Origin of the sequence: Flavobacterium endoglycinae (assembly GCF_017352115.1) — a bacterium.
In the GTDB taxonomy this organism is placed as follows: domain Bacteria; phylum Bacteroidota; class Bacteroidia; order Flavobacteriales; family Flavobacteriaceae; genus Flavobacterium; species Flavobacterium endoglycinae.
Genome location: NZ_CP071448.1, coordinates 4,322,672 through 4,438,014 on the forward strand (window position 1 = coordinate 4,322,672; position 115,343 = coordinate 4,438,014).

Genomic DNA, 115,343 nt, shown 5'->3' on the forward strand with positions numbered 1-115,343 from the left:
CAGACACACAAAATGTTGTCGAATCTAGTCCAGTGGAACATACATAATTCAGGTATTACAACCGGACTAAAACATTTACAATACACTTCATTTAGTTTTGATGTATCGCTTCAAGATGTGTGGTTTGTGCTAAGCGGTGGCGGAATGCTGTATGTTACGCCGGAATCTATGAAATTAGATTTTACCAGCCTTTCAGATTATATTTTAAACAATAAGATAGAAGTTCTTACATTCCCATTTTCAGCATTATCAGGTTTTTTCGATTTTGTTGATCAGAACTTTTTTGATGATCATCATTTAAAACACATCATATCATCTGGAGAGCAATTGATTATAGGAAACTCACTAGAAAAATTTCTTATCCAGTTTCCAGATGTAGTGCTGCACAACCATTATGGTCCTTCAGAAACTCATGTCGTTACCAGTTATTCGGTTTCAGGAAAAGAAGAGAATATATTAAATTATATGCCAATTGGAAAACCGCTGCCTAATACTACAATTCACCTTTTAGATGAGAATCTACAGCCAGTGCCTGAAAAGGTAATAGGCGAAATTTATATTGGTGGTGCGAATTTGGCAAAAGGCTATGTAAATCTGCCAGAATTAACCAAAAACCGATTTATTTCAAATCCATTTAATTCTTCTCAAAAGTTATACAAAACAGGCGATCTCGCTTATTTAGATTATTCAGGAAACATCATTTATCTGGGAAGAAACGATACTCAGGTTAAAATAAGAGGTTACCGAATTGAACTCGAAGCCATCGAACTTACGGTATATATGTTTTCAGATTTATTGGAACATTTAGTGGTAGAATCTAAACCTATAAACAACGAGAATGTACTTGTGGTTTACTACGTATCAAAAGAAGAATTGAATAAAAATGAAATCATGCATTTTTTAAAGTCAAAACTTCCTGATTACATGATTCCGGGATTCTTCGTTAAGCTTGAAAAAATACCATTGACCCTGAATGGAAAAGTAGACAGAAAAGCGCTTCCTGATGTTGATTTAAATATAAGATCATCAGTAGAATATGTCGCGCCAGTTACAGAAACAGAAAAACAATTAGCTGTTATCTGGAAAGAAATTCTGCATGTAGAAAAAGCTGGTGTAACGGATAATTTTTTTGAATTAGGCGGACATTCTCTCAATATCGTAAAAATGATTTACAAGATCAATGAAGTCTTCGGAATCAAATTAAAAATAAAAGATGTCTTTACTTTTCAAAATATACAAGAACTAGCAAAATCAATAGATGATGAAATAATTTTTAATAAAGGCATCGCAAATACGATAACAGTAGAAGTTTCTGCTAACCAAAACACAGAAATATGGGAGATTTAATGCTTAAACAAAGACTAGCCCGCTTAATCCAGAAAAAAGTAAGTTTTGAAGTGTCACAAGACAAACTTTTGGTAAAAGGCGATCTGGCTGTGCTAAACGAAGAAGATAAACAGTTTTTAAAAGAAAATAAACAAGAGATCATTTCCTTAATTGAAAATGCATCCAGTGAAATTTCTTTGGTAAAAAATACCAATAAAGAAGACAGAATACCACTTTCTTTTTCGCAGCAAAGTCTTTGGCTTTTAGATAGAATCAATAACGGAAGTTCTCATTATAACCTTACATCGGCTTTTAAATTAAAAGGCAGATTGGATTACAAGGCCTTAAATAAAGCTTTTACAAGCATTATCGAAAGACACGATACGCTTCGTAGTACCTTTTTTGTAGATAATTCTGGAGAACCTTTTCAAAAAATACAAAATGTAGAGAGCTTTACTATTGTTCCTGAAGAATTTGATACAGCTGACAGCACTATCGAATCCCAGCTTTTTGAAAAAATTGAAGAAGAAACCAATAAAATATTTGATTTAACTCAAGATCTATTAGTAAATGTTAGACTTTTTAAAGTAAATGCCAATGAGCATTTCTTAATTGTAACGATGCATCATATTGCTTCAGATGGATGGTCAATTGGAATCTTCGTTAATGAAATCAGTATTCTTTATAATAGCTATTTAGAAGAAAAAACAAACGCACTGCCAGAATTAACCGTGCAGTATTCTGATTATGCAATTTGGCAGAGAAAAAGATTGCAGGGCAAGATTCTTGAAAAACAAATTGATTATTGGAAAAATCTGCTGGCAGATTTACCAGTAATTCATAATCTTCCTTTAGATAATCCGAGACCATTTGTACAGACTTTTAATGGAAGTACCTATTATTCTAAAATAGAGGCAAAAACTCTAAAATCGCTATACAGTTTATGTAAGGCAGAATCAGCTACTCTTTTTATGGCTATTCACGCTGTGTTTAGTGTTTTATTAGCCCGATACAGTAATGCAAAAGATATTGTTGTAGGCACACCCATTGCTAACAGAGAAAAAGCTGAAATTGCAGGTCTGGTAGGATTTTTTATGAATCTTATAGTACTACGCAGTGATTTGTCGCAAAATCCAAGTTTTATCGATTTACTGAGACAAAGCAAAAAAATGCTGGAAGAATCATATGATTATCAAGAACTTCCTTTCGAAAAATTAGTTGAAGAACTCAAAGTGAAAAGAAATTTAGGGCACAGTCCTTTGTTTCAGGTTTTACTTTCGCTTCAGAATAACGAACAAGAGCAGGTTGCATTAACAGATTTAACTTTAGAAACGGTCACTTATAAAAATACAAGAAGTGCTAAATATGATCTCAGCCTAAATATTATTGAGATTTCAGGAGAACTTTCGCTTTCATGGGAATACAATACAGATCTTTTTAATGAAGAAACCATTGCTCGTATGGCGGGACACTTCGACACATTATTAAATTCTGTATTAGTAAATCCGGACGAAAATGTTTTTAAAATCAACATGATCAGCGATAAAGATGCGGAAGATATATGTAAACATTTAGATGGAGAAGTATTAAATCTCACCGATGTTGAAGAGACGAACAGCCTTTTTGAATATCAGTTAAAAAATAATCCAGATAAAACCGCTGTAATCTGTGGTGGCGTATCATACACTTATAAAGCATTAGGAGAAAAAGTTGATTCGATTGCATCTCATTTAGTACAAAACGGAGTACAAAATAGTGATCGTGTTGGAATTTGTCTGCTTCGCAGTATCGAAATGGTTGCTTCAATTTTTGCATGTTTTAAAATAGGAGCGGCTTATATTCCACTTGATCCTGTTTATTCTTCTATTCGATTGAACCAGATCGTAAAAGATGCTGAGCCCAAGTGCATTATAACACATTCTGCTTTAAGAGAATTATATTTAAAAGAGATGTATGAAGATTTTATATATCTTGATAAACTTGATTTAACTGTAAATGATAAAGTGGTAATAAACTGCCATGATGAAAATACAGCTTACATAATTTTTACATCTGGTACAACAGGAAAACCAAAAGGAATTGAAGTAAGTCATGCCAATTTGAAAAATTTCTTAAAAGCACTCGATATTTCTTTTGGAACAGAAACGAGACAAAACTGGCTTGCACAAACAAGCATGAACTTTGATATTTCTGTTTTAGAATTAATCTGGACGATTTCGAGAGGGCATCAAATTGTTTTACAACAGTCAAATCCTTTCAAGCTGCTTTCTTCAGACAATATCTCACAAACTAAGAATCTGGACTTTAGTATTATGTTTTTTGGCGCAGATAAAGAAAACGATGCCCAGAAATACAATTTACTTCTCGAAACAGCAAAATATGCAGATAAAAATGATTTTACTGCGATTTGGACGCCTGAAAGACATTTTGGCGAGTTTGGAGGCTTATTTCCAAGTCCATCAGTTTTAGGTTCTGCTATATCTGTTTTAACAGAAAAAATAAAAGTACGTTCCGGAAGTGTCGTTCTTCCCCTGCACGACCCAATTAGAGTGGCAGAAGAATGGGCTGTTATTGATAATTTGAGCAATGGACGCACAGGAATTAGTATTGCATCTGGCTGGCATCCAAACGATTTTGTTTTTTCAAATTCAAATTATGAAGCGCGTCATATTGAAATGCGTGAAAAAATTACTGAACTCAAAAAACTTTGGGAAGGACATTCTGTGATAAGAAAAAATGGAACAGGCCAAGATTTTGAAATTACAATCAGACCCGAACCCATACAAAAACAATTGCCACTTTGGATTACCGCAGCCGGAAATCCAGAAACTTTTAAATATGCAGGAGAAATTGGAGCAAATGTACTTACACATATGCTTGGCCAGTCCTTAGAAAAATTAGCAGAAAACATTGCAGTTTATCATAAAGCACTGAAAGAAAATGGTTTTACTGTAGAAGATAAAACAGTTTCATTGATGCTGCATACCTATATCGATGCTGATCAAGAAAAAGCCGCAGAGATTAGTGAAAAGCCATTTAAAGAGTATCTAAGATCGTCCATAAAATTAATGGAACCTCTTGCACACGAATTAAGTCTCAATATCGATACACAAAGTGATGAGATTATTGAATTTGCTTATCGAAAATTCAGCAAAGAAAACACACTTATTGGTAGTGTCGAATCCTGCCAGAAAATGCTGCAAAGTATTCAAAATATAGGAGTTACTGAAGTAGCATGTCTTGTAGATTTTGGTGTTGAAAACGAAAATGTACTTTCAGGGTTGAAAAACATTGCTAAAGCAAAATCACTTTACCACAAACAAAATGAGCTTAGAGATTTGTTAAATATAAACAATCAAAAAAATGAATTAGAACTTATTGATACTTACAAGGTTACTCATGTTCAAATGACACCTTCGCAGTCTAAGTTAATCCTGGATTTATACAATCAAGATAATTCAAGAGACATTTCTTCTGTAGAACATTGGATGATAGGAGGAGAACCTTTAAACCAAAACTTGATCGACGGATTAAGCGAGATTACAAATGCGAAATTATACAATATGTACGGCCCTACAGAAACAACCGTTTGGTCTGCATGGAGAGAAATTCGTAACGGCAATTTTAAAATTGGAAATCCAATCTTAAATACAAAATTATTGCTTCTTAATGAATTCGAACAGCAGGTTCCTCTTGGAGTTGTTGGCGAATTGTATATCGGAGGATCTGGAGTTTCAAAAGGATATTACAACAATTCAGAACTTACTGCGAGTAGTTTTAAAAAACTAAAAAACAAGCAGGCAGATACTATCAAATTCTATAAAACGGGAGATTTAATGCGCTTAAATCCTGACGGAACTTTTGATTATGAAGGAAGAAAAGACAATCAGGTAAAAATTAATGGTTACAGAATTGAACCTGAGGAAATTGAAAATGTAATATGTAAAATCCCCGAAGTAAAGGATTGTAAAGTTGTACCAATTACTGATGGTAATACTACATATTTATCTGCTTACATTGTTAAAGAAGAAATAGTATTCGGAAACTATAAAGAGCTTCCTGTTCAAGAGCAGGCAAAAGCATTTAAATTTCCTGACGGAAGCACCGTTTATCATCAGTCAAACCGACAGCTGGCTATGCTTTACAAAGAAATATTTGAAGATGAAATCTATTTCAAACATAATATTTCCATACCCGAAAATGCGGTAGTAATAGATGCAGGAGCTAATATAGGATCATTTAGTATGCATGTAAATCAAAAGCAGCCAAGTGCCTTTCTAGTCGCTTTTGAACCAATCCCCCAGATTTTTTCAGGATTAAAACAAAACTTTGAACACCGCAATATCAAAGGTCGAATCCTGAACTACGGAGTTTCTAACAAAAAAGAAAATGCGACCTTTTATTACTATCCTGAAATGGCAGGTATGTCAGGAAGGTTTACAGAAAAAGAAACTATTGTAGATGCTGTAGGCGGTTATGTGAAACATGATAAAACAGTTCTTTCACAAAACGCTAATCATTCAAATGAAGATGTTATTGTAAAATCTTTTTATGAAAGTATTGATAGTGAAGGTGAAATGAATGACGAATTCAAAAATTACCTGAATTCTCTATACGAAGCCAAAGAAGTAGACTGTCAGCTTACCACAATCTCTGATGTTATCGATGATCTTAAACTTGAATGTATTGATCTTCTTAAAGTAGACGTAGAAAAAAGCGAATGCCTTGTGTTAGAAGGTATACGAGAAGAACACTGGGCAAGAATTCACCAGCTTGCTATTGAGGTAGATGGAGATTCTAATCTTGACAGTATCGTAAAACTTTTAAAGAAAAACGGTTATCAAATACAAATTGACGAATTGGCAATGAGTGATTCCGATACGATCAAAAATGAAAATACCTATATGCTTTATGCAATAAATGACGATCGTAAAAAAACACATAATAGCATTGAAAGACAATATTCGGCGCCACAAGTCAACGAATCATTTGTTCGAAACTATTTAAAAAATATGCTCCCGGATTATATGAATCCTAAAGACATTGCTTTTGTTTCCTCAATTCCTTTAATGGAAAACGGAAAAGTAAATCTAATAAAACTTAAAGAGCTTAAACCTAAGAAAGCAGTACAAGAGAATACAGTAAAACTAAACAATCAGGTAGAACAGGATATTTATAGTCTTTGGTGCGAGGTTTTAAAAAAGGAAAGTATTCCTTATGAAGTCAGCATTTTTGAAGCTGGAGGAAATTCAATAGAAATAGTACTGCTTCATGAAAAACTTCAGACCAAGTTTAATATAAGCTTTTCATTGGTAGAACTTTTTCGAAACCCAACTATACAGCAGCAAGCAAAACTAATCCAGAATAGTAATCCAATTGAAACTAATTCATCTCAAAAAGTCCTTGACAAAGGAACATTGAGAAGAAATGCCCGCACCAGCAGAATTAATTGATATAATTTTTTAAAAGAATGAGACAAATTTCTGAAAATGATATAGCAATAATAGGAATGGCTGGACGCTTTCCTGATGCAGAAAATCTTAACGAATATTGGCAGAACCTAAAAGACGGTATCAACAGCATAAAGAAAACCGATCTGCAAGGAATTGCTAAACTAGGTATTTCTGAAGATATCCTAAATCATAAAGCCTTTGTAAATGCCAGTTCTAAGCTGGGAAGTGCAAAATATTTTGATGCTGATTTTTTCGGTATATCAAATCATGAAGCTTCGCTTATGGATCCACAGATTAGATTGTTGCTGCAAACAAGCTGGCATGCCATTGAAGATTCAGGCTACGATGTATCACGTTCAGATTTATCAGTGGGTAATTTCTGCGGAATGTCTACAAATTCTTATTTACTAAAACTGTTACATTCCAATTCCTATCTAGAACAGGTTGATCCTCTTTTGTACAGAATTTTAAATGAAAAAGACTTTCTAGCAACCTGGATTTCGCATAAACTAAACTTAACAGGACCTGTAATGACGGTTCAAACAGCTTGTTCAACCTCATTACTTGCTGTACATCTTGCATGTCAAAGTTTATTAAATAGAGAATGTGATATGGCGCTTGCCGGAGGAGCTTCGTTTGATTCAAACGAAAATGCAGGTTATATTCATGCTCCAGAATCTATTTACTCTAGAGATGGAGTCTGTCGTCCTTTTGACAAAGAGGCAAGCGGAACAGTAAGTGGAGACGGTGTTGGGACTATTGTATTGAAAAGAGCCGTTGATGCAGTTAAAGATCAGGATCATATTTACGCTTTAATAAAAGGAACTGCTGTAAACAATGATGGTTCAAATAAACAAAGTTATACATCGCCAAGTATTAATTATCAGAGAGATGTAATTCTTGAAGCTTCTGCAGTAGCCGATGTTAGTCTAGAATCGGTAGGTATGATCGAAGCACACGGTACAGGAACTTTAATTGGTGATCCTATTGAGGTAGCAGCACTAACAGAAGCATTTGGAAGATATTCTGATAAGAAACAATATTGTGCGATTGGTTCAGTAAAAAGTAATATAGGTCATCTCGATGCAGCAGCAGGAATTGCAGCCATTATAAAATCGGTATTATGTGTTAATAAAGGTTTTTTGGTTCCAAGTATTAATTTTTCCGAACCCAATCCAGCATTAAAATTAGATTCTTCACCTTTTTATGTCAATCAAAATTACCAGCCATGGCCGCAGCATTTTGCATTAAGAAGAGCAGGAGTAAGTTCGTTTGGAGTAGGAGGAACTAATGTTCATGTTATCATAGAACAGCCGCCGGTACAAGAAAAAACAGAAAAGACAAACCGTCCGTTTGTAATTTCATTGTCAGCTTTAAACCCGCATAATCTTGAGCTTCAAAAAAAGCAGCTTTCAGAATATATCAGTTTTAATCCAGATGCAAAATTGGCAGATATAGAATTTACCACTTTGTATGGAAGAAAAGTAATGCCGTATCGTTTTAGTCTGGTTTGTAATGATAAAACCGAATTACAGGCTCAATTAGACGGTAGTCAAAAAAACAGTTGCTACGAAGGATACGGAAACACTATATCAGAAAACATATTTATGTTTCCAGGGCAGGGCAGCCAGTATAGTTACATGACATCAGAATTGTATCAGCACAGCATAGCTTTCAGAAATGATATGGATGATTGTTTCGAACATCTGCAGTTATTATCTGGTATTGATTTTAAAGAAATAATTTTTTCAGAAACTGAGTCATTAGATAAAACCGAAAATACACAGGCTGCTTTATTCGTTGTCGAATACTGTTTATCTAAAGAACTGATACGATCAGGAATTAAACCAAACGCTATTATTGGACATAGTTTGGGTGAATTTACAGCGGCCTGCATTGCCGATTGTATTTCGCTGCCAGATGCCTTAAAACTGGTTTACCACCGAGGCAGAATAATGGGCAGCATGCCAAAAGGCGATATGCTTTTGGTGCGTGCCACAGCTGAAGAAATTGAGTCAATATTAATTGCTGATGTCACTATCTGCGCATTTAATGCTGATGAAAATATTGTAATTGGAGGAACAAAAGAAGCGATTGAATATCAAATTAGAATTTTAGAATTCAATACTATAGAATATAAAAAATTAAAAGTATCGCACGCTTATCATACACAAATGATGAACGATGTATTGCAGGAATTTGATACCATACTAGCTGATATAAATTTTAAAAATTTTGACCTAAAAGTGTTCTCAACTTATACAGGAGATTTGATACAAGCCGATGTTTTTTGTTCTAAGGAATATTGGTTACAACAGATAATCAATCCTGTTAAATTTTCTCAGGCGGTAAGAAATGCAGCCTCTTATTTTTCGAATCCGGTTTTTATTGAAGTTGGCCCAGGAAATGGATTGTCATCCTTTGTAAAATCTATTTTCAATCACGAGGTAAACGTAGTAAATCTGCTTTCTAAACAATCTGAAACGGATAATTCTTTTGTCAATTTTTATGAAGCCAAAGCGGTATTGTGTGCAAAAGGAGCAATATACCATTTACCTGAAAATCACGAAGGAAAACGAATTGCACTGCCTGGATATGTTTTTTCAAAAAACAAGTTTTGGAAACCAAAAACGGCAATAAGCATTAAGAATTTTGAACAAATAAAAGATTTACATCAGCATAACAATGATCAATATGCAAATGACCGATTAAGAACATCAGTTGAAATTGATCTTGCGGGTAATAAAGTTTCAGAACAGGTATTGAGCAAGCTGAATGATTTAAATACACAGTATGTAACTGATCTTAAAAATCTTTTTTCAGAAGACCAAAAAATCATTGACCGAGTTGAAATTTTATACCATGAACTTTCACGTGATGTTGAAACAAATACAGCTCAAAATGCAAATCCAAAAAGAAAGGTTAGTGCTGTTTTTGCTGCACCTGAAACCGATACTGAAGAAACTATAATAAAATATTGGAGCACCATTCTAGGATATTCTCCAGTAGGAATTGAAGATAACTATTTTGAAGCAGGCGGAAATTCTTTATTGGCTGTACAGCTTTTAAATCAATTATCGGATGAATTTGAAATCACATTGTCATTTAGAGAATTATCAGAATGTGCTACCATAAAAGGACTTGCATCATTCATCGAATCAAAGAAAAGGACTCTTGAATTACTCGATATTGTTGAAATAGAGAGCGAGAATAACAATAATTATATTGAGATATGAATATAGAATTATTATTGGCAGAACTAAGAAATAACAACGTAAAACTTGCCATAAAAGAAGATAAGCTTATTTGTATACTTCCTGATGCTGGTATCGATCAAGGTCTTTTAAACCTATTAAAAGAGCATAAGGAAGAAATTAAAAAAACGATAGAAGAAAAAACAAATTTTAAAAAATACCAGACTATCGAAAAATCTCCAGAAATGGAGCATTATCCGCTGTCTCCATCTCAAAAAAGATTATGGATGTTAAGCCAGTTCGAAGGAGGTTCGCAGGCGTACAATATGTCGTATGCAATTAAACTTAAAGGGGAACTTCCGGTAATCCTTTTCGAAAAATCATTTAAAGAACTTATTGCACACCATGAAGTTTTAAGAACGGTATTTAAAGTAGATAATGAAACTCAGGAAGTAAGACAATTTATTGTACCCGCAAACGAAGTAGATTTTACCATTTCGCAGATTGATTTTTCTTCAGAATCAGATCACAGCGAAAAACTGAACCATTTTATTAATGAAAAAATCAATGAGGAATTCAATTTAGAAGACGCTCCTCTTGTAAGAGCTTCTCTAATTAAAACAGCTGTGCGAGAACATATATTCCTATTCAGTATACATCATATTATTAGTGATGGATTGTCTATGGAACTATTAATTTCAGAAGTTGTACAACGTTATGATGCTCTTTTAAAAGGGCAGAATAGTACTATTCCAGAACTTAAATTTCAGTATAAAGATTATTCCGTATGGCTTAATGCTGAAATGCAGAAAGAAAAATATAAAAATTCAGAAAAGTACTGGCTCGATAAATTAAAAGGAGAACTTCCAATACTTAATCTTCCAAGTTTTAGACAAAGACCAGGTTTACAGACTTTTAATGGAGATAACTTGAGCCGTACTTTTTCTGAATACTTTTCGAATAAATTAAAAGTATTTTCAGAAGAAAATAAAGCAACCTTATTCATGACTTTTATGGCGGGCGTAAAAGCACTCTTATACCGTTATTCAGGTCAGGACGATATTATAGCGGGAATACCAATTGCAGGTAGAGAACATCCAGATTTGGCAAATCAAATAGGGTTGTATATCAATACTTTGGTAATTAGAACGTTATTTAACGAGACAAATACATTTGCAGAGCTTTTACAAATTGAAAAAGAAAATCTAATTGCCGCAAATGAACATCAAATGTATTCTTTTGACGAATTAGTGAGAAAACTAAATGTTAAAAGAGATTTAAGCCGTTCAGCACTTTTTGATGTATTGGTAAATTTCCAAAATCAATCACAACTTACTTTAAATTTTCAGGAAGAAATAAGCGGACTTACTCTGGAACGATATGATTTTCAAAAAAAGAGTTCTCAATTTGACTTGAGTTTCAATTTTTCTGAATACAACAATCTCATTACCTTAAATATTGAATTCAATACCGATATCTATGACGCTTCATGGATTGAGAATGTTTTTAATCATTTTGAAACTTTCTTATCCAAAGCGATTGAAGCGAAAGATACTTGGATTGAAAAAATCGATTTTTTAAGTCAAGAAGAAAAGAATCAGATTTTAATAGCATATAACGAAACAACTGCTGACTATCCAAGAGAAAAAACAGTAGTAGATTTATTTCGCGAGCAGGCAGAAAGAGCACCTCAAAACATTGCTTTGAGAGATAGCATCACGTCATATTCGTATGCAGAACTGGATGAAATTTCAGAAAAAATAGCTTCTTACATAAATGTTACTGCTATCGAAAATGACAAATCTCCAATTGCAGTCCTTATAAATAGATCGGCAGGAATGCTGGCTGTTTTATTAGGAATATTAAAATCGGGGAGACCTTATATACCGCTTGATCCTGTTTTTCCAGAAGAAAGGTTACGCTATATCATTCAAAACAGCGGTGTTAAAAACATCATCAGTCAAGAAGAATACAGTCATATTGGCAGCGAAACTTCTGTGATATTGTTTGAAGAACTTTTTGAGAAAATAAACGATTTTAAAGAGTTTCTTCCATCACAGGCACTAGCTTCGAATACAGCTTATATTATATACACATCAGGTTCAACCGGAAACCCGAAAGGTGTAGAAATCAGCCATCGTGCATTACTTAATTTCTTAACCAGTATACAACAAAAACCAGGTATTAGCCAATCAGATGTTTTATTCTCTGTAACCACTTATTCATTTGATATTTCAATTTTAGAATTCTTTGTTCCGTTAATTTCCGGAGCAAGTCTTTATATCGCCGAACAGCAGATTTTAGCAAATCCACATTCGGTAATTGAAAAATTAAATGAAATCCAGCCAACTGTTATTCAAGCAACACCAAGTTTCTATCAGATGCTTTTTAATGCTGACTGGCAGGGAAGTAAAATATTGAAAGTATTATGCGGAGGTGATTTGCTAAATGAAGAACTGGCAAAAAAACTTACTGAAACCTGCTCTCAGGTATGGAACATGTATGGACCAACAGAAACTACTATATGGTCTAGTTTAAAACAAATTGAGAAACCTAAAGACGCTTCAAATATTGGTAAACCAATTAACAATACTCAATTTTATCTGCTGGATAAATTTTTACACCCTGTCGCTCCTGGAGTAGTAGGAGCAATCTATATTGGCGGTGACGGATTAGCAAAAGGATATTATAAAAATGAAACCTTAACAAATCAGAAATTTATCAAAAGCCCATTTGTTGAAGGAGCACTTATTTATGAAACTGGTGATGTCGGCAAATGGAATGAAAAAGGAGAAATCCAATTTTTGGGCAGAAATGATAATCAAGTAAAAATAAGAGGCTATAGAATTGAACTTGGTGATATTGAAACCGCATTGTCTCAATATTCAGATGATTTAAAACAAGCAGTTGCGGCTGCAAGAGAATTAAATTCTGAAAAAGTCTTGGTTGTATATTATGTATCAGAAAATGATATAGAGAAAACAACAATTAGAGCCTATCTTCAAGGAAAACTGCCTGAATATATGGTTCCCAATATTTATGTGCAATTGGATGCTCTGCCATTAACTCCAAATGGTAAAATTGACCGCAAAGCACTGCCAGATGTGGACAGCGAGAATATTGCAAGAAAAGAATATATAGCCCCGCAAAGTGAAACCGAAAAGAGCATCGCAGCCATCTGGGAAAATCTTTTAAATCTTGAAATCGTAGGCAGTACAGATGATTTTTTTGAATTAGGAGGACACAGTATTTTATTAACCAGATTATTGAGTGAATATCAGAGAGTATTTAATATCTCCGTAAATTTAAAAACACTTTATACTAATACAAGTTTAAAAGCTCATGCAATACTGGTCGACAATTTAAAACAAGACAATACAGCGGCTGTTTTTGAAATTAAAAAATTAGAAAATCAGCACAACTATGATCTGTCACCTTCACAAGTTCGATATTGGCTGTTGTATAAAATTCAAGGAAAATCACAGGAATTTAATATATACAGCACCCAAGACTTACCTTCAAATTTAAATTTTGCTGTATTTCAGGAAGCTTTCAACATTTTAATTGATCGCCACGAAATTTTAAGAACCGTATTTGTTGAAGATACAGGAATTCCTAAACAAAAAGTACTTACTTATTCTCCCCTTAATATTCCTGCATATCAGTCAGAATCGATTATTAGAAATGAAATTTTTGAATACGAATTTGATCTTGAAGTTTTTCCTCTTTTTAAAGTCGGAGTTCTTGAAAATAATACAGGTCATATTTTGTATTTTAATATTCATCATATTATAAGCGACGGCTGGTCTATCGAAATTATTTCGAGAGATTTAATGCATATTTATAATGCTTTGATTAATGGAAAAAAAGTAGAACTTCCAGAATTATCAGTACAATATAAAGACTACGCCAAATGGCAAAATGATCAGCTTCAATCTTCAGAAATAAATGGTTATGAAAATTATTGGAAAGAAAAACTTTCCGGGTCATTACCTTATCTGCAATTGCCTTCTGATTATGCCTCAAAAATAAAAAGCGGAGATACCAATTCATCTTCGTACACCATTTATTTGGATAGTGTACAAAAACAAAAAATTGAAAAACTATCAAAAAGTAAGGGCTTCAGCACTTTTACCCTTTTTGCCGCCATTCTAAAAATTCTCTTATACAGACTTACTGCAGAAGAAGATATCATTATCGGAATTCCAGCAGCAAACAGAAACCACTTTCAGTTAAAAGATCTGGCAGGTTGTTTTATAAACACACTAGTTTTAAGAGACAAAATAAGTGCTGAAGAATCCTTTTTATCATGGTTTCAACAGGTTAATGAAACTATTATAGACGCGTTAACGTATCAAAATTATCCATTCGAAAAGTTATTAGAACTACTAAAAATTTCGAGTGATGACAACCGTTTTCCACTATGTCCAGTATTTATTAATATGCTGGATTTTGATCTCGAAGAAACACAGGTTATTACTGATTTTGATCCTGTACACAAAATACTAGAAACCTCTCCGAAATTCGATTTAGAATGTTATGTAAAAACATTTTCTAACGGCTGTGTTATAAACTGCGTATACGATCACAATCTTTTCAAAAAAGAAACAATTGAATATTGGATGGAAGCCTATCTGTCTATTATCGATCAAGTTGTATCAAATGAACAAATTGCGGTTAAGGAAATAAAAATCTTCGAAAATTATATGTATCAGGAAGAAGACGCAAAACCGGTCAATGCTTTCGAATATTTTGAATCAGAAGAAATAGAACAAAGTATTCCGCAGCGTTTTGAAAAACAGGTTAAAAGATTTCCTGAAAAAACTGCAGTATATGCTAACGGAGTACGTCTTAGTTATCAAACGCTTAATAACTGTGCGAATCATTTAGCGGTACAGATAAAAGAAAAAACAAACCCTGATACTAAGAGAATTGCATTGCTTTTAGATCATAATGAAACTTGCGTTATAGGTATGCTTGGCGTACTGAAAGCAGGGTATACGTATGTGCCAATAGATGCAAACAGTCCTTTAAACAGAATACAGTTTATAATAGAAGATTCAGGCTGTAAACACATAGTATGCAACAGTTTGACTTTAAGTATAGCTTTGCAGGCAGTAGAAGAAGTTCAGGATTTATCGATTATTAAAATTGATGAAAATTATAATCTTCCAGAAATCACAATTTCGCTTCAAAGTATTGACAGAGAAACAGAAGCGTATGTTTTATATACTTCGGGTTCTACAGGAATGCCAAAAGGAGTTGTACAAACTCAGCGAAATGTACTGCATTACATTAGAGTATATACGAACAACACCCATATTTCTGTTGATGACAATTTGAGCGTTTTTTCTACTTACACCTTTGATGCCTCAGTAAAAGATATTTATGGAGCCATATTGAACGGAGCTGTAGTAAGTATTTATAATATAGTAGATAAAGGATTGCAGGCACTTCCAGACTGGCTTAAAACCCAAAATATTTCAATTATACATATGGTTCCTACCATTTATAGAAATTTTTTAAAAGGTCTTGCCGAAAATGAAATCCTTCCAACCGTACGATTAATCGACTTAGGAGGAGAATCATGCCATCTCTCTGATATTGATTTATTCAAAAAACATTTTGCTGAAGGAGCTTTCTTGGTAAACGATTATGGACCAACAGAAGCAACTATTGTATCTCAAAAATTTGTCAACCATAATTCGCAGATCACCAGAAACAATGTGCCTTTAGGTAAATCAGTAGTAGAAACAAGTGTCTTTCTTTTGGATGAAAATAATAACCGAAAAGGGGTATACCAAACGGGAGAAATTACATTTAAAAGCGATTATCTATCATTAGGATATTTGAACAGAGAAGAACAGACAAACAAAGTTTTCATTAATAATTTCGAATCAGAAAATACAAGAATTTACAAGTCAGGTGATATAGGAAGAATGCTGCCTACAGGCGAAATTGAATTCTTGCAGCGTAAAGATTCTCAGGTAAAACTGAATGGATTAAGAATAGAATTATCAGAAATTGAATATCAGTTAGAAAAACTAGAATCAATAAGCGAAGCCGTAGTTTTAGTTAAAGAAGTGCAAAACAACAATTACATTACCGCTTATCTAAAAGTCAAATCAGCTCAGGGAATAGATGAAATAAAAACACAGTTAGCTGCAATACTGCCTAAATACATGGTGCCTTCTATTTATTTGATTCTGGAAGAATTCCCTCTTACCAGAACAGGTAAAATAGATAGAAATGCATTACCAGCTCCAGTTGTATCTGATTTGAAAAAAGTTGAATACAAAGCGCCAAAAAACGAATTAGAAAAACAACTTACAGCAATCTGGGCAGAAACATTAAACTTAGATTACAAAGAAGTAGGAACAGAAAACAGCTTTTTTGAATTAGGAGGTCATAGTCTTGTAGTGTCGCAGATTATCAATAGAATTCACAAACAGCTTAATAAACACATTACGTTTAAAGATTTCTTTTTGAATCCAACCATTGCGGCGCTTTCTGAAAAATTAAATGAAAGTGATTTCTCGGCTATTCCAAATACTGTTTTAAGTAACAGTTATGCTTTATCTGCTTCTCAAAAAAGATTATGGATCTTAAGCCAGTTTGAAGGCGGATCTCAAGCTTACAATATGTCGTATGCCGTAAAATTAAAAGGAGAATTAAATACAGCTCTTTTTGATGAATCTTTTAAGAGACTTATAGAACGTCATGAAATTTTAAGAACTATTTTTAAATATGATTCTGATACAGATGATGTTAGACAATTTGTTTTACCAATTGAGAGTATAAATTTAGACTTCGAGATCGTTAAATTTAATTCTGATTCAATATTAGAAGAAGAAATTCATATTGATAATTATTTCCAAACCAAATGCAGTGAAGAATTTGACTTAGAAAAAGCACCACTTTTAAAAAGTGCTATTGTACAAACATTAGAAAAACAATATGTTTTCTTTTTGTCGATTCATCATATCATAAGCGATGGCTGGTCAATGGAAGTACTTGTAAAAGAGATTGTAGCAATTTACAATGCTCTCGCGCAAGGTTCAGAAATTAATTTACCCGAATTAAAAATCCAGTACAAAGATTACGCAGCCTGGCTGAACAATGAAACTGAAAAAGAAAAATACAAATCAGCAGCACAATATTGGATGGACCAATTTTCGGGAAGTATTCCAGTATTAGAAATACCTTCATCTAAAAACCGTCCTTTGGTTAAAACCTATAACGGAGATAATATAAGTCATACATTTTCAGTAGAATTTCTTAAAAGGGTAAACACTTTTTCAGCCAAATACGACGCGACACTGTTTATGACTTTAGTGACAGGTATTAATCTACTATTGCATAAATACAGCGGACAAGATGATATTATCATTGGTACACCTATAGCAGGAAGAGATCATGCAGATCTCGAAAACCAGATTGGAATTTATCTCAATACATTGGCATTACGAACCAATGTCAATCAAGAATCTAGTGTTTTAGACCTATTAGATTTTGAGAAAAAGATGATTTTAGCGTCGTATGAACATCAAATTTATCCTTTTGATGAACTTGTAGAAAAACTGGAATTAAAAAGAGATACCAGTAGATCGGCATTGTTTGATGTAATGATTGTTTTTCAAAGCCAGTCTAAATTAAGCAGTTTTAAAAACGAAAATCAAAAACTAGAAAATATCGAAGTAGAAAGATACGATCTTAAACGAGAAGTTTCAAAATTCGATTTAACATTTGAATTTGTTGAAGAAGATGAGTTGCAACTAAGAATTAATTATAATACAGATATTTACGATAGTGCATTCATCTATAGATTACTATCTCATTTTGAAGTTTTGGTTTCTAAAATGGCAGAAAAACCAGAACAGAAAATTAAACATTTGGATTATGTAACGGCTCAGGAAAAAACAAAAGTTTTATACGATTTTAATGCGACTAAAGCCGTTTATCAAAAAGAAACAATCGTAAAATTATTTGAAAATCAAACGGAATTAACACCAAGCGTAGATGCATTGACATTTGACGGAATTTCGCTGAATTATCAAGAACTTAATGAAAAATCAAACCAATTTGCCCGTTATTTAAAACACAAATACAAACTGCAGTCTGAAGATAAAGCAGGAATAAAAATGAACAGAAGCGAAAAACTGGTAATTTCGATTCTGGCAGTTTTAAAATCAGGCGGAGCTTACGTGCCTATAGATTCGGCTTATCCACAGGAAAGAATTGATTTTATAGAAAAAGACAGTAACTGCAAGGTAATTATAGACGAAGCTGAGTGGATTAATTTTGATGCAGAAGCAGCCAATTATTCTTCCGATAATTTAGATGAAAACATCCGTGAAACTGATTCGGCCTATGTAATCTATACTTCAGGTTCAACCGGAAATCCAAAAGGCGTTGAAATTGCACATGCCTCTTTAACGAATTACCTGCTTTGGGGAAAAGAATACTATTCAGCCGGTGGAACGCATTCTCTTGATTTTGGATTATTTACTTCATTGTCTTTCGATTTAACGGTAACGAGTCTGTTTCTGCCTATCATCAGCGGAGGTAAACTGACCGTTTTTGAAACTACAGATGATGTTTCAAAACTGCTGACGTCTTATTTTGAGAGTAACATCAGCAGTATAAAACTGACTCCGGCACACATCAGTATTCTCGAAAGCCTTGATATAAAACAGACAGCTGTAAAACTGGCAATTGTTGGAGGAGAAGCACTTCTGGAAAACCAGGTTAGAATCCTTCAGAACCTGAATCCGGAAATCAGGATTATCAACGAATACGGACCGACAGAAGCCACTGTAGGCTGTATTATCTACGATGTTAAAAATGCAGCAGAAACCGTTCTGATTGGAAAACCAATTGCCAATACCCAGATTTATATTTTAGACGAATCCTTAAACCCATGTGCAGTAGGAGTTACAGGAGAATTATACATTGCCGGAGACGGACTTGCCAGAGGCTACATCAACCGTGCTGAACTTACGGCGGAGAAATTCATACCGAATCCTTTTAAAGAAGGAGCACTGATGTACAAAACAGGCGATTTAGGAAGATGGCTTGCTGACGGCAATATTGATTACACGGGAAGAATCGACGATCAGGTAAAAATCCGCGGATACCGTATTGAACTGGGAGAACTTGAAAACTGTCTTTCAAACATTAACGGAATCAGCCACTCTATAGCTGTAGTAAAAGAAAACGGGAATGAAAAATACCTGACGGCTTATTATGTATCTGATTCGGTATTGGACAAAAATATGATCCAGTCTGAATTAAGCAGAATGCTTCCTGATTATATGCTGCCAAGCTATTACATCCAGCTCGATGCTATTCCGCTGACTACAAATGGTAAAGTTGATAAAAAAGCATTACCAGAAGTTTCTGGAAAAGACAGAATACATACAGAATATATTCCGGCAAGAAATACTATTGAACAGCAAACTGCAGCAATCTGGCAGGATGTTCTTAAAATAGAAAAAATAGGTGTTAAAGATAACTTTTTCGAACTTGGAGGTCATAGCTTGAGCCTTATCAAAGTGGTTAATCAGTTAAATAAACAATTATCTAAGAACATAAGTATTTCTGATTTCTTTCAAACACCAACGATTGAAGGAATTGCTCAAAAACTAACAGGAATTGCGTATCATCCTATACATAAAATTCAGGAAGCAGATCGTTATCCCGTAACCGCATCTCAACTCAGATTCTGGATTTTAAGCCAGTTTAAAGAAGCATCATTGGCCTATAATATTCCAGCAGCGATTGTTTTTAAAGGAGAATTAGATGTTTATAAACTTGAAAAGGCATTTAAACTTTTAATTGACCGTCATGAAATTCTAAGAACTTCTTTCAAAAATGATACAGACGGAAGTGTTTACCAATACATAACACCATCGAATGTATTAGATTTTTCAATCGAAACAGAAGATTTTAGATGGATTTCTAATAAGGAACATGCTGTTAACGAGTACCTTCATAAAAGAAATTCAGAAGTATTCAATTTAGAGAAAGCCCCTCTTTTAAGAAGCAGTATCATTAGAATAGAAGAAGATGAACATCTTTTCTTTTTGTCAATGCATCACATCATAAGCGATGGATGGTCAATGGAACTTATTATAAAAGAAATCACGACAATATACAACGCTTTGATCGCAGGTGGTGAAGCCGATTTACCAGAACTAAATATTCAGTACAAAGATTATACAGCATGGCTAAATCATGAAGTACAGGGAGATAAATATAAAATTGCAGAAAAATACTGGTTGAATCAGTTTTCAGGAACTATTCCTGTACTCGAACTTCCTGCATTCAAAAACCGTCCGTTAATAAAAACATATAACGGAAATTATACAGAATATCATTTTTCTAAAGATTTATCAGAAAAATTAAAAGCCTTTTCTATCCAGCATGATGCTACCTTATTTATCAGTTTAATGACAGCAGTCAACGCTTTACTAAACCGATACAGCGGCCAGCAAGATATTATTGTAGGTACACCTGTTGCGGGAAGAGACCATATTGATTTAGAAAACCAGATTGGACTTTATTTAAACACACTGGCATTAAGAACGATAATTGATACAAATTCTACTCTTTTAGAACTGCTTGATTTTGAAAAAAATATGATTTTAAACGCATATGAAAATCAAAATTATCCATTTGATGAACTAGTAGAAAAACTCAATCTGAAAAGAGACACAGGAAGATCGGCATTGTTTGATGTAATGGTAGTTTTACAAAATCAGACCGAATCATCAGATTATAAAAATGAAAATCAATTCATGGCTGGTCTTCAAGTCAAAAATTATCCGCTTAAGCGAGATATTTCAAAATTTGATTTAACGTTTGAATTCAGGGAAAATGACACTTTATCGCTAAGAGTTATCTATAATACAGATATCTATGATACTGCATTTATAGAAAAAATGACAGCACATTTTGAAATTATGCTTTCAGCACTGATCAATTCACCTGAAGAAAAAATACAAAAGATTAATTATTTAACTCTGCAAGAAAAAGATCAAATCGCAGCAGAATATACTGCAACGAAAACCAATATTTGTAAAGAGAAAAATATTATTGATTTATTTGAAGAACAGGCAGCGAAAACACCAGATACTAAGGCAGTAGTTTTTGATGAGGTTGTTTTAACCTATAGCGAAATCAATGAACTGGCTAATCAATTTGCGCACTATTTAGTCGAAAAGTTCGGTACCAAACCTGAAGATATCATTGGTATTAAATTAGACAGAAGTGAAAAATTAATTATCTGTTTATTAGCAATCTTAAAAACAGGAGCCGCTTATCTTCCATTAGATTCAAATTACCCACAGGAAAGAATCGATTACATCGAAAAAAACAGTAACTGTAAAGCTGTAATTGATGAAGCCGAATTGAAACTTTTTACAGAAGCAACACAATACCCAGTCTCAAATTTAGAGAAAAGAGTAACCGCGACCAATGCAGCTTATGTAATTTATACTTCTGGTTCAACTGGAAACCCAAAAGGAGTTGTAATTGAACACGGCGGTATTCTTAATACAATTTTATCTCAGATAGACGTTTTTGGAGTAAGAGAATGTCAGAACAGTTTGCAATTTGCATCATTTTCATTCGACGCTTCTGTTTCAGAAATCTTTATAACACTATTGGCCGGGAAGACATTATTTGTTTTGAATGAACAAACCCGAAAAGATGTTAAAATGCTCGAGAAATACATTATCGATCATAAAATAGAAATCGCAACCATACCTCCTGCGCTTTTTAAATTGATGGATGTAAGCAGTCTTAAAAATGTAAAATCTCTTGTAACAGCAGGTGAAGCAGCAGTTTATGACAAAGTTTGTGAATATCTGCAATACGGAAACTTCTTTAATGCTTATGGACCAACAGAAACCAGTATTTGTGCCACGATCTTTAAAATAGAAAAAGGAACACAACTAGATTCTCACTTGATCCCGATAGGAAAACCAATTGCAAACACGCAGGTTTACGTTTTAAATGAAGCATTATCGCCATGTACCGCAGGAGTTTCGGGAGAACTTTTTGTCTCAGGATATGGTTTAGCAAGAGGATATCTCCACAATCCAGAAATGACTCAGAGTAAGTTTTTACCAAATCCGTTCAGAAATGGTGAATTGATGTACAGAACTGGCGATTTGGTTAGAAAACTTCCAAACGGCGATATTGATTATTTAGGAAGAATAGACGATCAGGTAAAAATTAGAGGGTACCGAATTGAGCTTGGAGAAATAGAAAATACGATTACGGCTTTTTCAGAAGATATCCTTCAAGCAGCAGTGCAGGCAGTTGAAGTCGATGGAGAGAAAACGTTGGCAGCTTATTACACAGCTAAAAGCACCATCGACAAAACCGAACTCAAAAATTACATCTCGGAGAAACTGCCAGATTATATGGTGCCTAGTTTTTATGTAGCGGTAGATAAAATCAGTTTAACTCCAAACGGAAAAACAGATAAAAAAGCGCTTCCGGCTGTTACCAATCAAGATCTTATTCATCAAGAATATGTTGCTGCCGAAAATGACCTTGAAGCACAGCTCATTCAAATTACAGCTTCTCTGATTAATATAGAAGAAAGTAAAGTTGGAATCAATGATAATTTTTTCGATTTGGGCATGAATTCCCTAAAACTTGTGAGAATGCAGGATATTATAAAATCCCAATTGAAAATTGAAATCAATATCGCAGTTCTTTTCGAGTTTACAACGGTAAAAAAATTAGCAGATAAAATACAAAATATAGAAACTGATATGCAGCCAGTTTCAAACTCCGATCAAGAAAACATACTAGAACAATTTGACGAATTTTTAGAAGAATTAATAGACAAAAATTATGAATAGAGAATCATTAAAAAGAGATATAGCAATAGTTGGTATCTCATGTAAGTTTCCAAAATCAAATGACTCCAAACAATTTTGGGAAAATTTAATTGAAGCAAATGAGATGGTTCAATTTTACACTGATGAGGAAATAGAACAACTTGGAATAGATAAAAAAGTCGTAAATGATGAAAATTTTGTCAAAAGAAATTCGTCTATAGAAAATTCTGAAAGTTTCGACTATCCATTTTTTGGCTACACTAAAGATGAAGCAAATTTAATGGATCCGCAAATCAGAATTCTGCATGAGCAGGTTTGGCTTGCCATAGAAGATGCAGGTTATAATGTATTTGACTACAAAGATAAAGTAGGAATGTATCTCACGGCAGAAGATAACTTCAATTGGATTGCACACAGTTTGATTACTGAAAACAAAAATATTGATCCTTATTTTCTATCACTTATCAGCAATAAAAACTTTATCAGCAGTTTAATTTCATACAAACTAAACTTAAGAGGTCCAAGTATGGCAGTTGATACAGCGTGTTCAAGCTCGCTGGTAACAACACATTTGGCATGTAGAAGCTTATTGTTACGAGAATGTTCAATGGCTGTTGCAGGCGGGGTTAATTTAAAAACCAGCAGTACACCAGGATATTTTTACAGAGAAGGAATGATCAATTCCAAAGACGGTTACTGCCGTCCATTTGACAGTGAGTCTACAGGAACTGTACGTGCAGAAGGTGCAGGAGTAGTAGTTTTAAAAAGATTGGAAGATGCTATCAATGATAGAGATAATATATATGCCATAATTCGTGCTTCGGCCGTAAATAACGACGGTAACATGAAGGTTGGTTATACAGCGCCTAGTATTAAAGGTCAGGTTGAATGCGTTAGTTCGGCTCACAAAATGGCTAAAACCCCTTATAATTCAATTTCTTATGTAGAATGCCACGGAACTGGCACTAAACTAGGAGATCCTGTTGAAATAGACGCGCTAAACCAGGCCTTTAATTATGACAAAGATCACAAATGTGCGATCGGATCTTTAAAATCAAATATTGGACATCTTGGTAATTCGGCTGGAATTGGAGGCTTAATCAAAACAACTTTGTCTTTAAAAAACAAAGCAATTCCGCCATTAAAATACTTTAATACTCCAAACCCAGAAATTAATTTTAAAGGAGGACCTTTTTACGTTACGACACAAAAAGAAAAATGGCAATCTGCAGATCCTTCTTTACCCTTGAGAGCAGGAGTAAGCAGTTTTGGTATTGGTGGAACCAATGCGCATATGATTGTTGAAGAATATCAGGATGAAACAAAATCAGAACCTTCAAGACCTTATAAATTGGTTACCTATTCTGCAAAGAATGAAAAAGCGTTAAGCAGATATGCCGCTAAAATTGAAAATTCGCTTAGAAATGAAAAATCAGAATTAAGTGATTTTGCTTTTACTCTAAATACAGGACGATCAGAATTTAATTATAGAAATTTTGAGGTAGGTCAAGACAATGAGGAAGTTGCATCAAAACTAGCTGAAAACCAAACGGGCTCTTCAAATGTAAACGAAAAACAACAGTTGATCTTTATGTTTCCAGGTCAGGGAAGCCAGTATTTTAAAATGGGGAAATCACTTTATGAGCACGAAACCGATTTTAGAATTGTAATGGATCAAGGTTTTCAAATACTATTTGATTTAACACAGCAGGATTATGCAGAAATTTTAGGGTATAAAACAAGTGATATTGATTCTAATTTAATTAATGAAACCATTTATACACAGCCACTTTTATTTTTAGTAGAATATGCATTGGCTTCCGTATTGGTAAAATGGGGAGTTAAACCGGAAAACATGATTGGCCACAGTTTAGGTGAATATGTTGCGGCTTGTATTGCTGGTGTTTTTTCATTTAAAGATGCTTTGTATTTAATTGTAAACAGAGCACAATTAATGTATAGTGTTGAAAAAGGAAGCATGATTGCTATTGATGCACCACTTGAAAATATACAGCACTTATTAAACGGCACACTTTCAATAGCGGCCATAAATTCTAAAACAACCTGTGTTGTTTCTGGAAAAATAGAAGACATCGAGTCATTTTCTGAAGTACTGACTGTAAATGAACTATCATTTTCGAAACTAAAAACTTCTCACGCTTTTCATTCGGCAATGATGGATGAAATGCTTGACTCGTATAAACAAAAATTTAGTAAAGTCCAGCTGGCAAATCCACAACTGCCATTTGTTTCCAATTTAACAGGAAAACAAATAACCGATCAAGAAGCTCTTTCGCCTGATTATTGGGTAAACCATTTAAGACAAACAGTTAATTTCAGTGATGGGATTGAACTAATTATTAAAAAAGGACAGGGCATTTTTGTTGAGGTTGGGCCTGGAAATACATTATTGTCTTTAAGCAAACAGAATAGTAATTATTCTAAAAAAAATACAGCCATTGAAACTCTGACTCGTTTTAACGATGAAACTAACGACAATTTGAAGTTTACAAATGCAGTTGGAAATCTTTGGAAAAATGGAGTAAAAATAAACTGGACTGAATATTACGCTCATGAAAAAAGAAAAAGAATTTCGGTGCCGTCATACAGTTTTGATGTCTATAAATTAGATTTTAAAGTTGATCCGTTTACTAAAATTGGAAACACAAAAACAGTTTCGTTTGATGACTGGTTCTATGTGCCAAACTGGAAAAAATCAATTTTAAAGAAAGAAGAATCAACAAAACAAGACGAGAATAACTTTTTATTTTTTTCTGAAGAAACCCCATTGGCAGAGGCAGTAATTGGTACATTACGCAAAGACGGAAATAAAGTAATCAAGATTAAAAAAGCTGCCTCGTTTACTGCTGTGAGCGAAAATGAATTTCTGCTTAATCCTGTAAGTGAAGAAGATTATAAGTTATTATTTAAAAAACTAGAAGATCGTAAAGTGTCTGTTAATCAGATTGTTTTTAACTGGAATTTTGACGAAGAAACTCAGGAAAATCTCTTATCTGTATTTTCTATAATCAATAATTTATGTAAAAAAGTTATCGATTATTTACCGGAAACTAATAAGAAAATCACAGTGCTGAATACTTTAAATCATCAAATCACAGGTGATGAAAAAATCAACACAGCAATGACTGCTTCTATAAAACAGCTGCAAGTATTTGCTCAGGAAAATGCAAATGTATTTTTCAGCAGTATTGATGCTGATCAAGATAATCAAGAGCCGCAGTTTGTTTCAAAAATCATTAATGAACTAATTTATAATTATTCAGACCAGACAATAGGATATAGAGGCTTAAACAGATGGCAGGAATTCTATGAGAATATCAAGTATCAGCCAGAAACTAAAAGTTTAGCAAACGACAAAACCTATTTAATTACGGGAGGACTTGGCCAGATTGGAAAAACGCTTACAACCTATTTATGCGATACATACAATGCGACAATTATTTTAATTGGAAGAAAAAATGTACCCGCAGAAAATATATGGGATAATATAAAATCAAATCCTAATTCAGATAAAAAAGTTCTTGAATCAATCGATGAAATAATTGATTTGAGAAATGAAACAAGACAGATTCATTATTACCAGACAGATGTTTCAAATCATAGCCAGTTTACGCAGATAATAGACAAAATAGAATCAGTTCACGGTAAAATTTCAGGAATATTCCATACCGCAGGAAATGTTGATCCTTCAACGTTTAAACCTGTCGAAAAATTGAATGATGAAACCGTCTTAAGCCAGTTTGCACCAAAAGTTCAGGGACTTATTAATATCGAAAATGTATTTAAAAATAGAAACCCTGATTTTATCTGGATTACATCAAGTCTTGCGTCAATTTTAGGCGGACTTACTTACGGCGCTTATGCCGCAGCAAATGCCTTTATAGATTCATACGTTAAGAATAAAGCACTGGAATTTAAAAACTGGTATTGTGTCAATTTAGATGGTATTGGTGAAAATCGAATCACTCATCAAAATCTGATTCAAATTGTCGAAAAAACATTGCGAACAGAATCTTATCCACAGGTGATAGTTTCTCTTAAAGATCCTAATGTTTTAGAAATCAATATAGAAAATACAGATACGGTAGAATCTCCAGAAGACGATTTACTGCTGGAACGTAATGAAACCGGGGTTGAATATGTAGCACCCTCTAATGATGTTGAAATGCAGTTATGTGGGCTTTTCCAATCATTCTTAGGATACAAAGAAATAGGAGTTTTAGACAACTTTTTCGATTTGGGAGCAGATTCCTTAAAAGCAATGACTTTAATGAAACGAATGAATAAACTATTCGGAGTAGAATTAAATATCCTAGACATATTCACAAATCCTACTGTACAGAAACTTGCCGAAAAAATTCAGCTTGATATCATGATGACATCAATGCAGGAAAAAGCAAAAGGGCAAAATACAATAACTATATAGTATTCAAATTCAATGATTTAATTAATTTAAATTTTTATCAATGTTAAGCTTAATAAAAGAATTAGAAGATAACGATGTTGTAATATCATTGAATGGCGACAATCTAGAAATTAATTTTGATGGAGAACTAGACAGTGAAATTATCGGCAAAATAAAACAGAATAAGCAAGAATTAGTTGATTTTCTTAGTAAACGTTCTACTATAGATTCAGGAATAACCAAAGCGGCTGTTCAGGAAAGCTATCCCGTTTCGCACGCCCAAAAACGCATTTGGTTAACAAGCCAGGTTGAAGAAAACTCCAAAGCCCAGCACATACATTCAAGAGTTTACTTAACTGCAGAACATGACATTGTCGTTTTTGAAAAAGCCATCAGAAAAGTAATTGCACGCCATGAAGTACTTCGAACGGTTTTTAAATTAAATGAAAACGGAGAAGTTAGACAATGGATCATAAATGAAGAAGATTTAAATTTTGAAATTAAGTACATCGATTTTAGTAAAGAGGAAAATTCAAGAAAAGCAGCCAATATTTATATGCTCGAAGACAACAAAAAAGTCTTTGATCTAGAAAACGGCCCTTTGTTTAGATGTGCTTTTTTACAGCTTACAGAAGATACGTATGTTTTCTATTATAACATGCACCACATTATTACAGATGGCTGGTCGCTGGAAGTTTTAGAAAAAGATATTTTTACTTTTTATGAATCAATAAAAGAAGGCGAAAAAAATCAAATTGAAGACATCAGGATTCAATACAAAGATTATGTTTCATGGCAATTGTCTGCTATCGAAAAAGGCGCTTATCAAAAACATGAAGACTACTGGCTTGAAAAACTTTCGGGTGATTTAACGCGAATAAATCTTCCTGCCGTAAAATCAAGACCTAAAATAAAAACATACAGCGGGCGTATGTATTTTTCATACCTATCTCCAGCACTTGCAAGCCAATTAAAAGCATTTTGTAATCAAAATGGCGGAACTTTGTTTGTAGGTTTAATGTCTGTTTTAAAAGTTCTTTTTAACAAGTATACCAGAGAAAATGATATCGTATTAGGAACAGCTGTTGCAGGAAGAGAAGATTCTGATTTAGAAAACCAAATTGGATTTTATGTAAACACGCTGGCCTTAAGAAGCTCTGTAAATGAAGATGATTCTTTCGTAACCTTTTTTGAAAACGAGAAAAAAGCAATTCTCGAAGCATTTTCGCATCAAAAATATCCTTTTGATATGACGGTAGAGAAATTGAACCTGCCTCACGACATCAGTAGAAATTACATTTTTGACATAATGGTCAATCTTTATAATTTTTCTGAAGTAAATAAAGGAATTGTTATAGAAGAAAGTAAATCTGAAGAAATTCTGGATTTCGGACCCGTTAATTTAAATTTTGACCTTGAGTTAGTTTTCCACGAAGTTGGAAATACTATTTCGTTAACACTTTCATACAATAGTGATGTTTATGAAGAAGAATTTATCAAGAGATTTATTCATCATTTCAAACAGTTAATCGAAAACATAGTTGAAAATCCAGAGCAGAAAAACAAAGAAATAAAATATGTTCCCGCAGCAGAACTGTCAAAAGTAGTAACTGAATTTAATCCTGCCGAAACATATTATCCAAAAGAGAAAACCTTTGTTGATTTCTTTGAAGATCAGGTACAAAAAACACCTAACAAAGAAGCCTTAGCATTTGGTGAAACGAAATTGACTTATGCACAATTAAATGCAAAAGCCAATCAATTTGCCTGTTACTTAAAAACAAAATATAGTATTAAGGCTGGAGATAAACTTGGAATAAAATTAGACAGAAGCGAAAAACTGGTGATTTCGATTCTCGCAGTTTTAAAATCTGGCGCAGCTTACGTGCCTATAGATTCGGCTTATCCGCAGGAAAGAATAGATTTTATAGAAAAGGACAGTAACTGCAAAGTTATTATTGATGCTGCTGAATGGAATGCTTTTTATGACAAAGAAGATAAATATCCTATTATTAATTTAGGACAAAAAGTTTCTGCCGATTATTCAGCCTATGTAATCTATACTTCAGGTTCAACCGGAAATCCAAAAGGCGTTGAAATTGCACATGCTTCTTTAACAAATTACCTGCTCTGGGGGAAAGAATACTATTCAGCCGGCGGAGCGCATTCTCTTGATTTTGGATTATTTACTTCACTGTCTTTCGATTTAACGGTAACAAGCCTGTTTCTGCCTATCATCAGCGGAGGAAAACTGACTGTTTTTGAAACTACAGATGATATTTCGAAACTGCTGACGTCTTATTTTGAGAGTAACATCAGCAGTATAAAACTGACTCCGGCACACATCAGTATTCTCGAAAGCCTTGATATAAAACAGACAGCTGTAAAACTGGCAATTGTTGGAGGAGAAGCACTTCTGGAAAACCAGGTGAGAATCCTTCAGAACCTTAATCCTGAAATCAGGATCATTAACGAATACGGACCGACAGAAGCCACTGTAGGCTGTATTATCTACGATGTTAAAAATGCTGAAGAAACCGTTCTGATCGGTAAACCAATTGCCAATACCCAGATTTATATTTTAGACGAATCCTTAAACCCATGCGCAGTAGGAGTTACAGGTGAATTATACATTGCCGGCGACGGACTTGCCAGAGGCTACATCAACCGTCCTGAGCTTACAGCGGAGAAATTCATACCGAATCCTTTTAAAGAAGGAGCCTTAATGTACAAAACGGGCGATTTAGGAAGATGGCTTGCCGACGGTAATATTGATTACACGGGAAGAATCGACGATCAGGTAAAAATCCGCGGATACCGTATTGAACTGGGAGAACTTGAAAACTGTGTTTCAAACATCAACGGAATCAGCCACTCTGTAGCTGTAGTAAAAGAAAACGGGAATGAAAAATATCTGACAGCTTATTATGTATCTGATTCAGTATTAGATAAAAATATGATCCAGTCAGAATTAAGCAGAATGCTTCCAGATTATATGCTGCCAAGCTATTACATCCAGCTGGATGCTATTCCGCTGACTACAAATGGTAAAGTCGATAAAAGACAGCTTCCTGATGTTGGTGAATCAGATTTAATTAAAACAGAATATATAGCACCTCGTTCAATGGAAGAAGTAGTTCTTTCTTTGGCATGGTCGCACGTTTTAAAATATGAAAATATTGGTGTAAAAGACAATTTCTACAATCTGGGCGGAGATTCAATAAAATCCATATTAGTAATTTCACGCTTAAAACAACAGGGCTACACCTTAAAAGTCGAACAAATATTAAAAACACCAATACTGGAAGATTTAGCGAAAATGCTTTCAGTAAATCAAATTACAATAGATCAATCTGTTGTAAAAGGTGATGTTTTACTAACGCCGATTCAACATTACTTTTTAAATGATGAAACTTTTCCTAACAAGAATTATTACAACCAATCAGTATTGCTAAAATGCAATGGCAAAATAGATTCTGAAATTTTAGACAAATGTATTGGTGCATTAACTGCGCATCATGATGCATTACGAATGGTCTATCAATTTGAAAACGATTCATGGAAACAGTCTAATGCAGATATCTCTGGTAAATCATATAAAATTGCTTTTTATGATTTGCAGGGAGAAGCAGATGGGCTGGCTGCAATGAAAACCATTGGAGAAGAACTTCAATCTTCTATCGACATTACTTCAGGAGTTTTATTTCACATTGGTCATTTTAGATTGTCAGATGGCGACAGATTGGCTTTAATCATTCACCATTTAGTTATTGATGGAGTTTCGTGGCGTATTCTTTTGGAAGATTTATCAAACCTTTACGAATCGTATCAAACGAAAACTACATTTAGCCTTCCGCTAAAAACAGATTCATTTCAACATTGGGCTTCTTTACAAAACGAATTTGCAAAAAGTTCTGTAATGCAGCAGGAACGTGTTTATTGGGAACAATATTCAGAAAATCAAATACCTGATTTTCCTGTTGATTTTAAGACAGCAGATTCATCATGGAATTTAGATAAAGAAAATACTTTTTTATTGAATAATGACCTTACAGAACTTCTTAAAACCAAAGTTCACCAAGCTTACAATACTGAAATCAACGATATTCTTTTAACAGGACTGGCACTAGCAGTTCGTGATGTTTTTGATATTGAAAAAAGTGTGATAGCAATGGAAGGGCATGGTCGTGAAGAAATCATTGAAGGGACTGATGTAGGAAGAACAGTAGGATGGTTTACCACAATTTATCCATTTGTTCTTGATCTAACAAATGCTGCAAATCATGAATTGGTTACCACAAAAGAATTACTTCGAAAAGTACCCAACAAAGGTATCGGCTATGGTATTTTAAAATATCTGGATAACTCTTTTCAAAATCAGTTACAACCAGCAATACAATTTAATTATTTAGGAGATTTTAGTGAAAATAATGAAGAAGATACCGAAAATAAATTTTTCAGTTTCTCATCAGAAAGTATTGGATTGCCATTAGCTGTAGAAAATACAAGAAGCAAGATTCTATTAGACATAACAGGAATAATGGTTTCAAATGGATTAAGTATTTCGATACGCTATTCCGCAGATTGTTATGATGCGGAAACTATCAAAAAACTGAATCAATCGTACAAAGAAAATCTGGAAAATCTTATAACGGAGTTAGCTTCAATAAAACAAAAACACCTTACAGCTTCAGATTTAACGTATAAAAAAATAACAAATTCTGTACTGGAAGAATTAAATAAAGATAACAGCATAGAAGATGTTTACGAACTATCTCCTTTACAACAGGGACTGTATTATCACTGGCTTGTAAATCGCGAAAGTCCGTTATATCTAGAACAGTTTTCATACAGTCTTCAATCGAACAAATTGGATATTGAACTAGTTGAAAAAGCGTTTAATAAACTAATCGAAAGATATCCTATTCTTCGTACGTCATTTAGTGATAGTATTGACGATGTTCTTTTGCAGATTGTGCATAAAAAAGCCAATGGTAATTTCTCATATGAAAAGATTTCACCAAGCGAATCTGAACTTACTGCCACGATCGAGAAAATAAAAGAAGAAGACCGAAACAAAGGATTTGATCTTCATACACCTTCTATTATGAGACTGAAAGTGATTGAAACCAACAGAGAAAACGAATGTGTTTTCATCTGGAGTCATCATCATATTCTAATGGATGGATGGTGTGTAAGTATTTTAGTGAATGATTTTTACAGAATTTTGATGGCTTTAAGCAGTGATCAGAATCTTGTTCTGCCAGAGCCTGTAAAATATTCTACTTATATAGAATGGCTTTCAAAAATCGATAAAAATGAATCGCTTTTATATTGGAAAAATTATTTAAATGGTGTAGAAACGTTATCGGAGATTCCGTTTAGAAAAAAGAATTCTAAAAATGAAAAACCGGTTTATGATACGAAAGAACTAGTAGTTGATGGCGAACTTTTTCAGCGTATAAATAAATTTAACCACACTATTGGAATAACTTGGAGCAGCTATATTCAAGGAGTTTGGGGGTATTTATTATCAAGATACAGCGGCACAAACGACGTGTTATTTGGAACCGTAGTTTCAGGAAGGCCAGGAGATTTACCAGGAGTAGAAAATATAGTTGGACTTTTTAGCAACACAATACCAGTAAGAGTAAGCTTTAAAGAAAATGATACACCAGCATCATTTTTAAAACAGCTTCATTCTGAAATGCTCGATAGTACACCTCATCATTACCTGAACTTGTCTGAAGTACAAGCGCAGAGTTCACTTGGTATGGGATTGATCAATAATATTATTGTTTTTGAAAATTTCTTAGTACAAGATGCAGTCGATGATGAAATTGAATCTCTTTACAATGAAGACAGCAGAAAACTGACTATTGGAAAAGTTGATTTCGCGGATCAGACTAATTATGATTTTCATACCACTGTTGCTCCTTCAGACACTTGGTTAAAAATCGAGTTTAGGTTTAATAGCAATGTATTTAATCCTGATTCGATAGAATATTTAAAATCACACTTTTTAAACATTCTGGATCAGTTCAGTAAAAATACCGAAACATTAAATTTAAATACTATTGATTATTTAGACAGTGCCGAAAAGACGAATGTGTTGTATGACTTTAATAATACACAATCAGATTATTCAAAAACAGATACAGTAATCAGTTTGTTTAAAGAACAAGCAGAAAAAACACCGCAAAATATTGCTTTAGAGTTTGAAGGCAAAGGAATTACGTATCAAGAACTTGATTTGTTTTCAGATCGTCTAGCGGCAGTCTTAATCGAAAATTATGATGTTCAAACTGGAGATTTTGTTGGAATTCAGCTTAATAGAAGCGAATGGACTCTTATTTCAATTCTAGGAATATTAAAAGCAGGAGCAACCTACATTCCAATTGATTCTGAATTACCTGACGATAGAAAGGCCTTTATATTTGAAGATGCAGCATTAAAATTACTGATCACAGAAACTGCCTTTATTTTTGATCTGGATTTTGATGGAAATATTTTTTCTATTGATGTTGAATTTGATCCTTCTGTAGAGATTGTTTTTGAAAAACCTGCTGTTTCACCTCAGAATCTGGCCTACGTAATCTATACCTCAGGTTCAACCGGAAATCCAAAAGGTGTTGAAATTGCACATGCTTCTTTAACAAATTATCTGCTCTGGGGGAAAGAATACTATTCAGCCGGCGGAGCGCATCCTCTTGATTTTGGATTATTTACTTCATTGTCTTTCGATTTAACGGTAACGAGCCTGTTTCTGCCTATCATCAGCGGAGGGAAACTGACTGTTTTTGAAACTACAGATGATGTTTCGAAACTGCTGACGTCTTATTTTGAAAGCCGTATAAGCAGTATAAAACTGACTCCGGCGCACATCAGTATTCTCGAAAGTCTGGATATTAAACAGACAGCTGTAAAACTGGCGATTGTTGGAGGAGAAGCACTTCTGGAAAACCAGGTTAGAATCCTTCAGAACCTGAATCCTGAAATCAGGATCATTAACGAATACGGACCGACAGAAGCCACTGTAGGCTGTATTATCTACGATGTTAAAAATGCAGCAGAAACCGTTCTGATCGGTAAACCAATTGCCAATACACAGATTTATATTTTAGACGAATCCTTAAACCCATGCGCAGTAGGAGTTACAGGTGAATTATACATTGCCGGCGACGGACTTGCCAGAGGCTACATCAACCGTCCTGAGCTTACATCGGAGAAATTCATACCGAATCCTTTTAAAGAAGGAGCATTGATGTACAAAACGGGCGATTTAGGAAGATGGCTTGCCGACGGGAATATTGATTACACAGGAAGAATTGACGATCAGGTAAAAATCCGCGGATACCGTATTGAACTGGGAGAAATTGAAAACTGTCTTTCAAACATTAACGGAATCAGCCACTCTGTAGCTGTAGTAAAAGAAAACGGGAATGAAGAATATCTGACAGCTTATTATGTATCTGATTCGGTATTGGACAAAAATATGATCCAGTCGGAATTAAGCAGAATGCTTCCTGATTATATGCTGCCAAGTTATTACATCCAGCTGGATGCTATTCCGCTGACTACAAATGGTAAAGTCGATAAAAGACAGCTTCCTGATGTTGACGAATCAGATTTAATTAAAACAGAATACGAACCGCCTACTGATGAAATCGAATCGGAATTGGTAGAAATCTGGCAGCGTGTGCTGAACCGTGACAAAATAGGAATCAGTGATAACTTTTTCTTTTTGGGCGGACAAAGTATTAAGGCGATTATGGTTATTGCTGAAATTAAAAAAGCATTTGATGTAAAAATGGAATTGGATGTATTGTTTAACAACCCTGAAATTAAATCAATTGCCACCGAAATACGAAACAAAAAATGGTACAGTCAGGAAGTATCAGAAGAAGATATTACAGATAAAATTGTAATCTAAAAAAGAATTGATAACCAACTTAGAAACTATAAAAATGGAATTAAACGAAAATACTTATTACTTAAAGTTAAACGTAGCAATAGAAGCTTTAATAGACAGATGGTATGCATGGTCGCATTTGGTTTCACCTGCAACTGCAGCATTGAATGTACAGGACAGGCATCTTAAAATTATGGAATCCTATATTAAAAATCCTAAAATACACGCCGCAGCAGTTCAGAATCCTAAAATGCTTGGAGGACCTTTTATTGATTATGAGGGAGGAAGAGTCGACGAAATCAAAGGGCTGTATGATGAAACTTTAGATAAAAGAGCTTCATTACTAGAATTTGGAAACGCATTAATGGAATTAAATAGAATGCTTCAAAACGAAGCTAAAGGATATTCATTAAATACTTTATATGAAAAAGTTCCGCCAATTTTAAGAGGATATGTAGAATTAATCTACGATTTGAACAACAATCCTAATTTTAGATTATTTGAATACTTACTTTATAAAAGTGAATATTATGACGAAGCGGCACAGTCTATCTCTTTGCAGTTAGTAGAAGCAGACGATTCAAGATCATTTGTATTGAGTACACCAAGACTTAATGATGATAATTTAATTCACCTGCATATTCCTTTTAAATCAGAAGTAATTGATGAGTTGTTTAAAATGAAGAAAACTCCAGGCGATTATAACACCATCAAGGAAAAATTAGGAATAACTACAGAACAAGAACCTTTGTTCAAACAATTCTTTACCAAAGAAGCTCCGGTAGAATTTAAACACTACACCGGAAGCGGTGTAAGAACAAGATATTTTGGACACGCCTGTGTATTGGTAGAAACGAGTAAAGTATCCTTTTTAGTCGATCCAGTAATCAGTTATGATGGCTATGAAACCGAAGTAAACCGATATACAATCAATGATTTACCAGACGAAATAGATTATGTTTTAATTACCCACAATCATCAGGATCATATTTTATTAGAAACCTTATTACAGCTGCGTCACCGTATAAAAAATATCATTGTTCCAAGCAGTGGTAAAGGAAGCTTGCAAGACCCGAACTTAAAACTAATGTTCAATACAATTGGCTTTAATAATGTGATCGAACTTGATGATATGGAAAGTATTGACTTGCAGGATTGCACCATAACAGGAATTCCATTTTTGGGAGAACATTCGGATTTAGATGTTAGAAGTAAATTATGTTACCATATTGCACTGCACAACGATTTGAAAATATTATTTGCAGCAGATTCCTGCAATATTGAGCCTGCAATTTACCAGCACATTCACCGCGTGCTTGGCGACATAGATGTATTGTTCTTAGGAATGGAATGTGATGGAGCACCACTTACATGGTTATATGGACCTTTAATGCCCGAAAAATTAGAAAGAAATAAAGATCTATCAAGAAGATTAGCCGGATGTGACTTTGAACAAGGTAAATCACTTGTTGATATTTTTAAACCTAAAAATGTATTTGTCTATGCTATGGGATTAGAGCCGTGGCTTGTTTTTATCAGTTCTATAAAATACACAGACGAATCACGACCTATTGTTGAATCAAATCGATTAATCCAAGAATGTATAGAACGCGGAATTGATGCAGAACGTCTGTTTGGAGAAAAAACAATAGAATATAATTAATTAAGTAAAATATTTAGCATGGCACATTCAATCAAAAATTTATTAGGTAAATTAAGAGAGAAAGATATTTTTCTTAAAGTAAACAATAATAAGGAATTAGAGATCACGGTTAAACAGGGAAAAATACCATCTGATCTTGTTGAAGAAATAAAACTGCATAAGAAAGATATAATTACCTATCTGGAATCGTCTGAAAATAAAGTGATAAAAAAAATAGAAAAAGCACCGCTTTCAGACAGTTATGTGACATCGTCAGCACAAAAATCACTATGGATTGTAAGTCAGGATGAAATTGCTTCAGCTGCTTACAATATTCCTTCTTATAAATTATTAGAAGGAATACAAGATATCGTAATTTTAAATAAAGCCGTAAAAGCCGTAATTGACCGACATGAAATTTTACGAACTGTATTTAAAACCAATGAAAATGGAGAAGTAAGACAGTTTGTTTTAGACAGTGCTGCTTTAAATTTAAACATTCAAAATATTGATTTTAGAGGCAGTGAAAACTGGCAGACAGAAGTATTTGAATACATACAAAATGATTCCTATAAACCTTTTGATTTAGAAAAAGGCCCTCTGTTAAGAATTGCAACCCTGCAGACTGCAGATCAAAGCTTTTACTTTTATTATAATCTGCATCACATTATAAGTGATGGCTGGTCGAATGACATTTTAGAAAAAGAAGTGCTTACCATTTACAATTCCTATCTAGAAAACAGGTCGCATAATCTTCCAGAATTGCACAATCAATATAAAGATTACGCTGTTTGGGAAAACGCAATGTTTGAGAATGGCCAAATGGAAAACTATAAAAAGTTCTGGATCGAAAAATTGGCAGGAGATATTCCGCGTATTAACCTTCCTTCCAGCAAGCAAAGACCTAAATTGAAAACCTATAACGGACAACAGTTTCAAGGCTATATTGCTAAAAATGATCTTTCGGCACTGAAAGAAAATCTTCAAAAAGAAGGCGGAACCCTTTTTATGTCGATTATCGCTGTTTTAAAAATACTGCTGTTTAAGTATACTAATGAAAGAGACATCACAATAGGTTTTCCAATTGTAAACCGTGACGATTTTAACCTGCAAAACCAGATAGGGTATTATATTAAGCCATTGGCATTAAGAGATTATATTGATAATGAAGATACCTTTAATCAATTTTATCAAAAATTAAAGGAAAATACTTTTGCCGCATTTAACAATAAAGAATATCCTTTTCAAATGTTGGTTAATGATCTTCAGGTAGATTACGATCCTGCCAGAAGTCCATTGTTTGATATTTCCCTTACTTTTCATAACATTTCTGAAGGTCATAGAAGTGATAACATCGACAGTACGACGATCCAGAATTTGGGAGAAAGTAAATGCAAACAGGATATCGAGTTTCATTTTCAGGAAACCGGAGAATATTTATCGTTTATGGTAAATTTCAACAAAGACGTTTACGAATCAGAAATGATAGTTCGTTTCATGCAGCACTTTAAACAACTTTTGGCTGCTGTAGTAAAAAATCCAAATGTGCTCATTAATGATTTGAATTATTTAACTGATGAAGAAAAATTTGATTTAGTTTACGGATTCAACCAGACCGAAATGGCTTTTGCTAAAGAAAACACTTTAGTTAGTTTGTTTAAAGAGCAGGCTCAAAAAACGCCTGATACGACGGCTTTGGTTTTTGAAGATATAAGCATTAGTTATAAAGAACTAGATCAATTATCGGATCGTCTGGCTTCTAAATTAGTTAAAGAATATAATATCATTACTGGAGATTATGTAGGCATTCAGTTAAACAGAAGCGAATGGTCTATAATTTCAATTTTAGGAGTTTTAAAAGCTGGCGGTGTTTATGTTCCCGTTGATGCTCAGCTTCCAGAAGACCGAAAAGCATTTATTTTTGAAGATGCTGATTTTAAATTATTAATTACAGAAACTTTATTTCTGTTTGATCTAAACTTTTACGACGGGACTGTTTTTTCTATTGATGTAGAATTTGACAGTACTGAAGAAATAGAATACCAACAACCACAATTATCCCCACAAGATACAGCATACGTAATTTATACCTCAGGTTCAACCGGAAATCCAAAAGGAGTTATTATCGAACATGCAGGAATTGTAAACACCATATTATCTCAGATCGATATTTTTGGACTTAAAGATTGTTCAAACAGTCTGCAATTTGCCTCTTTTTCTTTTGATGCTTCAATTTCAGAAATCTTCATCGCACTTTTGTCAGGATGCACCTTGTACGTTATGAATGATGAAACACGTCTAGACGTGAAATTGTTTGAAAAATACATTGTCAATCATAAAATTGATATTGCAACACTAACGCCGGCTTATTTTAAACTGGTAAATATTGAAAGTCTAAAAGATTTAAAATTTCTGATAACCGCAGGAGAATCTGCAGTTTATGATAAAGTACAGGAATATTTAAAATTCGGAACTTTTTATAACGCTTATGGGCCAACAGAAACCAGTATTTGTGCTACTATTCTAAAAGTTGAAAAAGGAAGCCAATTAAAATCTCCTGTGATTTCTATAGGTAAGCCTATCGCAAATACTGCGGTATACATCTTAGATGCATCATTAACTCCATCATTAATTGGAGTTACGGGAGAAATTTACATTGGAGGAGCAGGTTTGGCGAAAGGCTATTTAAACCGTCCAGATTTAACAGCAGATAAATTTATTCCAAATCCTTTTAAAGAAGGAGAATTAATGTACCGTTCTGGTGATTTAGGAAAATGGCTTTCTGACGGAACTGTCGAGTTTGTGGAAAGAATTGACGATCAAGTAAAAATTAGAGGCCACAGAGTTGAATTAGGCGAAATCGAAAATCATATCAATGCAGTTAATGGTGTAAAACATTCTGTAGTTGCTGTGAAAGAAAAAGACGGAGAAAAATCATTAGTTGCTTATTATGTGACTGATTCAGTATTGGATAAAAAGAATATACAATCTTCTTTGGTCAAAGTTTTGCCAGATTATATGCTGCCAGCCTATTATGTCGAATTAAAATCAATTCCGCTTAACATAAATGGAAAAGTCGATAAAAAAGCATTACCAGATGTTAGAGATGCAGATTTAATTAAAACGGAATATGTACCAGCAGAAAGCACAGAAGAAAAAGTGCTTGTCTCAGTTTGGGAGGAAATTTTAAAATGTAACAACATCGGAATAAAAGATAACTTCTACAGTCTTGGAGGAGATTCTATCAAAGCGATATCAATTATCTCACGTCTTAAGCAAAAAGGATATTTACTAAAGATCGAATACATATTGAAGAATCCAGTGATCGAAGATTTGGCAAAATTTATCAATCAAAATCAAAATGAAAATACGGCATTTGAAAATGAGCCTGATATTGTTAAAGAAGAAAAAAAATGGACAGTTGGAGATGCAGTCGAATTATCGCCAAACCAAAAGAGATTTTACAAAATGAAATACTCTGCGGTAACCATAAACTTTAATGTTCCTTACAAAGATGTATCACAATTTGAAAATGAATTTAGAAAATTTCTGTCGCACTTTCCTAATCTTACTGTAAGATACGAAGAAATTAACGGCACTATTTTTCAAAGATACATTACTGCTGAAGAAACTAAAATTAAGGTTTTGGCTAATGAAACGACACTTACTGAAGAACAAGAAATCTACAAAAAAGCGCAGCAGTTTTTGTTAGAACAGCCATTTAATCTGACTTCTGGAGAATTAATCAGAGTTTTTGTCGTGCCAAGCCCTGTTCGTAACGAAACTTTGGCAGCAGTAGCCATTCATCATTCGCTGGCAGATGCTTATACAACAGATACTATTCTGAAAGAAGCGGTTTCCTTTTTTCAAAAAGGCGGAAGTATCGAAGAATACCATCATCCTTTCGAATTTATAACTCAGCAGCAAGAGTATTTAAATACAGAAGAAAGCTTGCAAAAAAGAGCATCATGGACAAATTATCTTCAGAAACAAGTTCTTGTTGACCATATATCAAACACAGCCGAAAAAGAAGATTATGTAGATCAGGAATTGATTATATCAGGAAAAGATTTTAAAAAAGTACAAGAGTTGAGCACAGAATTGAATTTGCCACTCAGCGCACTTTTCAATGCTTTTTTCTTAATGATCCTTAATAAAGCAGGAAACGAAAATAAAAAACTATATCAGGTCTTTATTAATAATAGAGAACAGAAATTTAAGGGACTCGAAACAGCTAAAATACTGGGAGTAATTGACAATGTTTTGATACGAAATTATTTTGATAGTGATTTTAATCTTAGTACAGAATTTATCACGAATAATTATCTGCAATATTTAAATGATAGGATAGAAGAGACAATCCCTTATGAAACAATACGTGAGGATTTTAGAAATGCTTCAGGGATCGATCTGGATACCAATATTATTGGATTTTTAAACTTCTTGGTTTCAGAAACAGAAATAGCCAATATAGATTTTAGAGAAAAATTCCGCAAGTCAAATTCAAAATCAGACGCAATGTGTGATTTAAGCTTGGTTTGTAACCAGTATTTGAATGGAATAATACTAAAGTTAGTTTCTAAAAAAACGTTTTACGAAGAAAATGAAACCGTATTATCTCTTGAAAAATATACCGAAGAATTTTTAGACTTTATTAATGAATGCCAAAGCCTTAAAGTAGGAGGACAGGTATAAAAGATTATAAATAGAATAGAAAAAAATACAATGAGAAAAATCATCCTTTTAGTTTTAATTATAAGCCCATTTTTTTGTATTGCCCAAATAAAAATAAGTGGTGTAATCAAAAGTGACAAAGCCGTATTGCCACATGCAGATGTTGTACTCACGAATGATAAAGCCCAAATTGTTAGTCAAACCGTTACTGGAGCCGATGGTAACTTTGAACTCGAAGCAAAAGCCGGATCATATAATTTAAACGTAAACCATCTTGATTATGTCAGTTTTTCCAAAAAAATTGACTTAAAACAGCCATTAGTAGTAGAGCCAATAGTATTAGTTCAAAAAGAAAATGCTTTGAGCGAAGTGGTTATCAATTCTACACCAACAAAAGTTAGAAGAGAAATCGATAAAACGGTTGTTAACATTGATAGAAGCCCCATTACAAGCACAGGAAATATTTTTGAAGCACTTAGCAAAACACAAGGCTTAGTGGTACGAAATGATCAGATTTCAATGCTTGGAAAAAGCGGCGTTATGATCTCAATAGATGGTCGTATGATACAGCTGACAGGTGAAGATTTAAATAACTTCTTAAAATCACTATCAGCAAGTGATGTGAAAGAAATAGAAATTATAACCAATCCTTCGGCTAAATATGAGGCTCAGGGAAACAGCGGCGTAATTAATATCATTTATAAAAAAATTAAAAAAGATTCTTGGAGCAACAACATGTCGCTGGTAGAAAACCAAGCAAAATATGGTTGGAGAACTTTTAGAAACAGTTTTAGCTACCAGCGCGATAAACTAAGTTTTTTAATTAGCGGAGTTAATAACTCAGGAGCATTTTATAGAGAAGAAAGAACCACAATAGATTTTGAAGACAGTCCTTTAAAGCTAATCAGTAAACAAAAAGAAAAGAAAAATGACTTTTCTACCAGACTGATGCTTGATTACGATTTTACAAAAAATACTAGAGTGGGTGTGCAATACCTGCGTATGATAATCATGCCAACTACAGCCGACAATGTAAAAACAACACTCTTCGATAGTAATAATGAACTAACCAACTATCTGCTTGGAAATGTGGAGACTAAAGACAATAAAAACAATTCTATTTTTAATGTCTACATAGATCAAAAACTGGATACATTAGGCAGAAAGATTGTTTTTAATTTCGATATTCTAGATTACAACAGTAGAAGAGACAGCGAAATATTGTCTAATAATTACGATCCTGAGGGTAACTTTTTAAATGTTGATTTTGCCAATCTAGGGAATTCTTTACAAGATATTACCAATTATAGTGCAAAAATAGATGTAGATTATCCAATAGAATGGGCAAAACTTTCTTATGGAGGAAAAGCAAGTTTTAGTAAAACCAATTATCAGTTATACAACTACAATACTATTACAGGAACTCCAGTGCTTAATCCCCTGCAGTCCAATCAATTTGATTTTGATGAAAACATACAGTCGGTTTATATAAACGGTTCAAAAAAAATAAATGATAAATGGGAAGCTCAGTTTGGACTTCGTGGTGAATTTACACAGACAAAGGGAGTTTCAAAACAAGCAGATCCGCCTGAATATATTAATAAATACGAAAAACTATTCCCAACATTTTACCTTTCATATGCTAAAAATGAAAACAACACTTTTGTTGTAAATTATGGCAGACGTATCAACAGACCTGGTTATAGACAATTAAATCCAGCACGTTATTTTATTAACAGTCAGGTGTCTTCTATAGGAAATCCGTATTTACTGCCTTCCTACAGTGATAATGTAGAGTTATCTCATACTTATAAAAATAATTTGTCAACCAAATTTTCATTCAGTGTTACGAGCAACTCTTATAGTGTAATTCCAGAAGTCGATAAAACCACCAATGAACAAACGATAGTTTTTAGAAACTTTTTTACAGAATACAATTATTCATTAACAGAAAACTATCAGCTGGATATAACCCCATGGTGGAAAACAGACAGTAATTTGTTCATTAACTACAATGATTCAAAAAAAACAGATCCTACGGTGGATGTTGATTTAATGAAAGGTTTTGAATTTCGCTTTTCAATTAATAATGTCATAACATTTAACAAATCAAAATCAATAGTTGGAGAAGTTAATTTCTGGTACGATTCAGCGTACAACAACGTCTTGTTTCATTATTCTGCATCAAACTCACTTGATATGGCAGTTGTTTTTAAATCATTACTTAAGGGAGTTAATTTAACGGCGGGAGTAAACGATGTATTCAATTCAAGCCCAAGTTATGCCTTTTCAAAAGTAAATGGAATTAATCAAAGTTTTATTTCCTATCCAAGCAACCGTTATTTCAGATTGTCACTGTCTTATAATTTAGGAAACGATAAGGTTTCTAAAAAAGATAGAAATTTTGGGAATGAAGAGATAAGAAGAAGAAGTAACTAAATAAGATTATGAAAAGTAAAGAAAACAAATATCAGCTGTTTTTACTCCACTTTGCTGGGGGCAGCTGTTATTCTTTTGATTTTCTTAAAAAGCATTTTGATGCCAATATCGATTTTATTCCTCTTGAACTGCCAGGCAGAGGAAAACGATTTGAAGAAGAACTATTAAAATCAAGAGAAGAAGCTATAAATGATTACTGCAGGCAAATTGTTAGTTTGAATAATGGAGCTCCCTTTATAATCTATGGTCATAGCATGGGAGCTTCATTAGGATTTAATGTAGTCGCAAAGCTTGAAGAACAGGGCTATTTCCCAAAACGGTTTGTTGTTTCTGGAAATCCAGGACCTGGAGTAAAGAAAAAAAGAGACCTAATAAGATATTTATTAGACGATTTCGAATTTAAAGAAGAACTGCGAAGTCTAGGAGGAATTCCAGAAGAAGTACTCACTAATAAACAGTTGTATGAGTTTTTTGCTCCTATAATGCGGGCTGATTTTGAATGTATAGAAAAAAAATACCATCGGCAACACTATACCATCAAAGCACCAATTTATGCCGTAATGGGATCTGAAGAAGAATATTGTGATGATATTAAAAACTGGCATCAATATACCAATGCTGCTTTTGATTACAAAATCTTAAAAGGAAGTCATTTTTTTATTTACGATCATGCGGCCGAAATGGCAGCCATATTAAAAGAGTCGTTTTTGACACAAATGAACCTGCAGGAAGTTTAAAGCAAAATCATCCATATCAAAAACGTAGAGAATCAAATTATACAATCTAACCATTTAATACTATTAAGATGTTAAAAATAAAAAAGAGACAAATTATCTATTTATTGTTGTATGCTGTGCCAAATACGCTGTTAACATTTGCAATAGTATACATTATCAATAATGTAATGGCAGGAAACAAACAGTTTCTTACTGGATATATGGGAATTGTTTTTACAGCAATTCTTGTATACACGTATTTGTTGAACATAATATTTCAGAAGAAATTGAATAAGTTTTCTTTTAATATGTTGTACCAAAATGAAAAGAATATTTTCAGACAAATTTTAAATGTTCCCTTGCTTAGACTAGAACAATATGGCTCACAGCGATTTTATACAGTGGTCGAAGACCTACGAACTTTTTCGTTGCTTCCTTATACTGTAACGCATACCATAAATTCGTTATTAATGCTTGTTTTGTGTCTCATTTATATGTTTACACTCTCTTTTGTTTCCGCATTAATCGTAGTAGCTTTAATTGTTATGGTAGGAGCATGTTACTTTATTGTCATGAATACAATGTCAAAAAGAGTAAACGAATTACGAGAATATAATGATGGCTATTACAAATCTGTTGATGACGTTATAAGAGGATTTAAAGAGCTTAAAATTAATTTTATAAGAAGAGAAAACTTAATGAACAAGTTCATTGTGCCAAACCGAGATGCAGCTATGAACTTAGATTTCAATATCAACTATGTATTTCTTTCTATTAACCTTATCAGCCAGTACGGATTGTATTTTGTGGTTTCGGTTATTTTATTTGTCTTGCCGGCCTTTAATCTCCTTACCAGAGAAGATGTAATCGCTTATGTAGTAATCATACTTTTTATTTCTGGTCCAATTAACAACATCATAAACCTGCAGCAGCTTTATACAAGATTCTTTGTAGCCAATACCCGAATTTCAAAATTCATGAAAGATTTTGAAGTTGATGGAAACGAGGAAATCGTAACCAGCAAAGTCGAAAATGACTTTGAATCCCTGCGTTTTGAAGACATTACGTTTGCCTATCCAAATGCCGACAGTGATTCTTTATTCAAGCTTGGGCCTTTAAATTTAAATATTAATAAAGGAGAAACCATTTTTGTTGTTGGCGGAAACGGATCAGGAAAAAGTACCTTTATTAACGTCCTTACTGGACTTTATCCTCCATCAGATGGTAAAATCATAATCAATGACGAAGAAGATTCTTTATCCTTCCAAGACTTGGTTGCCGCAGTATTTACAGACAACCATTTGTTTTCTAAAAACTATGACAATTATGCTTTAGAAAGCAATCATTCTTATTCAGGACTACTGAAAACAATGGAAATGGATAAAATCATTACAGATGATAAAGATGAAACGGTAAGAAGAAAATTCTCTAAAGGACAAAGCAAACGTATGTCGCTCATATTTGCCTTATTAGAAAAAAGACCAATCTTGGTTTTAGATGAGTGGGCGGCTGATCAAGACCCTCATTTCAGAAAATACTTCTATGAAGAATTGGTGCCTAGATTTAAAGAAGAAGGTAAAACCATTATAGCTGTAACCCACGACGATGCTTACTTTCACTTAGCTGACCGAATCATAAAATTTGATTACGGAACTATTGTAAAAGATATAAAAACGACCTCAAAAGAAGAGCTTGCAGAAAATTTCTGGGTTTAAGTCTTCTTAAAAATCAAATCCTAAAACGATTTGAGTATGTGATTACGCAATTTTCTAATTCTTTAATTACTAAAAAAATGAAACTCACGCTACCACAACAAGATGTATATTTTGAACAGCTTATGTTTCCCGAAGACCCTATTTACAATATTGGGGCAAAAATAATTATTAAAGGAAAAATAGCTTACGATATAATAAATAAGGCTTATCTGGAACTTATAAACCAGCATGACACCTACAGAAGCAGTATGGATTTATCATCAGATGAAGTTATCATGCACACTATAGAAAAATATGTCTCTGAATTAAAATTTCTTGACTTTTCTTCGTCTGAAAATCCAGATAAAGAAGCAAATGAATTCATGCAGCAACAATTCGAAATCCCTTTCGAATTAAAAGCGGATGAATTACTGCACAAGTTTATTTTAATTAAAGTAGATTCAGAATTTCATTATTTGTTTTCTGTATACCACCATATTATTACAGATGGATGGGGAACTTCATTAATGTTCCAAAGACTTGTAAAAAACTATAATGAACTTTCAGAATTTGGAGAAATAAAAACTCAATATCCATTTACCTATCAGGATTTTATTCAAGATGACAAAGCCTATTCAGAATCAAAAAGTTTTGAAGAAGATAAGCAGTATTGGAAAACAAAATTCAGTCATCTTCCTGAAAAGCTTTTTGAAAAAATTAATCAGCACGATAAGACAAATCAAAGTAAAAGAAAAGAAATTATCATATCGCGTTCGATTTATAATGAACTAGAAAGGACAGGAAAAGAATTAGGAGCGACAACATTTCATGTAATCCTTGGAATTTTATATCTCTATTTTGGAAGAAAACACCAAAATAAAGATTTTGCAATTGGGCTTCCAGTTTTAAACAGAGGTAAATCGGTATTTAAAAAAACCGTTGGTTTGTTCATGGGAGTATCTCCGTTACGAATGCAGTTTGATTTGAATGATACTTTTGAAGACCTTGTTAAAAATATCAAACAACAATTAAGACAAGATTACCGTCATCAGAGATTTCCGTTAGGGAAAATTGTGAAAGAACTTGATTTATTTTATGAAAAAGACAGATTGTTTAATATGACATTGTCGTATGAAAAACAAAATTATTCAGATCATTTTATCAATACACAGACAACCGTAATCCCGCTTTCAAATCATTCAGAACGTGTGGCTCTGGCAATTTATATCAGAGAATTTGATGAATCTGAAGATATTAAAATCGATTTTGATTACAATGTAAACTACTTCGACGAAACAGAGATAACCAAAGTAGCAGCACACTTTGAAAATCTGCTTACGACAGTAATTCACACTACTAAAGAAAAACTTTCTCAATACCAATATCTTACAGAAGCAGAGGAACATCAATTACTTTATGATTTCAATAAAACATCATTCGATTATCCGGAAAATGAAACAGTTGTTAGTCTCTTCAATAATCAGGTAAATAAAAATCCTGATAAGACAGCATTAGTAGATGAAAAAGTAAATTATACGTATCGTGATCTTGCACAATTATCAGATAAAATAGCTTTTTGCATTAAACAAAAAACAGGAAAATCAAATACAGCAGTTGCAGTTTTAATGAACCGTTCTGCAGAACTTACAGCGGTTTTGCTTGGAGTATTAAAATCGGGCTGTGCTTATATCCCGCTGGATCCATCTTTTCCTAAAGATCGTTTAGAATATATTATTAAACATAGCGGTGTTAATCAAATTATCGCAACACAAAATTTAAAAGAAAACCTAAACATAGATTGTGAAATTATAGATGCTGATCTTCTTTTAAAACAAGAAATCACAGAACCAATTGTTTTAGATGAAGTTTCCTCTTCGGCAGGAGCCTATATTATTTATACCTCAGGATCGACTGGAAATCCAAAAGGTGTGGCGATAAGTCATAAATCGTTATGCAATTTCTTAATCAGCATCGAAAACCAGCCTAAAATAGACCAAAATGATTACTTGTTTTCAGTAACAACGCAGTCGTTTGATATTTCAATCCTCGAATTTTTTACACCACTTATTGCGGGAGCCAAATTATACATCGCTAATCAGGAACTTTTATCAGATCCGGCACATACAATTCAAAAAATTGAAGACTTAAAAGTTACTGTTATTCAAGCGACACCAAGTTTTTTTCAGATGCTGTATAATGCCGGATGGAATGGAAACAAGAAAGTTAAAATTTTATGCGGAGGAGATTTGTTAAGCGAAGCCCTTGCCCAAAAACTATTGGAAACCAATCATGAATTATGGAATATGTACGGTCCTACCGAAACTACCATATGGTCGAGTTGTAAGCAGGTAACCAATGCAAAAGAAGCTTCAAATATTGGTCAGCCAATTAACAATACCCAGTTTTATATTTTAGATGATGCCATGCAGCTTTTGCCATTACATGTTCCAGGAACTATTTACATAGGCGGAGACGGACTGGCGCTTGGATATTATAAAAATGAAGAACTGACTTTAGAAAAATTCGTTCAAAGCCCTTTTGACAGCAGCAAAAGAATTTATAACACAGGCGATATTGGTAAATGGAACAATAAGGGCGAAATTGAATTTCTAGGCCGCAACGATAATCAAGTAAAAATAAGAGGATATCGTATCGAATTGGGAGAAATCGAGACCAAATTGAATCAGATTGAAAACGTAAAAGATTCAGTTGTAATTGCTCAGAAAAATCAAGAACAAGGAGCCATATTGATTGCTTTTTTAATTATAGAAAAAGAACTATTCGATTATTCTTCTGTTATAGCTGCTTTAAGAGATGAACTACCAGAATATATGATTCCGCATGCCGTAATCCCTCTCAATGAATTTCCGTTAACGCCAAATAAAAAAATTGACAGAAAAGCACTCGCATCATTTAAAATAACAACCGAAAAAACAAATGCAATTCATGAAAAAGCTACTACAGAAATAGAACTTGCACTTTGTAAATATTATCAGGAGATACTGGAAATAAAAGATGAATTAAGTATTACGGATAACTTTTTCATGCTGGGCGGACATTCACTAAATGCCGTAAAACTTATTAATAAAATTGAAGAAAACCTTCATTATAAAATTACATTAAAAGACATTTTTGACTATCCAGTAATACAGGCAATGTCTAAATATTTGGAGAAAAAAGAAAAAAACAAAACGTCTGAAATTAAAGCCTTAGAGCAGCGTCAGTATTATGACATAACAACAGCACAATACAATATTTGGCTGGCTTCACAGCAATTTAAAAAATCGGTATCGTATAACATGCCTGCCGTTTTTAAAATAACAGGACAAATTGACAAAGCAGTTCTGGAAAAAGTATTTCTAGAATTGCAAAAAAAGTATGAAATCCTGAGAACTGGATTTGTTGAGGTCGATGGGAAACCAAGTCAGGTTGTTTCTTATGAAAAAAATGAAATACCAGTTGAAGAGTTTTTTTATGACAAAAAAGAAATTAAAAAAGCCATTAAAATCTTCATAAATAAGGAATTCGATTTAAACAAAGCACCATTATTACGTATAGGATTATTTCATAAAACAGATGGTTCGTCGTATCTGGTATTTTGTACACATCATATTATTATGGACGGCTGGTCGCTGGAAATTTTAATAAACGAGTTTGTAAGTCATTATAAAAAAATAGAAAAAAATGAGATTGTAGATGATTCTAAATTGAATTTTCAGTTTAAAGATTATGCTGCTTGGTACAATAAAGTACAGCAAAAAAACTCGGAAGAGAAAAATCTGAGATTCTGGAAAACCTATCTCGATGGATATTCATGGAAAAATACACTGCCTTATGATCATCAATTTCAAAAAGATAATCATAAAAGTATTGATTATGAATTTGTGCATCATAACATCAATGTGCCAGAGATTAAAAAGTTTGTTCAAAAACACAACATCTCACTGCATACATTATTAACAGGCACATTCAGCATCTTGATGTATAAAATGTATGACAAAGAAGATTTTTCGATAGGAACTGTGAATTCTGGCAGAACAAACTCTGAATTGCAAAATCAGTTAGGAATGTTTGTAAAAACGTTGCCTTTGCGAAATAAAATCGATCAAGAAAAAAGTGCAGCAGACTTTTTAAACGAAACACATCAAAACCTTCTATTGATCGATGAACATCAAGATGTTCCTGAGACTATTTCAAATACATTTAGATTAGACACACTTTTGGTTTTGCAAAATCCGTCCTTTGATTATTCGACCATTAAAGTCAATACCAATTTACAATTGCATCTAACACCTGTAAATACCAGTTATAATAGGCTGCCTTTATTAATCACATTTGAGGTAAGTAAAAATAAACTGTCGGGAAAAATAAATTACAGCACTTCAAAGTACGAAGCAGAAACCATACAGCTAATAAGTTTAAAGTACGAAAAACTGCTAGAAGAAATTTTAAGAAACAGTAGTCAGTCAATTGAATCATTAGACACGGAACTCGATTTTGAAAAGCAGGAAACAATACAAATCGGCTTTAATTTTTAAATCAAATAAAACACATGAAAATAAAATCAATAATCACAGTCACTTTAATACTATTATTTTCAAAGATAAATGCACAAAATGCAACCTTTGAGAAAAGAGATGCTTTTCTTTTTCAGTTTGAAAAAACTAATAACATAGATTGGGGATATCTTAATGTTCCTGAAACATGGGAAAGCAGCAATGGAAAGAAAATCAAAATTGCGGTTGCTATTCTCAAAACTACTTCAAATATTAAAAACACAAATGCAGTTGTCTTTATACAAGGAGGACCAGGAGCAGGAGGTATTGATAATATTTGGTCATGGATAGATCATCCGCTTCGTAAAAATAACGACATCATATTGTTTGATGTTAGAGGAACAGGTTATTCAGAACCTAGACTTTCTAAAAATCTGGGAGAAAAATTTCTGGCAATTCTGGCTAAAAATCAGTCTAGAGCCGAAGATGAAAAACAAAAGACAAGTGCTGTTATGTCAATGAAACAGGAACTTCTTAATAAAAAATATGATATTGATTCGTATAACAGCCTTAGCACTGCACAAGATCTTCATGCATTAAAATCAGTTTTGGGATATAAAAACTGGAATGTTTATGGAGTTTCTTACGGAACTTATATCGCACAAGTGTATGCTGACGCTTATCCACAAGATATAAAAACAGTATTGCTTGATTCTCCGGTGTATGATATTTCGACTTATTATGTAAACAATACATCGAATTATATGAACAGCCTGCATAAAGTTTTTGAGATTTGTAAAAAAGACAAGCAAATTAATGCGCAATATCCAAATCTAGAACAAACTTATTATAACGTTATTGCAGATCTAGAAAAAAGACCATTAACAGTGGATGTCGATAAATCGATAATTCCAACTGGGAAATTTACCTACAATGCAGAAGATTTTAAAGTGGCCATTCAGCAAGCATTATACAATAAACAATTAGTAGAAGTTATTCCATTGCTCATTTATCAATTTCATAAAAGGGAAGAAGCGCCTTTAGGGAATCTCGTAAGTGCTTTATCAAATTTATTAGGAATGGATTATGGCGTCTATTATTGTATGACATGTAACGAAGCCATACCCAATAATGATTATTCAAAATTCAAACAAAATACAGCAGAATATAAACAATTGAAAGGCGGAATTTCTTTTTACGAATCAGATTTTAAAGTCTGCAATGCTTGGAATACCAATCGTGCGGCAAATGCAATTAAACATTATGATCTTTCCAAACTTTCTTCTGCGGATTATCCTGTGCTCGTTTTTTCGGGAGAATTTGATCCGATTACGCCTCTTGATAATGGACAAAAAGTTGCAGCAAGATTTAAAAATGGACATTTTATAGAAGCCAAAACTTATGGACACGTTCCCGCATTTACCAAAATTGGTCGTGAAACAGCAGAAAAATTCATAAATAACCCTGAACAGAAAATCAATGCTAAAGCTTTTGATGAAGCAGCAAAGATTGCGATCGTAACAGGCGTAACCCTTAATAAAGGTGTTTCGGTAACGGGTAAAAGTATCAGCCAGCCTGATCCTGTATTTTTAATTCCGCTCTTAATTGCATTAGTAATCATGCTGGTATTTGCAGCGGTATACATAATTAAATTAATCAAAAACATATATACGACTAAACAAGATAAAATTCTGCGAATAGGTATAATTATTACATCATTAATTGGACTTTCACTCTTAGGATCTTTAATTATGGCTATTCTAGAAGTTTCAAAAAAGAACTTTTTTGTTTTGGCATTTGGTCTGCCGGAAAACTTTAATTATGTATTTTCATTAGTATCTACCTTTTTTATACTACTGGCTTTAACATTTGCCTACTATATTATTACAATTAAAAAAACCAACGACAGAAGTATTGTTTTTACAGTAATTTTTTCAAATGTATTACTGGCTACTTATCTGCTTTACTGGGGGATACTATAATCTTACCAACAACCTCAATTTTAAAATCGAATATTAAGTAATTACATGAATATGGAAACACAGGAAATCACAACACAATACTCAATCATTTCAGAAAAATATACAGAATTCAAGGATAATCAAAATGTTCCGGCAAGAATCAATACAAATGACGAATCAGTTCCTGATTTGTTTAAAGAATACGTGTATGCAGTAACAGGCTGGCCAGTTCTTATTGACAGTCATACTGCCAGAGAATTGTCGACCCTGTCATTGACAATTCCCAAGTTACTACACCAGATACCATCTTTGTATTTTGATAATAATGTAAAAAAAATACGCGATTTTTATTTTGAAGGAGATGAAATGTCGGCAGAATTTGCAATGATGTGTCATAAAAAAAATATTGAAACCGGGTGTCGTTTAGATCTTACGTATACTGAAGATGGATTTAAAATCCTTGAAGCCAATATAGGATCATCAATAGGAGGTTGGCAGATTCATAGCTTTGAAAACTTAATCAGAAAATTTCATTCGGAGCTAACGGAAAATTACGATCAGTATAAATCTAAAAATACCTTAAAGATTTATATGAATTTTTTAATAGAACAAATTTTAAGTAAAGTCCCTTCGATAAAGGATACGATAAATATATTTATAGACAACGGATTTGATGAAAGCGATCTGGATCCTGAATTTGCAGATCAAACCAGTTTGTTGTTTTTTAATGACCTATTTAAACAAGAACTTGCCAAAAGAGCACTTACTGGAGAAGCGTATTCAGGCAATGTTAGTGAGCTGGTTTTAATTGGAGATAACTTATGTTTTAAAGATGTAGTAATACATGGTATCACGGTTTTATCAATGGAAATCAAAGTAAATACATCTGTATTTCGTGCTTTTGTAACAGATAAGGTATATTTTCCCGATCATCTTGGACTTAAAATGATGGGAGATAAAAGAAATCTAGCCGTTCTGCTTGAATTAGCATATGCAGGAAAGTTTCAGCCTGAAGAAAATCAGCTGATAATCAAAAATATCCCTTGGACAGCTTTTATAGAAAACAAAAACATCATATTCAGAGATAAAGAATACAATTTACTAGAATTACTTAAAAATAATAAAGACCAATTTGTAATTAAAGTTGCCAGAGGTTATCAAGGCAAAGATGTTTTTGTTGGAAAATTTCTTAGTGATGACGAATGGCTTGAAGCAATACATACAGCATTGGCAACTAATGCTTTTATTGCTCAGGAATTTAGCGGATCGATTGATTTTCTAGCTCCAAACGCACAAAGCGAATGGACACCACATAAACTTATTTGGGGAGCATTTGGTTTTGGTGATTCTTATGGAGGAGTCTGGGTAAGAATGTCTGAAGTGAAAACAGATGTAGGAGTTATTAATTCTGCAACAGGAGCTGTAGAAGCTATAGTCTTTGAGGTTGCTGATAAATAATATAAAATCTGATGACCCAAATTCTATACGCTTACATATCTGAAGAAAATCATCAATATCTTGTAAAAAAGTATCTTGATGATTTTCCTGAAGATTTTCAAAAAAAAGTATTAGCCTATAAACGCTGGCAGGATGCTCAGCTGTCTCTTTTGGGGAGATTACTGCTTAAAATAGGACTTCATAATAAGAATAAAGAGTATAAAAATAAAACTATTAGCTATACAGGATATCAAAAACCATATTTAGCAGACTGCTCTGTTACGTTTAATATTTCTCATGCAGGCGAAATAGTAGTTTGTGTGCTTTCGGAAAACCTTGATATTGGGGTTGATATTGAAATTTTATCCGATATTTCGATCGAAGATTATGAATCACTTATGACCAAAAGAGAACTTTCTTTTATAAAGAATGAAGTTGATAACAAAGTGGCTTTTTTTGATTATTGGACACAGAAAGAAGCCGTAATAAAAGCAAATGGAAAAGGCCTTTCTATTCCTTTAAAATCTTTTGAAATTATCAATAATAAAACAGTAATTGATAAAGAAAGTTTTTTTCTTAAAAAAGTTCATTTAGACCAGAATTACAGATGTCATATTGCATTTAAAAATGCTTTAGATCCAACAATAGAAAACCCCAGAATTGTTCAATTATGCGATTTGTGACGCTTTTTTCTCATGCAGATTTTATGTTAGCATTTGTGATTGATTACAGATTGGAAAAATATTAAAATTCTTCAGATATTGATTTTGCATAAATCAACTTAAAATAAAAAAGTCCTAATCAGAGATTAAGACTTTCAGCCTAAAATGGCAAATTTAAAGCTGCTTTACTTGAAAAACTTACGAGTCTTTCGCTGCCTATTTGGATTGGAAAACTACATGTGTTTTATCTTTTGATAAATATTGGGATCGTGTTTTTTTACTTTTATTTTCACGTATTTAGAGGCCGGCATATTACTTTCTTTTACCACATTATTTACAGAAACTAAAACATTTGTTTCAGGAAAATAAGTAACGGTATTTCGCTCTGGAATCTGATAAGAAACAATAATAAATAAAGGTGCAATTCTTTCGATACCATCATTATAATTAAATAAATCTACTGTATCGCCAGCTTTAAATCCCGCTTTCTCAATGTCATTTTGATTCATAAAAATAACACGTCGTTCATTTTTTATACCACGATAGCGGTCATCTAGACCATAAATAGTGGTATTAAACTGATCGTGTGTTCGAGTAGTTGCCATCATATATTCATCTGGCTCCAATTCATTATCTGGAATTTCAGTCAAAGTAAAGGCTGCGCGGTCAGCTGCTTCCTTGGCATTGAATTTACCATGTCGCGGAGCATTTGGCAGATAAAAACCACCTTTTTCCCGAACTCTGGTATTGTAATTTTCAAAACCTGGAATACAATTTTCAATAGCTTCTCTCACGGCATCATAACTGTCGTGATAACGCTGCCAATCTATGACTGATTTATTTCCAAGCGTTGCCATAGCCATACGGCAGACAATTTGCATTTCGTTTATCAATTGATCTGATATAGGTTTTAATACTCCTTTTGAGGACTGTACAACGCCCATAGAGTTTTCGGTACTAATAATCTGTACTTCATTGTTTACAATATCCATATCGCTTCTGGAAAGTGTAGGAAGTATAAGAGATTCTTTTCCGTGTACTAAATGACCTCTATTAAGTTTTGTAGACACGCATACCAGTAGTTTCAATTTTCGGAAAGCTTCTGCAGTATACGTTGTATCTGGTGCAGCCGACAAAAAATTGCCACCCATGCAGAACATAAATTTTACTTTTTCTTCGTGAATCGCTTTTATCGTTCCAACAACATCATAGCCATGAGTTCTAGGCGGATTAAATCCAAAATAAGCCTGAAGACGATCTAATTGCTCATTAGTAGGTTTCTCATCAATAAGCATGGTTCTGTTTCCCTGTACATTGCTATGTCCACGAACGGGGCACACCCCAGCACCGGGTTTGCCAATACTTCCTTTAATCAATAAAATATTGACAATTTCTCTAATCATATCAACGCCATTAGGCTGCTGTGTTAATCCCATTCCCCAGCAGATAATAATTCGTTTTTTGAAGGCCAGTATTTCTGCTGCTTCGATAATTAAATTTTTAGGAACGCCAGAGAGAAAAGCAAGATGATCTAAATCTAAATTTTCAAATTGTTTCTGAAAATTCTCAAAACCAGTTGTTTTGTCTTTAATGAATTCATGATCAAAAACTTCACCCGGATTTTTCTTTTCCAATTCAATTAACAAAAGTTCAATAGCTTTTAAAAGCGCCATATCGCCATTTATTTTTATGGGAAGAAAAAGATCCGTAAGTTTTCCACCAGAACCTATTATTCCCTTTATGGCCTGCGGATTATGAAATCCCATTAAACCCGCCTCGGGCAATGGATTAACGGCAATAATTTTTGCTCCGTTTTTTTTGCCTTTTTCTAATGCACTAAGCATTCGCGGAGCATTAGTGCCAGGATTCTGTCCGATGATTACAATTACATCGGTATCATAAAAATCTTCTAAAGTAACAGTTCCTTTCCCAATGCCTATTGTCGTTTTTAAAGCAGTTCCGGATGTTTCGTGGCACATATTGGAACAATCCGGCATGTTGTTAGTTCCGAATTCTTTTGCAAATAGCTGATAGAGAAAAGAAGCCTCATTACTGGTTCTTCCCGAAGTATAGAAAGCAGCTTCATTGGGAGATTCAAGCGCATTTAAATGAGAAGCAATTTTTGCAAAAGCATCTTCCCAGCTAATGGGTTGATAATGTGTACCGCCAATAGGTAAATATACAGGCTCTGTCAGTCTTCCCATTTTTCCAATCTGGTAATCATCTAATTGTGAAAGACTATATACAGAATTTTCTTTAAAGAAGGCAGCGGTAACTTTTTTTGTTGTGGCTTCTTCTGCTAAAGCTTTAGCTCCATTTTCGCAATATTCGCCCAAAGAAGAACGATCGTCATCTGGATCTGGCCATGCACAGCTTGAGCAGTCAAAACCTCCCTTCTGATTCATTTTAAACAAAGCTTTACCACCTCTAAGAATTGCCTTGTCTTCAATTAGATCACTCATGGCAGCCATTACAGCCGGAATACCTGCAGCCCATTTTTCTACTTTTGTTACTTTAAGTTTGGAAAGCTGGTATGGATTTTCCGCTACAGGTACTTTATTGGTTAAATGATCTGTATTTTGTTGTTGATCTTCCTTCATTACATTTAGGTTTAATTGCTATGGCATGATACGGACTAATTTCTTTCAATCAGTGACAATGATTGTTTGATGAGAAGAACTGTATATGTTAAATCTATTTTCTTTGAGAAATCCTAAAAGCGTGATATTAAATTCAGCGGCAAGTTCGACAGCTAGACTAGACGGTGCTCCAATTGCAGCAATAATAGAAATACCTGCCATTGCCGCTTTTTGAATGAGCTCAAAACTAGCTCTTCCGCTCAAGAGTAAAATGTGCTCATTTAATGGCAGTAAACGGTTTGTAAGTGATCTGCCGATTAATTTGTCTAAAGCATTGTGTCTTCCCACATCTTCAGTTAAAAGAATCAAGTCGCCTTGTATATTGAAAAGGCCTGATGCATGAAGTCCTCCAGTTGAATCAAAATCGCTTTGAGCCTTTCTTAATTTTTCAGGCAGTTGATAAAATACCGAAGCCTTAATCATAAATGAAGGTCGTGCTCTATTCATAAAAGGGCTAACGGTTTTTATAGATTCAATAGAACTTTTTCCGCATACACCACAGCTTGAGGTAGTATAGAAATTGCGGTCTGTCTGCATTAGATTTGGAACGAAATTTTCCTTTAAATCCACCTGAACGATATTTTGTTTTTGAGAGACGCAATTCATTTTTACACCATAAGCATTCTCTATGTTTTCAAAAGAAGTAATAATTCCTTCCGTAAATAGAAAACCAACTGCCAGATCAACATCATTACCGGGAGTTCGCATGGTAACCGAAATGTTTTTTTGGATCCTCTCAGCATTGGAAACATACGACAACCTAATTTCAAGAGGTTCTTCAACTGAAAGCGTATCTAAAAAGGACGAGATGGACGTGTTATTTATTTTTTGCACACTCATCTGTTTGATGGAAACTAATTCTGGATACTGTATTTCCATAACATCGAAATTAAGATTGATACGTAAATTTAATTAATATTGGATTAAAAATCGTTTCTGCTTAATTAAATTATTGGTTTTTTAATTTATGAATCTTCATATAATCTATCACTACTTAATTTTAAATATTAACCGATGCTTTTCCTGATGCAATCGTATAGGCTTCCTTTAATACTTCCGAATAGGTAGGATGAGCATAACAAATAGAAGCCATGTCTTGAGCCGTTACTTCATATTCTAAACCAACCACAGCTTGAGCAATTAAATCAGCTGCTCTTGCTCCAATGATATGCACACCTAAAAGTTCTCCGTATTTAGGTTCCGAAAGTACTTTTACAAAACCTTCTGTTTCCATTCCTGCTCTGGCTCTGGCATTAACCGCAAAAGGGAATTTGCCAATGTTGTAAAGAGTTCCTTGTTTCTTTAATTCCTCCTCAGTAGCACCAACCGAAGCAACTTCCGGCCAAGTGTACACAACCGATGGGATTTTGTTATAATGAATGTGCGGTTTTTGACCATCAATTCTTTCTACTACAAATACGGCTTCTTCCTCTGCTTTGTGAGCCAGCATAGCACCTCCAATAACATCACCAATGGCAAAAATATTTGGTGAAGTAGTCTGAAGCAATTCGTTTACCTTAATTGTTCCATTTGCATTTAATTCTATTTTAGTATTTTCTAAACCTAAATTTGTCAAATAAGGTTTTCTGCCCACAGCAACCAAAACGTAATCAGCAGTTAATTCTTGGGCAATGTCTTGTTTATTTTTAAAATATACTTTGGCTTTGTCACCTATATTTTCGGCTTTGTATACACTATGCTGCAGTTTAATTTCTATTCCTTCTTTTGTTAAAATTTTGGTCAAAGTATTTCCTAATTCTCTGTCCATGTTCGCAATCAGGTTATCGGCATACTCTAAAATAGTTACTTTGGTTCCTATTCTATTAAAAATAGAAGCCATTTCTACACCAATAACACCGCCGCCAATGATGACAATGCTTTCTGGTTTTTCTTTCATTGCCAGCGCTTCGGTAGAAGTGATGATTCTTTTTTTGTCGATTACGACACCAGGAATAGTCGCGGGTTTTGACCCTGTAGCAATAATGTATTTCTTTGATTTTATGATCGTTTCCTTCTGATCAGCGTGCGATACTTTTAAAGTTTCAGTATTTAAAAACGAACCAACTCCGTGTAAGACCTTGATTTTATTTTTATTCATCAAATACTCTAAACCTTGAGTGTTTTTACTTACTACATCTGTCTTACGTTTATATAGTTGTTCAAAATTAAGTTGGACATCAGATAGCTCAATGCCATGTGTTTTGAAACTGTGAACAGCTTCTGCATAATGATGTGTGCTGTCTAAAAGAGCTTTTGTAGGAATGCACCCAACATTGGTGCATGTGCCGCCTAACGTACTATATTTTTCAATTAAAACTGTTTTATATCCCAGCTGCACACTTCTTATCGCTGCAACGTATCCGCCAGGACCTGATCCTATAACGGCAATATCAAATTCTTCCATTTATTTTTTTAGTTTTTATATTTATAAAATAAACCAATCGGTCTTTTTTTTGAGCAAAAAAAATTACACTTTAAATTTCATAATCTTTTTTTCTAAGAATGACATGATCTTATATTTTAAAATTTCAACATTTATTTTCTTAGAGATTAGACTGCAAAAATAAGAAAAAAATAAACCGATCGGTATTTTTTTGTTGTAAAAAGAAATCTTATATTCCGTTTTATTTATTGATTGTTGTTTGTTCTTATTTTAGCACAGCTGGCAAAATATAATCTCCGATAATTGTATCGGCTTGAGGATGTCCGTACGCTTTGTTATATGCTTTTGACGTAATGATAATCACAAGCGGAAGTTCTTTAAAGATTATAAACTGATTACCTCCGTTTCCGGCGCAATAGAAATATTCATATTTTTTACCTTCATAAGCAATAGTTTTATTCCAAAACAAATACCCATAAAACTGATTGTCCCTTTCTGGAATTTGTATCTGGCGTGTAAAAGTTTTATGTATCCATTCAGGAGAAAGTATTTGTTTACCGTTCCACACACCATTATTTTTATACAATTGCGCATATTTGGCATATTCCAATGAGGTCATTTGTAAGCTTCCTGCGGTATTGACCACTTTTTGTGGAGTGTATTGCCATTGGTACTGATTGATGTTTAAAGGTTTAAAAAGCCTTTCTGCAGCATATTTTTCCAGCCCTTCAGGAATAGACTTGTCCAGAATGTCGCCAAGTAATACAACTCCTGCAGTAAAATAATCCCATTGGCCGCCGTTAGTTTTGGCTTTATCCATTGGTAAGTTCAATGCAAATTTGACCCAATTTTCGCTTGGATACATATTTTCTTCGTTTCCCGGAGAATCTCCGCGAATGTCTGATCCGTCAAAAGCCGAACTCATGGTTAATAAATCTTTTAATTTTATACTGTCTTTTTTAACCTCATAATTGTCGAACTGTTTTAAATCGTAGAACTTTTTCAAAGTTTGATTTTCATCTTTAATAAATCCATCTTGTATGGCAAGTCCCATCAATGTCGAAGTAAATGATTTTCCTGCTGATCGTGTATCGTGTAGTGTATTTCTATCAGCATTATTAAAATACTCTTCGAGCATAAGTTTGCCTTCACGTATCACCACTATACTTGTTATTTCCTTCAAATTGTAATTGGCAATGGTGACATTTAACAATTCAATTTTCTTTTTATCAAACGGAAAGTTCGAAATTTCCCAATCGCTGTTGGGTTGTATGGGCTGAACTTCGATTTGCTTTGCGGTTAGCTTAGGTGTTTTTATAATCAATTGCACTTGACCTTCGGCAATTAAATTTCCTGTTTTTACAGGTGTATTTTCATCTAATTTTATATAAGGTCTGATTTCAATTTTAAACAAATGTTTTCCATCAGTTAATGCTTTTTTTCCGCCATTTTCCTTAAATCGGTCAAACATATTCATCGCCCACCAATCTTCGCCTTTTGTGCTCGTCAGCGGAACTCTAAAAGTAGTTGAAGTATTCTTGTTTCCGCCTGACCCGAAATTACAGCCATGATGAATATTTTCGGTATAAATTAGTTTGTTATCTACATAAAAAGAAAACTGAAGATTTCCTGATTTTAGCAATTTTTCTGGAGATAAGTCCGGCGCTAATTGATGCAGATAATTGGCAACAGAATTCTGCATAAAAACTCTGATATTTAAATCTGATCTATATTTGAGTTCATAAGATTTTAAAATATCCGATGGTTGGTATTGATCTAATGGAATGTTTCCATTCATAAAGGTAATTTTACCAATATTAGCTTTATGAAGTTCGTTTTTGATTGTGTCTATCTTATAAAGATCACTATTTTGAGCGATTGCAATGCTGTAAAGAGGCAGGAATACTAGTAACAGAATTCGTTTCATAGTTTGTTTTCTAAAGATTAAAAGGCAAAACTACAGTTCTATGTACATTGAAAATTGTATAAAATTAACATCGTAATTTTATTTACTAAAAAGCAATTTTTTATGATCTGAAGGTTTCATGTCGTTTACTTCCTTAAAACAGCGATTGAAATGGCTTTGATCTGAAAAGCCGCATTGATACGCAATTTCGGTAAAAGACTGGTTTTGTAATGCCATTAGAGACAACGCTTTTTCAACCTTTAATTTTCGGATGTATTCTCCTAAAGTGCAATTAAAATATTTAGAAAAATCTCTTGAAAGGTGCATTGGATGTACGTTTATCATTTTTGATAAAACCTCAAGAGTCAGGTTTTCTGCAAATTGTTCTCGGAGAATTTCATCGATTTGAGTTACCCATTTTGGTTTTTTGTGTAAAATACCTTGGCTGTCATTTTTTAACTGAGATAAAATTTCCAATAATAAACTCTGTGTCGAAATAGAAGCATCAGTATCTAGTTTAGACGCCCTGAAAATTTTATACATCAATAACTTAATCAACGGATTTCCAATTTTACTGCTTCCTTCCAAAGTTTCGTTATTCAGCCCCAGCGTATCGAACCATTTTTTCTCAATTTCAAGATGAAAACCTCTTGTAAATCCTTCAGGTTTTATATTATAATGTGCATCCTGCCAATTATGAAATAATAAACTTCCTGGCGAACAATCATAAATCTCTTTTTTATTGCCTTCTATCACATTTCCTTGCAGAATAAAAGTAAAATAAGCATGTTCATGGTAATGCCAATCTACTTTAGGATGCGTGTATACAGTATCAGTCAAAGTAATGCCATCCAAGCAAATGGTTTTATGGGTATCACCATAGAATTCTCCTTTCTGCGAATGTTTCATGACTAATTACGTGCTCTACTTGTGATTTACAATCTCCTATAAGTTAGAATCTACACAAATGTATTGATTTCATGAAGATGATAAATTAATTGTTTTAAAAATAATTTGTACCTTTTATAAAGCTTTTAAAAATGTTATACGTTAAATAATTAGTTATGATAAAGTCTATAAATCCTTATACTCAAGAGATAGTTTTTGAGATTCCAGAATTAGATAAAAAAGATGTCGAAATGGCAATTAATAGAGCAGAGGAGCAGTACAAGCTTTGGAAAGAAGTTTCAATTTCTGAACGCTCAATATTAATGAAAGCAGCCGGAGAGGAGCTGAGAGAAAACGCCCAAGAATATGCCCAGATTATTACCCAAGAGATGGGAAAACCCATCGCGCAGTCATTAGCAGAAGTGGAAAAGTGCGCTAATTTATGTGATTACTATGCAGATAATGCTTCAAAGCATCTTGCCGATAAAATAATTGAAACAGAAGCACATAAAAGTTATGTAAGCTACGAGCCAATAGGAATTATTTTGGCAATTATGCCATGGAACTTTCCGTTTTGGCAGGTCATGCGTTTTGCAGTACCCGCACTGATGGCAGGAAATGTTGGGATCTTAAAACATGCTAGTAATGTGATGAAAAGTGCTGTAAATATTGAAAAAGTATTTGAAAGAGCAGGTTTTCCAAAAGGCTGTTTTACGAATTTACCTATTGGGAGTAAAATGGTAGAGGAAATCATTAAAAATCCCAAAGTGAAAGCGGTTACATTGACCGGAAGTGAAACAGCAGGAAGAGCTGTAGCGGCCGTTGCTGGAAGTCAAATTAAAAAAACCGTGCTTGAGTTAGGAGGAAGTAATGCTTTGGTTGTTTTTGCAGATTGTAATCTGCAAGAAACTGTAAAAACGTGCGTGCAGGCACGTTTTCAAAATGCGGGGCAGAGCTGCATAGCTGGAAAGCGCTTATTGGTTGAATCCGCAATTGCGGAAGAATTTACAAAAGCTTTTTTGGAAGGTGTCAAAGAACTTCAGCCTGGAGATCCATTGAATGAGAAAACGACCATAGGAACAATGGCTCGCATTGACCTTGCTGAAGAACTCGAAAAACAGCTTCAAGATGCTCTGGATAAAGGTGCAGAAGTGTTGCTGGGTGGTAAAAGGGATAAAGCTTATTTTCAGCCAACTGTTGTAGGCAATGTGACAACCGAGATGTCTATTTTTAAAGAAGAAGTTTTTGGCCCTCTAATCGGAATTACAACTTTTAATGATGAAGAGGAAGCTGTTGAGCTGTCAAATAAAAGTTTATTTGGACTTGGAGTCACCATTTTCACAGAGGATTTCGAAAAAGCATCTAGATTAATACCGAAGTTTGATGAAGGTGCAGTGTTTGTAAATGAACTCGTGAAGAGTGACCAGAGACTGCCTTTTGGAGGAACTAAAAATTCAGGATATGGACGTGAACTTTCGCAGGATGGTATTCAGGAATTTGTAAACAAGAAAACGGTTTACATTAATAAGTATTGAAAAAAAATAATGCAATTATTGCTTTAAAAATTCCAGCAGATAATAATGAGGATTTTGTTACTATAGAAGAGAACAGAACTTAAACTGTTGGATTTTAAAAATAAAAAGTCCTAATCTTTGGTTAGGACTTTTGTCGATAGGGCATATTCTGGAAATCATATTATTTCCAAATAATTAGCTGACATGCTCCAGCCCCCATTTATAAAGTTCATTAATAATTGGTTCTAATTTTTCACCTTTTAAGGTCAGGGTATATTCAACTGTAGGCGGCACGGTTGCAAAAACTGTTCTAGTGACAATGCCATTTGCTTCCATATTTTTAAGTTCTTTAACCAGCATTCGTGTATTTATGCCAGGTATTAGCCGCTCCAATTCTCCAAAGCGTTTCTTTCCCGGAAATAAAGCATAAATAATCGACATAGACCATTTTCCTCCTATTACGTCCAAAATTTCCTGAAGTGCGCAACGCTCACTAATTTTTTTTATTTTTTTTTTGTCCATAAGTGTCTGCCTTTGTTTAATCCTTTACTTTTTGTTATTACTGTACATTCGTGTAACTACTTTCAAAAGTAAAGTTTTGTGTCTTACTTTGCAATTCAATTTAAAAAAAAATATATGGATTCTATCTTCAAAGGACAGGTTGCTTTAGTAACCGGCGGAACAAAAGGCATTGGTAAAGCTATTGCTGATACGTTAAAAGATAAAGGAGCTGAGGTAATAGTTACCGCCCGTAATACACCAGAGGCAGGTATAAACGGATATTATTTTATAGCAGCAGATCTCACGCAGCCAGAAAGCGCTGAAATGATTGCTAAAGAAATTATTGAAAAATATGGCAGGATAGATATTATTGTCAATAATGCAGGTGCAAATTTAGGTCCTGGTGGAGGTTATGCGGCACTCTCGGATGAAGACTGGTACAACGACTGGCAATTGAATTTTATGACAGCAGTTCGAATCAACAAAGCTCTACTGCCTACAATGATCAATCAGAATAGTGGATCAATCATCAATATTTCGACAGGAGCGGCAAAACAGCCTATCTGGGATATGACGATGTCTTATTCTTCGGCAAAAGCGGCATTGAATGCTTACAGTAAAGCACTGGCAAGCGAGTTAGGGCCTAAAGGAATACGTGTCAATGTAGTTTCTCCCGGTCTTGTTAAAACCACTTTAATGCTGGATTTTATTGAGAATATTGCGGCGTCTTCAGGAAGTAATTTTGATGATACTTTTAAAGCTATAATGGATAAAGTAGGCGTGCCCTTAAACAGAATGGCAGAACCTCTAGAAGTAGCTTCTCTGGTAGCATTTCTTGCCTCACCAGAGGCAAAATACATCACTGGAACAAATTATTCTGTAGATGGCGGGGCTTCTCCAACTGTCTAAATAAATTAGTTAGAAGTTCAGTAAGCACTTAAATGTGAAAATTTGTGGTCTCAACTTTTTTTATATGGCTCTATCCGTTAAAGATAAGAGCCATAGTTTATTTTCTTATTTGAAGTCGGCCTTTTTATATGTACTTACAATTCAAAAAGTTCTTCTTTAAAAATATCCTCAACAATTTTTAGAGAAGCAGCTTCGCAGAAATCCAAACCAGAATAATCCGGATTAAACCCTCCAATATAAGGTACAGCCATAATATAAATATTTTCATTATAAGACCCATACTGGTCAATGATCTGGAAGTTGTCGTTAATTGCAATTCCAGAAACCTGAAGAGAGTAACTTCCATCGGCATTTTTTTCAACCAGTGTACTTCCATTTTCTAAAATTGTTTCTGCAGCTTCATTTGATTTAAATTTTAATGCGGCTGGACTTACAGCTTTTTGTAAAAGCAGTGTTTTAAAAGGAAAATCTTCATAGGATAAATGCGGCTGGCCGATGCAGTCTACAAATGTATTGTAATAGGTTTCTTTTTGATTTTGATTTTCATCCAGATACTTATAAAGTATGCCTCCGCCATGCTGCGGTTCTACAGTGCTGTCTTGATTTACCGCTGTGATATCCAAAACGCCAGCGTGATGCAAAGCAAGAAGTTCACCGCACGATTTCTGAGGTACAAAAGCAATCACTATAGAAATTAGAGGCATAAGTACTTTTTGTAATCTCTGCATATCCTCTGCCGAAAGATATTTTGCCGGATGGTTCATGGCAAAACTTAAAACAGCAAGCATTTCCTTCCAATAAATAGATTCCTGTCTTTTTATGGATTTTTCAGCTTGTGCGTATTCTGCTTTTAAAAGCTGGAAAGGATCCAAACGCTCTCTAAGTTCCATCATTTCTTCCACAAATTCTTCAATAGAAAGGTCTTTGATACGATTGTAAAAATCAGGATCTTTAGTGCGGAAAATTTCCGTGAAATTTCTTTTAAACACAAAATCAAGAGAAAGAAATCCATTGTTTCCTTTACGATGCTCATCGATCTCTTCTCTCGTAAGCAAAGAATCGTGTGATAAATGAGAATCTTCCAAATGGAACCGAACGGCCGGAAGCATACCGCTTCGTGAATGTATCACCATTTTAAAATCAGGGCAGTCTTCTGCTTTTTCAAAACGTAATTTTCCATCATTTTCCTTTATAAATTTTCCGTTGCAGCGTGCTAAAGTTCGTATGGCATCAATGGCAGTAAGGGAAGATCCTCTTATAGCCACAGCATGATTTAATTTTGTAGTAAGCTTTGAAGGCGGATAAGGAGAGTCAAAATAGCCTTTAACCTTTCCTTCATATTTTTTAGGCCAGTTATGTCCGGTGCAAATTACGGCATAGTCAAATTCTTCCATTCCAGCCGCTGTGGCTACACATACTTTTTGGTCTTCCTGCTTATAAATAATATCCGTAACATTTGTGTCGTAGTGGATAGTGGTAGTAATTCCTTTTACAGCTGCAATTTGCTGTAAAAGTTCAAACTGTGAAGAAAGGTAATGACCAAATAAAATTCTCGGCAGTACTTTATATTCATTAAAATGGCCTGAATTGATATCAAATTTTTCAAGTAAATCACTGGGAGCAGTTTTTATCCATTCTTCTATAGAAGTAACAATGTCGGGTATTTCATTGTCAGAGACATTGGTTACATGCTCATCATTCGCGCCTTCACTGCTGTAAGGCATACCGGCTCCCAGCATACTCTTTTTTTCAAAAATGGTTACCTCAAGGTCCGTACTTCCATATTCGACAAGTCTTTTGTAAAGAAAGAGTCCGCTGGGACCACCTCCTAAAATGGCGATCTTTTTTTTCATTTTATCTTGCTGCATTTTTTACTAATTTTTAAGAAAATTACTTCCTTTTAGAAAAGCAAACGTTATAAAATTTTTCAATTTGTATCTATAATTTTACTATCGTAATCCAAGAATAAAATAAAAGTCACTTTGCAAATTCTATTTAAGACCGTTGGACTTTTGTATAATCAAAGTAGTATATTGCTATAAATAAACGGGATAATATATAAATCTTAATTTTAATGTTGTAACCCAATACACTGTTATGAGGTTAAATTTGTAATAATCGGACAAATAGACCAACATGAAAAAAAATATACAGACAGATCCTGTTCTTTATTCTTATCAGCAGAGGGATATTGATATTATCTTTGAGCAGATGTGGGATGCTTCAAACCTGAAACTTTTATACCAGCTTCCAACAGGAGCAGGAAAAACAATAGTATTCTGTGAAATTGTCCGCAGATTTGCTGCACATTTTGGCACTAAGGCTCTTATATTAACCCATCGTAAAGAGTTGGCAGCACAGACTTCATCAGCATTAAAAAAAATAGGTGTAAAATCTTGTTTGATCAACAGCAGAAGCAGCAATTTTAAAACGGATTACGATTGTTATGTGGCAATGGTTGAAACGCTGCGTAACAGAATCCGGTCAAAAAAAGTAAAAACTGCTGCCGTTGGACTGTTAATTATTGATGAAGCGCATCACAATTCGTTTCGAAAATTATTGAAGAATTTTAAGAACGCCATTGTAATAGGTGTAACTGCGACGCCTTTCAGTTCAGATGTTTCCAAACCGATGAACAGCTTCTACAAGTCATTTTTGGCAGGTGAAAACATTTCAGATCTTATTGCTGGAGGTTTTTTAGCAGAGCCTCGATCACATATTTACGAAGTAGAACTTAATTCGCTTCAAAGAGGAACCCATGGCGACTATACAGTGCGATCTTCCAATGAGCTGTATAGTTCTGCGGCGATGCAGGACCTATTACTAAAAGCCTATGGTGAGCATTCAAAAGGTAAAAAAACACTGATTTTTAATAATGGAATCGCCACTTCGCTTAAAGTACTGGAAACTTTTACCGCTGCTGGTATTCCGATCAGACATCTTGATAATAAAACGGATGACGAGGAGCGAAAGGAAATACTCAAGTGGTTTAAGAAAACAAAGGATGCCGTGCTTACCTCAGTATCTATCCTGACTACTGGATTTGATGAACCCACTGTACAACATGTGATTCTTAACCGTGCCACAACCTCTATAACCCTTTATCATCAGATGATTGGGCGGGCAGCCAGAAGACTTCCGTCCAAGAAAACTTTTTCTATAATTGATCTTGGGAATAATATCCAGCGTTTCGGAGCTTGGGAACAACCGGTAGACTGGAAATTCGTTTTTGAACATCCCGATGATTTTGCCAAACAGCTCCAATATCACTCCGCCAGCGGTTCATCGTTACAATCACATGGATTTTCGGCAGCATTAAGGGCACAGTTTCCCAATACCCTTGAAGTAGCTTTTGATGTCGAGCAGCATTATCAAGAAGCTCTTGATATGGATAAAAAGCCAAAAACGGTGATTCAGGATTCTATCCGACAGCAGGCTGCAATGTGTATGGAAAATGCAGAAACCCTTTCTCAGGCACTTGCTTTAGCAGAAGCCCTTCAGCCTGAAATTGAATGGCGTGTGAAACAGTATGTAAAATGTCTGGATAATGCCAGTGTCAATTATAAAAAATGGCTTATGGAAGATTACCTCAAGCGTTTAAAAGGATTAATAATCAAATTATACCCAAGGGTAAAAGCAGCGTAAGCATAAAAGAGGGGATGCAAGTGTTTCTGATGAGGCAAAATAGGGGTAATTTTACTAATTTCTGAATTATAAATAATTTTAAATACTTATATATGAACAAACATACTGTTATATTTAAAACCGGACAGTTGATACTTCCCGACGAAACGGATCTTCATTTTGTAACTGATCTGTTGCATGCAGGACAGCTCGAATTGGATTACATCGGTGCGTCTGCCGATCGCCAAAATGACCATCCAGAAGAAATTTCACTTTTACTTTTTCATTTTGAAACCCAAGATACATTAGATTATGATATGACTGAATCTCAGTTAAACTATTTGCTGTCTGGGTTGTTGAAAAAAGGAAATCCCACAATCACTACAAAGGGTAATGATATTACAGTTCATTTGTAATAATTATTTCCGTAATTGCAGATATTTTGTCTAGGCTTGTGAAAGAAGCTATAGTGGAATGTAATATTGTATCTATTTAAAAAAAAGAATATGTCTTATAAAAATATATTATTGATTGATGATGACATCGACGATACGCTTTTATTTCTTGAAGCCTTAAAGAAAGTAAATGCAGAAGCAGTGTGCCGCACTTCGATGAATCCTTCCAAAGCACTCGAAGAACTGGCTGGGTCAGATGATCTTCCTGATATTCTGTTTTTGGATTATAACATGCCGGCAGTTAACGGACTCGAATTTATACAACGCATGCAGCAGATTGAGCGTTTAAAAAATATTGAGGTGATTGTCATGTCAACTCCTCCCGAAGAAGTAATGAAGCCTTGGTTTGCCAGAAACAACACTGCAGTGAAATATATCTCAAAACCCTCCAGTATGGAAGAGCTTGAGCAGTTTTTAAGGGAACAACTTTAAGGAAACAATACTTTTTTACAGCATACTAGGGGATTTATTAATTATGCTAAATCTCAGTTTTTAATATTTAAATCATCAAGCGAGCTGGGACCGCTGCCTTGTGTGCGTTTTATGACGCTCATGGTTCCATTCAATTCCATTACTACTGCTTTGACATCTTTAATTTGATCGATGCCGGCAGAACGAATTGCGGCATAAATTTCTTCTTTGGTAATAGCTTCTCTTGCCATTGTCTTCTCGAAGAATTCGTTGTCTGCAAAAACAGGACGGGGAACAGTATTGATAATCCGTTCCATTCTAGAGGACGTGCGTGCCAGCAAAGCGAAAAAATACTGAAGAAAAATAATTAAAAAAAGGACAATCAGCCCTTCCAAAAATGGGATAGTTCCAAGCATAATATCAGAAAGGGTAGAACCCAGTGCTATTGATACAACAAAATCAAATGCATTGAGTTTTGCCAGAGTTCTTTTCCCAGAAATGCGGACAAAAAGAAAAAGGGCTATAAAAGCGGCAATGGTTGTAATGGCAACATGTCCAATACTCTGCCAATCTTTAAAAAAAATTCCGTTCATTTTTTATGGATTTATAAGTGCCTTATGGTGTTTATTTCAATTTATTCAAGTCTTCCTATTGCTCAATCAATATTTCATTATTGATGTTAAAACGTTTATTTGTTGATTATCAAAAGCCTAAAAATACTATATTGATGGTAATTTATGCTTACAAGAAAATTAAAACCATATTTTATAATTTCCATATCAGTATAAAACAGCATTATTCAAATACTCCAAACTCATATATAGAATACAGAGATTATGTTACAAATTCCATTAATTCTGATACTGCTGAGATTTTGATACGTCGGAAATTTGCAGTGTAAAAAGATAACAGTATGAATTGGAAAAAAATATTTTACAAAAGAAAAATAAAATAATACATAGTAATAATAATCAGATATACGGTTTACAGACAGAGATCTGACTTTGCAGTACAATTTAAAAAAATAAAGATATGCAGACGATATTAGGCGCTAATGGGCAGATAGGTGAAGAACTGGCAAGAGAACTGAAAAGAAATTTTACTTCCCAGATCAGGATTGTAAGCCGTAATGCGAAAAAGGTTAATGATACCGATGAAGTTTTTTCTGCAGATTTATCCATCCGCGAAAAAGCCATTGAAGCAGTGAAAGGAAGTGAAATAGCTTATTTTACTTTGGGTTTGCCAATCAGTACAGAATTATGGGAAAAGCAGTTTCCAGTTATTTTAAAAAATGTGATTGAAGCCTGCAAAATAAACAAAACCAAATTGGTTTTCTTTGACAATACGTATATGTATCCTCAGGACGGAAGGGTTCTAACAGAAGATACTATTTTTAATCCAGTAGGCAGAAAAGGAAAAGTACGCCGCGAAATGGCTGAAATGGTATTGAAAGAAATAAGTTCAGGAGAACTGGAAGCAGTGATCTGCCGTGCGCCTGAATTTTACGGTCCCGGTAAAACACAAAGTATTACCAATACCTTAATCTTCAACAATCTTAAACAGCATAAAAAACTGAAAGTGCCGTTAAGCAGTCGCAAAAAGCGCAGTCTGATATGGACACCTGATGCAAGTCATGCTGCGGCTTTAATTGGTAACACACCTGATGCTTTTGGACAGACTTGGCATTTGCCTGTTGATAAAAGCCACCCAACGTATCAGGAGTTTATTGCATTAACTTCGGATATTTATGGTAAGGAACTGAAATATTTCGTTGTTCCAAAAATCTTTTTTACGCTAGGCGCAGTATTTAACAAACCAGTAAAAGAACTGCTGGAATTGCTGCCAAGATATGAGCACGATAATATTTTTGACGATACCAAATTCAGAAAAAGATTCCCTGACTTTAAGGTAACAGATTATAAATATGGAATTGAACAGATTAAGAAAGAACAATCTGGAAGTACTACAATAAATCATTAAATTAGCCATGTATAAATCTGAAAATCAAGTAATGAAAACTCCTTCCAAAGTTTCATCCATCAGTGCGCTGCATCAGTTTCTGGGATTAGCTAAACCCAGTAATCCCCTGATTAGTGTCTTTAATTTTGATGAGGTTAAACTGGAGCCTGAAACCATTTTAAAGGCGATAACCACAGATTTTTATGTAATTGCTATCAAGAAAGACTGTGCTGGAGGAAAATGCAGGTACGGACAGCAGTATTACGATTTTGAAGAAGGAATTATGTACTTCATCGCTCCACATCAGGTATTACAGTTCGATGATGTTTTACTTAATGGTGTACGAGGTTTTGTACTAGTCTTTCATCCCGATTTTCTGCAGGGTTATCCCTTAGCAGCTGCAGTAAGAGAATACGGTTACTTTTCATATTCGGCTAATGAAGCACTGCATCTTTCTGAAAAAGAAGAAAAATCGGTGATGGATATTGTTGAAAACCTATCATCTGAAATGGATAACAACATTGATGCTTTTACACAGGATTTAATAGTGTCTAATATCGATTTGTTATTAAAATACTGCGGCCGCTTTTACAACCGACAGTTTTTGACAAGAAAGAAAGCGAACAGCAATCTGCTGACTAAATTAGAAGCAGTCTTAGATAAATATTTTAAAAATGACATCTTAGCTGAAAAAGGCGCTCCAACTGTTCAGCTTATTGCTGGGGAACTGCATGTAAGCGCTAATTATTTAAGCGATATGCTAAGGGCTCAGACAGGACAGACGACCCAACAGCATATTCAAAATAGATTAATTGAAAAAGCAAAGGAACTTTTATCAACCAGCTCATTTTCTGTATCTGAAATAGCTTTTCAATTGGGCTTTGAACATCCACAGTCTTTTCACCGTTTATTTAAAAACCGTACATCAGTTTCTCCATTAGAATACAGAACGAGTTTTAATTGATGCAATTCCGAATTGAACATTAGAATTTCAAGTTCATTATCACCACGGGTAAAACTTTTAAAGTCGAGAAACTGCAATTTCCATTAGCCCAAAAAAATGCCATAATCCACAGCTGAACCATGGGTTATGGCAAAAAAAGATGTGCCGATAATGCAGGCAGTAATAGAAATAGCATAATACTATCAATACTTGAATTTGATTGATATCTTATGTTTTCAATAAAATTATTTTATTTCAGTAATGAATTCACTTTTAGGAGTTCTTACTTTTTTTAGGTTCACTAACCAATCGTTAGAAGCGTCTCTGTAACCCAAAGGCAGGACTAATACACTTTTAAGACCAAGTTCTTCTAAACCTAATAATTTATCTACCTCAGCAGGAATAAAACCTTCCATTGGTGTCGCATCTACCTCTTGTTCCGCTGCTGCTGCAATAGCTAAACCAAACGAAATGTAAGCCTGTTTTGCGGCATGATTGGTATGCCATTCCTGACTAAGATCTTTATACTTGCCCCACAGTAATTTTTTATAATCATCCATGCTGCTTGCTGGAATCCCGCGTTCAGCTGCCGTTCTGTCAAAAACTTCTGAGATTTTTTCTAAAGAATATCCATCCCAAGCAGCAAAAACCAATACATGAGAAGCATCTACAATCTGGCTTTGTTCAAAACCAACTGTTTTTATCTTTTCCTGTAATTCCTTATTTGTGATTACAAAAATTTTATACGGCTGTAAACCAGATGAAGACGGAGCTAATCTTGCCGCTTCTAGGATATAATCGATTTTTTCTTGCGGCACCACTTGCCCGTTCATTTTCTTGGCTGCATAACGCCATTTAAGTGCATCTATTAATTTCATTTCGTTTGCAAATTAAATTATTATTCAAAAGTAAATACTTTAAATATATTTTTATCATAAAATTCCAAAATATGATGGTAAAATAAAAATAATATGCAGCAGATTATCCACAGCTTAGAATTTCTTAATCGATATAGCAAGTAAGATAATAGTGACAATTGAGTAAAAAGGCAGATTTGTTTTTGTGGAATAGAAAAACATAACTTCCAATATTTATATATCATGGTTTTTCTATGTAAATTTTGCGAAATTCAGTAAAAGTAAAAAAGCCTGCGAATCTTATGATTTACAGGCTTTATCACGTTTTTTTACAGATTTTTTGAAAGCAGAATAAACTATAACTAAAAAGTATCTTTTATCAAGACATTTCATTAAGATTTATATTTCTACCTGTATTTGATATTGATACTGACGATATCAGATGTCAGGTCATTGGATCTAGTATAATGGCCATAACGGATTTCGAGCGTATTCCAGTGCTTAAGCCCAAATATACCATCTGGCGGAGTCAATTTGAGACCCATTCCAACAAAGCTGCTGTTAAATTTTGACAGATCATAATTACTGGTGTAGAATTCATCAGACTGAGAATGTCCTCCATAAGGTTTGAAATATTTAGCAGCGCTCTGGCTGTAATAACGGTAGAAAGGACTCAGAGAGAATGCCTGGGTTATTTTTACAGGAATCTCCAGATCTGCTGTATGAGCCTTTAAATCCCAACTGTCTGTGTAATAACGATAGTATGCTCGTATGATAATATTGTCTCCCATGAAATAGCTTGCTCTAATGCCTATCGGAATTTTAAAGCGGGTGTCGGGCATTTTCTCCTGATGCACTGTTCCATCTGAAAAATACACCCTGTGAAAAGGAAGACTTAAATAACCATTCTGGCTTATTAAATCCCCAACAAGCAGTACTTGAAGCCTCTGATTAATAATTTGAGAGTAGCTCAGAGTTCCTGCAAAAGTATTGCGTCCTGCACTTCCGTAACCTTCTCCTCCTGGTCTAAGTTCATCAGGTTTCACAAGCTTTAACTGGTCAATAAAAGTCTGAAAACGTGCAGAGAATTCTCCGTTCCTGTCTTTTGTCTTCTGCGAAAAACTAATATTTCCTCCAAATGATTGATAATCAAACTCGGTAGAAGAAGAAACGCCTATTCCAAGAGTTTGCCCTTTCAGCTCATTTTCCCTTAGATAGGTAAGTGAAGGATAAAAACGATTGTCTGAAGATGAAGCAGAAGAATTGGCACTAAGATCGATCATATCGGAAGAAGCAGAGGTATAGTGGTCGATTCCGGCTTCGATATCAAAGGTGTGTTTAATTCCCGTTTGTCCATATTTTACCATTTTTACGTCTATGGTATTTGCAATGTCAGTCAGTTTCTGAGTTCCGATTCCTCCCGTAACAGCCGAATGATCACCATTTTGGGTGTAATAGCTTGATACGAGATTTACTTCTTCGACTTTTAATTTTCTGCTTTTATACCCTGTGGAATCAACAGGTATATCCTGCGCTCTTAATTGGAACAAAACCATAAGGGCTGCTCCTGTAAGGAATACTCTTTTCATTTTTTTAAGGCATAAAAATTAATTGCAGCCGCAGCCTCCGCCGCTTTTTCCTGCATTAGCTCCGGAAGCTCCTTCACGGTAGGACTGGAAACTGAGTTCGGTTTTCTCTATTTTGCGATTAGACAGAACCATTTCCGAATCATTGATTTTTCCTTTCTGGTATTCCTTTACCGGAGTGCAGGAAACAGCAAGAATGCTGGCCACTACCACAATTGCTGCGGTAAGCTGACTTCTGGAATTTCGTTTTTTCATTGCAGTCTGATGTTTTTAGAAGTATAGATTTTGTTATTGTCGTCTATGATAATACAGTACAGATCAGGAATCTGGTTTATTAAAAACAATCCTGCGCTTATCCCCATAACTGCTATGGGCGTTGCCATCGCATCTGCAAACTCTGCATTTGTAGTAATGATGGTCACGCTTTTGATTCCGCTTACTGGGAGTCCTGTTTTCGGATCTATGGTATGGGAATATTTTTTCCCATTAATGGTAATGTATTTTTCGTAGTTTCCTGATGTCGCAACCGCCCTGTCTGATATGTCCATATAGGAAAATACAGAACTTGGAGCATCAGGATCGGCCACACCGATTGTCCATTTACGACCGTCGGGCTGCAGGCCCCAGGCGCAGAGATCCCCGCTGGCATTAATAATGCCGCTCTGAACGCCTCTTTTAATCAGGACTTTTTTTGCCATTTCTGCTGCGTACCCTTTTCCAATGCCTCCAAAACCAATACGCATCCCTTTTTCTTTGAGAAAAACGGAACAATTCTCCCTGTCCAGCAAGATGTTGCGGTAGTCAATCAGATGCACCATCTTAAGAGCGGTTTGAGTATCAGGAAGGCTTTTCATTGAGCGGTCAAAATTCCAAAGACTCTTATCGATGCCACCGTAGCTGATGTCAAAGGCACCCTGCGTTATTTTTGAAATCCCAATAGATCTTTCAATCAGATTAAAAACTTCCTCGTCAACTTTCACTGCAGAAATTCCTGCCTGAGTATTGACCTGATTGGTCTGACTCTGGTCGTTATAGGTTGTGAGCAGTCTTTCTATACGTTTGATTTCTTGAACTGCGGCTTCTATATGTTCGTTTGCTGTCTTATGGTCAGAAGCTGTCACAGTGATTGTAAAGCTGTTGCCCATAAGTCTTAAGGATTGGGAATATTTCTGAATGCCGGCCATCTTATTTTTGGCTATCACAGATTGATTTTATCTCTGCTGTCCATTGCTCAGGAGCCGATTCAGGTTTCCCGTGCCAGGATTTGATTACTTTACCTTGTGAATCCAATAGAAGCGTGAGAGGAAAACTACCTTCTTTATTGTATATTTCAGCTAGTGCTTCATTTCTTTTCACTTGTTCCGCTGCCGGCATATTTTTTTTCTTACGTGGAAAATCAGCATTTACAAGTACTAAATTCTTATCGGCCATAGCAATAAAATCTTGATTCTCCAGATAGTCCCTTCTGGTAAGGATGCAGGGACCGCACCAGTCTGATCCGGAAAAATTAAGCAGGATTAATTTGTGCTGCTCTCGAGCAATTTTTTTTGCATTCTCAAAGTCAGGTTCCCAGTTTATTGAGCCGTGAATTATCAGGGAAAATAATAAGAAGGTCATCAGTTTCATGTTAAATGTATTTTTGGTATACCAATATTAACGTAATATCGATGCATATGGTTTTTAATTATACTTAAGATTTAATTAAATTTAAAGTTCTTATCAAATTCTCATCTCTATAATCAAAAGAGGTTTCTTAATATTGTATACGTAAGAATAGATTATTGATATTTTTTGTTTAATTTTTTTTGTAAAAAGTTAAACAATTTGTATTTTTACGAGTACATGAGATTAAGACAGCAGCAAACTAATGCTGGTCTGTTTTTATATAAAAGAATATCTGAACGTAAAATTCGGCAGCACTCTTGGCAGGTAAAATTGCTGATGATTTTGCTTATGAAGCATATTTTCAATTTGTTCCCGCCGCTCATAGAATTCGTAATGTATGCTGCTGTTTTTAAATTTTTAAAAATAGAAACAATGAAGGAGGAAGTTATCAGAAGTATTTGTCTTGTCGATGACGATGATGATGACAGAATGATTTTTGCAGAAGTTTTGTCTGAAATTTATCCTTCGATAGATTTACAACTAGTAGAGAGCGGTGCTGATTTGTCACAAAAGCTCTATGTCGAGAATAATTCGCCAGACATTATTTTTTTGAATGTAAATATGCCGATGAAAAATGGATTTGATTGTTTAAAGGAAATAAGGGAGCGACCTGATAATTTAAAATTTTTAAAAATTATTATGTTTTCTACCTCAAAAAATCCCGATACTATACAACTCTCCATGCAGTTAGGAGCGGATTTTTACGCTGTAAAACCTGTATCGGTAAATGATTTAAAAAATTTAATTACCAAAATTATAATGGACTGGGAAGTATTGCGGCATAATAAAGTTTTTTTACTGAATTGATGATACACGAGGACATTTTATCTTACTTTTAAAGTTAAGCTGTTTTTTTAAGGGAACAGGCATGAGACGGTTTTTACAGATCTAAAAATTTGATTACAGCTTTTTTGAGATCATCTTTAATCATAGACATTGAAAATTGTTTGGTGATAAACATAGCAGCATGGTGTTTTGAGGCAAAATCTTTATCGGATTGATTTGATGAAGTGGTGTAGATAATAACAGGTATATCTTTGAAATTTTCATCTAGTTTGATTTGTGTTAAAAAAGTTTTGCCATTAACTATAGGCATGTTTAAATCAAGAAATATCAAATCTGGAACAACTCTGCCGGATTGCAGCAGTTTAAAACCTTCCATGCCATTTTCTGCCTCGTAATAAGAAATTGATGGATAAAGTGAATGCAGACATTCTGCGAATATTTCGCGGTCATCTGCATCATCATCAATTAAAAATATACTTTTCATATTTATTTTTTGGGATCAATTCCACCTACAATATTATGCATTTGGATGCCTGCATAATTTCCAGTAAGCGCATATAGCCGCTATAGCATTTTTAGCTTCTGTAAAATCATTTTCTTTTTTAAAAAAGCCTTGAACAGTTAGTTCGGTGTAAGCTTCGACAACCTGCTCTTCCCTGATTGAGGTCGAGTAGAAGACAAAAGGAATGCTTTTTAATCTTAAATACGGATTATTATCAATTTCTCTTTTTATTTCCAGACCATTGAGTCCCGGCAGGTTAACATCACATAAAATTACAAATAGCGATTTAGAAGTTTTATTTAGATATTCTAAAGCTTCGGCAGCATTTTTTAAATACACTCTTTCGTTTTCAATTTCGAGTTCTTTAAAAATTTTCTCCATGAAATCACGATCATCATGATCGTCTTCAAGAAGAAGAATGGGACCTGATTTCGACATAATTTAGTTTGTTTTTGTATTCTGTGCAAAAATAGGAAAATATAAATAAAAGGTCGAACCTTTATCAGGTTCACCTTCGCAGGTTATGTAACCGGCGTGAAGTTCCATTATTTTTTTACAGAGTGCCAAACCAATTCCTGTTCCTTCATATTCTTCTTTGCTGTGGAGTCTGAAAAAAGGATCAAAGAGGCGCAGTTTTGCGGTCTGTGGAAATCCAATTCCATTATCCTGTACACTTATCTGTAAGTATGAGTTGCTGCTTCCCGGAGCAGAAATCTTCTCAGCATCATAATCTGACGCCGCAGAGATGGTTATGACTGGAACCTGGTCTTCTTTGCTATATTTTAATGAGTTCGAAATTAAATTAATAAAGACCTGTCGTATTAATGCTGGAATTATTTTTATAATTGGAAAATTTCCAAGATGGATTACAGCATTTTTTTTGGCGATCAAATCGTCGATTTCATCACATGCTTCTCCAATAACCTCAGCGAGATCTGTTTCTATAAAATCTTCCTCATTGACCTTACTCACTTTTGAATACATCAGCAGATCATCAATTAGCTGCTGCATTCTTCCAGCACTAACTAGAATACGTTTAATGTGCAGTAAGGTTTCTTCCGAAAGCACATTGTTGGGATTTTTTAAAATCATTCCCGTAAAAATGCTGATTTTGCGAAGAGGTTCCTGAAGATCATGACTGGCCACAGAAGTAAATGAAGCCAGCTGCTTGTTTTTGTCGGCTAGATCATAATTTGTGGAGGCCAAGATTTTATTGGTAGTGAGCAGATCAGTAATATCTTCAAAGGCCAGCAGGGCAAGGGGTTCTCCCAATTTTATATTACTAATAGGCCTTACATTCATTATCATTATTTTTTCTTCTCCGCTCGGCATTATGATCCTAACCTCAGTATTATCCATTTTACTGTTTTTAGAGACCGAAAGTTCAATTTGTTCGCGATGATCAGAAAGATTTCCTGTGCCGATAAGAGTATCAAAAATAATTTTTCCCTCCACCGATTCTTCAGTGGCCGAAAAATGGGTATAAAAGGAGGCATTTGCACTCTTAACCCGGAGTCCGCCGTCAATAATTACTAATGGTTCTCTAATATTTTCAATAATGGCTTCGGCATAAAGGCGCGAGAAAACTAGCTGCTGCTGTCTGTCAATTAGTTCCTCGTTCATAGCAAGAAGCTCTTCATTATTGGATTGAAGCTGTTCTGCCGAAGTTTCTAATTCTTCATTTAAAGTTTGAAGCTCTTCGCTAGTGCTCAAAAGTTCTTCATTAGCACTCTGGAGTTCTTCATTGGCGAGTTCCTGATCTTCTGTAACTTTTTTAATGTCCTCTCTAAGCTGCTCAATTTCTTTTTCAAGAGTCTTAATTCGTTTTTCTGCTCGACCTTTTACGCCTTCATAATCGGACTGTTCTCCAATGATCTTAGCACTTTTGCGGAAAACAATCAAATAATGTTTTTCTTCAGCGCCGTCATGCAGTGGAACTACTTCTATATCGGCCAGGTAATTACGTCCCTTTAACGGTATTGAAGCTTTTGTGGATTTCTGCTGCATTTTACGGGCTTCTAAAAGTGCCGAACGGACTTCAAAAGCAAGTCCCTCACGCACCATTTCGAGTATGTTGTAATTTGGTTTTCCCTGAGGAGAAAGCAAAAAAGGTCCTGTGTCGCCATGAAAGTGAATGATCTCCTTTTTCTCATTCACAATAACTCCTGCTGGAGTATAGTGATCAAATAAGAAATTTTGAGCTGCTTTTTGAAAATCCGGCTGTGAAAATTCTTTTTTTACTATTTTCGACTTTGCTGTAGAAACAATATCAAATCGTTCTCTGGAAATTGGAATTTTGGAATGAATGCCATTTAGCCGGTTGAAAATTTTGAGATTTTTAACCAGTGGCTCGAATAATCCGGGAGTATAGTTTGTTGATTCAGATTTGCCCAGTAAGAGCATTCCTTCTGGTACAAGTCCGTAGTGAAAAGTTTTAAAGGCTTTTTTCTGAAGATTCGAATCTAGATAAATAAGAACGTTTCGACAGGAAACTAAATCCAGCTTTGCAAAAGGCGGATCTTTGATAAAATTATGAGAGGCAAAGATGCAAAGGTCACGAATTTCCTTATTGATGTGATAAGAATTTTCAATTTTAGTAAAGTATCTCGAAATGCGCTGTTCAGATACCCTTCGGACATCACGTCGTGAGTAAACTCCTGCACGTGCTTTGGCGATAGAATTTTCAGATATATCTGACGCAAAAATCTGCACCTTTAAAGAAATCTGTTTTTCTGTAAGGAATTCGTGAAGTGACATAGCAATCGAATATGCTTCTTCTCCAGTAGAACAACCAGCAACCCAGATTCTTATAGGTTCCTGATTAGTTTTGCGATTTATTATTCTGGGATATACAATCTCAGGCAGCATTTTAAAAACTTGCGCATCTCTGAAAAAGTCAGTAACAGGAATAAGCAGATCGCGGAATAAGAGATCAAGCTCGTGAGGTGTATTTTTTAGAAAGACCAGATAATCCTTGGATGTTTTAATTTTGGCAATCACCATTCTGCGGGCAATTCTTCTTCGAATTGTAGGCTGCCTATAATTAGAAAAATCATTACCGCTTTTTTGATGCAGCAGATGAAGAATAGCTGTATAAGTTTCATTATCGCCCTGAAGTATGTGCATTCCTTTTTCATAGCTGAAGGAATAGTTGGCGTCATAGACTGATTCTAAAAGCTGCAGCTGGGCGGGAATGTCCTGAATGTTTAATACAAAATCAGCAGCTTCAGTAATTGAAGTGCTGTAGTTTCCGCTGTCTGCAGATATAATTTCAGATAAATGAACAAAGGCAGTACCGCCTTGTTCTCTAATATAACCTAGCCCTGTGAGTCCGTCTGTTATATTGTCAAAAATCAGAATTCCACGGGCAAACTCCTTACAAGCCAGTGCAAGTGAAACAAAAAAATGATCTACTTCAGATAATGAATCATTTCCTCTGCGGCGGGCCGCTAAGGTTAGTGTACCATTTTTATGTGACAGCGTTTGATCAGATTTCAAAAGGTATATTGTGTCAGCATCAAGATAACTACCAGGCTCCATGATTTTGGTTTGCAATGTGGTGGATTGGCCTAGCTTATTTATAAGTTCATTTCCAGATTGTTCATTTACAATATAAAGAATAAAAGACATGCCGCTTTTTTCAGGAAGATGCTTTAAGAGTGTCTCAACATCTGTAAGGCTATCAATTGAGGCAGCAACTCCTACAACGGGAAGGCTATGTTTTCGGATGTCGAAAATTTTTTCAGTGAAATTGTCCATATCTCAAAGATAATTATTGAACTTACAGTATCAAAGTAATATTATACTTATTTTATCATTGTAAAGCTGTAAGTCTTATTATTTTGATTTCTGTTGAATTGGATTATTAACACCGAAAAAATATTTTGCTGGGTTTTCATCTGAATGTTGGCATTATTCTAATAACTATAAAATTTATAGCCAAGCTGATCTATCCGATAATGCTCACCAAGTATTTTAAATAGGATCAACATGGAGTGCCGAACCAAGAAATGGATTTTCGTTCAAATCACTAAACAGAAATCATTTTAAAAAGCCTGCAGTTTATTTTTTGCAGGCTTCTATTTTTTAGCTTTAATTAATCCTTTTTTTTCAAAGTATATATTCCGCCTGCCAAAAGTAATACAGCCGCCCCAAGGTAAAGAAAACCCTGAATCTGACCGGATTCGTTTGAAGCATCAATTTTAAGACCTAAAAAGTTAATTTCTTTAGTGCTGTCAGCCACTCTATTTAATCCTACATAACCAGCGGCCAGGCTGAGTATTATAAGTACAATCCCTACTATTTTTGCTAAATTCATTATTTTTAAATTTAATGTTTCTTAAATTTAGGAAAAATAATTTAAGTTTGAAAACGGGTTAGTTGAAAATTTATAAAGAGATTTAGGTAAAAAATTAACTGGACTTTAAAATGTAAGTGGTCATATTTTTTACATTTTCGTGTTTATTGTTGTATGGTTTATCATCAAAAATAAAACCTATCTTTTTTAATAGAGAGACAGAGCCAACGTTATCTGCTGAAGGAAAAGCCGTTATGAGTTTTGCGTTCATTGTATTAAAAGTAAACTCTATGACAGTTTTTAATGCTTCAGACATATAACCCTGGGATTGAAATTCAGAAAGGAGTTCATAACCTATTTCTACAATTTCTTTTTCAGCATCAAAATTCCAAAGACACACTGAACCAAGAAATTTTTGATCCTTTATTGATGTTATTGCCCAGTATAAGCATTCTTTTTGATTTGCCAAATTTTCTATTTTATGGATATAAGCCTTTGCATTTTCCAAAGTTGAAAAATTAGCTCTTCCTACAAACCTATTTACTATAGGATCAGAATGCAGCTGATGAATAGCATGGCAATCTTCTTCCTGCAAACCTCTTAAAAGCAATCTGTCTGTTGTCAAAATAGGAATGCCTGTGAAGTTTAAATTCATGGTTTTGAATTAAATTGAGTAAAAATCTTAACTATTAAGTATTCGATACGGGTATTGTAAAGTTAATGTTTTTTAATTTTTGAGATGTGCTACGCTTTTTTAAAGGATTAAAAAATCACTAAAAACAAAAAGCCTGCGAATCATACGATTTGCAGGAATTAGATCTTTTTGTTATGAATTTGACAGTTGATATACAATCTAGTCTTTGTGTGGTATTACAAAAGCTGTAAGTTCCGCCATTAGGCCATCGCGGAATTTCCAGACATCGCAGTACTCAAAACTGTTTACTTTACCTTGATTATCTTTTAAGCTAATACTTCCAGTAGCGGTAACATAATCACCTTCAGAAATAAGTGTCACAATATCAAATTCAGGCGGGGTGATGTAAGTTTCCATCATGTATTTCCGAATCTTGTCTTTTCCTCTTATTGTCTGTTCTCCTACAAATGTCCAAGTGACATCATCAGTACAGTAATTCAGGAAACCCTCATTATTTCCCTTTATAACCTCTGCATTTGCTTTTAGCAATATTTCTTTATGTTTTTCTGACATCTCTTACTCCTTTTATTATTTTGTTTAATAAAAATAAGAAATAAATCTATGTTTTATGTGGGCAGATGTTCGAAAGAAAGAATAATTAAGAAATAGATCAATTTTAGCTTCGGTTGAAGAACGGCTATCCATTCTAATTATATTTCTTCAATGGGAACTTGATTTTTGGAGTTGTTGTATAAATGTCGAGAGTTAGGTTTTTATTCAAATTGGGTGACCAATCTCCCAAATATGTCCAAAGGGATCCTTCAGCTTTCCAATTTTCCAGTCTTCTTCAGTTGTTAGGGGGCATATTTCTTCAGCGCCCAGTTTTAAGGCATTTTCAAATAGCTCGTCTGCATTTGAAGTTTCTAAAATTATCCTAATCGGCGCATTGGATATCTGGCCAGCAGAAGCAGTGCCATCACACGGTTCTTCATCACTGAGATAAAACTCAGCATCTTCAATTGTTATTACTGACGATATTTTGTTGTCTGGAAGCGAAAATCTTTTTGATTCAACAGCTCCAAAAGCATTGGTGTAAAAATCAACAGCAATTACTGCGTCGCTTACCGTGAGAAAAGGCTTGATGGTGGTTTTGATTTTTATCATTTTAAGTAGAATTTGAACGATTCTCTATTATGTTAGGATAGTTTTTGAAATTTAGTGAAATTTAATTAATAAGGCGTATGTTTAGTTGGAAAATTAAAAAACTAATTGCAGTATATTGTCTTTTACTATTATTGGTAAAATACGACCCGAAATAGTATGCAAACGCAGAAATGATAGAATTAAAAGATCTGAAAACTGCAGTAAACAAAAAAACCTGCGAATCTTACGATTTGCAGGTTTTATCATGTTTTTATGGCTTTTTGAAAAGATTGAAAACTTTAAATTTTCAGGCTTTTTGGCCTTTCCGTGGGGAGAGCAGGATTCGAACTTTATCGCTGAAGTCCTGTCTATACTGGTTTTATAAATATCTTTAACCAAAGTGCACCGATTCTGCACCCAAATTCACTTTTACTATTTCAATATGAATCACACGCAAAAAATCGCATACTAACTAACTACAAGACAGTAGTATTATTCTTTTATTTTACAAATATATTATAAATTTTTAAATTGCATAGTTTCCGCGAATTTTAGCTTTTTTTTTAGAATTTGAAAGCTGCGTTTTAGGCCACCCACGGAGGCCACCATTCGAACCTTTATTTAGCAGCATTTTAACTTTATCAAATGTTTCTGTCACATTATTGACGTACTATTTTCGCATGTTGATAGGTTCCATAACTTTTTATTTTTGCGATGTATATCCCTGTTGCTAAAGAAGCAATATTTAAAGTAATTTCCTGTGTTTTATCTTTAGGATTAACTGTCATCAATACTCTCCCATTTAAGTCAAGAACTGTTATTTCATCTATAGGTTCGGTGTGACTGAAATGGATAGAACCATCAGATGGGATAGGGAATACATTTATGCCAGATTTTTGTTTAAAATCCTCAGTACCCAAAGTCTGACCACTAAACTGTACATTGCTTACCATTGTAAGATCCATTGGCGCATTATTATAGTAATTATTCATATACCTGCCACAATGTTCTAAAGTAACATCTAAAGTTGTACCAGCATATGCTGTTAAATCATAGTTTAATGTTGCATAAGCATCATTATAAGAAGTAGTTGGGTTTCGGCTGTAGCCTTGTTGGATTCCGTTTACCAATACTCTGAACCAAGAAGTATTTTTGCTATAGTAATATTTTTGCTTCATTGTAATTGCCAATTTCAAACTACTTACGTTTGTCGCATCAACTTTAAAAGAAATTCCTGATGTGAAAGCCTTGTTGTCATTCCATGCCTGCTGTTCTGTAGTAGCTGATCCACCAACCCAAGCTGAGCCATTTCCTTGTAGTTTTTGATAGAAGTTTAATGCATTCGAATACAAGAATTGTCTCGAAAAATCTTGTAATTCTGGAGCATAATTAGTTGTAGCGGTTGTGAAAAGCTGTTGATATGGTACTTTTACTGTAGTAGGATTAGTCGATTCTATTATTTTCTTCCATTCACAATAACTGTTTTTATACTTGTTTCTAATATATATATCATAGGATTTGGCAACTGTCAGTCCTGTAATGGTAAAAAACTTGTCTTTTGTGACCGTACCAGAGTTTGGAGCAGTCATATCGTGATCGACCCATGCCACTTCCCATTCGTCGGCAGCAGAAGTCCAATTGAGTGTTATGCTATTTTCTGTCCTTGCGACTATGATCTTTTGCGGAGGATTACAAACTGGCATTTCAATTAGTTTTACATTATCTACAAAGGCAGTATTATACGGAGAAGTTTCGGTGGTATATCTACCAAGATGTTCCATAATCAAATCAAATTTGGTTCCATTTGATTTAGATAAATCAATCGTTATGGTTTTAAATTCGTCGGAATTGTCGGTAGTTGATGTATAAACTCCAGGAATTAGAGCGTAATCTGAGTTCGTTTTTGTCGCGATTCTGAATTTGGAATCTTTTGTCTGCCTCAGATCAAATTGAAGTATCGGATTTCCAGTATAATTGGTTAAATCAATGGTAAAATAAGCTCTTGAAATGAACGACGGATTGTCATTCCAAGAATCTTTGGTAGTTGTTTTCCATTCCCCGGACTTTATCACATCATCTGCTCCTCTGAAAAGTATGCCATTTTCAGAATTTGAAGCCGCAATTGGTGAAATATAAACTCCGACATTTTTACTTGCCATCAGAAAATAGTCGAATGTATTATTACCATCAAAGGTAATGGTTGTAGGAACCTTAAGATTATATGGGCCAGTATTAAACTGCTGAGAGTAATAATTATTTGGTGTAATGTCACAATCCGTTTTGCGGTAGAAAGTATAGCTAGTGGCGGGTTGCAGATTTTCCAACAGCACATTTTTTCCATTAACAACTTTATAGGTAGTTGGCATAGGATCTCCCAACTTTTGAATCATATAGCGGAAAGCAGGCGATATAACTTTACTGGGCCAATTTGCCAATACAGATGTAGCAGTGACGATACTAAACGTACCATTATAGAATGGTTCGCATCGTTCCAAAGATCCTCCAAATTCGGTACACGCATAAGCGTTTTCATATATAGCTGTTCCACCAGACATTGTCATTCGGGTTCTTGTAGGTGGTTTGTTGTAGTTTTTAACCCCTTTGAAAGTTGTCAATTGACTGGCAGTTTTTCCAGGTTCTATTTCCTGTACATCGATCACTAGATTTTGTCGACCATCATAGTAAAAAGGTTTATCGAATGTTAAAATGACAGTATTTCCAGACCCGCTGATTCTACCATTAAAAACTTCGGTAAGTTCACTATCTGGGATATTGGGATCACCTTTAGCGAATTCTGTTTTATTGGTATAACCTATTGCTACACGCCATATAGTGGAGTTTTCAAAAGCAGAAGATGAAAATTCTAGAAAATATTTAAGTGAAGTGATAGTACCTCTAAAACGCATCTCATCAGGGTAATATATTGTTTGTGATCTTGAATATTCGGCCTGCACTGTGATAGGCTCGTAAACCATGTCAAATTTAGTTCCTACAGTTACATTCGACAGTTGTTCTGCTTGAGAAAAAGTATTTGTTGAAATCAATAAGCTTATTAGAAGATAAAATTTAGTTTTCATTGTCTTAATTTTTAAAGATGCACGAATTTACAAATTAAAGTAACTGCGAGGTAGTTTTCATTAAAATGAGTAATATTTTAAAATAAACATTGAATTTATGTGCTGACAAATATAACAAATGATTTTATGTAAGATATGGTAATGAATATGTATCAAATAGAAATAAACCAACAATTAGCCTTAGGAGAACAGCAAGTTAGTAAGTAGTTTTATATGAAGAAAAAAATCTATTCTTGAAATAATTTACACATTTTCAAATTTTAAATAGGGACGCTCTGCCATTCGAACCTAAGATAAATAGAGCCTGATTTTAATGATCTGAAGCACAAGAAAAGTTATGCGCCACGATTATGCCACGAACATATATGGTTAAAAACTTTATAAAAGTCGCCATAGCTTTTTTAGGCACTTTTAAAAGACTATTCCATTATTTTGTTAATGATTTAAAAACAGAAAAAAATTAGGAGATCAGAACTCCTGCATTTTTAAAATGGTATTAGTCCTTCGATTATATTTACTTTAAAACTTAGTGAGACTTAATCATTGGGTTAAAGATTTTGTTAATACTACTTATTTACAAGTAGCAGAATGATTAATAGGAAAGGATCATGCTGTTTTTAACAATAGAGGATTGATAATACTAAGCAAAACACTACAGAGAAATAAGGCTGCTTAACAGAAAATATTGGGTGAATTTTGATAAGTACAGCACCTCATAAATGGGGAAGAGTAAATTTTTGATATCAGTAAAATTACAATGAATTTGCTAGTTAATAACATACTTAATTATCTGCAATTCGCTGATGGATTAGGATTTGCTTCTTTTTATTTCTGCCCGGCCATATCTGATGTAAGTTTACTGATCTGCGCCTGTAATAAAACAAACTGGCCTTTCATAAATAATGAAGTGAGAGAGGAAATTTCATCCCAGCTGCGGGATATAACTTTTAATTCAAGATCTTGGTTTTCACCATAAATAAAAGATAATGTCTGATCTTTTTGAATTTTCAAAACATATTCTTCATCATGGCACCCGATCCAGAAAGCCGCCTGTTGATTATCACTTAGTTTAATTTCATCAAAAGATGCAATAACTTCAGGGACTGCCGCGAGATCTATTGAACCTCCCCAGTTTTTTTCAATCCAGAATTTTATTTCCATATCTAATAACAGTAATTCCCGGCCTTTATACTGCACTGTTTCTGCAGGCAGATTTTTATAAAATAATATTTAAGAAAGATAGTAATTTTTATTGATATGATAATAAAAAGCGGATTACAATTTCTATAAATCTCTTAATTACATAAGCTGGAAAATGTGCATTAGTTAGCGGAGATGAGATTAAGGATAATTATTTTTTTACCCTGGCTGAGAACCCAAGTTTCTCCATATATTTTCTTACTCCGCTGCCTGTGATCTGATATCCTAAATTCTGCATTTCAGCAGCAATCCGTTTACTTCCGTAACGCTGTTTAGAAGCAAAAAATATTGATGTGATTTCTTGTTCAAGCAAAATTTGTCTTTTCTGCGTGTCATTAAGAATGTGGTTTTTCCATCTGCTGTAGGTTACAGTCCCGGCTTGTAAAACGCTGCACATTAATTTGACAGAGAAGCTTTTTTCATTGCTGTAAATGAATTGAAAGAGAGATTCTCTGCCTTTATTTAGGTATGGCCCGGCTTTTTTTAAAATCTCGAATTTTAAATCAGTTTTATTTATTTTTTGCCGCAGCCGGCGTATTCTTAAATCAGTGGATCTTAAATTTAGATAAAAATCACTGGAATAATTTTTACTGCCTGATTTTTCAAAATGCTGTCTCCATCTTGTCAGGGCTCCTGAGAATAAACCGAATTCGTTTTCTAACGTCGTAATACAGTTTCTTTCGTAGCTGGTAATTACTAACTTTTCTTTGAATACGCATTCATATTTTTTTCTTTTTCCTGTCATGTCTAAATAATATCGTCTAAGTACGATCCCTCTGGGAGCAGGCAGTTTGTTCATTAAACTGTTCTATAGTTTTATATTGTAATGACGAATGAATTCTTTTTTGGTTGTACCAGTTTTCAATAAATTCAAATATTTCATTTTTCATTTTCTTTACTGTTATGAGTTCTTTTTCTTGGTACACCAGCTCTCTTTTTAATGAGCTGAAAAAACTTTCGCAGGCAGCATTGTCAAAATGGTCTCCCGTACGGCTCATACTCTGGATGCATTTATGGGAATCCAGTTTTTCAGCGAAGCATTTATTTGCATACTGGACCCCTCTGTCAGAGTGAAATATTAACCCCTCAGGTATAGGGCGGTTATTTACGGCCATTTCCCAGGCTGGGATTATGGTCTTCTGCGCAGAGAGCCTTCTACCGAGGTTCCAGCCTATTATTTTGCGGTCATAAAGGTCCATAATAACGGTAAGATAGATAAAACCTCTTTTGGTCTGGAGGTAGGTAATGTCGGAAACCCATATCTCTGCGTGTCCCTTTGCGTTGAATTTACGGTTCAGAAAGTTTGGAGCAGTATATTGGTTATGATTGGAATCTGTAGTAACTCTAAATTTTCTTTTCTTCTTACGTTTGAGTCCCAGCTGTTTCATATAAAAAGAAACCTGCCTTCGGACAATCTCGTATCCGCCCCGGTTAAGCTCTTCTGCAATTTTAGCTGCTCCTTGATTCTTTTTAAAAGCATAAAATATAGCTGCCAGTTCTTTTTTTAATGAAAGCAGGTACAGCTGTTTTTCTGATATTTCATTTTTTTCCCATCTATGGTAGCTGCTGTAGGGAATATCCAGCGTCCGGCACATCAGCAGAATTGAATACTTTTTTCTGTTTCTTTTTAAGAACTGGTAAATTTTCAATCTTCCCTGGTTAAGACATGGAGAAGCAGTCTTTAAAATTTCAAATAAGAGTTCTGATTCTTTACATTTTTTTTCAAGTTCAACGATTTTCTTCTTCTCAGGATTTACTCTTTCATATCCAGATCCGGGAAAACGCCCTTCCCCAAATTTCTGGTATTCCTGCCTCCATCTGGTCAGAAGGCAGGGCAGTATGCCAAGTTCTGCCGCGTATTGCTTCAGGCTGCTTTTTTCATAACTCAGCGTAACGGCATTGTCTTTAAAGGTGCGGTCGAATTTTTTGTACTTCGCTTTCATTTTTCTGCATTTTCATAATTAGGAGATACTACCATTGTCGTTGTTTGTAAATAATAACTCTATTAAGTCCAAATTCAATGTGTTATGATATTTTTTTGAAAGGTAAAAGGTGTAAAATGGAAGTATTTATCTTCCTTAATTCACGCTAGCTTTATCTGGCAAAAATTGCAGCAGCTCCAAACTTGTTATGTGCATAATTTTACGTCTTGTTTGTCACATCAAGGAAAAAATACTCCAGAAACATAGAATTAGAGATAGGATCAATAATATTCTCGACGTTCTTTCTAAGTACTCTGCTTTGCGGCACTGCAAAAAGAGAAAAGAAGCCAGCGCCGATAAAACTATATCCATTACAGTAAGAAGGTAGGGATCTTGAAGGTAATTTGGAAAAGCAGTGAGATAAGCAGTTTTAGACTGCTCAAATGTCGTATATTGACTGCATAACAGAAACCACCAAGCTCTATTTGCTAATACGGCTGCAAGTATTACAATCCCAATAAAAAAAAATAACAGCTGTGTTTTTTACTTTCATGATAGTGTATATTATAGGTTTGAAACCAATGGTTTATGATAAGCTGAAAAATAGTATCGAAGTAAAGTTACATAAAAATCTTGCTTACATTTCTTTTGCTGAGTTTACTTTGTTAAAAAGGAGATGTATCATGATTCTGCTATAAAACTTAATTTGACGAAGAATAAGTATATTGGATAACAAAAAATGCATTTTTTTACATACTTCCGTTACCTTATGTTGTTTGTACCAACACCTTTACTCCATTAGGATGACGATGAAAGCCGGCCAAATAATAGGTGTTACTAAAATAAACGAGAGCTAATTAAGCAAGATTGAAGTTTTTTAAAATATAGAAATATAGCACTTTTTTTGTTGGATTTCTCGTGGAAATCAATTGAAGATTAGTTTTAAGCCAGGCAGGCGACTTACAGACAATTTATTGGAATGTAAAGAAAGACTAATTTAGATTAATAAATTGTTTAGTAAGTATCTTGTACTGTTACAATGAGTTTGGTTTAAAATAGTGTAGGGCATCCTATTACATCCCATCCATCACAGGCGGAACGCAGAAGCCCAGAAACATTCTCACGATTGAAGAAATCAGACTGGTTTACGAACATGCTGAGAATGAAATGGAAAAAGCCCTGCTTTCGATTGCCTACGGATGCGGACTGAGAAGGTCAGAGATTGCGAGCCTTGATCTAAAAAATGTCAACCTCGTTAAAGGAATGCTGGTTGTCAGACAGGGAAAAGGAAACAAGAGGCGTGAAGTTCCAATGAGTGATACTGTTCTGCAGTACCTGACAAAATATGTCAGGGATGAAAGGCCTGAAAGGCTGACAGGGAGAAACCAGAATGAGGAAGCATTTTTCATCAACAGCAGAGGCAGAAGATCGACAGGAGAAAACCTCAATGAGATTTTAAATAAGATGATTGAGCAGACGGGAAAATTTGAGCTTGTCCAGAAAGAAATCACGCTTCACTGCCTTCGCCACAGCATTGCCTATCATCTGGCAGAGAATAACGCGGGAATCGATTTTATACGCAGTTTTCTGGGGCATACGCAGATCAATACCACCTATATCTATGCGGTGCAGAACAAGAAACGCAAACCAGTTGTAAACTTCTAAAAACGTAACTAATGGAAAACAAGAAACCTGATTTGGAAAATTACCTGCAAGGAATTGTAGCGGAAAAGACAGCGGAGAGCTATCTCTATACAATCAATCATTTTTTAAAGACCAATACAAAGGCAAAAAGATACCAGTACAAAGATATAGTCAAACACATGGATAAAGTAAGCCAGAAGCAGTCCAACGTGCAGTACCGAATCAGGATACTCTCAGCCATTAAAAAATATTACGATTATCTGGTAATGTACGGCTATCGAAATGACCATCCATGCAGAAAGCTTAATATTAAAATCAAGGGCAACCAGACCATTCAGGTGCAGGATCTGTTCAACAGTACGGAACTGCAGCTTTTAATGGAACGGGAGAACCGCTACAAACATCTTGACGTGAGAAACAATGTTCTGATTTCCCTTTTGATCTATCAGGGGCTGGCAAGTGATGAAATAGCAAGGCTGGCTCTAAACGATGTTGATCTGGATAACGGCACAGTTTACATTAAAGGCTCTGCCAATCTTAATAAAAGAACGCTGGAGCTTGTGCCTAAACAGATGATACTGTTTCATAATTACATAAATGAAACGCGACCTGCCTTACTGCGCGGGAGCAGTGATAAATTCATATTGACAAAGCTTGGACAGCCTATTGTAGTGAACAGCATACATGCCATGATTGAGCCGTTAAGAGGATTATTCCCTGACAGAAAACTAAACCCGCAGACAATCAGAATGAGCGTAATCTGCAATTGGCTTAACGAGAAAAACATTCCATTGGAAAGAGTTCAGGAACTGGCAGGGCATAAGTGGCCAGGGACAACTGAGAAATATATCAAAGTGAATAGCACACATCAGAGAGAGCTGATTAATCGATATTTTCCAAGTATTTAGTAAAAGAAAAAGTTACGAATAAGCATATTTAGAAATAATATAAAGAATGTTAAAAGTTAGTGCACGTTAATCCTTATTCTTATATTTGTAAAAAATATACAAATTTTAAATTAAGGGTTATGATCGAAGAATTTAGTTTTGGAAATATGTGCTCATTTAAAGATATTCAAACTTTAAATATGTCAGCAGCTAAAATTAAATCTAATAATTCGCTTTTAGATGAACAAAATGTAATTCAGATTAATGAGAATTTATCTTTGTTAAAGTCGAAAGCTATTTATGGGGCTAATGCTAGCGGAAAAAGTAATGTAATTCGCGGTTTGGTAACTTTTATGAGGATCATAAAAAATTCTGTAAAAGATGAGAGATCTTTGGAATTTATTGATGCTTTTGAATTATCTACTGAAACAATGAATGAACCTACATTTTTTCAAATGATCTTGAGAATCGACAACGTAAGATACAGATATGGTTTTGAAGCAGATGACTCATCCATTAAAAGTGAATGGCTTTTTTCAACACCGAATATTCGAGAACAAAATTTATTTATAAGAGAAAACAGTAAGATTTTAGAAATTAATCAAAAGCATTTTGAAGAAGGATTTAAACTACTTTCCTTAATGGATGACTTTAAAGATTATGATGATGGCGAAATTTTCAGGAAGAACTCATTATTTTTATCTTCTCTGGCTTCTTTCGGATTTGGTAAATTATCTAAAAAAATTATTAAAGCAATCAATTCGATTTCAGTAATTAGTGGTTTAGGTCATCAAGGAATGTATGCTATGGCAGGTGAATCTTTGGAAGATATCGATCAGAAAAAATTTGTTTTAAATTTTTTGAAAAATGCTGATATTGGAATTCAGGATTTAGAGACTATAGATCTTTCCGCTCAGGAATTTTCTGATCATATTGATGAAGATTTCAGAGATAGTAAGCTTATTTTATCACACAGGACTCGTTACAATAAGCAGTTAAAAAAAGATGGTAATGCCTCTTTTTCCTTTTTGTTACAAGAGTCAGAAGGGACAAGAAAAATGTTTGAATTAAGTCCTTTTATCTATAGATCCTTGAAAGAAGGTACGACATTGGTAATTGATGAGTTTGATTCAAGATTTCACCCACTACTAACAAAGAAAATTGTTGAATTATATAACTCAAATCAAAATTCAAAAGCCCAGCTTATCTTCACTACACATGATACTAACTTATTATCTGCAGAGATATTGAGAAGAGATCAAATCGATTTTGTTGAAAAAGATAAATATGGTGCAAGTCATTTATATACTCTTGTAGAAATCAAAGGAATTAGAAATAATGCTTCATTTGAAAAAGACTACATTCAAGGTAAATATGGTGCAATTCCATTTTTAGGTAATTTTTCTAACTTATTAAATTTTGAATAATGCCTAAAGCTACTCGTGCTATAAAAATTACAGATAAGGGAAAAGCTTGGAATAAAAAAGCTACTTCGTCTAGCTATAAAATTGATAGTATTCCTGAAAATAAAACAATATTGATTGTTTGCGAAGGGCAAACTGAAAAATTATACTTTGAGTCTTTTCCTGTGCTTGGATTAAGTGTTACTGCCATAGATTTAAAAGGGCAGTCAAAAACTAAACTTATTGAATCAACACAAGAAATAATTGAAAGATCTGGATATGAATATGATGGTGTTTGGTGTGTTTTCGATATGGATGTTAAGCGTGGAGCTGAAGAATTTTCAGACTTTGACAATGCAATAATTAAAGGAAATCAATTAGGATATAACATTGCTTATTCAAATGATTCTTTTGAATTATGGTTCTATTTACATTATGAATATACAGATGCGGAGCATTTAAGAAGCTTTTACTATGATGAGTTGGGAAAAAGATTTAATCTTAATTATGTTAAGGATGGAAAAAAACATAATTTTTGTTTAAAACTATATGATCTGCTAATGGAAGATGAAAAATCCTCACAAGAAAAAGCTATAGAAAGAGCTAGAAAACTGTTTGAAAAAGTTAAGGATTTGCCATTTTATAAACAGAATCCAGTTACAAAAGTATTTGAATTGGTTGAAGAACTGAATGAAAACTTAAGACGATAAAGATGAATGATATATACCATTATCCGCCAGACCTTTTTGATTTAATAGTTCAAACAATCCCATTGCTAAATAAATCTAAGAAAGCGGTAATGTATCAGATGTGTTGGTGGTCAATTATTGCCTCTAACATTTACAGAAAATCAGATATTTATATTAATATAGCATAAAAATTAAGACAGCCTTCGGGCTGTTTTTTCATTTTATAATGCCTTAAATCGAAAAAAATGGAGTCAGACCAGGCTAGGTGTTGCAGATGTGTTGGTGCTATTCGAAAGATGATAAAGTACGGAAAGACAAAATCGGGTAATCAAAGATATATTTGCAAAGCATGCGGGAAAACTAGAGTTGAAAATTATGCATATCTGGCTTATAAAGGAGATATAAATCAGAATATTATTCAATTAACTAAAGAAGGATTAGGTGTAAGAAGTACGGCAAGAATATTAAAAATATCAACGACAACACTATTGAAAAGAATCATCTTAATTGCCAGAAATATTAGCAAGCCGATTATCAGCAGAGGCAAAACGTATGAAGTTGATGAGCTGTGCACTTACATTAGACACAAGAAAAATTATATCTGGCTGGTTTATGCATTGGAAAAGAATTCTAGAACTGTTGTAAGTTTTAACGTTGGAAAACGAACCAATAAAACTCTGAACCGTGTTTTGGAAACTCTGAAATTATCGGAAGCAAAAAAGATATTTACAGACAGATTGAAAAATTATCGATATCTGCTTGATGAGGAGATACATTCTGTAAAGCGTTTTGGAACAAACCATATTGAAAGAAAGAATTTGACGCTCAGAACCCATCTGAAAAGATTAAATCGACGGACAATTTGCTTCAGTAAAAGTTTAGTAATTTTTACAGCAGTTTTAAAGATTTATTTTTGGATTTGAGCAATAAAACAGTAAGTTTATTCTTCAAAATCATGTTCTTAAAAATATTGTATTTAACAGGTAAAAACTTGTAAAAATAGTCGCAAACACTTATAAGTATAAGTACAACGGTCAGGAGCTTCAAGACGAGCTGGGGCTTAACATGACGGCGATGGATTATCGCCAATATGATAATGCGTTAGGGAGGTTTAATTTTATTGATGTGCTGGCAGAATTATTTCCTGAGGAAAGTCCGTTTAGTTTTTCTTTAAACAATCCAGTTTTCTTTAGTGACCCTACAGGATTATGTCCTGAATGCGAAAAGAATGTCAAAGACCCAAAAGCTGGACAAAGTTATACTTCATCTGGCGGTGCGACATATACGTATAACGATGGAAAATGGACACAACAAGGAGGTGAACTAGCTGAAGTTACTATAACAGCAACACCTAAAAAGAAATCTACTGAAGGTCAAGATGGCAAAGCAGAAGGTAACACACGTCTTTTCGGACTAATTCAAAATGCGGTAATGTATCAGATGTGTTGGTGGTTAATTATTGCATAAAACATTTACAGATTATCAATGATTTATATTAATATAGCATAAAAATTAAAACAGCCTTCGGGCTGTTTTTTTATTTTATAATGCCTTAAATCGAAAAAAATGAGCTCAAACCAGACTAGGTGTTACAGATGTGTTGGTGATATTCGAAAGATGATAAAGTACGGAAAGACAAAGTCTGGTAATCAAAGATATATTTGCAGAGCATGCGGGAAAACTAGAGTTGAAAATTATGCATATCTGGCTTATAAAGGAGATATAAACCAGAATATTATTCAATTAACTAAAGAAGGTTTGGGAATAAGAAGTACTGCAAGAATATTGAAAATATCGACGACAACATTATTGAAAAGAATTGTATCAATTGCTCGAGATATTACCAAACCAATTATCAGCAAAGGCAAAACTTACGAAGTAGATGAACTGTGTACTTATATCCGATATAAGAAAAATTATATTTGGCTTGTTTATGCTTTGGAAAAGAATTCTAAAAATGTTGTAAGTTTTAATGTTGGCAAACGAACCAATAAAACGCTGAATCGTGTTTTGGAAACTCTGAAATTAGCAGAAGCAAAAAAGATATTTACGGACAGACTTAAAAACTACAGATATCTGATTGACGAGAAGCTGCATTCTGTTAAACGTTTCGGAACTAATCATATTGAAAGGAATAATCTGACTCTCAGAACGCATCTGAAAAGACTCAATAGACGTACAATCTGCTTCAGTAAAAGTTTAGTTGTTTTTACTGCTGTTTTGAAGATTTATTTTTGGATTTGAGATTTAATGTGCGAGAATTTATTTAGTTTCTTAAATTTACTTTTGACGGAGACAGAAGCTAAACACTTATTTATACGATGAGATACTATTAAAGTCAGTTAGATATTTTTAAAAACAAGACTTTCTAATAATATTTCTGTATAGTAATCATTTAAAGTAGTTGTGGATTTGTATAGTAATGTTTCGAACTTAAGTCTTCAAGTGATTGCTGAACAGTATTTTAAATTTGTTCGTAAAAGTGATGCACCGATTCTGCACCTAGAATAAAGTAATCTATTAAAATCTTTTACATTCCAAAAAAGCTTTAATATTTTCGAATCTAAAAATTCGGCAACCTTAAATTTTATTGACTTTTAATTTTCTAAGAAACTTTTTTGCATAGCATTTTTTATGCTTAATTTGCCATCTGAACCTAAGATACATAGAGTCTGATTTTAATGATTTAAGAAGCATAGAAAAGTTCTGCGCCACGATTATGCCACGGATATATACAGGGTTAAAACCGTGGAGCAGGTAAATTAGTTGATAGGTATGTAAAGTATTGTTTTTTTTGCTGTTTTTGATTATTTTTGAACGTTGTAAACGGCAAATGGAAATCCGATTTAAGGGTCTCATTCTAAATAAATCAAGGCATAGGACTTAATCATTAATATACTTAACAATACTGCTAATCGTATGAAAACAGTGCAGATACTGATCGCAGGGATTATGTTCCTGCTTGTCACGCCGTCCCGGGCGCAGAATCTAACGAAACAAGAAACGGTAAACTACATTAATAAAAAGATAACCGAGGCCAGAAACAAAATTCATCCTTTTGTAATCGACGATAAAGTGCAGTTTGCAGCACCGCTTTCATTTTCGGATTCTTGGGCTTATATCTATGAAAATAACCTTGCTTCGGGGTCAAATAACAAGATTGTATATACTGGAAGCTTCGCTACTGATCAATATGGCTGCTATAACAGGCAGCACTATAATTTCACTACCCCCGAATATTATAGCGGTGTTTATTCCAGTGTAGAATTCCTGCCTGCCCATATAAGTGCAGTCGAAATAATCCAAACCCAGCCACATCAGGAAGTGGGGCTCTTAAAACTCAGTTTCATTCCCAATGCACTTAAGCAGTTGGCATACCAATATAAAAAGAGGGTGTACTGTACCTATCCTGGCAACGGGGACGCTTTTTGCGACTGTTGGAATTATGACAGCAGGCTGGTTGGATCCATGTATACATCGACATATTTTGATTATGATACCGTAATTTACATTCCATTTCTTAAACTCGATGGAGATGAGAATAGACTGAAAAAAGCTTTTGAATACCTAAAAGATTTATACTTGGCGGAACAAGAGGATGATCCTTTTGGCAAATAAACATTTCAGGATGAAAAATTACATGTATTGCTTAGCGCTTATTGTTTTCTGTACGATGAAATTGCATGCGCAGACTGTAGGAGTCGGAGAAGTATCAGCCATTGAAAGCAAGGCAGGATCTATAGAAGCGGCAAGATTGCGGATTCTACAGATAGAGTCCGAGCTGCCTCAGCTAGAGAAACTATGGCAAGACAAGCTGCAAAAGCTACGATCTGAAATCGAGCAAATTTATAAGGATAGGGATAACCTGATAGCAGATATGAAAGCGGGTGCAAGATGCAGCAAATGCAATGAATGGAAATCTGAATTTGAAAAGAAAGGACAAAGCTTTGAAAAACATTTAGGGGAAGTAAAAGGATATGCCATTCCAGCGACAACATCTGAATTAGAGACTGCTAGAAAAGGATTCTCAGAGAAAATTGCCATTCTTAAGGTGCAGCTTAAGAATTTGGAAAAAGGCGATAATACTATTCTGAAAAAAAATGAGCAGATTCAAAAACTTAAAGATGACAACGATAGGCTGTGCCAGGAAATAACTCTACACAGCAAAAACTACGAAATGATTCTGCTAAACGACTCCAAAGCAAAGCACAAAATGTGGTCAGATGAACTTATGGCTTCTGCTGTAAAAACACTTATATCAGATGACAAGATTACCATTTGCAAAGCTAAAATACCGCAAATTGAGAAGGAATTTCAAAACCTAAGCGAAGAAATCAGGGAGAAATTGAAAAATGACAATGAAAAGTTACAGCAATCAAAAAATAACAGCATCTCGTCCAATGAACAGAAAATCAATAATATACAAACTGTGCATCAAAGCAGTATTTTGCAGCTGCAGGAGCAGCTGCAGAAATTGGAAGCACTGAAAAATGACCTGCAGAAAGAGCTCTCTTCCGACAGCATAGCGGCCAGACTTGAAATGACTGGAAAGCAGCTCGTTGTAATTAGAGACAGTATTACCGAGCTAGAAAAACAGACAAAGGACAGCATAGCATTACTTCAAGCAGAAAATAAAAAATTAAATGCAGAGATATGGTCTCTTAAGACCGATCTGCCAAACGAACAGCAAAAGGCCCTTCTGCCTTTAAAAGAAAAGCGGGATGCAAAGAAAAAAGAAACTGAACTCTTGCATGCTGCGGCCATATCTGAGCTGGCAGAGAATAAAAAATCCTTTGCAGAGAAGACAGCGCAGTGCCAGAAGAATAACGACGTCTACACCACAGAGATATCTATGGAATGCACCCGCATGTACGCAGCAGGACAGAAAGTCGGATGCTCGGTCTACAATAGTATAAAAGGAACAGTGGTGTCAAACTGGAACGAAACTGCTTCCTGCGTGAAGGCAGTCGCATCCTTAGCTAAGCCTTACTCAACAAATGTTTTTAATGCTTACTGCAAAGGACAAGACTCATCGGGATACATGTCTGGTTATAAGAGCTTTTTAGCCTCACTTAGTTCAGAAGATAAACTGGCGGTCAAAGAGGCAAGTAATGCTGACTGGTTTGAATTAATGATGCGCTAGATAATCCTGCTTCCAAGGCGTAGAGTTGGATTTTAATATATTAGAACCTTAATTATTAAATAGTGATTTTGTTCATGTTTTACTTTTTTAAAATATGCTGTGCCACGATTCTGCCATAAACTTAAATAGATTAAACTATAAGTTTACTTTAGTTGTTACTGGCAGAAATGATTTCAAGTGCATTACAGCTGTACGCTGTTATTTTCAGTCTGACATATGATTTTTTTGCCTAGTGGCAGATTGCTCCTGCGGAATATAGATGTGGAATGTTGCTCCCTTACCGAGTTCGCCCTCAGCCATTATGATACCGTTGTGATTTTCGACTATCTTCTTGACGATGGCCAAGCCGATTCCGGTACCCTCGTACTTATCCCTTGTGTGGAGTCTTTGGAATACGCCGAAGATTTTCTCACAGTGCTGGGGCTCAAATCCGATACCGTTGTCCTTAAAGCTTAGATGGCAGTAAGGAGTATCAGGCTGCAGTTTTTCAATTTCCAGTTCTTTGCCCATGACCAGCCGCGTTTTGATCTCAATGAGCATAGGAACATCCTGCCTTGCAAATTTCAGGGCGTTACTGGTAAGATTTTCTAAAAGCTGTCCGAAAAGAAAAGGAATGATTGCGATGGGGCCATGCAGTTCAGTCTGGATAGCGGCCTGCTTTTCCATTATGCTTTCTGACAGCGTTTCTTTTATATTGTCGACGAGCTGCTGGAGGTCTGCGATTTCATATTTGCGATCCATGACATTGGTCTGGGAAAAGGCCAGAAGGTCATTGATGAGATCCCGCATCCTTCCAGTGGCCTGTAATATTCTGTTGAACCTGCTTCTGCCGTCTTCGCTTAAATTCTGGTATTCCTTTTCAAGCAGTATACCTGTAAAGGTCTGGATTTTTCGTAACGGTTCCTGCAGGTCATGGCTTGAGATATGAGTAAAGGCATCAAGCTCGGCATTCTTTCTCTTTAGTTCTTCAGCATATTTCTCCACGGCTTCACACTGGCGGGCAAGCTCCTGGCTTGCCTTAGTGATTGTTGCATTTAGAGCAGAAGTTTCTTCCTCCTTAAGCTGGAGTTCCCTGTTTTTTTTATAAAGTTCGGTAAAGACCAGTACTTTAGCCTTTAAAATTTCTGAAGAAAGCGGTTTGATCATGTAATCAACCGCTCCAGACTGGTATCCTTTGAAGATATAGTCCGCAGAATCCATGTTAGCTGTGAGGAAGATTATGGGGACATGCTTAAGTTTGTCGCTTTCGCGGATAAGTTCGGCCGCTTCAAATCCGTCCATTAGCGGCATCTGGACATCCATAAGGATAATGGCAAAATCCTGATCCTTAAGCAGAATACGCAGGGCATCTTTGCCTGAAGTGGCTTCGATAAAGGAATAGCCCTGATCTGCCAGTATGACCTGAAGCGAAAGCAGGTTTTCTTGTTTATCGTCGACTAATAATATTTTTATAGGATACTTTTCCATGGGGCTTTAAATATTATTTGAGCCAGACTCTCATCAGAGAGGAAAGCTGTTCCACATTTACGGGTTTGGTAATATAATCGGAAGCGCCCGATTCGATACATCGCTGTCTATCGCCTTTCATCGCTTTTGCTGTAACAGCAATTATGGTCAGGTGCTTATGCCGCATGTCCTTGCGGATAATTTTCATTGTCTCGTACCCATCAAGCTCCGGCATCATAATATCCATAAGCACAATATCGGCCGCACTGTCCTGATTGAGGATTTCAATTGCTTCATGCCCGCTTTCCGCGCAGATCACCTCCAGTCCGTACCTTTCCAGAGCTGTGGTCATGGCAAAGAGATTGCGTACGTCATCATCAACCAGCAGCACTTTTTTGCCCGTAAGCACGTCTTCTTTCAGGTAGAACGTTTCAATTCGCTGTTTCATATCTTCAGGAAGATTCTTATGCATGCGGTGCATGAAAAGAGCAGTCTGGTCGGCCAGTTCATCCATTGAAGAGGCGCTTTTGGTAATGATGCTGTGTGCAAAACGGCTGAGCCTGCTGCGCTGTTTTTTATCTGGATCTCCCGCCGAGTGTATAATAATAGCAGTTTCCTGCCCGCTGATGTTATTTTCAAGATCACTGATAAGATCAATTCCATCCGCATCCGGCAGTTTTAAATCCAGGATGATGCATTCAAATGATTTTTTCTTAAGCTGATCCGCTGCCTGCTTTGCGTTGAGTGCAGAGGAGATGAGAATATCTTCTCCCTGCAGTGCGGCGGTTATTCGCTGTAGTTCCTCCGGATTATCGTCAACGAGCAGCAATTTCTTTTTCTTGGTTTTGCCACTGTTTTTTATGTCTTGGAAAAGTGATTCCAGTGCGTCATTGGTAACAGGCTTCACCAGAAAATTTCTGGCGCCGCGTTTCAGGCCTTTGTTTTTTTCATCTTCTCCAGAGATAATATAAACGGGTATATGCCGCAGGTTGAAATCGGTTTTCAGACGATCAAGTATTTTCCATCCACTGGCATCCGGCATATTAAGGTCCATTGTCACCGCATGCGGCTGGAAGTGCTGGATGTAATCCACCACGTCATTGCCTCTGGCAGTTACAACAGCTTTGATTTGATGCTCACGTGCTTTATCCAGCAGGATTCTGGCAAAAGTTTCGTTGTCTTCAGCAATCAGAACCACTTTGTCGCCCGGCTGTATATCATTTCTGTCGTCACCCAGCTCATCGGCGAAATACATTTCAGGATCTGCAGATTTGAAACTAGAGGACGGAAGTGATTTCAAATGGCTCTTGCCGGCATGTATCAAGCTGGTTTCCTCATTGACATCGATGTCTGTTATCTCTGGCATCTGGACAAACTTGAGCGGCAGGAACAGTGTGAACCTGCTCCCGGTATTGGTGTCGCTTTCCAGTTCTATACTTCCGCCGAGAAGATCAGAAAGTCCGCGGCTGATGGAAAGTCCGAGTCCGGTTCCTCCGTATTTGCGGCTTGTAGATCCTTCTGCCTGCTGGAACGCCTCAAAGATGATGTTCTGCTTTTCCTTTGAAATACCGATTCCTGTATCTGATATTTCAAAAGCTACTACAGCTTCTGCATTGTCAAGACTTGTACTTCTGGTTTTCCAGTTGCGGTCTGCTTTGTAAATATGCAGTTTAACGGATCCTTTCTCAGTGAATTTAAACGAATTAGACAATAGATTTTTAAGGATCTGATTCAGACGCTGCGAATCGGTTTCCATCACTTCAGGAAGGCTTTCATCCATTTTGATTTCAAAATGAAGATGTTTGGCTTGTGAGATAGGGTTGAAGGTTGACTCTACAAAACGGCTGATTTCGTCAAAACGGATCGGATTGTAGTCCACTGATATATAGCCTGATTCAATTTTGGAAAGATCCAAAATATCGTTGATAAGCTGTATAAGGTCATCCCCGCAGGCATTGATGGTTTTGGCAAACTGGATCTGTTTGTCCGAAAGGTTGCCGTCACGGTTGGCAATAAGCTCGTTGGCCAGGATCTGTAAACTGTTCAGCGGGGTTCGAAGCTCATGGGACATATTGGCCAGGAACTCGGATTTGTATTTCGAGGTCAGGGTCAGCTGGTCCGCTTTTTCTTCCAGTGCTTTACGGGCCACTTCGACTTCTTGGTTTTTGAGCTCCACTTCCTCTTTCTGGTTGGCCAGCAGTATGGCTTTCTCTTCGAGTTCCTCATTAGTGTTTTTAAGCACTTCCTGCTGGCTTTTAAGCTCATTTGCAAGGGACTGCGACTGTACCAGAAGTTCTTCGGTTCTCGAGTTGGATTCGATGGTGTTAATTACAATACCAATACTTTCAGTAAGACCTTCAAGGAAATCCAGATGTATCTGGCTGAAGGTATCCAGGGAAGCCAGTTCGATCACCGCTTTAAGCCTTCCTTCAAAAAGCACGGGAAGGATAATAACGTCTTTTGGTCTGGCATCCCCAAGACCTGAGTTTATTTTAATATAATCCTTTGGCACGTTGCTAAGAATGATTCTTTCTTTTTCTACGGCAACCTGTCCTATAAGTCCTTCACCCATGCCGTACTGCGTGAGTGAGTTTTTGCGTTTAAGGTAGGCATAAGAGGCAATGAGGTTCAATTTGGAATCCATGAAATCTTCCCCTTCTTCCAGTATATAGAAAAGACCGTGCTGGGCAGTAACCACGGCGGCAAGTTCTGAAAGGATTTTAGTGGTCACGGCTTTCAGTTCTTTCTGCCCTTGAAGCATCTGGGTGAATTTCGCCAGATTGGATTTAAGCCAGTCCTGTTCCTGGTTTCGGAGAGTAGTGGCCTTCAGGTTAAAAATCATCTGGTTGATCGTATCCTTTAAGGCTTCCACTTCTCCTTTGGCTTCCACACCGATAGTTCTGGTTAAATCCCCTTGTGTCACGGCAGATGCCACCTCAGAAATCGCACGTACCTGCGTGGTCAGATTTGCGGCCAGCTGGTTTACGTTTTCTGTTAAGTTTTTCCAGGTTCCTGATGCCCCCGGCACATTGGCCTGTCCGCCAAGTTTCCCTTCAGCACCTACTTCACGGGCTACTGTTGTTACCTGATCCGAGAAGGTTGCCAGGGTGTCGATCATCTCATTGATGGTATCGGTCAGCTGCGCCACTTCACCTTTGGCATCAATTGAAAGTTTTTGCTTTAAGTTTCCTTTGGCTACAGATGTCACGACTTTAGCAATTCCACGTACCTGTCCGGTTAAGTTGGAAGCCATTACGTTAACTGAATCCGTTAAATCTTTCCAAGTTCCCGCGACACCTTTTACTTGGGACTGTCCGCCGAGTTTTCCTTCTGTTCCCACCTCACGTGCCACACGGGTAACCTCAGACGCAAACGAATTCAGCTGTTCCACCATGGTGTTAAAAGTGTTTTTCAGATCCAGGATTTCTCCCTTAACATCTACGGTAATTTGTTTGGAAAGGTCGCCGTTGGCAACGGCTTTGGTCACATCGGCAATATTACGCACCTGATCGGTCAAGTTTGATGCCATCTGATTAACAGAATCGGTCAAATCCTTCCATGTTCCGGCAACACCCGGTACGAACGCCTGTCCGCCAAGTTTTCCATCGGTTCCTACCTCTCGGGCCACGCGGGTTACCTCAGAGGCAAAAGCGCGCAGCTGGTCCACCATCGTATTTACGGTTTCCTTTAACTGGAGAATCTCTCCGCGGACGTCAGCCGTAATTTTTTTTGACATATCTCCGTTAGCCACGGCAATTGTAACTTCGGCAATATTACGCACCTGGGTTGTTAAGTTACCGGCCATCTGGTTCACTGAATCGGTCAAATCCTTCCAGGTTCCGGCGACCCCTGGTACATTGGCCTGTCCTCCGAGTTTTCCTTCTGTTCCCACCTCACGAGCCACACGGGTTACCTCAGAAGCAAACTCACGAAGCTGGTCCACCATGGTATTTAAGGTTTCTTTCAACTGGAGGATCTCTCCGCGGACGTCAACCGTGATTTTACGGGACATATCTCCATTGGCCACGGCTATCGCCACGTCTGCAATATTACGCACCTGGGCGGTAAGGTTACCAGCCATCTGGTTCACAGAGTCTGTTAAGTCTTTCCATGTTCCTGCAACACCGGGAACATTGGCCTGGCCTCCGAGTTTTCCTTCTGTTCCTACTTCCCGCGACACCCTGGTTACCTCCGAGGCAAAACCTCGCAGCTGATCCACCATGGTATTAATGGTATTTTTTAATTCTAAGATTTCTCCTTTTACGTCTACGGTAATCTGAAGCGATAAGTCTCCTTTTGCCACAGCGGTGGTTACTTCGGCAATATTACGCACCTGTCCGGTAAGGTTAGAAGCCATCTGGTTCACCGAATCGGTCAAATCTTTCCAGGTTCCGCCAACACCTTCCACCTGTGCCTGTCCGCCGAGCTTTCCTTCCGTACCCACCTCACGGGCCACACGGGTTACTTCAGATGCAAAGGAGTTCAGCTGCCCCACCATCGTGTTGATTGTATTTTTTAATTCTAAGATTTCTCCTTTTGTATCTACGGTAATCTGGCGTGATAAATCCCCTTTTGCAACGGCTGTGGTCACTTCGGCAATATTACGCACCTGACCTGTTAAGTTCGATGCCATCTGGTTCACCGAATCTGTCAAATCTTTCCAGGTGCCTCCGACACCTTTTACTTTTGCCTGTCCTCCAAGTTTTCCTTCTGTACCCACCTCAAGTGCTACACGTGTCACCTCAGAAGAAAAAGAGTTCAGCTGGTCCACCATTGTATTGATGGTTTTTTTTAACTCCAGAATTTCCCCTTCAGCTACTGCTGTAATTTTTTTGGAAAGATCGCCATTTGCCACGGCAGTTGTTACCTCTGCAATGTTACGCACCTGGCCTGTTAAGTTCGATGCCATCTGGTTCACTGAATCGGTTAAATCTTTCCACGTTCCGCCAACACCTTTTACTTTTGCCTGTCCGCCGAGTTTTCCTTCGGAACCTACCTCACGCGCCACACGTGTCACCTCGGCTCCGAAAGAGTTCAGCTGATCCACCATGGTATTGATGGTGTTTTTCAGCTCTAGGATTTCCCCCTCAACGCTTACGGTAATCTTTTTAGACAAATCGCCTTTTGCCACCGCAGTAGTTACTTCGGCGATATTTCTCACCTGGCCGGTAAGATTAGATGCCATCTGGTTTACCGAATCCGTTAAATCTTTCCACACCCCGCCGACACCCCGAACTCTTGCTTGTCCTCCCAATTTACCTTCAGAACCTACCTCACGTGCCACGCGGGTTACCTCTGAAGAGAATGAGTTCAGCTGATCCACCATGGTGTTGATGGTATCTTTTAATTCTAAAATTTCTCCTTTTACGTCAACAGTAATTTTTTTAGAAAGATCTCCTTTTGCCACGGCTGTTGTTACATCGGCAATATTACGTACCTGGCCGGTAAGATTGGAAGCCATCTGGTTTACCGAGTCTGTTAAATCTTTCCAGGTTCCGCCGACTCCTTTAACCTGTGCCTGGCCGCCCAGTTTTCCTTCTGTACCAACTTCACGGGCCACACGCGTTACTTCCGAAGAGAAGGAGTTCAGCTGATCCACCATTGTGTTGATCGTATTCTTTAACTCTAATATTTCCCCCTTCACGTCAACAGTGATTTTTTTGGAAAGGTCGCCATTGGCTACTGCTGTAGTTACATCTGCAATATTTCTAACCTGCCCGGTAAGGTTCGAGGCCATTTTATTTACAGAATCGGTAAGGTCTTTCCATACACCGCCGACACCCCTTACTTTAGCCTGACCGCCTAATTTTCCATCAGTTCCAACCTCGCGCGCCACGCGGGTAACCTCCATGGAGAACAGGTTAAGCTGTTTTACCATCCCGTTCACCTCCTTGGCAATTCTCAGGAATTCTCCCTGAAGAGGATTTCCTTCTATCGAAAGGGGCATTTCCTGCGATAGATTTCCTTTTGCCACCGATGTGATAACGTGCGCAATTTCGATTGTTGGGTGGACAAGATCTGAAATCAGGGTATTTACCGAATCGACACAGGAACTCCATGAACCCCTCGCGCCGTCCAGCACTACTCGGTTGGTCAGTTTTCCCTGTTTTCCGATGCTTTTTCCGACTTTCTGGAATTCAAATACCATTCGTTCGTTCAGATCAATAATTTCATTCAGGGTCTCGCAGATGGATCTTCTCATTCCGTTCTGGTCAGTAGGGAAACGCTGCGAGAAGTTTCCGTTTTTAACCTTCATCAGGATTTTTAAAAATTCGGCATCAGTCAGCACCTCATCTTGGGCCTGCTTTCTGCTTGCAGTCTGAGAGATACTGTCCGCGGCAGGAACTGCTGCGTTAGTTTTGCTGGCGGCGGTTTCAGGTTTGGGTGTGTTTTTCATAATTGAGGTTATGATTTAATTCTGGTTTGGTATTTAATTCTGGGTCGATCTGTTCATTTTTTAATCACGATGTCCCGTCAAGGAGTATTTTACGCAGGTGAAACTGCACAAACGCATCCATTGAATCGGGCCTTTTCGTGTTGTCGGTGTAGTTAAGGGGTTTTATGATGTAACCCGAAATACCCAAGTCCTCGGCAGCAGTCCTGTCAGTGCCCTCGGAGGAGGTGGTCATAACGAAAACTTTCAGTTCTTTCAGCCTTTCATCACGTCTGAGAATTTTCAAAAATTCTATGCCGTTCATTTTCGGCATATTAATATCAAGCAGTATTACGTCCGGGATGAGAGGATGCTCAATGCCGCGCAGCAGCTGTAAAGCTTCCAATCCGTTGTAGGCGGTGTGAAGCGTGTATTCAATCTCAAGTTTTTTCAGCGAACGTTCTACAGATATAGTATCAAGCTCATCATCTTCAATGAGCAGAATATTTGGGGTTTTCATACTGTTTTATTATTTCTCCAAGTGAAGGAAAACACGGTTCCTTTATTTGGAAGTGATTCTACGTGGATGGTTTCTCCTCGGTCTTCTATGATTTTTTTTACTATGGCCAGTCCCACTCCGGTGCTTTCTTTTTCATTTTTCTCCCGCAGGGTCTGGAAGATCTCGAATATTTTCTGATGGTATTGCGGATCGATGCCGATTCCGTTATCTTCAACTGAAAATTCATAAACGCCATCTTTTTCCCTGCATCCGATTTTAATGGAGCCGTTTTGGGGTTTAGCATACTTTACCGCATTGCTGATAAGGTTGGAAATGACCTGTTCAAACTTCAGCCGTTCGGTGAAGATTTCCGGCAGCGGCTGCACTTCTAGATTAAATTCCCTGGGAACTATGGACTGGGTGATTTCATTAACCAGCACATTGGTATCCACCGTTTCTGGAGCAGTTTTCTGGTTGGTTCTGGCATAATCCAGCAATCCGTTAATAAGCGCCTCCATCCGCCGGGTCCGCTGGGGGATAATATTGAGGTAACGGCGCATGGCAGGAGAGATTTCACCTGGCAGATCTTCTTCTATCCAGGAGATTACATTATATATCCCGCGCAGAGGTGCTTTAAGATCATGGGAGACCACATAGGCGAATTTATTCAGTTCTTCATTTTTATTTTCAAGATCCTGTATGTTTTTCTCCAGCTTTCTTGACATGATATTAAGGGAAGCTGCAAGGGCACTCAGCTCATCGCGTTTGTTGTCACGGATTATAGTAAAGCGGCCTTTGGAAATCCAGTCTGCAAGGCGTACCATGGAATTGATCCTATTGGTAATCATAATTACAATATAGGCCGTGCTGCAGATGCCGACAAAGACCGTAAGGGAGAGAAAGATAAGCGAATAAGTTCTGGTTTTGGACATGGAATGCATCAGCATCTCGCTGTGGTGGCGGCGGGTTTTATATTCCAGCTTGTCAAAGCGCTTGAATTTGGCAGAGATAGAATCATTAATGTTTTTACCTACATGTTTTCTAAGCTTGGTTTCCAGCAGATCACGATAGAGCGCTGGACTTTCCATCCGGGCTTTAATGAGCTGCGCAGTATAGCGCAGCCATTGGTTGTGCAGCACACTTATAGAATCCAGTATAAGCCGCTGGGTCTTGTTATTGTCAGTCAGGGCATGCTGCTCTTTCAGATAAAGGGGCACTTTCTGCAGCCCGGTATAATAGGGCTGCAGGAAGGCGGTGTCACTGGTCAGCAGATAACCTCTCACTGCACTCTGCATTTCGAGCACTGCTCTGTGGGTTTTGTTGGAATTTCGGATTACATCCTCGGATCTTGAAAGAAACTGGGAATTTTTATGTACTTTAAGCGATTGGCGGTAGTTGGTGTAAGAATCCGCCGCAGAAAGCAGAATAATCAACGCAAATGCCAGCAGTATTTGGGTTGACAGCTTCATTTTCTTTCTGTTATCAGTAGTGGATGCCCATTATTTAACACTGAATATAAATGATAAACATTATATTCTGGCAACGCATGTGCTGTATACTTTAAATTGTAAAGCATCAGACGGTAAAATTTTTGAGGATCGTTTTCATCTCATTAAAATCACTGGGTTTGCAGATGTATCCGGCGGCCCCAAAACGTGCGGCCTTATTTTTATTTTCCTGCATTTGGGAAGTGGAGAAGATTATAACGGGAATACTGCTTGTACTGTCCTGCCTTTTCAATTCTGCCAGCAGTTCAAAGCCTGACATAATTGGCATATTCAAGTCCAGAAAAATCAGATCAGGCTGCAATTCCTTTCGGATCAGTTTATGAAGTGCTTCAACCGGATTTCTCTCGGCAGTATAGTCTGCATTTGACACAGCATGAAGGGCTTCCATGAAAAAGTCGCAGTCATCAGCATCGTCGTCAATCTGAAGTATGTTGGTGTATGTCATTTGGTGGAATTAAGGTGAATTTGCGGTAAAATAAGATCTTATTTCAATAAATTATGTCCAGTTTCTGTAACTGTATCAAGCATTAATTCATAATATGCCATCATCGTCATTTTCAATGTGCGGCAGTGAGGGGATGGATCATCGGATTGCATAAAAATACATAATACGTGTACGATGATAATATACCAAATGGCCAAGAGTAGAGCTGCTTCATAAAGATATGTTTTGGTTTCGGATTTAGTTATAATAATAGCTATAAATGTAATATTACTGGATGACCCGGCTTTTATATGATTATGTAAAGACCTTACATAATTAACATGTTATTGCCTTTCTAGATTACCTATACTCATAACAATTTATTTTTTAAAGATTTAAAAACAGAGAAAAAGCAGGAGATCAAAACTCCTGCATTTTTAAAATGGCATTAGTCCTTCGATATATATTTACTTTAAACTTAGTGAAATTATCCTGTGTTTTAAAGATTTTGTTACTACTGCCTTTTCACAATTAACCCAATGATCACGAGAAAAAAGATTATGCTGTTTCTAATAATAGAGAATTGATAATACTAAGCAAAACACTACAGAGAAATAAGGCTGCTTAACAGAAAATATTGGGTGAATTTGATAAGTACAGCACCTCAAAAATGGGAAGAGTAAATTTTTGATATCATTAAAATTACAATGAATTTTCTAGTTAATTATATACTTAATTATCTGCAATTCGCTGCTGGATTTAGGATTTGCTTCTTTTTATTTCTGCCCGGCCGTATCTGATGTAAGTTTACTGATCTGCGCCTGTAATAAAACAAACTGTCCGTTAATAAATAATGAAGTGAGGGAGGAAATTTCATCCCAGCTGCGGGATTTAACTTTTAATTCAAGATCTTGGTTTTCACCATAAATAAAATATAATGTCTGATCTTTTTGAATTTTCAAAACATATTCTTCATCATGGCATCCGATCCAGAAAGCCGCCTGTTGATTATCATTTAGTTTCATTTCCTCAAAAGCTGCAATAACCTCAGGGACTGCCGCCAGATCTATTGAACCTCCCCAGTTTTTTTCAATCCAGAATTTTATTTCCATAGCTAATATAAGTAATTCCCAGTCTCTATACTGCACTGTTTCTGCAGGCAGATTTTTGTAAAATAAAATTTAAGAAAGATAGTAATTTTGATTAATATGATAATGAAAAGCGGATTACAATTTTCTTCTAAATCAATCTTAATTACATAAGCTGGAAAATGTGCATTAATTCGCGGAGAAGAGATTAAGGATAATTATTTTTTTACCCTGGCTGAGAGTCCAAGTTTCTCCATATATTTTCTTACTCCGCTGCCTGTGATCTGATATCCTAAATTCTGCATTTCAGCAGCAATCCGCTTACTTCCGTACCGCTGTTTAGAAGCAAAAAATATTGATGTGATTTCTTGTTCAAGCAAAATTTGTCTTTTCTGCGTGTCAGTAAGAATGTGGTTTTTCCATCTGCTGTAGGTTACAGTCCCGGCTTCTAAAACGCTGCACATTAATTTGACAGAGAAGTTTTTTTCATTGCTGTAAATGAATTGAAAGATAGATTCTCTGCCCTTATTTAGGTATGGCCCTGCTTTTTTTAAAATCTCGAATTTTAAATCAGTTTTATTTATTTTTTGCCTCAGCCGGCGTATTCTTAAAGCAGTGGATTTTAAATTTAGATAAAAATCACTGGAATAATTTTTACTGCCTGATTTTTCAAAATGCTGTCTCCATCTTGTTAAAGCTCCTGAGAATAAACCGAATTCGTTTTCTAACTGCGTAATACAGTTTCTTTGGTAGCTGGTAATCACTATCCTTTCTTTGAATACGCATTCATATTTTTTTCTTTTTCCTTTCATGTCTAAATAATATCGCCTAAGTATGATCCCTCTGGGAGCAGGCAGTTTGTTTATTAAACTGTTCTATAGTTTTATATTGTAATGACGAATGAATTCTTTTTTGGTTGTACCAGTTTTCAATAAATTCAAATATTTCATTTTTCATTTTCTTTACTGTTAGGAGTTCTTTTTCTCGATACACCAGCTCTTTTTTTAATGAGCTGAAAAAACTTTCGCAGGCAGCATTGTCAAAATGGTCTCCCGTACGGCTCATACTCTGGATGCATTTATGGGAATCCAGTTTTTCAGCGAAGCATTTATTTGCATACTGGACTCCTCTGTCAGAGTGAAATATTAACCCCTCGGATATAGGGCGGTTATTTACAGCCATTTCCCAAGCGGGGATTATGGTCTTCTGCGCAGAGAGCCTTCTGCCGAGGTTCCAGCCTATTATTTTGCGGTCATAAAGGTCCATAATGACAGTAAGATAGATAAAACCTTTTTTGGTCTGCAGATAGGTAATATCGGACACCCATATCTCTGCATGTCCCTTTACGTTGAATTTACGGTTCAGAAAGTTTGGAGACGTATAATGGTTATGATTAGAATCTGTGGTAACTCTAAATTTTCTTTTCTTCTTACGTTTGAGCCCCAGCTGTCTCATATAAAAAGAAACCTGCCTGCGGACAATCTTGTATCCTCGCCGGCTAAGTTCTTCTGCAATTTTAGCTGCTCCTTGATTTTTTTTAAATGCATAAAATATAGTTGCCAGTTCTTTTTTTAAGGAAATCAGGTACAGCTGTTTTTCTGATATTTCATTTTTTTCCCATCTATGGTAGCTGCTGTAGGGAACATCCAGCGTCCGGCACATGAGCAGAATTGGATATTTTTTTCTTTTTCTTTTCAAGAACTGGTAAATTTTCAATCTTCCCTGGTTAAGACATGGAGAGGCAGTCTTTAAAATTTCAAATAAGAGTTCTGATTCTTTAGATTTTTTTTCAAGTTGAACGATTTTCTTCTTCTCAGGATTTACTCTTTCATATCCAGATCCGGGAAAACGCCCTTCCCCGAATTTCTGGTATTCCTGCCTCCATCTGGTCAGCAGGCAGGGGAGGATGCCAAGTTCTGCCGCGTATTGCTTCAGGCTGCTTTTTTCATAACTCAGCGTAACGGCATTGTCTTTAAAGGTACGGTCGAATTTTTTGTATTTCGTTTTCATTTTTTTTCTGCATTTTCATCATTAATATACTGACACTGTCGGATCTTCCGAAATTTCTGTTCATGGATCATGATATATTTTCTTTTGAGTAAAGCAGTCGTAAATAAGTTCAATTTTTGTACAATTCTTTTATTAATTAAGCTTTCTTGCTGTCAGGCAAATGGAATCAAGCCGGATTCCCGTTAACCTAATGCATCGGACGGCTCGTCTGCAGTAATTTTTGCTTCTTTATAACTGGAATGCCGCTCTCTCGATTGTCCGGCATGTTATGCTGACTGGGCAATGATCAAGATAACATACCCTATAAACACAGCAAAAAACCGCAGTGTTTTATTTATGCTTTGGTAATTAATGTATTGATAAGCAAGGGGGCGTATATTATTCATAAAAAATAGTATCTTTGAAAAACTGTACATTTTTTACAAGCCTTAAAATGAGTAAGCCTCTTTTAAATTTAGAAGAGGCTTTTTTAAGTAATTCATATTGTAATTCAGTAATTATGCAAGATTCTTAGTCTTTAAGAACTCACTATAATCAGGTGTAATAACAATCAGTAAATAAGCATTTTAATCTCTTAGTCTGCGACTCTGCCCAGCCGTCCGCAATTCCATTAATTATTAATGTATAAAAAAATGAAATTTATTTTAAACCAATCAGTTTAAAATTTATTTAATAAGGCTAAACAGTTAAGGGCGATCAATTTCTGTATTGGCGGCAACAAGGCGGAAAAGGGGCTCGTATTTTTTTATATGGCTGTCCAGATTTTTTTCTGCCTTTACGGGACCTATGCTCCCCTGGATACAGTAGAGTATGCTTTCTTGAATAGCCATGAATTGCAGCATGCGTATCTTCATCCTGCGGCCGCCGTCAGTTATGATTTCTTCTGCTTCAATCATTATTCCCGGCAGTTTGCCAATTTCGAGGGTCTCGCTTCGAAGAAGCCTGCTTTCAAGAGGAAGCATATCTGAAACTGTTTCCCTGCTGAGCACCATTCCGCGCATGGAATCAGGGAGTTCGAAAGCCATGACTATTATTTTTTCATCTCCCGTTCCGCTGCAGCTGGTAAACTGCTGTATCGTCTGGGGATTTTCAGCCTCTTCCGCCAGCCAGCTTTTAGGGATGGGAATTTGGAGGTCAGCCTTATCCGCTTTCGGATGATTTTCGGTCATAAAAATATTCAGGTGCCCGTCGATGATTTCTTGATGCGGGGCGTCATGGTAGATAAAAGATATAATACTTTTCTGCACTGCGGTGGTATTTTGCAGGGCAGCTTTCTGTTTTAAAGAGGCGATAAAATCCCTGGCGTGTTTTTCTTCTATGGGATTTTTGAGCTGCTGTTCCAGCAGGGAATCAATCTGCTTTTCCAAGACTGTTAAATGGCTGGGGCGCAGTTCTTCTTTTAGAAAACGGCTGATGTTGACCGCCGCACGCCCATAGGAAGCCTGAAGGCTTTTCTCTGCAGCTTGTACATCAGCATGAAGCTGCGGGAATTGTCTGGACACTTCCTTGAGGGCGGCATTCTGTCCCCTTAGATAGGCG

General features: G+C 35.3%; 65 protein-coding genes (2 of these 65 running past the window's edge). 32 read left to right on the plus strand and 33 right to left on the minus strand.

What is annotated here, in order from left to right:
* From J0383_RS19180 to J0383_RS19250, 15 genes are all read left to right on the plus strand, one after another.
* Nucleotides 1-1,347, plus strand: partial view of a non-ribosomal peptide synthetase gene (locus tag J0383_RS19180; RefSeq protein WP_207295568.1) — the final stretch only. It extends 2,064 nt beyond the left edge of the window; the window shows 1,347 of its 3,411 coding nt (coding positions 2,065-3,411); its start codon lies off the left edge, out of view; its stop codon occupies nt 1,345-1,347.
* Nucleotides 1,335-6,779, plus strand: coding sequence for a MupA/Atu3671 family FMN-dependent luciferase-like monooxygenase (locus tag J0383_RS19185; protein WP_207295569.1), 5,445 nt, complete (start codon nt 1,335-1,337; stop codon nt 6,777-6,779). The genes J0383_RS19180 and J0383_RS19185 overlap by 13 nt, the downstream gene beginning before the upstream one ends.
* 17 nt (nt 6,780-6,796) lie before the next feature.
* Nucleotides 6,797-10,015, plus strand: coding sequence for a type I polyketide synthase (locus tag J0383_RS19190; protein WP_207295570.1), 3,219 nt, complete (start codon nt 6,797-6,799; stop codon nt 10,013-10,015).
* Nucleotides 10,012-22,851, plus strand: coding sequence for a non-ribosomal peptide synthetase (locus J0383_RS19195; protein WP_207295571.1), 12,840 nt, complete (start codon nt 10,012-10,014; stop codon nt 22,849-22,851). Before J0383_RS19190 ends, J0383_RS19195 begins: the two co-directional genes overlap by 4 nt.
* Nucleotides 22,844-27,277, plus strand: coding sequence for a type I polyketide synthase (locus J0383_RS19200; RefSeq protein ID WP_207295572.1), 4,434 nt, complete (start codon nt 22,844-22,846; stop codon nt 27,275-27,277). Before J0383_RS19195 ends, J0383_RS19200 begins: the two co-directional genes overlap by 8 nt.
* Before the next feature lie 40 nt (nt 27,278-27,317).
* Entirely contained in the window at nt 27,318-35,189 is a 7,872-nt protein-coding gene (locus J0383_RS19205) for a non-ribosomal peptide synthetase (RefSeq protein ID WP_207295573.1), read from the plus strand.
* Between the two features lie 34 nt (nt 35,190-35,223).
* The gene (locus J0383_RS19210; protein WP_207295574.1) at nt 35,224-36,831 is read left to right on the plus strand and encodes an MBL fold metallo-hydrolase; all 1,608 of its coding nucleotides are present in this window, start codon (nt 35,224-35,226) and stop codon (nt 36,829-36,831) included.
* A gap of 18 nt (nt 36,832-36,849) precedes the next feature.
* Nucleotides 36,850-41,505, plus strand: coding sequence for a non-ribosomal peptide synthetase (locus J0383_RS19215; RefSeq protein WP_207295575.1), 4,656 nt, complete (start codon nt 36,850-36,852; stop codon nt 41,503-41,505).
* A 30-nt stretch (nt 41,506-41,535) separates the two neighbouring features.
* Complete coding sequence (locus J0383_RS19220; RefSeq protein WP_207295576.1) at nt 41,536-43,923, plus strand: TonB-dependent receptor; 2,388 nt, start codon at nt 41,536-41,538, stop codon at nt 43,921-43,923.
* 8 nt (nt 43,924-43,931) lie between these two features.
* A complete protein-coding gene (locus J0383_RS19225) occupies nt 43,932-44,660 on the plus strand; it encodes a thioesterase II family protein (protein WP_207295577.1) in 729 nt (242 codons plus the stop codon).
* A 68-nt stretch (nt 44,661-44,728) separates the two neighbouring features.
* Entirely contained in the window at nt 44,729-46,354 is a 1,626-nt protein-coding gene (locus J0383_RS19230; protein ID WP_207295578.1) for a cyclic peptide export ABC transporter, read from the plus strand.
* A 77-nt stretch (nt 46,355-46,431) separates the two neighbouring features.
* Entirely contained in the window at nt 46,432-50,871 is a 4,440-nt protein-coding gene (locus tag J0383_RS19235) for a non-ribosomal peptide synthetase (protein WP_207295579.1), read from the plus strand.
* Nucleotides 50,872-50,885: 14 nt separating this feature from the next.
* Nucleotides 50,886-52,811, plus strand: coding sequence for an alpha/beta fold hydrolase (locus J0383_RS19240; protein WP_207295580.1), 1,926 nt, complete (start codon nt 50,886-50,888; stop codon nt 52,809-52,811).
* A gap of 51 nt (nt 52,812-52,862) precedes the next feature.
* Nucleotides 52,863-54,248 (plus strand): ATP-grasp domain-containing protein, encoded by a 1,386-nt coding sequence (locus tag J0383_RS19245; RefSeq protein ID WP_207295581.1) that lies wholly within the window; start codon nt 52,863-52,865, stop codon nt 54,246-54,248.
* Nucleotides 54,249-54,259: 11 nt separating this feature from the next.
* Nucleotides 54,260-54,910, plus strand: a complete 651-nt coding sequence (locus tag J0383_RS19250; RefSeq protein WP_207295582.1) for a 4'-phosphopantetheinyl transferase family protein — start codon at nt 54,260-54,262, stop codon at nt 54,908-54,910.
* Between the two features lie 212 nt (nt 54,911-55,122).
* Here the strand turns inward: J0383_RS19250 and J0383_RS19255 are convergent, their stop codons facing one another.
* The 5 genes from J0383_RS19255 to J0383_RS19275 all read right to left on the minus strand — a co-directional run bounded on the left by J0383_RS19255 (nt 55,123) and on the right by J0383_RS19275 (nt 62,726).
* Nucleotides 55,123-57,489: an FdhF/YdeP family oxidoreductase gene (locus J0383_RS19255; RefSeq protein ID WP_207295583.1), complete on the minus strand. Its 2,367-nt coding sequence runs from the start codon at nt 57,487-57,489 to the stop codon at nt 55,123-55,125.
* A 45-nt stretch (nt 57,490-57,534) separates the two neighbouring features.
* Nucleotides 57,535-58,407, minus strand: a complete 873-nt coding sequence (gene fdhD, locus J0383_RS19260; RefSeq protein WP_207295584.1) for a formate dehydrogenase accessory sulfurtransferase FdhD — start codon at nt 58,405-58,407, stop codon at nt 57,535-57,537.
* 121 nt (nt 58,408-58,528) lie between these two features.
* Complete coding sequence (lpdA, locus tag J0383_RS19265; protein WP_207295585.1) at nt 58,529-59,932, minus strand: dihydrolipoyl dehydrogenase; 1,404 nt, start codon at nt 59,930-59,932, stop codon at nt 58,529-58,531.
* A 244-nt stretch (nt 59,933-60,176) separates the two neighbouring features.
* The gene (locus tag J0383_RS19270) at nt 60,177-61,838 is read right to left on the minus strand and encodes a serine hydrolase domain-containing protein (RefSeq protein WP_207295586.1); all 1,662 of its coding nucleotides are present in this window, start codon (nt 61,836-61,838) and stop codon (nt 60,177-60,179) included.
* A gap of 78 nt (nt 61,839-61,916) precedes the next feature.
* Nucleotides 61,917-62,726, minus strand: coding sequence for a helix-turn-helix domain-containing protein (locus J0383_RS19275; RefSeq protein WP_207295587.1), 810 nt, complete (start codon nt 62,724-62,726; stop codon nt 61,917-61,919).
* Between the two features lie 155 nt (nt 62,727-62,881).
* Between J0383_RS19275 and J0383_RS19280 the strand changes: the two genes are divergently transcribed.
* Nucleotides 62,882-64,240, plus strand: a complete 1,359-nt coding sequence (locus J0383_RS19280) for an NAD-dependent succinate-semialdehyde dehydrogenase (RefSeq protein WP_207295588.1) — start codon at nt 62,882-62,884, stop codon at nt 64,238-64,240.
* A gap of 174 nt (nt 64,241-64,414) precedes the next feature.
* Here the strand turns inward: J0383_RS19280 and J0383_RS19285 are convergent, their stop codons facing one another.
* A complete protein-coding gene (locus J0383_RS19285; protein ID WP_207295589.1) occupies nt 64,415-64,741 on the minus strand; it encodes a winged helix-turn-helix transcriptional regulator in 327 nt (108 codons plus the stop codon).
* Between the two features lie 114 nt (nt 64,742-64,855).
* Between J0383_RS19285 and J0383_RS19290 the strand changes: the two genes are divergently transcribed.
* Nucleotides 64,856-65,629, plus strand: a complete 774-nt coding sequence (locus J0383_RS19290; RefSeq protein WP_207295590.1) for an SDR family oxidoreductase — start codon at nt 64,856-64,858, stop codon at nt 65,627-65,629.
* 134 nt (nt 65,630-65,763) lie between these two features.
* Here J0383_RS19290 and J0383_RS19295 read toward each other — a convergent pair whose 3' ends face one another.
* Nucleotides 65,764-67,482, minus strand: coding sequence for an FAD/NAD(P)-binding protein (locus J0383_RS19295; protein WP_239023104.1), 1,719 nt, complete (start codon nt 67,480-67,482; stop codon nt 65,764-65,766).
* Nucleotides 67,483-67,765: 283 nt separating this feature from the next.
* Between J0383_RS19295 and J0383_RS19300 the strand changes: the two genes are divergently transcribed.
* The 3 genes from J0383_RS19300 (at nt 67,766) to J0383_RS19310 (ending at nt 70,140) form a co-directional block, all read left to right on the plus strand.
* The gene (locus tag J0383_RS19300; RefSeq protein ID WP_207295592.1) at nt 67,766-69,274 is read left to right on the plus strand and encodes a DEAD/DEAH box helicase; all 1,509 of its coding nucleotides are present in this window, start codon (nt 67,766-67,768) and stop codon (nt 69,272-69,274) included.
* Nucleotides 69,275-69,366: 92 nt separating this feature from the next.
* Complete coding sequence (locus J0383_RS19305) at nt 69,367-69,669, plus strand: hypothetical protein (protein WP_207295593.1); 303 nt, start codon at nt 69,367-69,369, stop codon at nt 69,667-69,669.
* A 111-nt stretch (nt 69,670-69,780) separates the two neighbouring features.
* Nucleotides 69,781-70,140, plus strand: coding sequence for a response regulator (locus J0383_RS19310; protein ID WP_207295594.1), 360 nt, complete (start codon nt 69,781-69,783; stop codon nt 70,138-70,140).
* A gap of 53 nt (nt 70,141-70,193) precedes the next feature.
* On the opposite strand, the gene J0383_RS19315 is transcribed toward J0383_RS19310, so the two are convergent.
* Nucleotides 70,194-70,712, minus strand: coding sequence for a DUF421 domain-containing protein (locus J0383_RS19315; protein WP_207295595.1), 519 nt, complete (start codon nt 70,710-70,712; stop codon nt 70,194-70,196).
* 439 nt (nt 70,713-71,151) lie between these two features.
* On the opposite strand from J0383_RS19315, the gene J0383_RS19320 reads away from it, so the two are divergent.
* Both J0383_RS19320 and J0383_RS19325 read left to right on the plus strand, forming a co-directional pair.
* Nucleotides 71,152-72,099, plus strand: a complete 948-nt coding sequence (locus J0383_RS19320) for an NAD-dependent epimerase/dehydratase family protein (protein WP_207295596.1) — start codon at nt 71,152-71,154, stop codon at nt 72,097-72,099.
* Nucleotides 72,100-72,130: 31 nt separating this feature from the next.
* Entirely contained in the window at nt 72,131-73,042 is a 912-nt protein-coding gene (locus J0383_RS19325; RefSeq protein WP_207295597.1) for a helix-turn-helix domain-containing protein, read from the plus strand.
* A 224-nt stretch (nt 73,043-73,266) separates the two neighbouring features.
* Here J0383_RS19325 and J0383_RS19330 read toward each other — a convergent pair whose 3' ends face one another.
* The 5 genes from J0383_RS19330 to J0383_RS19350 form a co-directional block, all read right to left on the minus strand.
* Nucleotides 73,267-73,899, minus strand: a complete 633-nt coding sequence (locus J0383_RS19330) for a nitroreductase family protein (RefSeq protein ID WP_207295598.1) — start codon at nt 73,897-73,899, stop codon at nt 73,267-73,269.
* 386 nt (nt 73,900-74,285) lie between these two features.
* Nucleotides 74,286-75,467, minus strand: coding sequence for a DUF3570 domain-containing protein (locus J0383_RS19335; protein WP_207295599.1), 1,182 nt, complete (start codon nt 75,465-75,467; stop codon nt 74,286-74,288).
* 18 nt (nt 75,468-75,485) lie between these two features.
* Nucleotides 75,486-75,719, minus strand: a complete 234-nt coding sequence (locus tag J0383_RS19340; RefSeq protein ID WP_207295600.1) for a DUF4266 domain-containing protein — start codon at nt 75,717-75,719, stop codon at nt 75,486-75,488.
* Nucleotides 75,716-76,648, minus strand: coding sequence for an FAD:protein FMN transferase (locus J0383_RS19345; RefSeq protein WP_207295601.1), 933 nt, complete (start codon nt 76,646-76,648; stop codon nt 75,716-75,718). Before J0383_RS19345 ends, J0383_RS19340 begins: the two co-directional genes overlap by 4 nt.
* A gap of 1 nt (nt 76,649) precedes the next feature.
* A complete protein-coding gene (locus tag J0383_RS19350; RefSeq protein ID WP_207295602.1) occupies nt 76,650-77,090 on the minus strand; it encodes a thioredoxin family protein in 441 nt (146 codons plus the stop codon).
* Nucleotides 77,091-77,306: 216 nt separating this feature from the next.
* Here J0383_RS19350 and J0383_RS19355 point away from each other — a divergent pair, with 216 nt between their 5' ends.
* Nucleotides 77,307-77,936, plus strand: a complete 630-nt coding sequence (locus J0383_RS19355) for a response regulator (protein ID WP_207295603.1) — start codon at nt 77,307-77,309, stop codon at nt 77,934-77,936.
* Nucleotides 77,937-78,009: 73 nt separating this feature from the next.
* Here the strand turns inward: J0383_RS19355 and J0383_RS19360 are convergent, their stop codons facing one another.
* The 11 genes from J0383_RS19360 to J0383_RS19410 all read right to left on the minus strand — a co-directional run bounded on the left by J0383_RS19360 (nt 78,010) and on the right by J0383_RS19410 (nt 90,711).
* Nucleotides 78,010-78,399, minus strand: a complete 390-nt coding sequence (locus J0383_RS19360) for a response regulator (RefSeq protein WP_207295604.1) — start codon at nt 78,397-78,399, stop codon at nt 78,010-78,012.
* A 33-nt stretch (nt 78,400-78,432) separates the two neighbouring features.
* A complete protein-coding gene (locus tag J0383_RS19365) occupies nt 78,433-78,855 on the minus strand; it encodes a response regulator (protein ID WP_207295605.1) in 423 nt (140 codons plus the stop codon).
* A gap of 3 nt (nt 78,856-78,858) precedes the next feature.
* On the minus strand, nt 78,859-82,176 hold the full coding sequence (locus J0383_RS19370) for a CheR family methyltransferase (RefSeq protein ID WP_207295606.1): 3,318 nt from the start codon (nt 82,174-82,176) through the stop codon (nt 78,859-78,861).
* Between the two features lie 337 nt (nt 82,177-82,513).
* Nucleotides 82,514-82,735: a hypothetical protein gene (locus tag J0383_RS19375; RefSeq protein ID WP_207295607.1), complete on the minus strand. Its 222-nt coding sequence runs from the start codon at nt 82,733-82,735 to the stop codon at nt 82,514-82,516.
* Nucleotides 82,736-82,829: 94 nt separating this feature from the next.
* Nucleotides 82,830-83,369: a GNAT family N-acetyltransferase gene (locus J0383_RS19380; protein WP_207295608.1), complete on the minus strand. Its 540-nt coding sequence runs from the start codon at nt 83,367-83,369 to the stop codon at nt 82,830-82,832.
* Nucleotides 83,370-83,567: 198 nt separating this feature from the next.
* A complete protein-coding gene (locus J0383_RS19385; RefSeq protein WP_207295609.1) occupies nt 83,568-83,921 on the minus strand; it encodes a nuclear transport factor 2 family protein in 354 nt (117 codons plus the stop codon).
* A 204-nt stretch (nt 83,922-84,125) separates the two neighbouring features.
* Complete coding sequence (locus J0383_RS19390) at nt 84,126-84,512, minus strand: VOC family protein (RefSeq protein WP_207295610.1); 387 nt, start codon at nt 84,510-84,512, stop codon at nt 84,126-84,128.
* Nucleotides 84,513-85,150: 638 nt separating this feature from the next.
* Entirely contained in the window at nt 85,151-87,568 is a 2,418-nt protein-coding gene (locus tag J0383_RS19395) for a T9SS type A sorting domain-containing protein (RefSeq protein ID WP_207295611.1), read from the minus strand.
* A gap of 825 nt (nt 87,569-88,393) precedes the next feature.
* A complete protein-coding gene (locus tag J0383_RS19400; RefSeq protein WP_207295612.1) occupies nt 88,394-88,729 on the minus strand; it encodes a hypothetical protein in 336 nt (111 codons plus the stop codon).
* A gap of 190 nt (nt 88,730-88,919) precedes the next feature.
* Nucleotides 88,920-89,513, minus strand: coding sequence for an IS3 family transposase (locus tag J0383_RS19405; RefSeq protein ID WP_207295613.1), 594 nt, complete (start codon nt 89,511-89,513; stop codon nt 88,920-88,922).
* 16 nt (nt 89,514-89,529) lie between these two features.
* Nucleotides 89,530-90,711 (minus strand): IS3 family transposase, encoded by a 1,182-nt coding sequence (locus J0383_RS19410; RefSeq protein WP_207295614.1) that lies wholly within the window; start codon nt 90,709-90,711, stop codon nt 89,530-89,532.
* Nucleotides 90,712-91,857: 1,146 nt separating this feature from the next.
* Between J0383_RS19410 and J0383_RS19415 the strand changes: the two genes are divergently transcribed.
* The 9 genes from J0383_RS19415 (at nt 91,858) to J0383_RS19455 (ending at nt 100,456) form a co-directional block, all read left to right on the plus strand.
* Complete coding sequence (locus J0383_RS19415) at nt 91,858-92,355, plus strand: tyrosine-type recombinase/integrase (protein ID WP_239023105.1); 498 nt, start codon at nt 91,858-91,860, stop codon at nt 92,353-92,355.
* 11 nt (nt 92,356-92,366) lie between these two features.
* Complete coding sequence (locus tag J0383_RS19420; protein WP_207295615.1) at nt 92,367-93,242, plus strand: tyrosine-type recombinase/integrase; 876 nt, start codon at nt 92,367-92,369, stop codon at nt 93,240-93,242.
* A 119-nt stretch (nt 93,243-93,361) separates the two neighbouring features.
* Nucleotides 93,362-94,648 (plus strand): AAA family ATPase, encoded by a 1,287-nt coding sequence (locus tag J0383_RS19425; protein ID WP_207295616.1) that lies wholly within the window; start codon nt 93,362-93,364, stop codon nt 94,646-94,648.
* The gene (locus tag J0383_RS19430; RefSeq protein ID WP_207295617.1) at nt 94,648-95,334 is read left to right on the plus strand and encodes an RloB family protein; all 687 of its coding nucleotides are present in this window, start codon (nt 94,648-94,650) and stop codon (nt 95,332-95,334) included. The genes J0383_RS19425 and J0383_RS19430 overlap by 1 nt, the downstream gene beginning before the upstream one ends.
* 224 nt (nt 95,335-95,558) lie before the next feature.
* Nucleotides 95,559-96,236, plus strand: a complete 678-nt coding sequence (locus J0383_RS19435; RefSeq protein WP_207295618.1) for an IS1 family transposase — start codon at nt 95,559-95,561, stop codon at nt 96,234-96,236.
* 142 nt (nt 96,237-96,378) lie between these two features.
* A complete protein-coding gene (locus J0383_RS19440) occupies nt 96,379-96,780 on the plus strand; it encodes a hypothetical protein (protein ID WP_239023106.1) in 402 nt (133 codons plus the stop codon).
* 99 nt (nt 96,781-96,879) lie between these two features.
* Entirely contained in the window at nt 96,880-97,557 is a 678-nt protein-coding gene (locus tag J0383_RS19445; protein ID WP_207295619.1) for an IS1 family transposase, read from the plus strand.
* A gap of 675 nt (nt 97,558-98,232) precedes the next feature.
* A complete protein-coding gene (locus tag J0383_RS19450) occupies nt 98,233-98,931 on the plus strand; it encodes a hypothetical protein (protein ID WP_207295620.1) in 699 nt (232 codons plus the stop codon).
* 10 nt (nt 98,932-98,941) lie between these two features.
* Nucleotides 98,942-100,456: a GumC domain-containing protein gene (locus J0383_RS19455; protein WP_207295621.1), complete on the plus strand. Its 1,515-nt coding sequence runs from the start codon at nt 98,942-98,944 to the stop codon at nt 100,454-100,456.
* 204 nt (nt 100,457-100,660) lie between these two features.
* Here the strand turns inward: J0383_RS19455 and J0383_RS19460 are convergent, their stop codons facing one another.
* The 9 genes from J0383_RS19460 to J0383_RS19500 all read right to left on the minus strand — a co-directional run.
* Complete coding sequence (locus tag J0383_RS19460; RefSeq protein ID WP_207295622.1) at nt 100,661-101,923, minus strand: sensor histidine kinase; 1,263 nt, start codon at nt 101,921-101,923, stop codon at nt 100,661-100,663.
* A 13-nt stretch (nt 101,924-101,936) separates the two neighbouring features.
* Entirely contained in the window at nt 101,937-108,299 is a 6,363-nt protein-coding gene (locus J0383_RS19465) for a HAMP domain-containing protein (RefSeq protein WP_207295623.1), read from the minus strand.
* Nucleotides 108,300-108,363: 64 nt separating this feature from the next.
* Entirely contained in the window at nt 108,364-108,795 is a 432-nt protein-coding gene (locus tag J0383_RS19470) for a response regulator (protein WP_207295624.1), read from the minus strand.
* Complete coding sequence (locus tag J0383_RS19475) at nt 108,792-110,243, minus strand: sensor histidine kinase (protein ID WP_207295625.1); 1,452 nt, start codon at nt 110,241-110,243, stop codon at nt 108,792-108,794. The genes J0383_RS19470 and J0383_RS19475 overlap by 4 nt, the downstream gene beginning before the upstream one ends.
* A gap of 106 nt (nt 110,244-110,349) precedes the next feature.
* A complete protein-coding gene (locus J0383_RS19480; RefSeq protein WP_207295626.1) occupies nt 110,350-110,727 on the minus strand; it encodes a response regulator in 378 nt (125 codons plus the stop codon).
* 755 nt (nt 110,728-111,482) lie between these two features.
* Nucleotides 111,483-111,818: a hypothetical protein gene (locus J0383_RS19485; RefSeq protein ID WP_207295627.1), complete on the minus strand. Its 336-nt coding sequence runs from the start codon at nt 111,816-111,818 to the stop codon at nt 111,483-111,485.
* A gap of 194 nt (nt 111,819-112,012) precedes the next feature.
* Nucleotides 112,013-112,606, minus strand: coding sequence for an IS3 family transposase (locus J0383_RS19490; RefSeq protein ID WP_207295628.1), 594 nt, complete (start codon nt 112,604-112,606; stop codon nt 112,013-112,015).
* A 16-nt stretch (nt 112,607-112,622) separates the two neighbouring features.
* On the minus strand, nt 112,623-113,804 hold the full coding sequence (locus tag J0383_RS19495) for an IS3 family transposase (RefSeq protein ID WP_207295629.1): 1,182 nt from the start codon (nt 113,802-113,804) through the stop codon (nt 112,623-112,625).
* 686 nt (nt 113,805-114,490) lie between these two features.
* A protein-coding gene (locus tag J0383_RS19500) for a hypothetical protein (RefSeq protein ID WP_207295630.1) crosses the window boundary here: on the minus strand, nt 114,491-115,343 show its 3' portion. 128 nt of this gene lie beyond the right edge of the window; 853 of the gene's 981 nt are visible here — the last part of the coding sequence; its start codon lies off the right edge, out of view — the gene reads right to left on this strand; the stop codon is at nt 114,491-114,493.

Excerpts from the sequence above, each read along its gene's own strand:
- J0383_RS19495 (WP_207295629.1), bottom strand. The coding sequence starts at position 113,804 with ATGAAAACGAAATACAAAAAATTCGACCGTACCTTTAAAGACAATGCC.
- J0383_RS19240 (WP_207295580.1), top strand. The coding sequence starts at position 50,886 with ATGAAAATAAAATCAATAATCACAGTCACTTTAATACTATTATTTTCA.
- J0383_RS19455 (WP_207295621.1), top strand. The coding sequence starts at position 98,942 with ATGAAAAATTACATGTATTGCTTAGCGCTTATTGTTTTCTGTACGATG.
- J0383_RS19270 (WP_207295586.1), bottom strand. The coding sequence starts at position 61,838 with ATGAAACGAATTCTGTTACTAGTATTCCTGCCTCTTTACAGCATTGCA.
- J0383_RS19425 (WP_207295616.1), top strand. The coding sequence starts at position 93,362 with ATGATCGAAGAATTTAGTTTTGGAAATATGTGCTCATTTAAAGATATT.
- J0383_RS19335 (WP_207295599.1), bottom strand. The coding sequence starts at position 75,467 with ATGAAAAGAGTATTCCTTACAGGAGCAGCCCTTATGGTTTTGTTCCAA.
- J0383_RS19215 (WP_207295575.1), top strand. The coding sequence starts at position 36,850 with ATGGCACATTCAATCAAAAATTTATTAGGTAAATTAAGAGAGAAAGAT.
- J0383_RS19445 (WP_207295619.1), top strand. The coding sequence starts at position 96,880 with ATGAGCTCAAACCAGACTAGGTGTTACAGATGTGTTGGTGATATTCGA.
- J0383_RS19290 (WP_207295590.1), top strand. The coding sequence starts at position 64,856 with ATGGATTCTATCTTCAAAGGACAGGTTGCTTTAGTAACCGGCGGAACA.
- J0383_RS19330 (WP_207295598.1), bottom strand. The coding sequence starts at position 73,899 with ATGAAATTAATAGATGCACTTAAATGGCGTTATGCAGCCAAGAAAATG.
- J0383_RS19480 (WP_207295626.1), bottom strand. The coding sequence starts at position 110,727 with ATGACATACACCAACATACTTCAGATTGACGACGATGCTGATGACTGC.
- J0383_RS19385 (WP_207295609.1), bottom strand. The coding sequence starts at position 83,921 with ATGTCAGAAAAACATAAAGAAATATTGCTAAAAGCAAATGCAGAGGTT.
- J0383_RS19315 (WP_207295595.1), bottom strand. The coding sequence starts at position 70,712 with ATGAACGGAATTTTTTTTAAAGATTGGCAGAGTATTGGACATGTTGCC.
- J0383_RS19415 (WP_239023105.1), top strand. The coding sequence starts at position 91,858 with ATGGAAAAAGCCCTGCTTTCGATTGCCTACGGATGCGGACTGAGAAGG.
- J0383_RS19325 (WP_207295597.1), top strand. The coding sequence starts at position 72,131 with ATGAAAACTCCTTCCAAAGTTTCATCCATCAGTGCGCTGCATCAGTTT.
- J0383_RS19435 (WP_207295618.1), top strand. The coding sequence starts at position 95,559 with ATGGAGTCAGACCAGGCTAGGTGTTGCAGATGTGTTGGTGCTATTCGA.
- fdhD (WP_207295584.1), bottom strand. The coding sequence starts at position 58,407 with ATGGAAATACAGTATCCAGAATTAGTTTCCATCAAACAGATGAGTGTG.
- J0383_RS19465 (WP_207295623.1), bottom strand. The coding sequence starts at position 108,299 with ATGAAAAACACACCCAAACCTGAAACCGCCGCCAGCAAAACTAACGCA.
- J0383_RS19220 (WP_207295576.1), top strand. The coding sequence starts at position 41,536 with ATGAGAAAAATCATCCTTTTAGTTTTAATTATAAGCCCATTTTTTTGT.
- J0383_RS19230 (WP_207295578.1), top strand. The coding sequence starts at position 44,729 with ATGTTAAAAATAAAAAAGAGACAAATTATCTATTTATTGTTGTATGCT.
- J0383_RS19380 (WP_207295608.1), bottom strand. The coding sequence starts at position 83,369 with ATGAATTTAAACTTCACAGGCATTCCTATTTTGACAACAGACAGATTG.
- J0383_RS19320 (WP_207295596.1), top strand. The coding sequence starts at position 71,152 with ATGCAGACGATATTAGGCGCTAATGGGCAGATAGGTGAAGAACTGGCA.
- J0383_RS19400 (WP_207295612.1), bottom strand. The coding sequence starts at position 88,729 with ATGGAAATAAAATTCTGGATTGAAAAAAACTGGGGAGGTTCAATAGAT.
- J0383_RS19340 (WP_207295600.1), bottom strand. The coding sequence starts at position 75,719 with ATGAAAAAACGAAATTCCAGAAGTCAGCTTACCGCAGCAATTGTGGTA.
- J0383_RS19420 (WP_207295615.1), top strand. The coding sequence starts at position 92,367 with ATGGAAAACAAGAAACCTGATTTGGAAAATTACCTGCAAGGAATTGTA.
- J0383_RS19190 (WP_207295570.1), top strand. The coding sequence starts at position 6,797 with ATGAGACAAATTTCTGAAAATGATATAGCAATAATAGGAATGGCTGGA.
- J0383_RS19440 (WP_239023106.1), top strand. The coding sequence starts at position 96,379 with ATGACGGCGATGGATTATCGCCAATATGATAATGCGTTAGGGAGGTTT.
- J0383_RS19275 (WP_207295587.1), bottom strand. The coding sequence starts at position 62,726 with ATGAAACATTCGCAGAAAGGAGAATTCTATGGTGATACCCATAAAACC.
- J0383_RS19185 (WP_207295569.1), top strand. The coding sequence starts at position 1,335 with ATGGGAGATTTAATGCTTAAACAAAGACTAGCCCGCTTAATCCAGAAA.
- J0383_RS19250 (WP_207295582.1), top strand. The coding sequence starts at position 54,260 with ATGACCCAAATTCTATACGCTTACATATCTGAAGAAAATCATCAATAT.
- J0383_RS19205 (WP_207295573.1), top strand. The coding sequence starts at position 27,318 with ATGTTAAGCTTAATAAAAGAATTAGAAGATAACGATGTTGTAATATCA.
- J0383_RS19370 (WP_207295606.1), bottom strand. The coding sequence starts at position 82,176 with ATGGACAATTTCACTGAAAAAATTTTCGACATCCGAAAACATAGCCTT.
- J0383_RS19350 (WP_207295602.1), bottom strand. The coding sequence starts at position 77,090 with ATGAAACTGATGACCTTCTTATTATTTTCCCTGATAATTCACGGCTCA.
- J0383_RS19460 (WP_207295622.1), bottom strand. The coding sequence starts at position 101,923 with ATGGAAAAGTATCCTATAAAAATATTATTAGTCGACGATAAACAAGAA.
- J0383_RS19430 (WP_207295617.1), top strand. The coding sequence starts at position 94,648 with ATGCCTAAAGCTACTCGTGCTATAAAAATTACAGATAAGGGAAAAGCT.
- J0383_RS19450 (WP_207295620.1), top strand. The coding sequence starts at position 98,233 with ATGAAAACAGTGCAGATACTGATCGCAGGGATTATGTTCCTGCTTGTC.
- J0383_RS19280 (WP_207295588.1), top strand. The coding sequence starts at position 62,882 with ATGATAAAGTCTATAAATCCTTATACTCAAGAGATAGTTTTTGAGATT.
- J0383_RS19195 (WP_207295571.1), top strand. The coding sequence starts at position 10,012 with ATGAATATAGAATTATTATTGGCAGAACTAAGAAATAACAACGTAAAA.
- J0383_RS19300 (WP_207295592.1), top strand. The coding sequence starts at position 67,766 with ATGAAAAAAAATATACAGACAGATCCTGTTCTTTATTCTTATCAGCAG.
- J0383_RS19475 (WP_207295625.1), bottom strand. The coding sequence starts at position 110,243 with ATGAAGCTGTCAACCCAAATACTGCTGGCATTTGCGTTGATTATTCTG.
- J0383_RS19470 (WP_207295624.1), bottom strand. The coding sequence starts at position 108,795 with ATGAAAACCCCAAATATTCTGCTCATTGAAGATGATGAGCTTGATACT.
- J0383_RS19390 (WP_207295610.1), bottom strand. The coding sequence starts at position 84,512 with ATGATAAAAATCAAAACCACCATCAAGCCTTTTCTCACGGTAAGCGAC.
- J0383_RS19405 (WP_207295613.1), bottom strand. The coding sequence starts at position 89,513 with ATGACAGGAAAAAGAAAAAAATATGAATGCGTATTCAAAGAAAAGTTA.
- J0383_RS19305 (WP_207295593.1), top strand. The coding sequence starts at position 69,367 with ATGAACAAACATACTGTTATATTTAAAACCGGACAGTTGATACTTCCC.
- J0383_RS19410 (WP_207295614.1), bottom strand. The coding sequence starts at position 90,711 with ATGAAAGCGAAGTACAAAAAATTCGACCGCACCTTTAAAGACAATGCC.
- J0383_RS19295 (WP_239023104.1), bottom strand. The coding sequence starts at position 67,482 with ATGAAAAAAAAGATCGCCATTTTAGGAGGTGGTCCCAGCGGACTCTTT.
- J0383_RS19360 (WP_207295604.1), bottom strand. The coding sequence starts at position 78,399 with ATGAAAAGTATATTTTTAATTGATGATGATGCAGATGACCGCGAAATA.
- J0383_RS19375 (WP_207295607.1), bottom strand. The coding sequence starts at position 82,735 with ATGAATTTAGCAAAAATAGTAGGGATTGTACTTATAATACTCAGCCTG.
- J0383_RS19355 (WP_207295603.1), top strand. The coding sequence starts at position 77,307 with ATGAGATTAAGACAGCAGCAAACTAATGCTGGTCTGTTTTTATATAAA.
- J0383_RS19235 (WP_207295579.1), top strand. The coding sequence starts at position 46,432 with ATGAAACTCACGCTACCACAACAAGATGTATATTTTGAACAGCTTATG.
- J0383_RS19490 (WP_207295628.1), bottom strand. The coding sequence starts at position 112,606 with ATGAAAGGAAAAAGAAAAAAATATGAATGCGTATTCAAAGAAAGGATA.
- J0383_RS19485 (WP_207295627.1), bottom strand. The coding sequence starts at position 111,818 with ATGGAAATAAAATTCTGGATTGAAAAAAACTGGGGAGGTTCAATAGAT.
- J0383_RS19285 (WP_207295589.1), bottom strand. The coding sequence starts at position 64,741 with ATGGACAAAAAAAAAATAAAAAAAATTAGTGAGCGTTGCGCACTTCAG.
- J0383_RS19210 (WP_207295574.1), top strand. The coding sequence starts at position 35,224 with ATGGAATTAAACGAAAATACTTATTACTTAAAGTTAAACGTAGCAATA.
- J0383_RS19225 (WP_207295577.1), top strand. The coding sequence starts at position 43,932 with ATGAAAAGTAAAGAAAACAAATATCAGCTGTTTTTACTCCACTTTGCT.
- J0383_RS19255 (WP_207295583.1), bottom strand. The coding sequence starts at position 57,489 with ATGAAGGAAGATCAACAACAAAATACAGATCATTTAACCAATAAAGTA.
- J0383_RS19365 (WP_207295605.1), bottom strand. The coding sequence starts at position 78,855 with ATGTCGAAATCAGGTCCCATTCTTCTTCTTGAAGACGATCATGATGAT.
- J0383_RS19345 (WP_207295601.1), bottom strand. The coding sequence starts at position 76,648 with ATGGCCGGCATTCAGAAATATTCCCAATCCTTAAGACTTATGGGCAAC.
- J0383_RS19200 (WP_207295572.1), top strand. The coding sequence starts at position 22,844 with ATGAATAGAGAATCATTAAAAAGAGATATAGCAATAGTTGGTATCTCA.
- J0383_RS19395 (WP_207295611.1), bottom strand. The coding sequence starts at position 87,568 with ATGAAAACTAAATTTTATCTTCTAATAAGCTTATTGATTTCAACAAAT.
- lpdA (WP_207295585.1), bottom strand. The coding sequence starts at position 59,932 with ATGGAAGAATTTGATATTGCCGTTATAGGATCAGGTCCTGGCGGATAC.
- J0383_RS19245 (WP_207295581.1), top strand. The coding sequence starts at position 52,863 with ATGGAAACACAGGAAATCACAACACAATACTCAATCATTTCAGAAAAA.